92 protein-coding genes and 6 pseudogenes (2 of these 98 running past the window's edge) are annotated in these 113,867 nt (G+C 72.1%); 48 read left to right on the plus strand and 50 right to left on the minus strand.

The features are described 5' to 3' along the window. Positions 1-422, minus strand: the 5' portion of a protein-coding gene (locus tag ACF1AG_RS15315) for a TetR/AcrR family transcriptional regulator (protein ID WP_387796364.1). The gene continues 190 nt to the left of window position 1, outside the view; only the first 422 of its 612 coding nucleotides appear in the window; its start codon is at positions 420-422; the stop codon falls past the left edge of the window. A 118-nt stretch (positions 423-540) separates the two neighbouring features. Here ACF1AG_RS15315 and ACF1AG_RS15320 point away from each other — a divergent pair, with 118 nt between their 5' ends. The 4 genes from ACF1AG_RS15320 (at position 541) to ACF1AG_RS15335 (ending at position 4,766) form a co-directional block, all read left to right on the plus strand. Continuing rightward, positions 541-1,089: an ester cyclase gene (locus ACF1AG_RS15320; protein WP_391809853.1), complete on the plus strand. Its 549-nt coding sequence runs from the start codon at positions 541-543 to the stop codon at positions 1,087-1,089. 90 nt (positions 1,090-1,179) lie between these two features. Further along, positions 1,180-2,151, plus strand: coding sequence for a DJ-1/PfpI family protein (locus ACF1AG_RS15325; protein WP_359603614.1), 972 nt, complete (start codon positions 1,180-1,182; stop codon positions 2,149-2,151). 138 nt (positions 2,152-2,289) lie between these two features. Then, complete coding sequence (locus tag ACF1AG_RS15330) at positions 2,290-2,928, plus strand: HD domain-containing protein (RefSeq protein ID WP_359746833.1); 639 nt, start codon at positions 2,290-2,292, stop codon at positions 2,926-2,928. A 152-nt stretch (positions 2,929-3,080) separates the two neighbouring features. Then, positions 3,081-4,766 (plus strand): BCCT family transporter, encoded by a 1,686-nt coding sequence (locus tag ACF1AG_RS15335; RefSeq protein ID WP_359746831.1) that lies wholly within the window; start codon positions 3,081-3,083, stop codon positions 4,764-4,766. 298 nt (positions 4,767-5,064) lie between these two features. On the opposite strand, the gene ACF1AG_RS15340 is transcribed toward ACF1AG_RS15335, so the two are convergent. Beyond that, entirely contained in the window at positions 5,065-5,847 is a 783-nt protein-coding gene (locus ACF1AG_RS15340; RefSeq protein ID WP_359606300.1) for an FCD domain-containing protein, read from the minus strand. Positions 5,848-5,949: 102 nt separating this feature from the next. Between ACF1AG_RS15340 and ACF1AG_RS15345 the strand changes: the two genes are divergently transcribed. Together ACF1AG_RS15345 and ACF1AG_RS15350 are read left to right on the plus strand one after the other, a co-directional pair. Next, entirely contained in the window at positions 5,950-7,686 is a 1,737-nt protein-coding gene (locus ACF1AG_RS15345) for an IlvD/Edd family dehydratase (RefSeq protein ID WP_359606302.1), read from the plus strand. A 39-nt stretch (positions 7,687-7,725) separates the two neighbouring features. Continuing rightward, positions 7,726-8,913: a fumarylacetoacetate hydrolase family protein gene (locus ACF1AG_RS15350; RefSeq protein WP_359606304.1), complete on the plus strand. Its 1,188-nt coding sequence runs from the start codon at positions 7,726-7,728 to the stop codon at positions 8,911-8,913. 131 nt (positions 8,914-9,044) lie between these two features. Here the strand turns inward: ACF1AG_RS15350 and ACF1AG_RS15355 are convergent, their stop codons facing one another. From ACF1AG_RS15355 to ACF1AG_RS15370, 4 genes are all read right to left on the minus strand, one after another. Continuing rightward, positions 9,045-11,423 carry a glycoside hydrolase family 3 N-terminal domain-containing protein gene (locus tag ACF1AG_RS15355; RefSeq protein WP_391809854.1) on the minus strand — a complete coding sequence of 793 codons (2,379 nt, stop codon included), beginning with the start codon at positions 11,421-11,423 and terminating at the stop codon, positions 9,045-9,047. Between the two features lie 147 nt (positions 11,424-11,570). Continuing rightward, positions 11,571-12,467: a carbohydrate ABC transporter permease gene (locus tag ACF1AG_RS15360; RefSeq protein WP_359606308.1), complete on the minus strand. Its 897-nt coding sequence runs from the start codon at positions 12,465-12,467 to the stop codon at positions 11,571-11,573. Position 12,468: 1 nt separating this feature from the next. After that, a complete protein-coding gene (locus tag ACF1AG_RS15365) occupies positions 12,469-13,377 on the minus strand; it encodes a sugar ABC transporter permease (RefSeq protein ID WP_359606310.1) in 909 nt (302 codons plus the stop codon). Next, complete coding sequence (locus tag ACF1AG_RS15370) at positions 13,374-14,684, minus strand: extracellular solute-binding protein (protein WP_359606312.1); 1,311 nt, start codon at positions 14,682-14,684, stop codon at positions 13,374-13,376. Before ACF1AG_RS15370 ends, ACF1AG_RS15365 begins: the two co-directional genes overlap by 4 nt. A 427-nt stretch (positions 14,685-15,111) precedes the next feature. Between ACF1AG_RS15370 and ACF1AG_RS15375 the strand changes: the two genes are divergently transcribed. Beyond that, positions 15,112-16,128 (plus strand): LacI family DNA-binding transcriptional regulator, encoded by a 1,017-nt coding sequence (locus tag ACF1AG_RS15375; RefSeq protein ID WP_359606314.1) that lies wholly within the window; start codon positions 15,112-15,114, stop codon positions 16,126-16,128. Between the two features lie 345 nt (positions 16,129-16,473). Then, positions 16,474-17,247 (plus strand): methyltransferase domain-containing protein, encoded by a 774-nt coding sequence (locus tag ACF1AG_RS15380; protein ID WP_359606316.1) that lies wholly within the window; start codon positions 16,474-16,476, stop codon positions 17,245-17,247. 62 nt (positions 17,248-17,309) lie between these two features. Here ACF1AG_RS15380 and ACF1AG_RS15385 read toward each other — a convergent pair whose 3' ends face one another. Further along, on the minus strand, positions 17,310-18,071 hold the full coding sequence (locus ACF1AG_RS15385) for a polysaccharide deacetylase family protein (protein ID WP_359607339.1): 762 nt from the start codon (positions 18,069-18,071) through the stop codon (positions 17,310-17,312). Positions 18,072-18,081: 10 nt separating this feature from the next. Next, positions 18,082-18,324, minus strand: a complete 243-nt coding sequence (locus tag ACF1AG_RS15390; RefSeq protein ID WP_359607337.1) for a hypothetical protein — start codon at positions 18,322-18,324, stop codon at positions 18,082-18,084. A gap of 459 nt (positions 18,325-18,783) precedes the next feature. Between ACF1AG_RS15390 and ACF1AG_RS15395 the strand changes: the two genes are divergently transcribed. Together ACF1AG_RS15395 and ACF1AG_RS15400 are read left to right on the plus strand one after the other, a co-directional pair. Beyond that, positions 18,784-19,782, plus strand: a complete 999-nt coding sequence (locus ACF1AG_RS15395) for a histidine kinase (protein ID WP_359607335.1) — start codon at positions 18,784-18,786, stop codon at positions 19,780-19,782. After that, positions 19,779-20,459, plus strand: coding sequence for a response regulator transcription factor (locus tag ACF1AG_RS15400; RefSeq protein WP_359607333.1), 681 nt, complete (start codon positions 19,779-19,781; stop codon positions 20,457-20,459). The genes ACF1AG_RS15395 and ACF1AG_RS15400 overlap by 4 nt, the downstream gene beginning before the upstream one ends. A gap of 677 nt (positions 20,460-21,136) precedes the next feature. On the opposite strand, the gene ACF1AG_RS15405 is transcribed toward ACF1AG_RS15400, so the two are convergent. From ACF1AG_RS15405 to ACF1AG_RS15415, 3 genes are all read right to left on the minus strand, one after another. Then, positions 21,137-21,424 (minus strand): hypothetical protein, encoded by a 288-nt coding sequence (locus tag ACF1AG_RS15405; RefSeq protein ID WP_359607331.1) that lies wholly within the window; start codon positions 21,422-21,424, stop codon positions 21,137-21,139. A 13-nt stretch (positions 21,425-21,437) separates the two neighbouring features. Further along, positions 21,438-22,436, minus strand: a complete 999-nt coding sequence (locus ACF1AG_RS15410; protein WP_359607329.1) for a pirin family protein — start codon at positions 22,434-22,436, stop codon at positions 21,438-21,440. A gap of 133 nt (positions 22,437-22,569) precedes the next feature. Continuing rightward, positions 22,570-23,760, minus strand: a complete 1,191-nt coding sequence (locus ACF1AG_RS15415; RefSeq protein ID WP_391809855.1) for an MFS transporter — start codon at positions 23,758-23,760, stop codon at positions 22,570-22,572. 126 nt (positions 23,761-23,886) lie between these two features. Here ACF1AG_RS15415 and ACF1AG_RS15420 point away from each other — a divergent pair, with 126 nt between their 5' ends. Both ACF1AG_RS15420 and ACF1AG_RS15425 read left to right on the plus strand, forming a co-directional pair. Next, on the plus strand, positions 23,887-24,585 hold the full coding sequence (locus ACF1AG_RS15420) for a TetR/AcrR family transcriptional regulator (RefSeq protein ID WP_391809856.1): 699 nt from the start codon (positions 23,887-23,889) through the stop codon (positions 24,583-24,585). 166 nt (positions 24,586-24,751) lie between these two features. Beyond that, complete coding sequence (locus tag ACF1AG_RS15425) at positions 24,752-26,311, plus strand: DHA2 family efflux MFS transporter permease subunit (protein ID WP_387796541.1); 1,560 nt, start codon at positions 24,752-24,754, stop codon at positions 26,309-26,311. 77 nt (positions 26,312-26,388) lie between these two features. Here ACF1AG_RS15425 and ACF1AG_RS15430 read toward each other — a convergent pair whose 3' ends face one another. From ACF1AG_RS15430 to ACF1AG_RS15445, 4 genes are all read right to left on the minus strand, one after another. Next, the gene (locus tag ACF1AG_RS15430; RefSeq protein WP_387796380.1) at positions 26,389-27,324 is read right to left on the minus strand and encodes a carbohydrate ABC transporter permease; all 936 of its coding nucleotides are present in this window, start codon (positions 27,322-27,324) and stop codon (positions 26,389-26,391) included. A 1-nt stretch (position 27,325) separates the two neighbouring features. After that, positions 27,326-28,258 (minus strand): carbohydrate ABC transporter permease, encoded by a 933-nt coding sequence (locus ACF1AG_RS15435; RefSeq protein WP_391809857.1) that lies wholly within the window; start codon positions 28,256-28,258, stop codon positions 27,326-27,328. A 21-nt stretch (positions 28,259-28,279) separates the two neighbouring features. Continuing rightward, the gene (locus tag ACF1AG_RS15440) at positions 28,280-29,641 is read right to left on the minus strand and encodes an extracellular solute-binding protein (protein ID WP_391809858.1); all 1,362 of its coding nucleotides are present in this window, start codon (positions 29,639-29,641) and stop codon (positions 28,280-28,282) included. A gap of 106 nt (positions 29,642-29,747) precedes the next feature. Further along, the gene (locus ACF1AG_RS15445) at positions 29,748-31,574 is read right to left on the minus strand and encodes a glycoside hydrolase family 2 protein (protein WP_387796383.1); all 1,827 of its coding nucleotides are present in this window, start codon (positions 31,572-31,574) and stop codon (positions 29,748-29,750) included. 195 nt (positions 31,575-31,769) lie between these two features. Here ACF1AG_RS15445 and ACF1AG_RS15450 point away from each other — a divergent pair, with 195 nt between their 5' ends. From ACF1AG_RS15450 to ACF1AG_RS15480, 7 genes are all read left to right on the plus strand, one after another. Next, entirely contained in the window at positions 31,770-32,783 is a 1,014-nt protein-coding gene (locus tag ACF1AG_RS15450) for a LacI family DNA-binding transcriptional regulator (RefSeq protein WP_359606610.1), read from the plus strand. A 410-nt stretch (positions 32,784-33,193) separates the two neighbouring features. Beyond that, entirely contained in the window at positions 33,194-34,216 is a 1,023-nt protein-coding gene (locus tag ACF1AG_RS15455) for a LacI family DNA-binding transcriptional regulator (protein ID WP_359606608.1), read from the plus strand. A gap of 273 nt (positions 34,217-34,489) precedes the next feature. Further along, positions 34,490-35,584, plus strand: a complete 1,095-nt coding sequence (locus ACF1AG_RS15460) for an ABC transporter substrate-binding protein (protein ID WP_359606607.1) — start codon at positions 34,490-34,492, stop codon at positions 35,582-35,584. 72 nt (positions 35,585-35,656) lie between these two features. Continuing rightward, the gene (locus ACF1AG_RS15465) at positions 35,657-37,216 is read left to right on the plus strand and encodes a sugar ABC transporter ATP-binding protein (RefSeq protein WP_359606605.1); all 1,560 of its coding nucleotides are present in this window, start codon (positions 35,657-35,659) and stop codon (positions 37,214-37,216) included. Further along, positions 37,209-38,171 carry an ABC transporter permease gene (locus ACF1AG_RS15470; RefSeq protein ID WP_359606603.1) on the plus strand — a complete coding sequence of 321 codons (963 nt, stop codon included), beginning with the start codon at positions 37,209-37,211 and terminating at the stop codon, positions 38,169-38,171. Before ACF1AG_RS15465 ends, ACF1AG_RS15470 begins: the two co-directional genes overlap by 8 nt. Continuing rightward, positions 38,168-39,202, plus strand: a complete 1,035-nt coding sequence (locus ACF1AG_RS15475; protein ID WP_359606601.1) for an ABC transporter permease — start codon at positions 38,168-38,170, stop codon at positions 39,200-39,202. The genes ACF1AG_RS15470 and ACF1AG_RS15475 overlap by 4 nt, the downstream gene beginning before the upstream one ends. A 128-nt stretch (positions 39,203-39,330) precedes the next feature. Beyond that, the gene (locus ACF1AG_RS15480; protein WP_387796391.1) at positions 39,331-41,688 is read left to right on the plus strand and encodes an AbfB domain-containing protein; all 2,358 of its coding nucleotides are present in this window, start codon (positions 39,331-39,333) and stop codon (positions 41,686-41,688) included. A gap of 71 nt (positions 41,689-41,759) precedes the next feature. Here ACF1AG_RS15480 and ACF1AG_RS15485 read toward each other — a convergent pair whose 3' ends face one another. The 3 genes and pseudogenes from ACF1AG_RS15485 to ACF1AG_RS15495 all read right to left on the minus strand — a co-directional run bounded on the left by ACF1AG_RS15485 (position 41,760) and on the right by ACF1AG_RS15495 (position 47,069). Then, entirely contained in the window at positions 41,760-45,035 is a 3,276-nt protein-coding gene (locus ACF1AG_RS15485; protein WP_359604914.1) for a LamG-like jellyroll fold domain-containing protein, read from the minus strand. 222 nt (positions 45,036-45,257) lie between these two features. Then, a pseudogene (locus ACF1AG_RS15490) lies at positions 45,258-46,440 on the minus strand (GDSL-type esterase/lipase family protein). Between the two features lie 53 nt (positions 46,441-46,493). Then, entirely contained in the window at positions 46,494-47,069 is a 576-nt protein-coding gene (locus ACF1AG_RS15495; protein WP_391809859.1) for a TetR/AcrR family transcriptional regulator, read from the minus strand. A 327-nt stretch (positions 47,070-47,396) separates the two neighbouring features. On the opposite strand from ACF1AG_RS15495, the gene ACF1AG_RS15500 reads away from it, so the two are divergent. Next, positions 47,397-49,271 carry an ABC transporter ATP-binding protein gene (locus ACF1AG_RS15500; protein WP_391809860.1) on the plus strand — a complete coding sequence of 625 codons (1,875 nt, stop codon included), beginning with the start codon at positions 47,397-47,399 and terminating at the stop codon, positions 49,269-49,271. A gap of 100 nt (positions 49,272-49,371) precedes the next feature. On the opposite strand, the gene ACF1AG_RS15505 is transcribed toward ACF1AG_RS15500, so the two are convergent. Beyond that, on the minus strand, positions 49,372-50,184 hold the full coding sequence (locus ACF1AG_RS15505; protein ID WP_359604921.1) for a formate/nitrite transporter family protein: 813 nt from the start codon (positions 50,182-50,184) through the stop codon (positions 49,372-49,374). Positions 50,185-50,211: 27 nt separating this feature from the next. Then, positions 50,212-50,550, minus strand: coding sequence for an STAS domain-containing protein (locus ACF1AG_RS15510; RefSeq protein WP_359604922.1), 339 nt, complete (start codon positions 50,548-50,550; stop codon positions 50,212-50,214). Between the two features lie 197 nt (positions 50,551-50,747). Here ACF1AG_RS15510 and ACF1AG_RS15515 point away from each other — a divergent pair, with 197 nt between their 5' ends. Continuing rightward, on the plus strand, positions 50,748-51,206 hold the full coding sequence (locus ACF1AG_RS15515) for a RidA family protein (protein ID WP_387796398.1): 459 nt from the start codon (positions 50,748-50,750) through the stop codon (positions 51,204-51,206). Here ACF1AG_RS15515 and ACF1AG_RS15520 read toward each other — a convergent pair. From ACF1AG_RS15520 to ACF1AG_RS15550, 7 genes and pseudogenes are all read right to left on the minus strand, one after another. Further along, the gene (locus ACF1AG_RS15520) at positions 51,187-51,978 is read right to left on the minus strand and encodes a VOC family protein (protein ID WP_359604925.1); all 792 of its coding nucleotides are present in this window, start codon (positions 51,976-51,978) and stop codon (positions 51,187-51,189) included. The two genes, ACF1AG_RS15515 and ACF1AG_RS15520, sit on opposite strands and share 20 nt — an antisense overlap. A gap of 263 nt (positions 51,979-52,241) precedes the next feature. Next, positions 52,242-52,904: a 3-oxoacid CoA-transferase subunit B gene (locus ACF1AG_RS15525; RefSeq protein ID WP_359604927.1), complete on the minus strand. Its 663-nt coding sequence runs from the start codon at positions 52,902-52,904 to the stop codon at positions 52,242-52,244. Further along, on the minus strand, positions 52,901-53,596 hold the full coding sequence (locus ACF1AG_RS15530) for a 3-oxoacid CoA-transferase subunit A (protein ID WP_391809925.1): 696 nt from the start codon (positions 53,594-53,596) through the stop codon (positions 52,901-52,903). Before ACF1AG_RS15530 ends, ACF1AG_RS15525 begins: the two co-directional genes overlap by 4 nt. Further along, a pseudogene (locus ACF1AG_RS15535) lies at positions 53,593-53,780 on the minus strand (3-oxoadipyl-CoA thiolase); the annotation flags it as partial. The pseudogene ACF1AG_RS15535 and the gene ACF1AG_RS15530, both read right to left, overlap by 4 nt. Before the next feature lie 421 nt (positions 53,781-54,201). After that, positions 54,202-54,450 (minus strand): annotated as a pseudogene (locus ACF1AG_RS15540) (enoyl-CoA hydratase/isomerase family protein); the annotation flags it as partial. After that, the gene (locus ACF1AG_RS15545) at positions 54,395-54,640 is read right to left on the minus strand and encodes a hypothetical protein (protein WP_359604929.1); all 246 of its coding nucleotides are present in this window, start codon (positions 54,638-54,640) and stop codon (positions 54,395-54,397) included. The gene ACF1AG_RS15545 and the pseudogene ACF1AG_RS15540, both read right to left, overlap by 56 nt. Before the next feature lie 169 nt (positions 54,641-54,809). Beyond that, on the minus strand, positions 54,810-55,826 hold the full coding sequence (locus tag ACF1AG_RS15550) for a zinc-binding dehydrogenase (RefSeq protein WP_359604931.1): 1,017 nt from the start codon (positions 55,824-55,826) through the stop codon (positions 54,810-54,812). A 73-nt stretch (positions 55,827-55,899) separates the two neighbouring features. Between ACF1AG_RS15550 and ACF1AG_RS15555 the strand changes: the two genes are divergently transcribed. Beyond that, complete coding sequence (locus tag ACF1AG_RS15555) at positions 55,900-56,208, plus strand: helix-turn-helix transcriptional regulator (protein WP_024887775.1); 309 nt, start codon at positions 55,900-55,902, stop codon at positions 56,206-56,208. Between the two features lie 206 nt (positions 56,209-56,414). Here the strand turns inward: ACF1AG_RS15555 and ACF1AG_RS15560 are convergent, their stop codons facing one another. Next, positions 56,415-56,783 carry a TetR-like C-terminal domain-containing protein gene (locus ACF1AG_RS15560; RefSeq protein WP_359604933.1) on the minus strand — a complete coding sequence of 123 codons (369 nt, stop codon included), beginning with the start codon at positions 56,781-56,783 and terminating at the stop codon, positions 56,415-56,417. Positions 56,784-56,832: 49 nt separating this feature from the next. Here ACF1AG_RS15560 and ACF1AG_RS15565 point away from each other — a divergent pair. Next, positions 56,833-57,126: pseudogene (locus ACF1AG_RS15565) on the plus strand (thiamine pyrophosphate-dependent enzyme); the annotation flags it as partial. Between the two features lie 212 nt (positions 57,127-57,338). Here ACF1AG_RS15565 and ACF1AG_RS15570 read toward each other — a convergent pair. Beyond that, positions 57,339-58,244, minus strand: coding sequence for an NADP-dependent oxidoreductase (locus ACF1AG_RS15570; protein ID WP_359604935.1), 906 nt, complete (start codon positions 58,242-58,244; stop codon positions 57,339-57,341). Positions 58,245-58,364: 120 nt separating this feature from the next. On the opposite strand from ACF1AG_RS15570, the gene ACF1AG_RS15575 reads away from it, so the two are divergent. The 3 genes from ACF1AG_RS15575 to ACF1AG_RS15585 all read left to right on the plus strand — a co-directional run bounded on the left by ACF1AG_RS15575 (position 58,365) and on the right by ACF1AG_RS15585 (position 61,026). Then, the gene (locus tag ACF1AG_RS15575; protein WP_359604936.1) at positions 58,365-58,817 is read left to right on the plus strand and encodes a MarR family transcriptional regulator; all 453 of its coding nucleotides are present in this window, start codon (positions 58,365-58,367) and stop codon (positions 58,815-58,817) included. A 318-nt stretch (positions 58,818-59,135) separates the two neighbouring features. Next, complete coding sequence (locus tag ACF1AG_RS15580; protein WP_359604938.1) at positions 59,136-59,444, plus strand: GNAT family N-acetyltransferase; 309 nt, start codon at positions 59,136-59,138, stop codon at positions 59,442-59,444. 268 nt (positions 59,445-59,712) lie between these two features. Continuing rightward, positions 59,713-61,026 (plus strand): glutaminase, encoded by a 1,314-nt coding sequence (locus tag ACF1AG_RS15585; RefSeq protein WP_391809861.1) that lies wholly within the window; start codon positions 59,713-59,715, stop codon positions 61,024-61,026. A gap of 68 nt (positions 61,027-61,094) precedes the next feature. On the opposite strand, the gene ACF1AG_RS15590 is transcribed toward ACF1AG_RS15585, so the two are convergent. The 4 genes from ACF1AG_RS15590 to ACF1AG_RS15605 form a co-directional block, all read right to left on the minus strand. Beyond that, positions 61,095-64,106 (minus strand): family 16 glycoside hydrolase, encoded by a 3,012-nt coding sequence (locus ACF1AG_RS15590; protein WP_391809862.1) that lies wholly within the window; start codon positions 64,104-64,106, stop codon positions 61,095-61,097. A gap of 220 nt (positions 64,107-64,326) precedes the next feature. Beyond that, complete coding sequence (locus tag ACF1AG_RS15595) at positions 64,327-65,139, minus strand: SAM-dependent methyltransferase (protein WP_359606596.1); 813 nt, start codon at positions 65,137-65,139, stop codon at positions 64,327-64,329. 192 nt (positions 65,140-65,331) lie between these two features. Then, the gene (locus ACF1AG_RS15600; RefSeq protein ID WP_359606599.1) at positions 65,332-68,706 is read right to left on the minus strand and encodes a pyruvate carboxylase; all 3,375 of its coding nucleotides are present in this window, start codon (positions 68,704-68,706) and stop codon (positions 65,332-65,334) included. 192 nt (positions 68,707-68,898) lie between these two features. Then, positions 68,899-70,104, minus strand: a complete 1,206-nt coding sequence (locus tag ACF1AG_RS15605) for a S8 family serine peptidase (RefSeq protein WP_391809863.1) — start codon at positions 70,102-70,104, stop codon at positions 68,899-68,901. Between the two features lie 371 nt (positions 70,105-70,475). Here ACF1AG_RS15605 and ACF1AG_RS15610 point away from each other — a divergent pair. Beyond that, positions 70,476-70,740 (plus strand): annotated as a pseudogene (locus tag ACF1AG_RS15610) (winged helix-turn-helix transcriptional regulator); the annotation flags it as partial. A 40-nt stretch (positions 70,741-70,780) separates the two neighbouring features. Here ACF1AG_RS15610 and ACF1AG_RS15615 read toward each other — a convergent pair. Beyond that, positions 70,781-71,107 (minus strand): nuclear transport factor 2 family protein, encoded by a 327-nt coding sequence (locus ACF1AG_RS15615; RefSeq protein WP_359606592.1) that lies wholly within the window; start codon positions 71,105-71,107, stop codon positions 70,781-70,783. A gap of 128 nt (positions 71,108-71,235) precedes the next feature. Here ACF1AG_RS15615 and ACF1AG_RS15620 point away from each other — a divergent pair, with 128 nt between their 5' ends. Further along, complete coding sequence (locus ACF1AG_RS15620) at positions 71,236-71,778, plus strand: DoxX family protein (RefSeq protein WP_359606590.1); 543 nt, start codon at positions 71,236-71,238, stop codon at positions 71,776-71,778. Positions 71,779-71,809: 31 nt separating this feature from the next. Here the strand turns inward: ACF1AG_RS15620 and ACF1AG_RS15625 are convergent, their stop codons facing one another. The 4 genes from ACF1AG_RS15625 to ACF1AG_RS15640 form a co-directional block, all read right to left on the minus strand. Further along, the gene (locus ACF1AG_RS15625; protein ID WP_359606588.1) at positions 71,810-72,472 is read right to left on the minus strand and encodes a response regulator transcription factor; all 663 of its coding nucleotides are present in this window, start codon (positions 72,470-72,472) and stop codon (positions 71,810-71,812) included. Beyond that, on the minus strand, positions 72,460-73,731 hold the full coding sequence (locus tag ACF1AG_RS15630; RefSeq protein WP_391809864.1) for a sensor histidine kinase: 1,272 nt from the start codon (positions 73,729-73,731) through the stop codon (positions 72,460-72,462). Before ACF1AG_RS15630 ends, ACF1AG_RS15625 begins: the two co-directional genes overlap by 13 nt. Before the next feature lie 212 nt (positions 73,732-73,943). Then, entirely contained in the window at positions 73,944-76,472 is a 2,529-nt protein-coding gene (locus ACF1AG_RS15635; RefSeq protein ID WP_391809865.1) for an FtsX-like permease family protein, read from the minus strand. Positions 76,473-76,475: 3 nt separating this feature from the next. Beyond that, on the minus strand, positions 76,476-77,240 hold the full coding sequence (locus ACF1AG_RS15640; RefSeq protein WP_359604879.1) for an ABC transporter ATP-binding protein: 765 nt from the start codon (positions 77,238-77,240) through the stop codon (positions 76,476-76,478). A gap of 261 nt (positions 77,241-77,501) precedes the next feature. On the opposite strand from ACF1AG_RS15640, the gene ACF1AG_RS15645 reads away from it, so the two are divergent. After that, positions 77,502-78,986, plus strand: a complete 1,485-nt coding sequence (locus ACF1AG_RS15645) for an MFS transporter (RefSeq protein ID WP_387796547.1) — start codon at positions 77,502-77,504, stop codon at positions 78,984-78,986. A 19-nt stretch (positions 78,987-79,005) separates the two neighbouring features. Here the strand turns inward: ACF1AG_RS15645 and ACF1AG_RS15650 are convergent, their stop codons facing one another. The 4 genes from ACF1AG_RS15650 to ACF1AG_RS15665 all read right to left on the minus strand — a co-directional run bounded on the left by ACF1AG_RS15650 (position 79,006) and on the right by ACF1AG_RS15665 (position 82,644). Beyond that, positions 79,006-79,896, minus strand: coding sequence for an endonuclease/exonuclease/phosphatase family protein (locus ACF1AG_RS15650; protein WP_391809866.1), 891 nt, complete (start codon positions 79,894-79,896; stop codon positions 79,006-79,008). 133 nt (positions 79,897-80,029) lie between these two features. Next, positions 80,030-80,956, minus strand: coding sequence for a hypothetical protein (locus tag ACF1AG_RS15655; RefSeq protein WP_391809867.1), 927 nt, complete (start codon positions 80,954-80,956; stop codon positions 80,030-80,032). After that, the gene (locus ACF1AG_RS15660; RefSeq protein ID WP_359604873.1) at positions 80,953-81,438 is read right to left on the minus strand and encodes a hypothetical protein; all 486 of its coding nucleotides are present in this window, start codon (positions 81,436-81,438) and stop codon (positions 80,953-80,955) included. Before ACF1AG_RS15660 ends, ACF1AG_RS15655 begins: the two co-directional genes overlap by 4 nt. A 3-nt stretch (positions 81,439-81,441) precedes the next feature. After that, positions 81,442-82,644 carry a macrolide family glycosyltransferase gene (locus ACF1AG_RS15665; protein WP_391809868.1) on the minus strand — a complete coding sequence of 401 codons (1,203 nt, stop codon included), beginning with the start codon at positions 82,642-82,644 and terminating at the stop codon, positions 81,442-81,444. Between the two features lie 347 nt (positions 82,645-82,991). Here ACF1AG_RS15665 and aceE point away from each other — a divergent pair, with 347 nt between their 5' ends. From aceE to ACF1AG_RS15695, 6 genes are all read left to right on the plus strand, one after another. Next, the gene (gene aceE / locus ACF1AG_RS15670) at positions 82,992-85,676 is read left to right on the plus strand and encodes a pyruvate dehydrogenase (acetyl-transferring), homodimeric type (RefSeq protein WP_391809869.1); all 2,685 of its coding nucleotides are present in this window, start codon (positions 82,992-82,994) and stop codon (positions 85,674-85,676) included. 123 nt (positions 85,677-85,799) lie between these two features. After that, the gene (locus ACF1AG_RS15675; protein ID WP_359604867.1) at positions 85,800-86,696 is read left to right on the plus strand and encodes an RNA polymerase sigma-70 factor; all 897 of its coding nucleotides are present in this window, start codon (positions 85,800-85,802) and stop codon (positions 86,694-86,696) included. Positions 86,697-86,795: 99 nt separating this feature from the next. Continuing rightward, on the plus strand, positions 86,796-87,221 hold the full coding sequence (locus ACF1AG_RS15680) for an OsmC family protein (RefSeq protein WP_391809870.1): 426 nt from the start codon (positions 86,796-86,798) through the stop codon (positions 87,219-87,221). A 144-nt stretch (positions 87,222-87,365) separates the two neighbouring features. Next, positions 87,366-89,096 (plus strand): L-aspartate oxidase, encoded by a 1,731-nt coding sequence (locus ACF1AG_RS15685; protein ID WP_391809871.1) that lies wholly within the window; start codon positions 87,366-87,368, stop codon positions 89,094-89,096. A 60-nt stretch (positions 89,097-89,156) separates the two neighbouring features. Beyond that, positions 89,157-89,906, plus strand: coding sequence for an SDR family oxidoreductase (locus tag ACF1AG_RS15690; RefSeq protein WP_359604862.1), 750 nt, complete (start codon positions 89,157-89,159; stop codon positions 89,904-89,906). 67 nt (positions 89,907-89,973) lie between these two features. Further along, positions 89,974-90,144: a hypothetical protein gene (locus ACF1AG_RS15695; RefSeq protein ID WP_391809872.1), complete on the plus strand. Its 171-nt coding sequence runs from the start codon at positions 89,974-89,976 to the stop codon at positions 90,142-90,144. A gap of 59 nt (positions 90,145-90,203) precedes the next feature. Here ACF1AG_RS15695 and ACF1AG_RS15700 read toward each other — a convergent pair whose 3' ends face one another. From ACF1AG_RS15700 to ACF1AG_RS15710, 3 genes and pseudogenes are all read right to left on the minus strand, one after another. Further along, the gene (locus ACF1AG_RS15700) at positions 90,204-90,809 is read right to left on the minus strand and encodes a lytic polysaccharide monooxygenase (RefSeq protein WP_359604882.1); all 606 of its coding nucleotides are present in this window, start codon (positions 90,807-90,809) and stop codon (positions 90,204-90,206) included. Between the two features lie 354 nt (positions 90,810-91,163). Beyond that, positions 91,164-91,804, minus strand: a pseudogene (locus ACF1AG_RS15705) (DUF6461 domain-containing protein). Between the two features lie 103 nt (positions 91,805-91,907). Beyond that, entirely contained in the window at positions 91,908-92,642 is a 735-nt protein-coding gene (locus tag ACF1AG_RS15710) for an alpha/beta fold hydrolase (protein WP_391809873.1), read from the minus strand. 112 nt (positions 92,643-92,754) lie between these two features. Between ACF1AG_RS15710 and ACF1AG_RS15715 the strand changes: the two genes are divergently transcribed. The 3 genes from ACF1AG_RS15715 (at position 92,755) to ACF1AG_RS15725 (ending at position 95,719) form a co-directional block, all read left to right on the plus strand. Next, positions 92,755-93,480: an RNA polymerase subunit sigma gene (locus tag ACF1AG_RS15715; RefSeq protein ID WP_391809874.1), complete on the plus strand. Its 726-nt coding sequence runs from the start codon at positions 92,755-92,757 to the stop codon at positions 93,478-93,480. A 94-nt stretch (positions 93,481-93,574) separates the two neighbouring features. Continuing rightward, positions 93,575-94,771 carry an NAD(P)/FAD-dependent oxidoreductase gene (locus ACF1AG_RS15720; RefSeq protein WP_391809875.1) on the plus strand — a complete coding sequence of 399 codons (1,197 nt, stop codon included), beginning with the start codon at positions 93,575-93,577 and terminating at the stop codon, positions 94,769-94,771. A 51-nt stretch (positions 94,772-94,822) separates the two neighbouring features. Further along, complete coding sequence (locus ACF1AG_RS15725) at positions 94,823-95,719, plus strand: RNA polymerase sigma-70 factor (RefSeq protein WP_391809876.1); 897 nt, start codon at positions 94,823-94,825, stop codon at positions 95,717-95,719. An 89-nt stretch (positions 95,720-95,808) separates the two neighbouring features. On the opposite strand, the gene ACF1AG_RS15730 is transcribed toward ACF1AG_RS15725, so the two are convergent. Continuing rightward, positions 95,809-97,335: a PTS transporter subunit EIIC gene (locus ACF1AG_RS15730; RefSeq protein WP_391809877.1), complete on the minus strand. Its 1,527-nt coding sequence runs from the start codon at positions 97,333-97,335 to the stop codon at positions 95,809-95,811. 39 nt (positions 97,336-97,374) lie between these two features. Next, positions 97,375-98,325, minus strand: coding sequence for an N-acetylmuramic acid 6-phosphate etherase (gene murQ / locus ACF1AG_RS15735; protein WP_391809878.1), 951 nt, complete (start codon positions 98,323-98,325; stop codon positions 97,375-97,377). 251 nt (positions 98,326-98,576) lie between these two features. On the opposite strand from murQ, the gene ACF1AG_RS15740 reads away from it, so the two are divergent. Both ACF1AG_RS15740 and ACF1AG_RS15745 read left to right on the plus strand, forming a co-directional pair. Beyond that, positions 98,577-99,071 carry an NUDIX domain-containing protein gene (locus ACF1AG_RS15740; RefSeq protein WP_359746708.1) on the plus strand — a complete coding sequence of 165 codons (495 nt, stop codon included), beginning with the start codon at positions 98,577-98,579 and terminating at the stop codon, positions 99,069-99,071. 183 nt (positions 99,072-99,254) lie between these two features. Continuing rightward, a complete protein-coding gene (locus ACF1AG_RS15745) occupies positions 99,255-100,472 on the plus strand; it encodes a serine hydrolase domain-containing protein (RefSeq protein WP_391809879.1) in 1,218 nt (405 codons plus the stop codon). 56 nt (positions 100,473-100,528) lie between these two features. Here the strand turns inward: ACF1AG_RS15745 and ACF1AG_RS15750 are convergent, their stop codons facing one another. From ACF1AG_RS15750 to ACF1AG_RS15760, 3 genes are all read right to left on the minus strand, one after another. Next, positions 100,529-101,233 carry a response regulator transcription factor gene (locus ACF1AG_RS15750; RefSeq protein ID WP_359604536.1) on the minus strand — a complete coding sequence of 235 codons (705 nt, stop codon included), beginning with the start codon at positions 101,231-101,233 and terminating at the stop codon, positions 100,529-100,531. A gap of 639 nt (positions 101,234-101,872) precedes the next feature. Beyond that, positions 101,873-102,877, minus strand: coding sequence for a helix-turn-helix domain-containing protein (locus ACF1AG_RS15755; RefSeq protein ID WP_359604538.1), 1,005 nt, complete (start codon positions 102,875-102,877; stop codon positions 101,873-101,875). Positions 102,878-102,982: 105 nt separating this feature from the next. Continuing rightward, positions 102,983-106,744 (minus strand): S8 family serine peptidase, encoded by a 3,762-nt coding sequence (locus ACF1AG_RS15760; RefSeq protein WP_391809880.1) that lies wholly within the window; start codon positions 106,742-106,744, stop codon positions 102,983-102,985. A gap of 487 nt (positions 106,745-107,231) precedes the next feature. On the opposite strand from ACF1AG_RS15760, the gene ACF1AG_RS15765 reads away from it, so the two are divergent. From ACF1AG_RS15765 to ACF1AG_RS15800, 8 genes are all read left to right on the plus strand, one after another. Further along, positions 107,232-108,443 (plus strand): ATP-binding protein, encoded by a 1,212-nt coding sequence (locus tag ACF1AG_RS15765; protein WP_359604541.1) that lies wholly within the window; start codon positions 107,232-107,234, stop codon positions 108,441-108,443. Further along, positions 108,440-108,838, plus strand: coding sequence for a roadblock/LC7 domain-containing protein (locus tag ACF1AG_RS15770; RefSeq protein ID WP_193458312.1), 399 nt, complete (start codon positions 108,440-108,442; stop codon positions 108,836-108,838). Before ACF1AG_RS15765 ends, ACF1AG_RS15770 begins: the two co-directional genes overlap by 4 nt. Continuing rightward, positions 108,838-109,212: a DUF742 domain-containing protein gene (locus tag ACF1AG_RS15775; RefSeq protein ID WP_189899928.1), complete on the plus strand. Its 375-nt coding sequence runs from the start codon at positions 108,838-108,840 to the stop codon at positions 109,210-109,212. Before ACF1AG_RS15770 ends, ACF1AG_RS15775 begins: the two co-directional genes overlap by 1 nt. Next, a complete protein-coding gene (locus tag ACF1AG_RS15780; RefSeq protein WP_359746700.1) occupies positions 109,187-109,789 on the plus strand; it encodes an ATP/GTP-binding protein in 603 nt (200 codons plus the stop codon). Before ACF1AG_RS15775 ends, ACF1AG_RS15780 begins: the two co-directional genes overlap by 26 nt. A 127-nt stretch (positions 109,790-109,916) precedes the next feature. Further along, a complete protein-coding gene (locus tag ACF1AG_RS15785; RefSeq protein ID WP_359604545.1) occupies positions 109,917-111,266 on the plus strand; it encodes a cytochrome P450 in 1,350 nt (449 codons plus the stop codon). A gap of 136 nt (positions 111,267-111,402) precedes the next feature. Continuing rightward, positions 111,403-112,671: a cytochrome P450 gene (locus ACF1AG_RS15790; protein WP_359604547.1), complete on the plus strand. Its 1,269-nt coding sequence runs from the start codon at positions 111,403-111,405 to the stop codon at positions 112,669-112,671. Further along, a complete protein-coding gene (locus tag ACF1AG_RS15795) occupies positions 112,668-113,459 on the plus strand; it encodes an enoyl-CoA hydratase/isomerase family protein (protein WP_359604549.1) in 792 nt (263 codons plus the stop codon). Before ACF1AG_RS15790 ends, ACF1AG_RS15795 begins: the two co-directional genes overlap by 4 nt. Positions 113,460-113,568: 109 nt before the next feature. Continuing rightward, a protein-coding gene (locus tag ACF1AG_RS15800) for a GNAT family N-acetyltransferase (RefSeq protein ID WP_391809881.1) crosses the window boundary here: on the plus strand, positions 113,569-113,867 show its start. The gene runs 628 nt beyond the window's last position; only the first 299 of its 927 coding nucleotides appear in the window; it begins with the start codon at positions 113,569-113,571; the stop codon falls past the right edge of the window.

Raw genomic sequence — 113,867 nt, forward strand, 5'->3', positions numbered from 1 at the left:
GCCTTGCGGTACTCCCCGGTGGCGCGTTCCCACAGCTCCTCGGCCTGTTCGTGCGCCGGGAGCGCCTTGCGGATGGCCTCATGGACGAGGAACTGCCCCTCGTTGCCTTGGCGGGTGGCCGCGGCGAGTCCCCGTAGCAGCTCCCGCGGGTCGGTCAGGGCGAGCAGACGCGCCACGGCCTCCTCGTGGCCCGACGCCGTCACGCCCTCGTCGACGATCCGGTCGAGGATGTCGCTCTTGCTGCCGACGCTCGCGAAGACCGTCTTCGGGGAGACGCCGGCCGCGGCGGCGATGTCCGCCACGGTCACCCGCCCGTAGCCGCGTCCGGCGAACAGCTCGGCCGCGCACATGAGGATCTGCTCGCGGGTGCGGGCCGCCGCCTGCTGACGCAGCGGAGAGGCATAGGCGCGCTTGGTTGCCATGGGGCTCACTCTAGCCGCGTCTCCCATTTCGAGAGGCGTTTAGGGTATTCATTAGGCTCACAGTAACCTCAATAGTGCAACCGCACCGAACCCCTACGGGAAGGCGTGAACGATGGGCATGACACCAAGAGAGCTGGCGCAGGGTCTCTTCCGCGTTCTGGAGACCGGCGACCCGGCGCTGGCCGCGGACGTGGTGCACGACCGCTTCGCCAACCGCGAGGCGGCGGTCGCCCCGGCCGCATGCTCGCTCAGCGGGCCGGCCGGCGTCCTCGCCTCCTCGGCCTGGCTGCGCAGCGCCTACGAGGACCTGCGCCTCCCGATCGACGCCATGGCGGAGGACGGTGACCGCGTGTGGGTACGGCTGCGGATGCAGGGACGGCACACCGGTCCGTTCGTGCGGTACCGCGACGGGCGGCTGGACCAGGCGGTGCCGCCCACCGGCCGGGAGATCGACTGCGAGCAGATCCACGTGCTCGATCTGCGTGAGGGCAAGGTCGTGAGGCACGAGGCGGTGCGGGACGACGTGACGATGCTGCAGCAGCTGGGCGTGTTCCCGCCCTCCCCCTCGGTGGCGTTGCGGATGACCGCGTGGAAGGTGGGCGGCCAGGCCGCCCGGGCGGCCGAGGAGGTCACGCGGCGCGCCGCGGAGGCGGCCTCGTCCGTGTGACGGCGCGCGGCCCGCGGACGGGAGGAGAATGCCGGTGACCAGGCTGTCCGGGATGCGGGCAGCCGTGAGCGGAGTACGGGGTGAGGGCGGATGGAGCGGCGGGAGCATCGCGTCGGGGTGCTGGTCTTCGACGGGATGAAGATGCTGGACCTGTCCGGCCCCGCCGAGGTGTTCAGCGAGGCGAACCGGTTCGGCGCCGCCTACCGGCTGACCATCGTCTCGGTCGGCGGGAAACCGGCGCGGTCGTCGATCGGCGTGCCGGTGCCGGCCGACGCGGACGCGCTGGACGCACCCGCGTTCGACACCTTCCTGGTGGTCGGCGGTGACGCGCTGCCCGCCTCCCCCGTCGACCCCGCGCTCAGCACCGCCGCAGCCGGGCTGGCCGCACGGGCGGGGCGGGTCGCGTCGATCTGCACGGGCGCGTTCGTGCTCGGCGCGGCCGGTCTCCTCGACGGCAGGCGGGCCACGACGCACTGGCAGCACACCGCACTGCTGGCCCGCCGCCACCCGGCGGCCCGTGTGGAACCCGACGCGATCTTCGTCAACGACGGCGGCACGTACACCTCGGCCGGGGTGACCGCGGGCATCGACCTGGCGCTGGCCCTGGTGGAGGACGACCACGGGCCCGATCTGGCGCGCGGTGTCGCCCGCTCCCTGGTGGTGTACATGCAGCGCGCGGGCGGTCAGTCGCAGTTTTCCGCGTCGCTGCAGGGGCCCGCCCCGCAAACACCCGTGCTGCGGCTCGTGCAGGACGCGGTGCAGGCGGACCCGACGGGCGACCACACGGCGGAGTCCCTCGCGGCACGCGTCCGGGTGAGCCCGCGCCATCTGACCCGGCTGTTCCGCGCGGAGCTGGACACCACGCCGATGAAGTACGTGGAGCTGATCCGCTTCGACATGGCGAAGGCCCTGCTGGACGCGGGGCACAACGCGACCGAGGCGGCGGCCCGTTCGGGGTTCCCCAGCTACGAGAGTCTGCGGCGGGCCTTCGCACGCCATCTGGGGATGTCCCCCACCCGGTACCGGCAGCGGTTCGCCTCGACGCGGGCGGACGCGCCCTGAGCGCCCCTGCTTCCGGTGTCCGGCGCGGGCCCGGTGTCCGTTTCCGAGGGGTTGTCGGCCGTCCCTGAGCGGCAGCGGACGGGTCCGTCGTCGCATGGTGGAGGTGTTCCGGTCACCCCGAACCCCTTGGAGGCCGTCATGACCGAGAAGATCGCCGGTGTCACGATCCCGGACAGCACCCTGGCGCGGGAGGCCACCGAGCTGATCCGCGACACCACCCCGCCGCTGATCTACCACCACTCCCGCCGGGTGTTCCTGTTCGGCAGCCTCCAGGCCACCGCGCGCGGGCTCCAGCCCGACCCCGAACTGCTCTACGTGGCCGCCTTGTTCCACGACACCGGGCTGGTGGAGCCGTACCGCTCCGACGACCAGCGGTTCGAGATGGACGGCGCCGACCAGGCCCGGGCGTTCCTGCTGGGCCACGGGCTGTCCGAGGGCGACGCGAACACCGTGTGGACGGCCGTCGCCCTGCACACCACCCCGGAGGTGCCGTACAAGATGGCCGCCGAGGTCGCGGCGACGACGGCGGGCGTGGAGACGGACGTACTGGGCCTGCACCTGGACGGCATCACCCGTGCCCAGATCGACGAGGTCACCGCCGCGCATCCGCGGCCGGACTTCAAGCGCCAGATCCTCCAGGCGTTCACCGACGGCTTCAGGCACCGGCCGGACACCACCTTCGGCACGGTCAACGCGGACGTCCTGGAACACTTCGTGCCGGGGTTCCGCCGGGTCGACTTCGTGGACGTCATCCAGAACTCGGCGTGGCCCGAGTAGCCGGGCCGTGAGTCGCTTCGCCCGGACCCCGGTCCGGGCGGGCGGGCGGGCGGGCGGCAGGTCACCGTATGCGGTGACCTGCGGGTACGCGTCCGGTGGGCCCGGCGTGCCGTACGCCGGGGCGGGCCGGGCGCGGAGCATAGTGGGGCGCCATGAGCAGCGAGCCGAGCGAACCGCCGCAGTCCGCGCCCGCGCCTTCGGAGACCGAGGCGCCCGACCGGGTTCTCGTCGTCGTCGGGATGGCCGCCGTCGCGGGTGTGGTGCTCTGGGCCTGGCTGGGTGAGGACTCCTTCGGCAGCGCCTCCTCCTCGGGCCTGGCGTGGGTGCTGGACAACTTCGGGTGGCTGTTCGTGGTCGCCGCCGACGTGTTCCTGGTGCTGTGTCTCCTGATCGCGTTCGGCCGCTTCGGGCGGATCAGGCTGGGCGAGGACGACTCGGAGCCGGAGTTCGGCAATCTCGCGTGGATCGCGATGATGTTCAGCGCCGGTATGGGCATCGGCCTGATGTTCTACGGCGTCGGGGAGCCGCTCACCCACTTCCTCGAGCCGCCCCCGGCCGCCGGTGTGCGGGCCGGTACAGGTCCCGCGGCGCGCACGGCGCTGGAGTACTCCTTCTTCCACTGGACGCTCACCCCCTGGGCCATCTACGGCATCGTGGGCCTCGCCCTGGCGTACGCGGTGTTCCGCAAGGGGCGCGGCAACCGGCTCAGTGCCGCGTTCGTGCCGCTCATCGGGGCCCGGCGGGCCGAGGGGTGGCAGGGCAAGGTGATCGATCTGCTCGCCGTGTTCGCCACGGTGTTCGGCACGGCGACCAGTCTCGGCCTGGGCGCGCTCCAGGTGGCCGAAGGGCTCGACCTCACGTTCGGGGTGGACGCCACCCGGTCCCTGGAGCTGATCATCATCGCGGCGCTGTCGGCGGCGTTCGTCGCGTCCGCCTTCTCCGGGCTGCACCGCGGCATCAAGTGGCTGTCGACGCTGAACATCGTGCTGGTGGCGGCGCTGACGGTGTTCGTCTTCGTGGTCGGCCCGACCGTCTACGTGCTCGACACCGTCCCGGCGTCCGTCGGCGGCTACCTCCAGAACCTGCTGCCCATGGCGACCCGCACCGGCGCCTTCTCCGACCAGGCGTGGCTGGGCACCTGGACGATCTTCTACTGGGCCTGGTGGCTGTCGTGGGCGCCGTTCGTGGGGACGTTCATCGCCCGCATCTCGCACGGCCGGACCATCCGTGAGTTTCTCATCGGGGTGCTGCTGGTGCCGAGCGGGGCGACCGTCATCTGGTTCTGCGTGATGGGCGGTTCCGCGATCCGGCTCCAGTCGACCGGGGAGGCGGACCTGGCGAGCTCCGTGGACAAGGGCGCCGAGGCGGCGCTGTTCGGGATGCTGGACGCGCTGCCGATCGGCACGGTCACGTCGTTCGTCGCGATGGTCCTCGTCATGACGTACTTCATCACCAGCGCCGACTCGGCGTCCCTGGTGATGGGGTCGCTGACCAGTCGCGGCGCGCTGCATCCGCCGTCGTGGCTGGTGGTGACATGGGGCGTGCTGATGGCCGCGGTGGCGGCCGTGCTGCTGATCGTGGGCGGTCTGGACTCGTTGCAGACGGCGACGATCCTGGTCGCGCTGCCGTTCGTGGTGGTCATGATGCTGTTGTGCTGGGCCCTGCTGAGGGAGCTGGGGCAGGACCCGTCGGCGGGTCCGCTCCGTCACCCGGCCCTCCACGGGCTGCGGGACGTCGTGCGGACGATGGTGGGGGACGTCGTGGCGGAGCGGGACCGGACGCGCCATCACCGGCTGCGGCGGGCCGCGAAGTCCAAGGCGGACACCGACGAGACGTGAGTCCGGAGCGGGCCCTCGGGCCCGGCGCGGCCCGGCCCGGGCCCTCGGGCGCGGCCCGGCGCGGCCGCTCGGTCGGGGCCGGCCCGGCCGCTCGGTCGGGGCCGGCCCGGCCGCTCGGTCGGGGCCGGCCCGGCGGCTCGGTCGGGGCCGGCCCGGCGGCTCGGTCGGGGCCGGCGCGGCGGCTCGGTCGGGGCCGGTGACCGGGCCCGGTGGGGTCTGCCGGCGGAGGTGGCGGGTGCGGGAAGCTCCGGATGGAGCGGCGCCGATCCCTCACTGTGCGCGCCGCCGGCCCTGCCCGTCAGGCGGGGTGACCGTCCGGCTCGCCCCGCTTCCGTGACTCCCCCGGCCTCCCCGGCTTCCCCGGCGACCGGGCGATCTCCTGCTGGGCCGCCTCGATGATCCCCAGCACGGCCGCCGCCGCCGCGTCCGGGTCCCGGGCCTCGACGGCCAGGACGACGGCGCGGTGACCCGGCAGTGACGCCTCCGCCGCGCCCGGGGTCTGCGTGCTGATGTCGAAGCTGTGCTGCAACGCGATCTCCACGGCGCGTCCCAGGGAGCCGAGCAGCCGGTTGCCGCCGGCGTCCAGCAGTGCCCGGTGGAACGCGATGTCGGCCTCGACGTAACCGCCGCGCGCTGGTGACGCCGCCGCGGCCTCCATCGCGGCCAGCGCGTCGTTGAGCGCGCGTACGTCGTCGGGGCCGGCCCGTTCGGCGGCGAGGCGTGCCGCCTCGGGCTCGACGATGCGCCTCAGTTCGCCCGTGTCCCGCAGCAGGGCCGCCGCGTCCCCGGCCTGCTTCCAGCGCAGGACGTCCGGGTCCAGGTGGTTCCAGTGGTCCGGGGCCAGTACGCGCGTGCCGGTGCGTGGCCGTACACGCAGCATGCCCTTGGCCACCAGCGACTTGACCGCCTCCCGCAGCACCCCGCGGCTGACGCCGGTCTCCGACGCGAGGACGTCCTCCACCGGCAGCGGGTTCCCCGGCCGCCACACGCCGGCCACGATGCGCCGGCCGAGTTCGTCGGCCACGCGCTGCTGCATGGTCGGGAAGTTCGTGTCGATCTCCGCCCACCCCCTGGACGCCATTCATCGAATCATTTAATGATTGAGGTCCAGGGTAGCGGGGTCCGCGCCTCGACCACGCCCCATCCGCGCAGCGGACGACGCCGGAGTCACGGGAGTGTGCACATGACCGACCGTCGGAACTCGAACCGCCGCAGTCAGGCCTGGTTCGGCGCACAGGGACGCAGCGGGATGCTGTACCGCTCGTGGATGCGCAACCAGGGCTTCGGGCACGAGGTGTTCGACGGACGGCCGGTCATCGGCATCGCGACCAGCGCGTCCGAACTGGCGCCGTGCAACGCGCACTTGACGCGTGTCGCGGAGGCCGTGAAGCGCGGGGTGTGGCAGGCGGGCGGCCTGCCGCTGCAGTTCCCGACCATGGCGACCGGCGAGACGCTGATGCGCCCGACGGCCATGCTCTACCGCAACCTGATGGCGATGGAGGTCGAGGAGCTGATCCGGGCCAACCCGCTCGACGGAGTGGTGCTGCTGTCCGGCTGCGACAAGACGACACCCGCCATGCTCATGGGCGCCGCGAGCGTCGACCTGCCCGCGGTGATGGTGACCGGCGGGCCGATGCTCAACGGCAAGTACCGCGGCCAGGACGTGGGTTCGGGGACGCATGTCTGGAAATTCGAGGAGGACCTGAAGACCGGGCGGATGACCGAGGAGGAGTGCTTCTTCGCCGAGGGGTGCATGGCGCGCTCCAACGGTCACTGCATGACGATGGGGACCGCCTCGACGATGGCGTGCGTGGCCGAGGCGCTCGGTATGCAGCTGCCGGGTTCGGCGGCCTGGCCGGCGGTCGACTCGCGGCGGATGGAGACGGGGCAGGCCGCGGGGCGGCGCATCGTCGACATGGTGGAGGAGGAGCTGCGCCCCTCGCGGATCCTCACGCGCGAGGCGTTCGAGAACGCGATCCGGGTCAACGCGGCCATCGGCGGCTCCACCAACGCCGTCATCCATCTCACCGCTCTCGCCGGACGCGTGGGCGTCGAGCTCGGCCTGGACGACTTCGACCGGCTGGTCCGTGAGGTGCCGACGCTGGTGAACCTCATGCCGAGTGGCAAGTACCTGATGGAGGACTTCTGTTACGCGGGCGGGCTGCCGGCCGTGATGGCCGAACTGCTCGGCGGCGATCTGCTGCACGGCGACCCCGTCACGGTCACCGGACGCACGGTCGCCGAGAACACCGCGCCGGCCGAACGCGTCGACTCCGACGTGATCACCCCGCTCGACGCCCCCTTCCAGCCGGCCGGTACGGGCATCGCCGTCCTGCGCGGCAACCTGTGCCCGGACGGTGCGGTCATCAAGCAGTCGGCGGCGTCGCCGCACCTGCTCACCCACCGTGGGCCGGCTCGCGTCTTCGACTCTCCCGAGGCGTACCACGCGGTCGCCGACGACCCCGGTCTGGACGTCGACGAGAACACCGTCATCGTCATCCGCAACGCCGGGCCCAAGGGCTACCCGGGCATGCCCGAGGTCTCCAACGTGCCATTGCCGGCGAAGCTGTTGAAGGCCGGGATCACCGACATGGTGCGGGTCTGCGACGGCCGGATGAGCGGCACGGGCTACGGGACGGTCGTGCTGCACGTGACTCCCGAGGCCGCCGTGGGAGGGCCGCTCGCCCTGGTGCGCGACGGTGACCCCGTCGTCCTCGACGTCCCAGGCCGCACCCTGCGCCTGGACGTCGACGACGCCGAACTCGCGCGGCGGAGGCAGGAGTGGACACCGCCCGCCGAGCGCTACGTGAGTGGCTACACCTGGCTCTACACCCAGCACGTCGAACAGGCCGACCGGGGCGCCGACTTCGGTTTCCTGCGCGGCGGGCGGGGCCACGAGGTCCCCCGGGACTCCCACTGAATACGGGCCCCTCTGTCTGTCCTGAGGAGAGAATCGACCGTGGAATCGGCAGCAGCGCACACCCGTCCGGTCCTCACCGCCGGCACCGTCCTGCCGGAGGACGCCGGCCGGGCCGCCCTCGTCGCGCGCGTCCACGACCCGGAGGCGGGCGGACCGTGTGTGGCCGCGGTGCGGGGCGAGCAGGTGGTCGACCTGACGGCCGTCGCGCCCACCGTCTCCGACCTGCTGGAACGGGACGACGCCGCGGAGGTGGTCCGCGAGGCGGAGGGCGGCCGCACCTGGCGCCTGGGCGACCTGCTGGGCGCCGCGCCCGGTCACGGGGACGTGCCCCATCTGCTCGCCCCCGTGGACCTCCAGGTCATCAAGGCCGCGGGTGTCACCTTCGCGCGGAGTCTGCTGGAACGCGTCATCGAGGAACGCACGGGCGGGGACCCGGCGCAGGCCGCGCGGGTGCGGGAGCGTGTGGTGCGGTTGGTGGGCGGCAGGCTCGACGGCATCCGGCCCGGCTCACCGGAGGCGGCCAAGGTCAAAGAGCTGTTGCTCGCCGAGGGCTTGTGGTCGCAGTACCTGGAGGTCGGCATCGGGCCGGACCCGGAGGTGTTCACCAAGGCGCCGGTGCTGTCGGCGGTCGGTACGGGCGCGGACATCGGCGTGCTCCGCGCCTCCGTGTGGAACAACCCCGAACCGGAGGCGGTCCTGGTGGTGGACTCCCGCGGCCGGGTACGCGGCGCGACGCTCGGCAACGACGTCAACCTCCGTGACGTGGAGGGCCGAAGCGCCCTGCTGCTGTCCCGCGCCAAGGACAACAACGCGTCCTGCGCGATCGGCCCGTTCGTCCGCCTGCTCGACGACGATTTCGGCATCGACGCGGTGCGCGACCTCGACATCGGTCTACGCGTCGAGGGCCGGGACGGCTACGTGCTGCGGGGCAGCAGCTCCCTGCGGGAGATCAGCCGCGACGTGCTGGAGCTGGTGTCCGCGACGTACGGCGCCCACCACCGGTACCCGGACGGCTTCGCCCTGTTCACGGGCACGCTGTTCGCGCCCACCGAGGACCGCAAGGCCCCGGGAGAGGGCTTCACCCACGAGTACGGCGACATGGTCCACATCTCCAGCCCTCGACTGGGCGCCCTGGTCAACACGGTGGTCCCGAGCGAAGAGGCACCGCCGTGGACTTCCGGGGTGAGGGAACTGATGCGGAGCCTGGCTCGGCGGGGTCTGCTGTAGCCGGCGGGAGATGTCAACGCTCCGTCGGCCCGGCACCGGTCGGTGCGGCCGCACTGGCGGCTCGTTCGAGCATCGCGAAGTGGATGCCACACGGGGTGCGCGGCCCCCTCGTGTGCCGCGCACCCCGCGGCTCATGTGGTGGCCGGCTTCTGCACGAACGTGGCGTGCAGGCGTCGCGTGTGGTCCACGTGGCACGCCGCGCCGGTCAGCACCACCTCGGTCGTCAGGCGCGGGTCGGCGCTGGAGGACGCCAGCCTCAGTGCCAGCACGCCCGGTTCCACCACGCGGCGGCCGTCGCGGCCCGTGAACGACGCGAGGTCGGCCGGGACCGTGACCGTCAGTCGTCGGGTCTCCCCCGCGTCCAGGGTGACCCGGGTGTAGCCGATGAGTCGCTGCACCGGCTGCACCACGGAGGCGACCGGGTCGTGCAGGTACAGCTGGACGACCTCCGTGCCGGCGCGGTCCCCCGTGTTGCGGACGGTGAAGGCGAGCGTGAACTCGCCGTCCGTCGGGGCTTCGTCCGCGTCCACGGTGAGGTCGCTCCAGTCGAAGTGCGTGTACGACAGACCGTGGCCGAAGGGGAACGCGGGGGTCGGGTCCACGCTGGACGCGTCGTTGGCGTGGGCGAGCGGCGCTCCGAGGTAGGTGCCCGGCTGGGAGCCCGGTGTGCGGGGCACGCCGACCGGGAGGCGTCCGGAGGGGTTGACCCTGCCGCTGAGCACCCCGGCGATCGCGTGCGTCCCCTCCTCGCCCGGGAAGAACGACTGCACGATCGCCGCCGACTCCGTCACCGCGCGCCCGAGCGCGTAGGGCCGTCCGGCCAGCAGCACGGTCACCACGGGCGTCCCGGCGTCGAGCAGCGCGTCGAGGAGGTGCTGCTGCGCGCCGGGCAGGTCCAGTGTCGCCGCGTCGCAGCCCTCGCCGCTGGTGCCACGTCCGAAGAGGCCGGCCCGGTCGCCCAGCGCCACGAGGGTGATGTCGGCCTCGCGGGCCACCCGTACCGCCTCGTCCAGGCCGGAGAGGTCCCCGTCGTCGACGCCGGTGCCGCGGACGTACGTGATCTCGGCGTCGGGGAACTCCGCGGTGAGGGTCTCGCGCAGGGTGGGCAGGCCGATGCCGTGGGGGGTGCCGGGGTGGCGGACGCCGATGTGCAAGGGGAAGGAGTAGCAGCCCAGGACGGCGGTGGGTTCGTCGGCGTTGGGGCCGACCAGGGCGATGCGGCGGGGCCGGTCGAGCGGCAGGGTGCCGTCGTTGGCGAGCAGTACGACCGCTTCCTCGGCGAGCGTGCGCGCCAGGGCGCGGTTCTCGGGGCTGTCCAGGTCGACTCGGCCGCGCAGGGCCTCCGGGTCGTCAGGGCCGGTTCCGTCGAGTGCCGCCGGTACGGGGTCCCAGTCCGGGTCGAGCAGGCCGAGCGCGACCTTCTGGCCGAGGACCCGGCGCAGGGCACGGTCGACCAGTTCCCCGGGGACGCGGCCATCGGCGACGGCCTCGGTGAGCGGGGCGCCGTACGTCTTGACGTTGGGCAGTTCGACGTCGATGCCGGCGTGGAGCGCGGTGCCGGCGGCGTCAGCCCAGTCGGCCGCGACACCGTGCAGGGTCTTCAGGAAGGCGATGGCGAAGTAGTCGGCGACGACGGTGCCGTCGAAGCCCCACGTGTCCCGGAGCAGTCCGGTGAGCAGGCTCGCGTCCGCCGCCGAGGGAACGCCGTCGGTGTCGGTGTAGGCGTTCATCACCGACCGGGCGCCGCCCTCGCGGATCGCCATCTCGAACGGCGGCAGCAGCACGTCGGCGCGCTCCCGCGGCCCCATGGACGCGGGCGCGAGATTGCGTCCGGCGCGGGAGGCGGAGTACCCGGCGAAGTGCTTGAGGGTGGCGACGATCCCGGCTGACTCCAGGCCCTGGACGTAGGCGGTGCCGATGGTGCCGACGAGGTACGGGTCCTCGCCGATGGTCTCCTCGACGCGGCCCCAGCGGGCGTCGCGCACCACGTCCAGCACGGGCGCGAGACCCTGGTGGACGCCGACGGACCGCATGTCACGGCCGATCGCGGCGGCCATGCGCCGCACCAGGTCGGGATCGAACGCGGCGCCCCAGGACAGCGGGACGGGGTAGGCGGTGGCGCCCCAGGCGGCGAAGCCGGCGAGGCACTCGTCGTGCGCGAGGGCGGGGATGCGGAAGCGGTTGGATGCGGCGATGCGCGCCTGGGTGCGCGCCAGGGACAGCGCGCCCAGCGCGGGGTCGACGGGGATGGTGCCGAAGGGGCGGGTCAGCTGCCCCAGTCCCGTGGGGAGGAGCGCTTCGAGGTCGACGGCCTCCTCCATGTCGTGCTGGTGCGGGGCGACTTCGCCGCCGTCGGCGGCGGCGCCCACCCACACCCCGAACAACTGGGCGATCTTCTCCTCGAGGGTCATGGCGGCGATCAGCGCGTCGACGCGTGCGTCGACGGGAGCGGTCGGGTCGTTCCAGAGAGAGAGGGCGGAGGGGTTCTCCGCGGCCACGTCGGCGTTCACTTTCCTCCTCCGCCCGCCGGGCCCCGTAGCAGGGGCGGGGCGGGCGTACCGGTGGTCGAGTGGGAGTCGGGGCGGGGCTTCGGCCCCGCCGCTGCCGGTGCCGGTGTCGGTCACGACAGGTCGGGTCGGGTCGGGTGAGGGGGCAGGTCAGCGGCCGAATCCCGCGGTCAGGCCGCTCAGCAGCTGGCGGCGGCCGAAGGCGTACAGCACCAGGACGGGCAGGGTGGTGAGGACGACCGCGGCCAGCACGGCCGGGACGTTGACCCCGTACTGGCCCTGGAAGGTCCACAGGGCGAGCGGCAGGGTCCTGCGGTCGGGGCTCTGGGTGAGGACCAGGGGCAGCAGGAAGCCGTTCCAGATGGTCAGGGCGTTGAAAATGGACACGGTGAGGATGGCGGGCCGGGTGAGCGGCGCCGCGAGCCGCCACAGAGTCGCCCATTCGGTGGCGCCGTCCACGCGCATCGAGTCGAAGAGTTCCTTCGGCACGTCGCGGATGAAGTTGGCGAGGACCAGCACGGACAGCGGGATGGCGAAGGCGATGGACGGGAGGATCAGCGCGGCCAGGCTGTCGTAGAGGTGCAGTTTGATGATGATGAGGTAGACCGGGATGACCGTCGCCTGCAGGGGGATGGCCAGTCCCATGAGGAACAGCCCGTTCACGGCGCGCAGCACGCGCATGCGCCAGCCGCGGACGATGGCGTAGGCCGCCATGAAGGAGACGAGGACCGCCGGTATCACCGCTCCGGCGGTGACGACGACGCTGTTCACGAAGTACTGCAGGAAGTCGGACTCGACGACCATCCGGTAGTTGTCGAGGGTCGGGTCGGCCGACGGCACCAGCGGGTTGCCGGCGTAGTAGCGGCTGCGGTCCTTGAGGCTGGTGATGAGGGTCCAGTAGAGGGGTACGGCGACGACGGCCAGCCAGAGCCAGCCGGCGAGTCCGCCGAGCCAGTTGCGCCGGCGTGACGCCGGGCGGGAGCCGTGCGGCCCTTCGGGGCGGGTGGCCCTCTGGGGTCGTCGGGTCTTGGTGAGCGTGGTGGTCACGTCAGGAGGCCCCCTCGAGTTGGCTCGCTGCGGCGTCCCGGCCTCCGAGGCGGCGCAGCAGCAGGGCGAGGGCCAGGCCGACGAGGACGAGGATGACCGCGATGGCGCTGGCGGGTCCCATGAGGCTGGCCTGGAATCCCCGTTTGTACATGTCCAGTGCGAGGACGCGGGTGGCGTCGCCGGGGCCGCCCTCGGTCAGGACGAAGATGAGGTCGAAGAAGGTCAGGGACCCGACGACCATCAGGGTGGACGAGGTGATGATGGTGTACTTCAGCTGGGGCAGCGTGATGCTGAAGAACTGCCTGATCCGTCCGGCCCCGTCCAACTGGGCGGCCTCGTAGAGGGACTTCGGGATCTGCTGGACGCCCCCCTGGTAGATCAGGGAGTGGAACGGGATGAACTGCCAGGAGACGACGAAGATGACGACGCCGAACGCGAGACCCGGCCGCCCCAGCCAGTCCTGGCTGAGCGTGTCGATCCCGAGTCCCGCGCCGAGTCCGAAGTTCGGGTCGAGCAGCGCCTCGTAGGCGATGGCGATGGCGGCGGAGCTGAGCATCAGCGGGATGAAGTAGACGACGCCCAGCACCGCGCGGTAGCGCTGGCGTCCGGCGAGGAACGTGCCGAGCAGGATGCTGAGCGGTGTCTGCACGACCCAGGACACGGCCATCACCAGGAACGTCACCCACAGGGCGTGCGGCAGCCCGGGATCGGTGAGCACCGCACGCCAACTGGTCAGTCCGGTCGGGCGGATGGAGCCGATGCCGTCCCAGGTGGTGAAGCTCAGCGCGAAGACGCCGACGAGCGGTACGACGGCGAATCCGGTGAAGAGCAGCAGTGCGGGCGTCGCCAGCCAGGGCAGGATGCTGCGCTGGGGGCGACGGCCGCTCTGCTTGGCGGTCAGCGTGCTCATACGGCGGTGACCGCGTTCAGGTTGGAGGCGAACTGCTGTGGCGATATGGACCGCTGGAAGAGCTTCACGATGTTGTCGAGCAGCGTCTCCGCGGCGGTGGGGCTGAGCGCCTGGTCCCAGGACTGCACGAAGACCTTGGCCTTGCTGGCGATGTCGTACGTGAACTGCAGGAACTCGGCGTTGTCGGAGGCGGCCAGCAGCTTCTCCGTGCCCAGCCGGATCGGCACCGACCCGTTGCCGATCCACTGCTTCGCCTCCTCCTCCTGGAGGATGCCGGTGGCGAAGAAGTCCTTGGCGATCTTCTTCTGCTCGGCGCTCGCCTTGGCGGAGATGGACAGGTACTGGGCGGGGTTGCCGACGGTGTTGCTCAGGTCGCCCTTGCCTCCCTCGAAGGCGGGGAAGTTCATGAAGCCGAGCGAGTCGCTGGACACGAAGTCGCCGCCGTCGGCCTGCTGGATGCCGTACGACCAGGCGCCGTGCAGCATCATGGCCGCGCGGTCGGTGTACAGCAGGGCCTGGTCGGCGTTGGAGTCCGCGGTGATGGAGGAGAAGCCCTTCACGAACCCGTCGGCCTCCACCAGGTCCTGGAGGGCGGTGAGCGCCTTGATGGCGTCGGGGTGCGACCAGGCGTTCTTCTCGCCCTCGATGGCGGCCTGGAACACCTCGGGCCCGCCGATGCGGTCGAACAGGAACTCCAGCCACATCATGTTGGTCCATCGCGACTGCCCGCCGAGCGCGAACGGGGCGATGCCCTTCGCGTTGAACTTCGGCACCAGGGCCATGATGTCGTCCCAGGTCTCGGGCGGATCCACCTTGACCCGGTCGAACACCCGCTTGTTGTAGTAGAGGATGATCGGCTGCACGGTCTCGCACGGCATCGCGTAGATCTTGCCGTCGACGGTCGCCGCGCCGAACGAGGAGGGGAACAGGCCCTTCTTGACATCGGGGTTCTCGTCGAACCACGGGGTGAGGTCCTCGACCTGCCCGGCCTCGGCGTAGGCGCGCAGGGTCCCGCCGCCCCAGCCCCAGATGATGGTGGGCGCCTGTCCGGCGCCGATGGCTGTCTTGATCTTCGTCTTGTAGGCGTCGTTCTGGTAGGTCGTGTCCTCGATCTGCGTGTCCGGGTTGGCCTTGTTGAAGGCGTCGACGGCGCCGGCCCTGACGCCTTCCTGCGGCTGTCCGTTCAGGTACCAGTAGGTGGCGGCACCGCCCTTGCCGGGGCCCGAGGAGCCGCTGCAGGCGGCGAGAGCCGCAGAAACGGGCACGGCGGCCGCGAGGCCGAGAAGGGTACGTCGGGAGAGCGCCATGATTTTCTCCGCACTCGAGAGCCGTCGGGCTTCTCGTGGATAGTGGAAAGGTTTTCGAAAATCACTCCGTGTAGCTCTGTTCGAGCAAGCTAGGTTTCGCGCTGATGCGGTGTCAAGACGCGCGTACGGGTGTTGTGATGCGGGCACATTCCTTGCAGCGCAAGGGGCTTGATCGACCCGACCACCATCGGATCAAGATCCGAAACTGTTTCGAAACAACCCTGCGAAAGGCGTTGATGACGCGACGGCTGCGGGCTGTCACACTGTCGGTGCGTTCCGTGCCGGGCCGTCGGGTCCGGCACCGTCCTGCCCGCCGGACGATCCCGGCGGCGGGCGGCGTTCACCGGTACGGTTGGGCGGATCAGTCCGCGTGACCGGCCGGACCGGCGGGTCACCGTCCCGGCGGCCCTACAGCTGAGAGGAACCGATGCGACCGAACGCCCGGCGCACCACCTTGGCGGACATCGCCCAAGCGGCTGGGGTCTCCGTCGCCACCGTGTCCAAGGTGGTCAACGGCCGTGGCGACGTGGCGCCGCACACCCGCGTCCGGGTGCAGGAACTGCTGCACCGGCACGACTACTTGGCACCGGTGTTCCGGCACACCGAGGCCGTCGAGAACCCGACGATCGAGGTGCAGTTCAAGGGCAGCCTCAAGTCGTACGTCGCGGAGACCCTGGAGGGCATCGTCGACGCGGCCGCGGAGTCCGGGGCCTCGGTGGTGGTCAGCAAGGCGTCCAGCGCCCCTCACTGGGCGCGGGACCTGGTGTCGGCGGGCCGCCGCGCCGTCATCGCTGTCACCAGCGTCTACACCGCCGCCCACCTGAACGAACTCGCTAGGTCAGGACTGCCGTTGGTGGTGCTGGACCCTCTGCACCTGCCGGACAGCCGGGTGCACAGCGTGGGCGCGACCAACTTCGCCGGAGGCCTGTCCGCGACCCGGCACCTGCTGTCCCAGGGCCACCGCCGCATCGCCTACCTGGGCGGACCCGCCATGGCCGTCTGCAACCAGGCCCGCATGCACGGCTACCGGGCCGCCATGGAGGCCGAGGGCGCGCCCGTGCCGGAGGCGTACGTCCGGCCCGGTGAGTTCATGTACGAGACGGGTCTGGCCGGCGCCGCCGAACTGCTGGACCTGGACGAACCGCCCACGGCCGTCTTCGCGGGCAACGACGAGATCGCCCTCGGTGTCGTCGAGACTGCCCGCGCCCGGGGCCTGCGTGTCCCTGAGGACCTGAGCGTGGTCGGCTTCGACGACACTAGCCTCGCCCAGATGGCCTCGCCGCCCCTCACCACCGTGCGCCAGCCACTGCGGGAGATGGGGGCTGCCGCGCTGCGGACCGCCCTGCGGCTGGCGAACGGGGAGAAGGCGGAGTCGCATCACATCGAGCTGGCCACGGAACTCGTGGTGCGGGCGTCCACGGCGCCGCCTCCCGAGGACGGCTGACCCCATCCGGACACGTCGGACGGGGCCGGGGCCCGCTGCAGGCGTAGTCCGAAGCAGGCGCCGGGGGTGCGCGGGACGATCCCGTCCTCTCGGCGGGCATGCCGCGCTTCGACCGGCTCGTCGTCGTCCACGGCCGGGCGGACGGACGCCTGTCGGGCGGCCCGCGGGAGCGGGCCAGGATCGGCACTCTGCGACGGCACTTCCGTGCCCGGGCCACGACGCACGTGAACGGTGCGCGCATCGCTCTCCCCGCGCGTGACCGCTGAACGCCGGTGCCGTGGGCCGTCGTGAGGTCCGGCAGGCCGTGGGTGTACTCCCGCAGAGGCCGGTGTTTGACTGACCCTCATGTCATCGACTCTCGGTGTGTCCCGTCCCGATCAGGCCTCCTACATGCTGCGGGCCGCCGCCAGTGACGTGGGCCGCCTGTACAAGCGGCAGTTGCTGGATCTGCTGGACGTCCGGGAGGGGCACACCGCCCTGGATGCGGGGTGCGGGCCGGGCGCCGATCTGCCGGCGCTGGCGGAGCGCGTCGGCGGGACCGGCACGGTGATCGGTGTCGACCGTGACCCGGCCATGCTGGGGCGGGCACGTGAGCGGACCCGGCATTCGCCCCGGGTGGAGATCCGTGAGGGGGACGTGCACGATCTGCCCGTCGGGCCCGGCACGGTGGACCGCGCCAAGACCGACCGGGTGCTCATGCACGTCGAGGATCCGGCGACGGCTCTGGCTCAGCTGCACCGTGTGACACGGCCGGGCGGGCGCGTCGGGCTGGCCGAGCCGGACTGGGACACGCTGATCGTCGACGCCGAGGACCTGGAGACGAGCCGCGCCTTCACCCGGTACACCACGACGGAGGCCGTCCGCCACGCGACCGTCGGGCGCAGTCTGCCGCGGCTGGCCGAGCGGGCGGGCTTCGGCGTGGAGGCCGTTCTCGCCACGACGCCGGTGTTCCGTGACGTCGAGGAGGCCGACCACACACTGGGCCTCGGCCGCAACATGGAGGCGGCCGTCGCCGCCGGGTACGTCGACCGGGAACGTGGGCGCCGGTGGTTCGCGGGCCTGTCGCAGGGGGCCTTCTTCGCGTCGTTCACGCTCGTCACGGTGATCTGTTCGCGCTGACGCGCAGGCCGCGGACCGTCACGTCCGGCGGTCGGGCGTGACGGTCCGCGAGGCGGAGGGCTTCAGGGCCGGTAGACCTCACCCGGCTGCGGTTTCGCCGGGGCCATGAGCTGGGAGACGGTGACGAACGTGTACTCCTGGTCGCGGAGTTCTCGGATGATGTCCGGCACGGCGGGGATGGTGCCCGCGTAGCGTTCGTGCAGCAGGATGATGCCGTCGCGCTTCGCTCCGTCGAGCACGCGCTTCTCGATGAGCGCGGTGTCGGTGGTCGCGTAGTCCTTCGCCGTGACGCTCCAGAGGATCTGGGCGAGGCCCAGATCCTTCATCGTCTTCTTGAGGTCGTCGTCGGTCGCACCGCCCGGCGGGCGCATGAGCTTCGGTGCGTGACCGGTGAGTCGCGCGATGTCCCGCTGCACCGGAAGCAGTTCGGCGCGTACCTCGTCGTCCGTGAGTTCCTTGAGGTTCTTGTGGGTCAGGGTGTGGTTGGCGATCTCATGTCCCTCGCGGGCCATGCGGCGCACCGTGTCCGGGAAGGTGTCGACGTGTCCTTGGCCCTGGAGGAAGAAGGTCGCGTGCACGTTCTCGCGCTTGAGGATGTCCAGGAGTTCTGGGGTGGGCTTGCTGGGTCCGCCGTCGAAGGTCAGCGCGACGCACTTTGCGACTCGGCAGTCGACGGAGCCGGTGACCTCGGCGTCCTCGGGTGCCTGGGCGCGTGCGTCGGCCGGGGAGATCACGTTGTTCAGGGTGGAGCAGCCGGTCAGGGAGACGGCGGCGACGGCGAGCGCAGCCGCTGCCAGGGCGGCGCGGAGGGCGGTGGTCTTCACGGTGCGCCCGTCACCGGCCCTGTCCGGGGGTGGCGCCGACGTCGCGGGCGGAGCGGACGGCGAGGGTGACGAGGGCGCCGCCGAGGACGAGGAGAGCGAGGTGGCCCCACGCGGTTCCGTAAGGGAGCCGGGCGAAGAGCCAACCGTGGACGTGGGCCCAGACACGGGTGGCGAGCAGCCAGGCACCGGTGAGGACGAGGAGACCGCCGAGCAGGGCGGATATGGTCGTCGCGGGGCGCAGACGTGAAAGCATGCGGGTTTTTTCCTCCTGTCGTGGCGAAGTGTTTTCGCCGCGAATACGTGACGACCACGCTAGGAATTCGACCCGAATGCAGGCTTCGGCAATTGGTCGGCGATCACCGCTGACGAAAGTATGAGTCGCGTAAGAAAGTCCCAGTTCGACTCATACCAAAGTCGGAATGTGGCGGCGCAGCCCCCCTCCCCCGCCGCCGCCGGGGTCTGACCTGCGTGCCGGTGCCGTACGCTGGGCCGGGTGGACTGGAGGAACATGAGCAGGAACGGCCGTGTCGTCGATGCACTGACGGTGCTCGGCGCCGCGGCTCTTTCGGTGACCGTTTCCTATGCGCAGGCGGCAAATCTGTCGGTGTTTCCGCGTTTCCCGTCGGGCACTGCGTATCTCGGGGAAATAGGTCGCCTCTTTTCGCTGCTCACGAGCGCGTATTCCGGCACGGCGGCGGCTCTGCTGGTGCCGGTGGCGGGCAGTGCGCTGCTGTGGTGGCGGCGCCGCCGGCCGGTCGCGGTCGCGGTGGTGCTGGTGCTGCTGTCGGCGGTGTGGCCGCTGATCCCGGCCGCGCTGGTCGCCCTGGCGACCGTGGCCGCGATGCGGCCGCCCCGGGCGGCCGGCGCGGTGACCGCGCTCGCCCTGGTGCCGTCCGCCCTGTACCTCGTCGTGTACGGTCCCGGCCCTCGCACCCTGTCGACGGCGCTGACCGGGGCCGTGCTGGTGGGCGGGGCCGTCGGCTGGGGGCTGTTCGTACGAGGACTGCGCGAGCGCACCGAACAGGCCCGGCGGGAGGCCGCCCTGCGGGCCGAGCATGCGCGGCGGCGTGAACGTGAGGCGATCGCCCATGAGATGCACGACACCCTCGCCCACCATCTGTCCCTGCTGAGCGTGCACGCGGGTGCGTTGCAGGTGAATCCCGGGGCACCGCCGACGCAGGTGCGGCAGGCCGCGGAGGTGATCCGGGACAGCGCGCATCAGGCGCTCGAGGAACTCCAGCAACTGCTGGGTGTCCTGCGCACTCCGACGGCCGGGGGTGCCGTCTCCCGTTCGTCGTCGCCACCGCAGCCGGTCCTCGGTGACGTGACGCGGCTCGTGGAGGAGGCGCGGAGCGCCGGGACCGACGTCGATTTCGTCCTCGACTGCTCGCCCGCCGCCGCGGACGGCGCGCCGACGGCGACCGGACGTACGGCCTACCGCATCGTGCAGGAGGCCCTGACCAACGCCCGGAAGCATGCGCCGGGGCGGCCGGTGCGTCTCGTCCTGCGGGGCACGCCGGGTGCGGACCTGACCATCGAGGTGACCAATCCCGTGACTCCCGGATCCACGTCACGCGTTCCCGGCAGCGGGCTCGGCCTGATCGGCCTGACGGAACGCGCCGCCCTGGCCGGCGGTGAACTCCGCCACGGCGTCGACGACGACGGCGCGACGCATTCCGTGCGGGCCCGGCTCCCCTGGCCGGCCGCATGATCCGGGTCCTGCTGGTCGACGACGACGCTCTGGTACGGGCCGGGCTGCGGATGATGCTGGCGTCCGCCTCCGACATGGAGGTGGTGGGTGAGGCGTCGGACGGCGGTGAGGTGGTGGACCTGGTCGAGCGGTGCGACCCCGACGTGGTCCTGATGGACATCCGCATGCCGTCGGTGGACGGGCTGGAGGCCACGCGTCTGCTGCGGGCCAGGCCGCAGGGGCGGCCCGAGATCCTGATGCTGACGACGTTCACCACGGACAACTACGTGCTGCGTGCCCTCCAGGCGGGCGCGGCCGGCTTCCTGCTGAAGCACACCCGGCCGCAGCTGATCATCGACGCGGTGCGCCGGGGCGCGGCCGGGGAGCCCGTCATGTCCCCGGAGGCCCTGCGGCAGCTCATCGAGGCGGTCACGCCACGGCCCGCCGCGCAGGAGTCGCCCGCCCCGCCGCCGGCGCCCGCGTCGGACGACGCCCGCCGCCGACTGGCGCTGCTCGGCGCGCGGGAACGCGAGGTCGCTCTCGCGGTGGCGGAGGGCAGGACGAACGCGCAGATCGCGGCCGACCTCTACATGAGCGTCCCCACGGTCAAGTCCCACGTCTCCCACATCCTGACCAAGCTGGAGTTGAACAACCGCGTCCAGATCGCGTTGCTGGTGTATCGGGCGGGCCCGTTCTGAGCCGGGTCGGGCGACGAGCAGCCTAAGACCGAGGTCGGCGTCGGCGGAGTCGCGGGTGACGACGCCGCTGTCGCGTGCGGCCCAGCGGCCGGAGCCGAACTCGTCCCGAGGTGACGCACGGCGTGCCGCCCGGCGTCCGGGCCGACTCTCGTCCACACCGGCGTCGCACGGCGTACGGACTCACGCAGATACGCCTGCGGTCTGCACCGGTACGCCTCGAAGAGCCCGCCGGCGCAGTGCCGGGGGACGGGCGCCGCCTCGGCACGGGCGTCGATCGCACCGGCCGTCCCGGCGAGCGACGGGAAGCCGTGCGATACGTCGGCGAACTGGGTGTCACCGTCAGCCCTCTCACCCGAGCCCGCCCTCCTCCACACCCCTGACTGTGCGGCCGCACGCCACGTGAGGGTCGAGCACGCCGTCATGCCGCCGCAGCGACACCGACACCGATGCCGATGCCGATGAACAGCCACCCTGTCGTCACCTCCCAGCGGCGACGGAACAGCGGGCGCGCCAACAGCGCGCGCAGCCGGGCCCGCGAGGGGGACCAGCGCGAACAAGTACGCGACGCCGACGAGGACGCCCAGGATGCCGAGAAGGAAGATCTGCCGTGTCGGGGAACACGCCCGCCACCGGCGCCGGTATCGTCCTGGCCGGCCTCGCCGGGTTCCCGTGCGGGCTCAGCCCAGCCCTCGGTGGCCGGCCCACAACTCCCCGGCACGCGTGGCCGCTTCGGCGACAAGAGCCCCGAGGGCCGGATCGTCCGGGACCGGGAACGAGACGTACGCGCCCCGGCCGCCGCCGACCGGGCGGCCGTAAGCCTTCACGGCGAGGTGGCCGTCCGGGAGGAGACGGACGTTGAGGGTGGTCAGCTGGAACTCCTGGCCGCGGCGCGTGTCCGTCCAGCGGAGCGCCTCCGGGATCGTGACGTTGACGGCCGCAGCACTCACTTCGAGATCGCCACTCATGCAGCGGATGCTCTCACGCGCGCGGCGCGGGCCTCCCCCGCGGCCGCAACGGCACGTTGGGCAGTTCCGGTGCCGGCAGCCGGTCCCCGTCGTAACCTCGCACCTCGCCGAAACGGTCCCCCGCCCCCGACTCCAGCTCCGCCATCCACTCGCCCCGCGCCCGGACGATGTCCTCGTGCGTGCGGCCGATGAAGTTCCACCACATGATGATCTCCTCGCCGAAGGGCGGGCCGCCGAGGAGGATCAGGCGGGCCGGGACCGTGCCCCGGTTGGTGAGGGTGAGGCAGGTGCGGCCCGGGGCCGTGTAGGCGAGGGCGGCCCGTTCCACCGGGGTGTCCTCGACGAGGACGTCCCCCGTGTCGACGAGCACCCCGTGTTCGAAGGCCGGGTCGACGTCCAGCACCAACCGGGCGCCCGGGGACACCGTGAGTTCCGCGCCCAGCAGCGGCGTGAACGTGCGGACCGGTGAGGTGGCGCCGGCGAGTGTGCCGAGGAAGACCCGGACCTCGCCGCCGTTCAGGGTGACGGGGTGCGGGACGTAGTGCTGGAAGTCCTTCTCCGTGCCCCGGTGCGCGTCCGGCAGCGCCACCCACAGCTGCACGCCGTGCAGGGTCGTCGTGTCCGGCGTCGAGACCTCCGAGTGGGCGATGCCATGACCGCCGGTCATCAGGTTGAGTTCGCCGGGCCGGACGTAGGCGTGGCTGCCGAGGCTGTCGCGGTGCTCGATCTCCCCGCTGAACAGCCAGCTCACCGTCTGCAGCCCCGTGTGCGGATGCGGGGGTACGTTCATGCCGCCGGTGCCGGCGACGTCGTCGGGGCCGTAGTGGTCGGCGAAGCACCAGGCGCCGATCAGCGACCGGGCCCGCTGCGGCAGGGTGCGCCGCACCCGCATCGCGCGCGGTCCGCCGAGCGGCACGTCACGGGCTGTGAGGATCTCGACCTCGGCCGGGCGGTCCGCCTCGGTCTCGCCGCCGCACCTCATCTCCGCCGGTCGCGTCTCCGTGTTGCTCATGCCGGGTGCCTCCCACCGAGGACGTTCGACCTTCAAGGAAGTTGGATATTCAACATTCTCGCACGCACGACTATAGAGCGCCGGACCCGGCCACGCGCGCCGGAGCGTCAGAGGGCCGAAATCACACCCACCCTCATGCCTCCGCCGGCACCGGCCGCCTCAGCAGGTAGCCCGCCGCCGAGATCACCAGCACCGCCATGCACGCGATGAACACCAGGCCCGCGTTCTCCAGACCCAGCGGTCCCGCCAGCAGGCCCACCCCGATGACCGGCACCGAGATGCCCGCGTACGCAACGACGAACAGCGACGAGATCACCGCCGCCCGCCGGTCCGGCGGTGACGCCCGGCCCACCGCGGCCAGCGCCCCGCGGAACGCCAGCCCTTGACCCACGCCGCCGACGAGGGCGCTCGGCACCACCAGCGCCAGCGTGTCCCAGTGCAGTGCGCCCGCCAGCAGGGCGAGGCCGGTGAGCAGCCCGGCGCAGCCCAGCGGGAGGGAGCGGGCCATTCCTACGCGGGCGACCGCCGTCTGTCCGGCGATCGACGCGAAGAACGCCGTCGCGACGACCGCGCCGCTCACCGCGTGGCCGGTCACGTCGAGGTACTGCGCGAGGAACGCGGGACTGACGGAGGTGAACACACCGAACAGGGCGAAGCCCACGAACGCGGCCGTCGCCGCCGGCCCGAACACCGCCCGGACGTGCGGGGGCACACCGGGGCGCTGCGGCCGTACCCTGCGCAGCGGGCGCAGGTCCCGTACGGTCTCCGGCAGCCACAGCAGTACCGCCACCGAGCAGGCGACCAGGGTCAGGTGGACCGCATAGGGGAGGTGGAGCGGCCAGGGGGCGTACTCGGCCAGGATCCCGGCGAGCAGGGGGCCGCAGCCGAGACCCCCCATGTTGACGGCCGTGGCGACGAACGTGGCGCGGGAGGCCCGGCCGGGCGGGGCCGATTCCATGACGTAGGCTGTGGCGGCTCCGGTGAACAGGCCCGCCGACAGGCCCGACAGGAGCCGTCCGATGTACAGCCAGGCGATGCCTGTGGCCAGCAGGAAGCAGACCGCACTGGCGGCCGCGCAGGCCAGGCCCCACAGCAGGACCGGGCGTCTGCCGACGGTGTCGGAGGCGTTGCCCGCCAGCAGCAGGACGCCGATGACCGCGAAGGCGTACACCGCGTACACGACGGTGACCGTCAGCTCGGAGAAGCCGAATTTCTGCTGGTAGAGCGGGTACAGCGGGGTCGGCAGCGTGGTGCCGGTCATGCACACCGCGAACACCGCGCCGCCGAGCAGGCACACGCGCCATCCGAGCCGGTCACCGGTCATGCCCCGACGCTAGCCGCGGAGCGGCCGGGCGCCCGCCTCAGTACGCCGACGGCGTGACCGGCCGGCGGCAGCCCATCGGCGTGATCACTCGTACACAATTTTGCATGTCGTGCATTTTTGCATAGCATGCACATCATGACGGGGAAGGACGCCGTGGGCGGCGGTCTGCGGGAGCGCAAGAAGCGCGCGACACGCGCCGCGCTCACGGAGGCGGCGGTGCGGCTGGCCGCCGAGCACGGGGCGGACCAGGTGACGGTCGAGGCGATCAGCGCGTCGGCCGGTGTGTCCGTGCGGACCTTCTTCAACTACTTCGACTCGCGCGACGACGCCTTCGTCGTCGTGGACGCGGACGCCAGCGAGCGCGTACGGCAGGCGTTCCTCGCGGCACCGCCGGAGTTCCCGCCGCTGGAGGCCCTGCGCGACGCACTCGCCGCCGAGCTGAGGGAGGCGGAGCGGCAGCACGAGCTGTGGAGCCTGCACGCCCGCGTGCTGCGGTCCGCCCCGCACCTCCTCGTGCGCAACCTCGGCGCACAGATGGCCGACGAGTCCGGGCTCGCCGAGGCGATCGCCCGGCGGATTCGCGCCGGGGACGACTCCGCCGACGCCGGTCACGCAGGCGAGCCCGCCGCCGGCACCGCTCCCGAGGGCGACCCCGACCGTGCCGCTCCCGGGCTGTACCCGAGGCTGCTCGCCGCGGTCGCCGGCACGGCGGTGCGGGTGAGCGTGCAGCACTGGTGCGAACGGCCGGACGAGCTGCCGTTCGCCGACGTGTTCCGCGAGGTGTTCGACCTGCTCGCCACCGGCCTGCCGGCCCCGGCCCGGTAGGCGCCGGACCGCTCGGGACGCCGGCACCCCACGGCACACCGGCCCCTCCCCTCCCTCCCCCCAGCGCTTCCGCCCCTTCCGGGGCGTGATCCCGCTTTTCCACCGATCCGTGAGAGAGACGACCGTGACCGCAACACAGGCGCCACAAGAGGCGCCGCCCACCGCCATGACCAACCGGCAGATACTCCAGGCCATGTCCGGGCTGATGGCCGGCATGTTCGTGGCGATCCTGGCGGGCACCGTCGTGGCCAACGCGCTGCCGACGATCATCGCCGACCTGGGGGCGAGCCAGTCCTCCTACACCTGGGTCGTCACCGCGGAACTGCTGGCCATGACGGCGACCGTGCCGCTCTGGGGCAAGCTGTCCGACCTGTTCGACAAGAAGCTGCTGCTCCAGCTGTCGCTGGGCATGTTCGTCGTGGGCTCGCTCCTCGCGGGCTTCTCCCACGGTGTCGAACTGCTCATCTTCAGCCGTGTCGTGCAGGGCATCGGCGCGGGCGGTCTGACCGCGCTGGCCCAGGTCGTCATGGCGGCGATCATCCCGCCGCGCCGGCTCGGCAAGTACGCCGGCATCTTCGGCGCCGTGTTCGCCATCGGCACCGTCGCCGGACCGCTGGTCGGCGGCGTGCTGGTCGACACCTCGTGGCTCGGCTGGCGCTGGTGCTTCTTCATCGGCGTGCCGTTCGCGCTGCTCGCCATCGCGCTGCTGCAGCGCACCCTTCGCCTCCCGGCGGTGGCCCGCCGCGAGGCGAAGATCGACTTCCTCGGCGCCTTCCTCATCGTCGCGGGCGTCTGCGCCCTGCTCGTCTGGGTGACCCTGGCGGGCAACGAGTTCGACTGGGCCTCCTGGCAGACCGCCGCGCTCACCGGCGCCGGTGTCCTGCTGCTGATCGCCGCGGTGTTCGTCGAGGCGCGGACGGCCGAGCCGGTCATCCCGCTGGGCATCTTCCGCAACCGCACCGTCACCCTCACCACCGTCGCCAGCCTGCTGGTGGGTGTCGCCATGTTCGGCGGCACGGTGTTCCTGTCGCAGTACTTCCAGGTGTCCCTCGGCAAGTCCCCGACCGTGGCCGGTCTGATGAGCCTGCCGATGATCCTCGGCCTGCTGGTCTCGTCGACCGTCGCCGGCCAGGTCATCAGCAAGACCGGTGTGTGGAAGCGCTACCTGGTGGCAGGCGCGGTGATCATGACCGTCGGCCTCGGCCTGCTGTCCACCATCGACGCGGACACCTCCTTCACCCTGCTCAGCGCCTACATGGCGGTGCTCGGCATCGGCGTCGGCATGCTGATGCAGAACCTGGTGCTGGCCGCGCAGAACGACGTGCCCGCCAGTGAGCTGGGCGCCGCCACCTCCGTGCTGTCCTTCTTCCGCAGCATGGGCGGCACCATCGGCACCAGCGTCCTGGGCGCCATCCTCGCCAGCCGGGTCGCGTCCGAGATGACCAAGGGCCTCGACGCTGCGGGCATCCCCTCGGGCGGTGACGGCGGCGGGAGCAGCGTGCCGGACATGAGCACCCTGCCCGAGCCGGTGCGGCAGATCGTCGAGCACGCCTACGGTGTCGCCACCGCCGACCTGTTCCTCATCGCCACGCCCTGCGCGCTGCTGGCGCTGCTCACCGTGGTGTTCATCAAGGAGAAGCCGCTCAAGACGACCAGCGGCATGGAGCGTCTCGCGGAGGAGGCCGGCGCCGCGACGGAGACGGACAAGACCGCCGTCGGGAGCTGAACCCTCCCGGCGCGAAGGACGGGCGCCCCACGGCCTGTACGGCCGTGGGGCGCCCGTGTCGTTGCCGGCAGGGCTCCCTACTGACCGCCCAGGCCCGTCGTCGCCACCGACTTCACGATGTGGCGCTGGAAGAAGACGAACACCAGCACCAGCGGCAGGGCGGCGAGCACCGACGACGCCATGGTCTGGGCGTAGTTGACGCCGTAGGCGTCCTTCACGGCGGTGATGCCGACCGGCAGGGTCATCAGGGCCGGGTCGGAGGTGGACACGAACGGCCACAGGAAGTTGTTCCACGCCCCGATGAACACGAAGATCGCCACCGCGGCGAGCATGGGACGCGACAGCGGCAGCATCACCGACCAGAAGATCCGCGCGTGGCCGGCGCCGTCGAGGCGGGCGGCCTCCTCCAGTTCGCGCGGGATGGTGTCGAAGTGCTTCTTCAGGATGAACACCATCACCGGGGCGACCGTCTGCGGCAGGATGACCGCCGCGTACGTGTCGACGAGGTCCAGCGTCAGCATCTGCTGGAACCACGGCACGATCAGCATCTGCGGCGGCACGAGAACCGAAGCGATGGTGAGGACGAACAGCACGCGGCGCCCGCGGAACACCGTGCGGGAGAAGGCGTAGCCCGCGGCCGCGGACACGGCGACCGTGACGAGGGTGACGGCCGCGGAGACGAAGAAGCTGTTCCACATCCACAGCGGCAGGTCACCGCGTTCGATCACGGTGCGGAAGCCGTCGAGGGTGAAGCCGGCCTGCGGCCAGATCCAGTGCACCGGGTCACTGGCGTCCTGCTCGGACTTGAACGCCGTGAGCACCGCCCACGCCATCGGCAGCAGCCAGATCACGGCCAGCACCGTGAGGGCGGCCAGGCCCAGCGTGCGGGCCGTGCGGGTCGGACCGAGGGTGAGGTTGGGGCCGCGCTGCACGCGAGGGCGGGCGCGGCGGGCGGCCGGGAGTGGGGAGACCGTGGAGCGCGCGGGCCGTGTCCGGAGGTCTGCGAAGGTCATGTCACTTCTCCCTGCGGCGGAAGGCGGCGAACTGCACGGCGGAGACGAGGACGACGAGGGCGAAGAACACGTAGCTGATGGCGGAGGCGTAGCCGAGCCGGTAGCCGGTGAAGCCGACGTCGTAGAGGTACTCGACGACGGGGCGGGTGGCGCCGTCGGGTCCGCCCTTGGTCAGCAGGTACACCTGGTCGAAGACCTTCAGCGAGGCGAGGATCTGCAACACCGTGACCACACCGGTGATCCGGCGGAGCTGGGGCAGGGTGACGTGCCGGAGCCGCCGCCAGGCACCCGCGCCGTCCAGGGCCGCGGCCTCGTAGAGGTGGTCGGGGACGGCCTGGAGCGCCGCGAGGAACAACAGGAAGTTGAAGCCGACGGTCCACCACAGGGTGGCGACGACAATGGCGTAGAGGGCGACGTCCTTGTCGCTCAGCCAGGCGAAGCCGTCCAGTCCCATCGCCTGGAGCAGGTGGTTGTAGAGGCCGAGGTCCGGCTGGAAGAGCCAGCCCCACAGCAGGCCGATGACACCGACGGGCAGCAGGTAGGGGGCGAAGAACGCGAGGCGCCACACCCACTGTCCGGGCAGTCCGGTGTGCACCAGCAGCGCCATGGCGAGGGCGACGGCGACCAGTGGGACGGTGGAGACGGCGGTGAACCAGACGGTGTTGCCGACCGCCTGCCACATGTCGGCGTCGCCGAGGGCCTCCGCGTAGTTGTCGAGTCCGACGAACGACGGGCCGTGCGCGGAGAGCGAGGTGTCGGTGAGGCTCATCCACGCGCCATGGACCAGCGGCCACACCATGAACAGGGCGAACAGGACGAGGAACGGCAGGGCGAAGAGCAGGCCCGGCGGGACGAACCGGCGCGCGGTCGCGCCGAGGCCCCTGGACCTGTCGCCGGCGGGCGCCCGGTCCGGCGCTGCGAGTGGGGTGGACATCTGCTGCCTCCTTCGCGGCGGTCAGGCCGGACTGGGCTGGGACAGGGCGGTGTTGACGCGTTCGGTCATGGCGCGGGCCGCGCGGTCGGGGGCCAGGCCGCCCAGCAGCGCCTGCTGGAGCACCTGCGACATGGCGTTCTGGAAGTCGGAGCCGGCCCCGGCGAACCACACGGGCGGGTCGAGGACGACGTGGTCGGCGGCCGTGACGTACCGGGCCTGGGGTTCCAGGCGGGCGTACTCGGGGGTGCGGGTCACCGGCTGGTAAGCCGGGATGTGGCCGGCCTTCGCCCAGGTCTGCCCGGCCTTGAGGATGGCGGCGACCGCCTGGTGGGTGCGCCTGCGGCGCGCCTCGTCGGGGCCGGGGCGGCGGGGCAGGACGAAGGAGTGCGCGTCGGCGTAGACGGCGGGGGTGCCGAACACCGTGGGGAAGGTGGCCGCGCCGAGCTTCGGGTCGGCGGCGCGGAAGGTGCCCAGTTCCCACTCGCCGGACAGGATCATGCCGGTCTGCCCGTTGGTGAAGTTGGCGAGGGCGGCCGGGTAGTCGAGGCGGTGCGGGTTGGCGCGGCCGTCGACCAGCTTCTGCATGAAGGCGATGACCTCGGCCATGGCGTCGGTGTCGGCGGTGACGGTGCCGCCGATCGGCAGGCCGAAGTCGTTGCCGGTCTGCCGGTACAGGCCGTAGAAGAGCCGCCAGCACTGGGCGGTGTCGTTGACGTAGCCGAAGGCGATGCCCTGGTTCCCGGTGGCGCGGGCCAGTTCGCGGCCGGCCTCGAGGAAGCGGGCGGGGCTGGAGAAGGCGTCGAGGTCGAGGTCGCCGTCGCGGGTCAGCAGGCCGGCCTCACGGACGGGTTCGGGGTGGAAGAAGACGATGAACGGGTGGGTGTCGAGGGGGATGGCGTAGGTCTCGTCGCGGTACCGGGTGCGCTGCAGCACCGCGTCGGCGAAGTCGTCCTCGCGGACGCCGAATTCGGCGAGGAGGCCCGTGTCCCAGGGGTCGAGCAGGCCGAGCGGGGCGTAGCCGGCCAGGCGTGACATGTGGCAGACGGCGACGTCCGGTCCGCGCCCGCCGGCCGAGGCCATGGCGAGCTTGGTGTAGTACGGGGTGCCCCATTCGAGGACGGTGCGGTCGACGTCGGTGCCGGGCATGTCCGGGGCCGCGATGTCGATCAGCTCGTCGAGCAGGGCGCCGTCGGCGCCGCTGAACAGGTCCCACATGCGCACGGTGTCCGGGTCGGCGGCCTCGGCGGCCCCGCAGCCGGCCAGGGCGCCCCCGCCCAGGAGGGCGGCGGCGGAGGCCAGGGAGGCGCGGAGCACTCCGCGCCTGGACGGTGCGAGGTCCTCCGCCCGGGCGGAGGCGGTCCGTGGGCCTGGCAGGTCGGCCATGACACTACCTTTCTTTCTACATCGATGTACATCACCGGCGGTCGCCGCGGCCGGCGGGCGGTGCGAGGACCGCGGGAGATGACCCCCGCGGCCGGACGGGCCGGTGTCAGCCGGCGGTCTCGGACGCCGCGGGGCGCTGCTGGACGCGGCGCAGCACGTCGGTGTCGAACTTGTCTGCGCGGTCGAAGCCGTAGACGCCGTTGCGCTCCTGGAAGACGTCGGTGAGCTGGGTGTAGCAGTAGCCGAACATGTCGGGGTCGTCGAGCAGGACGTCCACCAGGCCGGTGAAGCGCTCGATGAACTCCTCGACGCTGCGGGGGCGTTCGCCGTAGCCCCAGGAGGACTCGCTCTCGTCGCCCGCGGCGGTGGCGGCGGCCTCGGCGTCCCACCAGATGCCGCCGAACTCGCTGCAAAAGTACGGCTGTCCGCGGTACGGCACCGACCAGGGGCGTCCGTCCGGGCCGGTGTTGACGTACGGGCGGTCCTCGGCGAGGCCGGACATGGTCCCGGCGAACGCCTCCGGGTCCTGTTCGTAGCAGTGGGAGTCGTAGACGTCGGTCTCCGGGACCCGGTGGGCGTAGCCGGAGGCGTCGATGACGGGACGGCTGGGGTCGGCCTGCTTCGTGGCGAGGAACATCGCCCGGGTGACGTCGTCGAGCTGGGTGATGCGGTCGTGCAGGTGCTGGTACGTCTCGTTCAGCGGGCACCAGCCGACGATCGACGGGTGGGAGTGGTCGCGTTCCAGGGCTTCGAGCCACTGGGCGACGTAACTGGCGTCGGGGCGCTGGTTGTCGTCGCGTACGCCGGTCTCGCAGCCCCAGTCGCCGAACTCGCCCCACACCAGGTAGCCGAGCCGGTCCGCGTGGTAGAGGTAGCGCTCCTCGAACACCTTCTGGTGCAGCCGGGCGCCGTTGAAGCCGGCCCGCAGGCCGAGCTCGATGTCGCGGACCAGGTCGGCGTCGGTGGGGGCGGTCATCAGGCCGTCCGGGTAGTAGCCCTGGTCGAGGACGAGGCGCTGGAACACCGGTTCGCCGTTGACGAGCACCCGCTTGCCGTGCAGGGCGACCGAGCGCATCCCCGCGTAGGAAGTGGCCTCGTCGACCACGCCGCCGTCGGCGTCGAGGAGTTGGAGGCGCAGGTCGTACAGGTGCGGGTCGGCCGGCGACCAGGTGCGCAGCCGGTCCTCGGGGACGGTCAGCACCAGACGGGGGCACAGGTCGAGGTCGGCGCGGGCGGAGGCGGTCACCACGTCGCCGTCGGAGTCGCCGAGCACCGCCCGCACCCGGTGGCCGGGCAGGTTGCCGGTGACCGGGAGGTCGAGGTGGAAGGCGCCCGAGCCGAGGTCGGGGGTGATGCGGGGGCGCTTGAGCCGGGCGGCGGCGGGGACGGGTTCCATCCACACCGTCTGCCATATGCCGGTGGTGCGGGTGTAGTGGCAGTGCGAGTTGGCGTACCAGGTGGCCTGCTTGCCGCGGGCCTGCGGGCCGTGCCGGGAATCGCGGGCGCGGACCACGATCACGGCTTCCTCGCCTGGGCCCGCGACGCCGCGCAGCTCGGCGGTGAAGGGGGTGAACCCGCCGCGGTGACGGGCCACTTCGGTGCCGTTGACCCACACGGTGGCGTCGTGGTCGACGGCCCCGAAGTGCAGCAGGACGTCGTCACCGTCCCACTCGGCCGGGACGGTGACCGTGCGCCGGTACCAGACCGCCTCCATGAAGTCGGTGTCACCGATCCCGGACAGCTCGGACTCCGGGCAGAAGGGCACGACGATCTCCCCGGAGAGGTCGCGGTCGCGCAGCCCTCGCTCCAGTCCGCTGTCGCCACGGTCCGTCTCGAACTGCCAGCGGCCGTTCAGATTGAGCCACGCCTCGCGGACGAACTGGGGCCGGGGGTACTCGGGACGCGGGACGTCCGGGGGCAGGGGCGTGCTCATGCTGCTCCTCATCACTGCGGGTGCACAGGTGCGCTGCGAACAGGGGCCATGCGACCATACGATTACATCGATGTAAATGGCAGTGGCGGAAAGTTTTCGGCGCGGCCCTCCGACGCTCTCCCCCGCCGTGGGCGGTTCCGCCGACAGGGGCGGCCGTTACGATCCCGGAGGCGGCAGAAGGACAAGAAGGGAAGCATGGGCAGGCCCAGGATCAAGGACGTCGCGGAGTACGCGGGCGTCTCGGCGAAGACGGTGTCCAACGTCCTCAACGACTACGAGCACGTCTCCGAGCGGACCCGCGCCGCGGTGCGGGAGGCGATCGACGCACTCGGCTACCGGGTCAACATCGCCGGCCGCCAGCTGCGCAGAGGCCGCACCGGAGTGATCGCGCTGGCCGTGCCGGAGCTGGACATCGCCTACTTCGCCGAGCTGGCCAAACACGTCATGGCCGAGGCGGAGCGCCGGGGATGCACCACGCTGCTGCTGGAGACCGGCGGGCGCCGTGAGAAGGAACTCGCCGCGGTGCAGGGCTTCGACGCTCAGTTCACGGACGGGGTCATCCTCTCGCCGCTCGCCCTTCGGTCGCGCGACCTCCAGGACCGTGACACCCGGCTGCCGCTGGTGCTGCTCGGCGAGTGCAACCTCCCCGGCAGCGCGGACCACGTCGCCATCGACAACGTGGCCGCGGCCCGCGAGGCGACCGCGCACCTGCTGGCACGTGGGCGGCGGCGCGTCGCGGTGGTCGGCGGCGATCTGCGGGGCGGGCTCAACACAGGCCGGCTGCGCACCGCCGGCTACGCACAGGCGCTGACCGAGGCGGGCCTTGCCGTGTCCGAGGAGCTGGTCCTGCCCGTGCCCGCGTTCCACTGGGCCGACGGAGCCGCCGCCGCGCGCGCCCTGATGCGGCTGCCGCGGCGCCCGGACGCGCTGCTCTGCCTGAACGACCACCTGGCACTCGGCGCGGTGCGCGCACTGCACGAGGACGGCTGGTCGGTACCCGTGGACGTGGACGTGGTCGGCTTCGACGACATCGAGGCCACGAGGTACAGCATCCCGACGATCACCTCGGTCGCCCCCGACAAGCCGGGCATCGCACGACGGGCGGTGGAGCTGCTGCTGGACCGGATAGAAGCCGGGGGTGACGGGGAGCCGGCGGTGGACGAGACGGCGGGACACCGCCTGGTGGTGCGGGAGAGTTCGGGCGGGTAGGAGCGCCGGCGGGGCAGGCAGCCCCTGTCCGGGAGGGCGGACGGTACGGTCTCGTGCGGGGCACGCACCCGGCACGGGCGGTGTCTTCGGCGGATCGGGCGACACAGGTGGGCGCGCGGCACGCACCCTTGCGGGAGCGGTCCCGCCGAGCATGCGACCGGCGCCCGCGACGGGGTCGAAGGCACCGGTCCCGGGCCATGGCGCGCCCCCGGTCCTGCGGCCACCGCGGTTGCGGGAGACGGGGCGGTGGTGTGCTCCGGCGGCCGCCGCCCGGAGCCTTGTCTTTGCCCGGTCACGGCGTGTATAACGTTGTAAAACTTGAGCCCAGCGGCTCGGCACACGACTCTCGAGGTGACGGCTCCGCATTCCGCACCCGCCTACCGGGTCGGGCCGCTCACGAAGGGATTGCCGTGCGGGTCAGCCTCAAGGACGTCGCCGCGCACGCGGGGGTCTCCATCAAGACCGTCTCGAACGTGGTGAACAACTACCAGCACGTCACGCCTGCCATGCGCGAGCGGGTCCAGCGGTCCATCGACGCACTCGGCTACCAGCCGAACCTGGCCGCGCGGCACCTGCGGAAGGGCCGTACCGGCATCATCGCGCTCGCGCTGCCCGAGCTCGGCAACCCGTACTTCGCGGAGCTGACCGCCTCCGTCATCGACGCGGCCTCCCGGCACGACTACATCGTGCTGCTGGACCACACCGGAGGCTCGCGCGACCAGGAGCTGCTGGTGAGCCAGGGCTTCCGGGCGCGCGTGATCGACGGCCTGATCCTCAGTCCGATCGAGCTGAGGACCGAGGACCTGCGCGACCGCGACCAGGACGTGCCGCTGGTGCTTCTCGGCGAGCGGGACTACGACCTGCCGTACGACCACATCGCGATCGACAACGTGGCCGCCGCGCGTGACGCCGTGCGGCACCTGATCGAACTGGGGCGCCGCGAGGTGGCGTTCATCGGAGCCCGGCGCGATCGCAGTGAGCCGGCGCAGCTTCGTGTGCGCGGCTGGCGGGAGGAACTGACGGCGGCAGGGCTGCCGGCGGACGAGGGACTGGTCGCGGCCGTCGACGGCTGGGGGCACGCCGACGGCGCGATGGCGATGCGGCACATCCTCGACAGCGGCCGGCGGCCGGACGCCGTGTTCGCCTACAACGACCCCATGGCGATCGGCGCGATGCGGGTGCTGCACGAGCGGGGACTGCGGGTCCCCGAGGACATCGCGGTGGTCGGCTTCGACGACGTGATCGAGGGCCGCTTCGGTGCGGTGACGCTCACGTCGGTCTCCCCGGACAAGGCCGCGATCGGCCGCCTCGCGGTGGAGTCGGTCCTGGCCCGTCTGGGCAACGACGCCCCGGAGCCCCGGCGTATCTGGGCGGACTATCAGCTGGTCGAGCGGGAGAGCACGTTGGGGCGTCCGGGCACGACCGCGACCTGAGCCGCCGGCCCTTACAAGTCACGCCCGCAGCCCCGCCTTTGAGCTGCCGTCGCAGTACGCGCTTACCGCCGGCGCGCGCTTCCGCACGCCCCTGACTCCCTTTGCGGCAGCCCTTCCCCACCTTGTGCGCGAGGGGTTTACAGCCTTCTTCCAACGATGTAAAACACCCTTGGCGGCGCACCGGACGCCGTTGTGCACAGGGGGAGCAGCTCCACCATGCGCGTCCTTCGGGCTCCCCAGTTCCCTTTCAGCGTCACCCGGATCGGGGTCACCATGCAGCGCACCACTCACCGTTCCCTTCTCCTCGCCCGTCCCGTGCTCGTGGCGTTGGCCGCCGCCGTGGCCCTCACCGCGACGTCCTGCGCCAAGTCGGAGGACGACGCGGCGGACGGCAAGAAGTCCACGGCCGCCGCCGACGCCGGCCAGAAGGTGGCCGAGCCGAAGCCGGGCAGCAAGACCTGCACCATCGACGCCTACGGCGGCGAGAAGATCGATCTGAAGGACGCCACGGTCGGCTTCTCCCAGTCGGAGAAGGAGGCCAACCCCTTCCGCATCGCCGAGACGCAGTCCATCAAGGACGAGGCCGCCGAGAGAGGCGTGAAGCTGCTGACGGCCAACGCCCAGTCGCAGTTCTCCAAGCAGATCAGCGACGTCCAGGACCTGCTCGCCAAGGGTGCTGATTTCCTGGTGATCGCGCCGCTGAACTCCGACGGCTGGGACCCGGTCCTCCAGGCCGCCGCGGCCAAGAAGGTCCCGATCGTCACCATCGACCGCAAGATCAACGCCACGGCCTGCAAGGACTACGTGTCCTTCATCGCCTCGGACTTCGTCGAGCAGGGCCGCCGCGCCGCTGACCAGATGATCGAGGCCACCGGCGGCAAGGGCGAGGTCGCGATCCTGCTGGGCTCGGCGGGCAACAACGTCACCACCGAGCGCACCAAGGGCTTCAAGGAGCGGGTCGCCGAGAAGGCCCCCGGTCTGAAGGTGGTCTTCGAGCAGACCGGTGACTTCACCCGCGAGAAGGGCCAGCAGGTCACCGAGCAGCTCATCCAGTCGAAGCCCGGCATCAAGGGCATCTACGCGGAGAACGACGAGATGGGCCTCGGCGCGGTCGCCGCGCTGAAGGGCGCGGGCAAGAAGGCCGGCGACGTCAAGATCGTCACGGTGGACGGCACCCGCAACGCCGTCCAGGGCGTCGTGGACGGCTGGATCAGCGGGGTCATCGAGTCCAATCCGCGCTTCGGCCCGCTGGCGTTCCAGACGCTCGACGACTTCACCCAGGGCAAGGACGTCGCGCAGGACATCATCATCCAGGACGGCGCCTACGACGGCGACAACGCCGAGCAGGACCTCGGCAAGGCCTACTGATCCCGTCGCGGGGGCCCGCGTCACACCGGGCCCCTGATCCGTCCGTCCCCCTTTCCCATCCTGGAGGCACAGGTGGCTCCCCCCGCCGAAGTCCTCGCCGTCCGCGGACTGAGCAAGACGTTCCCCGGCGTCCGGGCCCTGGACGACGTGGACCTGACCCTGCACGCCGGTGAGGTCCACGCCCTGATCGGCGAGAACGGCGCCGGCAAGTCGACGCTCATCAAGCTCCTCACCGGGGTGTACCGGCCCGACGCCGGTGACATCGTTTTCCAGGGCCGTCCGGTCTCCTTCGCCACCCCGCTGGAGGCGCAGAGGGCCGGCATCTCGACGATCTACCAAGAGGTCAACCTCATCCCGCTGTTGAGTGTGGCCCGCAATCTGTTCCTCGGCCGCGAGCCGCGGAACCGCTTCGGTCTGCTGGACTTCGCCCGCATGCACCGCGAGGCCGAGGAGACCCTGCGCGGCTACGGCGTCCGGGTCGACGTACGGCGGCCGCTGCGCAGCCTCGGTGTGGGCGCGCAGCAGATGGTCGCGCTGGCCCGGGCCGTGGCGAGCGAGGCGCGGATCGTCATCATGGACGAGCCGACGTCGTCGCTCGAACCGCGGGAGGTCGAGACGCTGTTCTCGGTGATCCGCCGGCTGCGCGACGAGGGCATCGCCGTCGTCTACGTCAGCCACCGCCTGGACGAGCTGTACGCCGTGTGCGACACGGTGACCGTGCTGCGCGACGGCCGTCGCGTCCACCACGGCAGGCTGACCGACCTCGACCGGTTGTCCCTGGTCTCCACCATGCTGGGCCGCGAGCTGGGCGAGGTGAGGTCGGAGGGACTGACCAAGTTCACCGGCGACCACCACGCCACCGGCACCCGGCCGGTTCTGGAGGCCACGGACCTGACGGTCCCGCACCAGCTGCGCGGGGTGTCGGTCAGCATCCGGCCCGGCGAAGTGGTCGGGCTCGGCGGGCTGCTCGGGTCCGGGCGCACCGAGACGGCGAAGGCCATCTCCGGTGCGCTGCCGCTGAGTTCGGGCCGGGTGGTGGTGGCCGGGGCGTCCCTGCGGGCAGGCTCCACGCCGGCCGCCATCCGGGCCGGTGTGAGTCTGCTGCCGGAGGACCGCAAGAGCGAGGGGATCGTGCCGGGCCTCTCGGTCCGGGAGAACATCGCCCTGGCCGTCCTCCCCCGTCTCTCCCGCTTCGGGCTGGTGTCCGAGGCGCGCGTCGACTCCATCGTGAACACGTTCATCGAGCGGCTGCGCATCAAGGCGTCGTCGCCGCAGCAGAAGGTCGGCGAACTGTCCGGCGGCAACCAGCAGAAGGTGCTGCTCGCCCGCTGGCTGGCGATGAACCCGAAGGTGCTGCTCCTGGACGAGCCCACCCGGGGCATCGACGTCGGCGCCAAGGCCGAGGTGCAGAAGCTCGTGGACGAACTGGCCGCGGACGGCCTGGGCGTCCTGCTCATCTCCTCCGACCTGGAGGAACTGATCGAAGGGTCCGACCGCGTGGTCGTACTGAAGGACGGTGCCGTCGTCGGCGAGCTGACCGGCGACGAGGTCACCGAGGACGAGCTGATGCGGACCATCGCCGGGGACGCCCCGGCACGGGACGCGGTCGAGGAGGCGGCCACCGATGGCTGAAGCCGCTCTGAATACCGTCCCGCTGGACAAGGCGCGCGCCCTGCAGTGGCTGCAGAGGTACGGCGTGTACGCCGGTGTGGCGCTGCTGCTGGTGGTGAACATCGTCATCACCCCGCATTTCCTGTCCGCGGAGAACTTCCGCACCCAGGCCGTGCAGGTGGCGCCCGTCATCATCGTCGCGCTGGGCATGGCCCTCGTCATCGGCACCGAGGGCGTCGACCTGTCGGTGGGCGCCGTGATGGCGCTGGCGGCCTCGGTGACCGCCCTCTACCTGGGCTACGGACTGGTGCCCGCGCTGCTCGTGGTGGCACTGTTCGCCGCCGGCGCGGGCCTCGCCAACGGGGCGCTGGTGGCGCTGGTCGGAGTGCAGCCCATCGTGGCGACCCTGGCCCTCATGGTGGGCGGGCGGGGCCTGGCCCTGGTGTTGCTGCCGCAGCTCGAGGACCTGCGCAACCCGCAGCTCGCGTCGCTCGGTTCGGGCGACGTGCTGGGCATCCCGTACCTGATCCTGATCGCGGCCGTGCTGGCGCTGCTGGTGGCGTTCACGGTGCGCCGCACCACCTTCGGACGGCAGCTCCTCGCCATCGGCGACAGCCGTCCGGCCGCGCAGCTCGCCGGCCTTCCCGTGCGGCGGGTGCTGATCGTGGTGTACGTGGTGTCCGCGCTGCTCGCCGCCGTGGCGGGCGTGCTCGCCACGGCTCGGTTGCAGGCCAGCGATCCGACGTCGCTGGGCAATCTGATGGAGCTGTCCGCCATCACCGCCGTCGTGGTCGGCGGCACGCCGCTCACCGGCGGCCGGGTGAACATCGCCGGGACGGTGGCGGGCGCGGTCCTCATCCAGCTCCTCACCGCCACCCTCATCAAGCACGATCTGCCGCCGTCGTGGACGCAGATCGCGCAGGCCGCAGTGATCGTCGCCGCCGTGTACGCGGCGCGGGGACGGGGGAAGCGATGACCGTCACGAAGACGCAGGCGCCGGTGAGCGTGGACAAGGACAAGCAGGCGGCGGGCGCGGAGCCGGCCGGATCGGCGCGCTCGGAGCGGCTGAGCGCCCTGGTGCAGCAGCACGGCGCGCTGGCGGTGCTGGTCATCGTCTCGCTGGTGGCGACGTTCAGCTTCGACTCGTTCGCGACCGGCGACAACGTCAGCAACATGGCGACGAGTTCGGCGTTCCTGGCGATCGTCGCGCTCGGCATGACGTTCGTGATCATCACCGGCGGCATCGACCTGTCGGTGGGCTCGCTGTTCGCGCTCGGCGGGGTGCTGGCGGCCTGGGGTTCCCGGCACGGGACGCTGGTGGCGCTGCTGCTGCCGCTGGTGGTGTGCGGGGCGGTCGGCGTGGTCAACGGGCTGCTCGTGGCCCGGTCGCGGCTCGCGCCGTTCATCGTCACGCTGGCGGCCATGCTGGGCGCTCGCGGTCTGATGCTGGCGATCACCGACGAGGGCGCGAACACCTACCTCATCGGCAAGGGCTCGTTCCTCGCCGAGCTGGGGCAGGGCACCACGTTCGGTCTCGGCAACCCGGTGTGGATCATGCTGGCGCTGTTCGTCGCCGGGGCGGTCGTGCTGCGGCGCACCCGGTTCGGACAACACGTGTACGCGGTCGGCGGCAACGAGGACGCGGCGGCGCTGATGGGCGCCCCCGTGGCCCGCACCAAGATCCTCGTCTACACGCTGTCCGGGGTTCTGGCGGGCCTCGCCGGGGCGCTGAACGCCGCGTGGCTCGCCTCCGGGGTGACCATCCTCGGCAACGGCATGGAGCTGGAGGCCATCTCCGCCGTGGTCATCGGCGGCACCCTGCTCACCGGCGGACTCGGCTACGTCAGCGGGTCGCTGGTCGGGGTGCTGCTGCTGAAGGTGATCCAGAACGTCATCAACCAGATCGGTTCCCTGGACTCCTCCTACCAGCAGGTCGTCAGCGGCGCCTTCCTCGCCGTGGTGGTCGTCGCCCAGACGTGGCTGGGGCGCCGACGGCAACTGATGTAGACCCCGGGCGCGGCGGCGGGCCCCTGGCTCCCGCTGCCGCGCCCGGTACGGCGGCCGGTCACGCTTCTCGCGCATCCGGCCGCCTTCGCACGCGCACGTCTCCCACCCCCACTTCCCGAGGAGTGACGATGCGTAGAACACCCGCACCCGTCCCGCCCGCCGTCCGCCGGGGACGGCGGTGGACGGCGACCGTCCTGACGGTGCTGGCCCTGCTGGCCGGCACCGTCCTCACGCTTCCCGGGGCCGCGACCGCGGCGCCGGCGGCGTGGACTCCGAAGCCCGCGCCGATGACCACGCCGTGGACGAACCAGGTCCCGGTCGACAACCCGCTGCCGGAGTATCCGCGCCCGCAGCTCACCCGCCCCGACTGGGCGAACCTCAACGGCGTCTGGGATTTCGCCGTCACCTCGGCGAACGCCGGCCGGCCCGCCGCGTTCCCCGAGCAGATCCGGGTGCCGTTCGTCGCCGAGTCGGCTCTCTCCGGCATCCAGCGCCGGATCACCCGGAACGACAAGCTCTGGTACAAGCGCACGTTCACCGTCCCCGCGAGCTGGGACGGCCGCCGTGTCCAGCTGCACTTCGGCGCGAGCGACTGGCGCACCACCGTCTGGGTCAACGACCGCCAGGCGGGCGCCGTTCACGACGGCGGCTACGACGCCTTCTCGTACGACATCACCGACCTGCTGAACCGGGGCGGCGTCAACACGGTCGTCGTCTCCGTGTGGGACCCCACGCAGGACGGCAGCCAGGCGGTCGGCAAGCAGCGGCTGAACGACGTCCGGCCGCATCCGGGCGGCGGCATCTTCTACACGGCCGCCTCGGGCATCTGGCAGACGGTGTGGCTGGAGCCCACGACGGCGGCGCACATCACCCGGCTCGACATGGTGCCGGACCTCGTGAACAACCGGCTCAAGGTCATTGTGCGGGGCGCCGGGACGAGCGGGCATCAGGCCCGCGTGACGGTCTCGGCCGGCGGCGTCACGGTCGGCACGGCCACCGGTCCGGTCGGTACGGAGTTCACCGTCCCGGTGCCGGACGCCCGCCGCTGGACGCCCGACGACCCGTTCCTCCACGACGTGCGCGCCGACCTGCTGTCCGGCTCCACGACGGTCGACTCGGTCGGCAGCTACACCGGGATGCGCACGATCGGGCTGGCCCGCGTGGACGGTGTGCTGCGGCCCGTGCTGAACGGGCAGTTCGTGTTCCAGACGGGCACCCTGGACCAGGGCTACTGGCCCGACGGCATCTACACCGCGCCGACCGACGCGGCCCTGCGGTTCGACCTGCAGAAGCACAAGGATCTGGGCTTCAACATGGTGCGCAAGCACATCAAGGTGGAGCCGCAGCGCTGGTTCTACTGGGCCGACCGGCTCGGTCTGCTGGTGTGGCAGGACATGCCCTCCATGGAACGCACGCCCGACACGGCGGGGCGCGCCCAGTGGGAGGCCGAGTACCGGCGGATCATCGACCAGCACCGCAGCTCTCCGTCGGTGGTCATGTGGGTGAACCAGAACGAGGGCTGGGGCCAGTACGACCAGGCGCGCATCGCGAACGAGGTGAAGGCGTACGACCCGTCGCGGCTGGTGGACAACATGAGCGGGGTGAACTGCTGCGGCGCCGTCGACGGCGGCAACGGCGACGTCGTCGACCACCACGTCTACGTCGGCCCCGGCACCACCGTGCCCGACGCAGGCCGCGCCGCGGTGCTCGGCGAGTTCGGCGGTCTCGGCTTCAAGGTGGCCGGCCACGAGTGGTACCCGGGCGGCGGCTTCAGCTACGAGGACCAGCCGTCCCTCGCCCATCTGGACAACCGGTTGGCCGGGCTCCTGGACGGCATCCGGGAGGTGCGTCTCCCACGGGGCCTGTCCGCGGCCGTCTACACGGAGATCACCGACGTGGAGAACGAGGCGAACGGGCTGCTCACCTACGACCGTCAGGTGGTCAAGGTCGACGAGGCGCGGGTCCGGGCGGCCAACCGGGCGCTGATCGACGCCTCCCGCTCGCCGGCCGCCCCGGTGACGCTGCCCACCGGCCAGTTCCGCTCGCTGCGCGTCACGACCCCCGGCTACACGGACCGTTACGTGCGGCACAAGGACGGCGCGGTGTTCACCGAGGTGGTGGACGGCGGCAGCGCGGCGCTGCTGAAGGCCGACGCCACCTGGCGGATCGTCCCCGGTCTGGCGGACGCCTCCTGCTATTCGTTCGAGTCGCGCAACTACCCGGGCGAGTACCTGCGTCACCGCGAATCCCGCGTGTACAGGGAGGGCGGAAGCAGCGACCTGTTCCGCGCGGACGCCACGTTCTGCCCGGTGCGGGGTGCGAGCGGCGGGGTGAGGCTGTCGGCGTACAACTTCCCCGGGCAGTATCTGCGCCACTACGACGCCGAGTTGTGGCTGGCGGTCCCCGGCGGCAGCCGCGCCTACGACTCCCCCGTCCTGTTCACCGAGGACACCACATGGGCGGTGGAGGCGCCCTGGACGCCCTGAGCCGTGGGTGACGGGAACGCGAGAGGGGGCGGACGCCGTGGCGTCCGCCCCCTCGTCGTGTCGTGCGGGGGTTACGGCTTCTCCGCCTCGTGGAGGGCGGTCACCTCCTCGGCGGTCAGCGCCTTGTCGTAGGCGTGCACCTCGTCGACGGAGCCGTTCCAGAAGTCGGTGTCGTCGCCGTTCCACTTGGCGCGGCCGACCGCGAGGGGGCCGGAGCCGACGTAGTTCGGGCCGCCGGTGACGGTGGCCGCCTTCTTGCCGTCGACGTACAGGGTGATCTGGTTGGTGGCGCCGTCGCGCACGCCCACCAGGTGGTACCAGCGGCCGAGTTCCGGCCGCGTCTCGAGGCGGGCCCGTTGTCCGCCAGGGGTGCTGAAGGCGAACGCGCCCTGTCCGTACTGGAGGTAGAACGGGCTCGCCTGGCGCCGGCCGTCCTGGCTGACCGCCGTGGCGTAGTTGCCGGGCAGCGCGTCGAGGGTGACCCAGGCGGAGACGGTGTAGCTGCCGGTGGTGTCGAGGACCGGGCCGTCCGTCTGGGCGAACTGGCCCTGCCCGTCGAACTTCAGCGCGCTGCCGCTGACTCCGGTGGTCCAGGTGGCGCCCGCGGTGAGCTCGAGCGCCTTGCCGTTCGGGCCGTCGTCCTCGGCGGTGGTGCCGGTGCCCTCGTCGAGGGACCAGTGACCGCCGCCCTCGAGCTGCTCCCGCTGGCCGGCGGAGGCGCCCGCCGCGATCACCTTGAGGTTGATGTCACGGACCTGCTTCGGGTCGACCTTGATCTCCCTGCGGTCGTACGTGTAGAGGCCGTTGAGTTCGTTCTCCAGGTCGGTGATCTGCGTGTACACGGAGCCGGACAGCTCCGCGGCGGCCTGGTCGAGGTAGAACTTCTCGGTGTTCTCCACGTACTTGCGGGTCAGCGCCTCCTTGCTGTCGACGCCGCTGTAGATGACGGTGGGCGGGCCGGGCCACATGTGCCCCGGGGTGCGCAGGGTGAAGCCGCCGTGCTCGCCGTCCATGGCCGCGCGGTGGTCCGGGAAGGGCGGGTCCTCGTTGTTGTAGTCGTGGTGGTCGATGATGTCGCCGGTGCCGGAGTCGCCCTTGCTGTTGCAGCAGTTGACCCCGCTGTGCGCGTTGACCACGCGGGACGGATCGGCGGCCTTGACCGCCTCGGTGAGCTTGCCGGTCTCCTGCCGGTCCCACTCGCCCCAGCCCTCGTTGAAGACGATCCAGCCGATGACGGAGGGCGAGCTGTGGTGCTGGCGCATCATCTCCCGGCCCTCGTCGACGAACGCCTTCCGGCCGTTCGCGCTGGTCAGGTCGCCGGAGACGAAGTCCTGCCAGACCAGCAGACCCAGCCGGTCCGCGTGGTAGAACCAGCGCGGCGACTCCACCTTGATGTGCTTGCGGACCGCGTTGAAGCCGAGCTGCTTGTGCGCCTTCAGGTCGAAGGCCAGGGCCTCGTCGCTGGGCGCGGTGTAGAGCCCGTCGGGCCAGAAGCCCTGGTCCAGGGTGGCGAGGGAGAAGACGGGCTTGCCGTTGAGGACGAGCTTCCTGTAGCCGCCCACGTCCTCGATGCCGATCTTCCGCATGCCGAAGTAGCTGTCGACCGTGTCGGTGGACCGGCCGTCCTTCAGCGTGACGTCGAGGTCGTAGAGGTACGGGTCGTCCGGGCTCCACAGGTGCTGCTCGGCGAGCGGCAGCTTCAGCTGCTTGTCGGCGGGGCCGGTCACCCTGCCGACGACCTTGCCGCGGTGGTCGCGGGCCACGGCCTCGACGCGTGCCTTCGCGGACGCGCCGGCGGACTCGACGGTCACCGCGAGGGTCTTCGTGTCGATGTCCGGCGTCATGACGACGTTGTCAATGGACGTCTCGGCGACGGGCTCCATCCACACCGTCTGCCAGATGCCGGAGGACTGGGTGTACCAGATGCCGCCCGGACTGGTGGACTGCTTGCCCACCGGCTGGTCGGGGCCACCGGTGTCCGTGACCGCGACGACGATCTCCTGGGGCCCCTTGTCCTTCAGCGCGTCGGTGATGTCGGCGGTGAACGCGTTGTAACCGCCGGTGTGTTCGGCGACCTTCCTGCCGTTGACCCAGACGCGGGCCTGGTGGTCGACGGCGCCGAAGTTCAGCTTGAGCCGGTTCTTTCCGCTCTTGCCGACCTTCCAGTTCTTCGGCACGTCCACCAGCTTGCGGTAGAACATGTGGTCCTCGTGCCGCTCGACCCCGGAGAGCAGCGACTCCGCCGGGAAAGGCACGATGATCTTCTCGTTCAGGTCCCTGCCGAAGACGGGCTGCTCCCCCGCCTTCGCGCCGCTGAACTGCCACGGCCCGTTGAGGTTCTTCCACTGCTTCCGCACCTGCTGGGGCCGCGGGTACTCGGGCAGCGGGTTGTTCTTGTCCACCTTGTCGCCCCACGGGGTGGTGAGGCGGTGGGTGGAGACGTTCTCGGCGTAGCGGGCGATGCGGGGCACGGCTTCGCCGCCGGCGGTGAGGCCGCCCTCGCCGTCGTAGACGACGCGGACCGTCTGGGCCTTCTGGACCGCTTCGGAGAGGGTGACCTGGAGACTGTTCCGGTCGCCGGGGACGGTCTTCACCGACCTGATCGGCAGGGCGGTGGTGTCGGCCTCGACCTTGAGGTGCCCGGCCACCTGCCCGAGGTCACCGACCCGGCCGCCGAAGCGGGCGCGCAGGGTCCGGCCGTCGCGGCCGACGGTCAGCTCGACCGGGTAGACCTCGAAGTCGGCGGGCGGGGTGAACGCCGTCATCGGCACGAGCTGTTTGGGGAGCGTCGGCGTCGACCAGCGCAGGTACATGTTCGACCCGCCGACGTCCTGGAACATCTCGAGGCGGAAGTCGTACTTCTTCCCCGCGGTGAGCCGGACGGCGGCGCTGGTCTGCTCCCGGTCCCAGTCGGGCTCCCAGTGGTCGATGACCGGCTCGCCGTCGATGTGGAGGCGGAAGCCGTTGTCGCCGATGGCGTAGAAGGTGTAGTCGTCGGTCGCCGGGACCTCGATCTGGCCGGTCCAGCGGGCGGTGGTGTGCTCCGTCCGGCCGGTCAGCTCCTCGAAGGTACTGGTGAGGCCGGCGAAGTTGATCTGCGGCTCGAGCTGGGCGCCGCCGAGTTCGGCGAAGTCCCGGGCGCCGGGCGCGGACATGCGGAAGTACTCGCCTCTCAGGCCGTGCACCTGCACGTCGGCGTCCGCGGCGCGGGCGGCCGAGGCTCCGTCGGCCACGGCCGGTGCGGCGGCCGTGGCGGCAGGCGCCAGGGCGCCCGTGGACAGGGCGAGCGCCGTCACGGTCAGCACGGCCCACCATCGGGATCTCGGGCGGGGGTGTCGTCTGGTCATCGAACCTTTCCTCGCGCTGGGTGCATGGGGCCACGGCGGAACGAGGGCGGCCGTCGTCAGTTCCGCCGGGAGTTCTTCCAACGTTGGAAATCCGGTGTGCAGCGGAATGACAACATGCGGTGCGGCGGCTGTCCAGGCTTTGCGCAGAGGTGACTGTGCGTCAACAGAGGTTCGATGTACGGCTGGTGGCCGCCCCCTGGCGAGGAGCGGCCACCGTCCGGGTCAGTCGCCGGCGCCGAACGGACCGCCGGCCGCGAAGGCGTGGGCGGCGAACCGCTTGCCGATGAGCCGGTGGGTGGCCGCGTCCGGGTGCAGCCCGTCGGGCAGCGGGAGTTCGGCGTGGTCCCGCTCCCCGTACAGGAGGCGGCCGTCGAGGAGGTGCAGGTGCGGGTCGTCCTTCGCCCGCGCCTGAACCACCCGTTCCAGTTCCTCGCGTACGGCGTTCAGCGTCAGCTTGCCCTCGGCCCGCTCCTCCGGGTCGCCGGAGGCGACGAACGCCAGCTTCCCCTCGGCGAGCCGGCTGAAGTCGAAGGCCGTGGGGCCGGGCGTGTCCTCGTGCAGGGGGCACAGGATCGGCGAGAGGACCAGCAGCGGCGTGTCGGGGTGGCCGTCGCGGATGGTGTCGAGGAAGCCGTGCACGGCGGGGCCGAGAGCGCGCAGCCGCATCAGGTCGGCGTTGACGAGGTTGATGCCGATCTTGAGGCTGATCAGGTCGGCCGGCGTGTCGCGCATGGTGCGGGCGACGAACGGGTCGAGCAGCGCGCTGCCGCCGAAGCCGAGGTTCACCAGGTCCACGTCCCCCGCGGCCGCGGCGAGCGCGGGCCAGGTGGTGGTCGGGCTCGCGGCGTCGGAGCCGTGGCTGATGGAGCTGCCGTGGTGCAGCCAGGTGCGGCGGCCGGAGGCGGGCGCGGGCTCGACCGGGGCGTCGGTGCGCAGCGCGACGAGCGCGGTGATCTCGTTGTACGGCAACCAGATCTCCACGGTCTTTTCGGTGCCGGGCAGCCCGTCGAAGCGGACGGCGCCCGCCGGTCCCGAGCTCAACTCGGCGCTGCCGGTCGACATGTCGATGGTGACGGTGTTGCCGCCGGTCGCGGACGCCTGCCCGGCGAGCCGCCCGTCGACGAGCAGGTCGTAGGCTCTCGGGGCGGGGCGGGGCGCCGGCGTAGACGCGCTTGGTGGGGACGGTCTCCAGCTCGACGACGGTGGCGCGGGTGCGGAAGACCAGGCGGACGCCGGAGGGCTGGGACTCGGCCATGGCGAGCTGCCCGTCGGCGCACTGGGCGCGCGCCCACGCGGGCAGACGGTGCGGCAGCAGTCCGTCGGGGGTCTCCTCCAGTTCGAGGGCGCCGCGTACGAGCTCGGGGGTGACGGGGGTGGTCATGGTGGGGTGGGAAGCGGAGGGCATGTCCGGGTCCGTCTTTCGGTGAAGTGGGTGGACGTGAGGGGCGTGTCGGCGGTTCAGGAAGCCGGCGGCCAGGTGCGCAGGAGGGTGTCCAGCGCGTCGAGGACGCGGGACCATGTCTCCTCCGTGTCGGGAGCGCTGTGACTGAAGCCACCGCCCATCTCGATGCTGACGTAGCCGTGGAAGACACTGCCGAGCAGACGGACGGCGTGGGTCTGGTCCGGCTCGTCGAGGTGGTAGCCGCGCAGGAGGGCGCGGGTCATCTTCGCGTGCCGTACGCCGGCGCTGGCCGCGGCCGTCTCGGGGTCGAGCCGGAACTGCGCGGCCGCGTACCGGCCGGGGTGCTCACGTGCGTAGTCGCGGTAGACGTTCGCCAGCGCGACGAGGGCGTCCTTGCCCGCCCGTCCGGCCAGTGCGTCGGCGGCGCGGTCGGCGAGTTCCTCCAGGGCGAGGAGCGCGATGCGGGTCTTGAGGTCGTGCGAGTTCCGCACATGGGAGTAGAGGCTCGCCACCTTGACGTCGAAACGCCGGGCGAGCTCCGAGACGGTCACCTGGTCGAAGCCCACCTCGTCGGCGAGGGTCGCGCCTGCTGTCGTCAGGCGTTCGGTGGTGAGTCCTACGCGCGGAACCATGAGCGTCCCTTCCTTTGGCTACAGCCAGTGTGCCGTCACCTAAAGACTTTAGGCAAAAGAAGCAGGGGTGAAGCTGCTCACACGGTGAGTGTGGGACGGCGGGGGCCGGGCGGGCAGTTCCCCGCGCCCCTGCGGGGTGCCTCGGTGATCGGCGTTTTGGCCAACTGGCGCCCCTAGACGACGCCCGGCGTTGAGGGACTCGTACCCGGGCCGCCGCTCGCCGCACGGAGAGGACGTCGTCCGAAACACGTGTGTTCGATACCAGTGGCCGTCTCGTTGAGTCTCGTGCCGTCGCCCTCACCCCTCTGACCAGCAGGGAGAAGTGCCGTGACCCGACAGACCGCTCAGGCCGTACCGCCCCCTCCGCCCGCCGAGATCACCTTCTCCGGCCACCAGTCCGTGAACCCGCTCGCCCAGACCGGCTTCCGTGCCCTGTGCTCCCAGCTCCCCTCGGTGCTGCGGCGGATCTGCGTCATGGCGTGGCGCATCGACCGCCGGGCCGTGGTGCTGCTCCTCGTCTGCCAGCTGGTGACCGGCGTGTCGGCGGCCGCCCTGCTCACCGCGACGGCCCGGGCCATGGGACCGCTGCTGGGGTCCGGCGCGGTCGGCGACCGGCTGCGCGACGCCCTGCCCGCGCTGGCCGTCGTCGGGGCGGCGAGCGCCGTCGCCCGCGGGTCGGTCGCACTGGCCACCTACGCCGAGCGGCGCGTCACTCCGCGGCTGACCACGGAGACCGACTGCGCGCTGGTCGAGGCCGTGTGCCGGGTGGAGGCCGCGGCCTACGCCGTGGACGGTTTCGCCGACCGCCAGGAGGCCGCGGAGATGGGCGTGATGCGCACGCATGTGATGGTGACGGACGCCCAGCGGTTCATGGCGGCGCTCATCAGGATGGTCACGGCCTGCGGCGTCCTGTCGGTGCTCAACCCGCTGATGCTGCCGCTGCTCCTGCTGGCCGTCGCCCCGGCGGGCGCGGGCGCCGTCCTCACCGCACGCGTCGACTACGAGATCCACTACGCGAACATCGCCGACCGCACCGTGCGCGGAATGACGCGCTGGTGGGCGACCACACCGAAGTACGCCGACGAGGTCCGCGCCAACGGCATGACGGACTACATCCTTCACTGGTACCGCGCCCTGTCCGAGCGGGTGGACAGGAGGGCGCTGGCGGCGGCCCCGCGAACCCTGCGGATCGCCCTGCTGGCGTCCCTCGCCGGCGGCGTGTTCCTGGTGCTGACCTGGGTGGCGCTCGCCTGGCTCACGGCCTCCGGCCGCATCGCCCCGAGCGTCGCCGCCACGGCGGTGATCGCCGTGCAGACGACCCTGGCCGCGCTGTCCCAGGTCGTGATGAACGGCGCGGCGGTGTTCCACACCAGCCTGTACCTCGGTGACATGCAGGCGTTCCTCGACGACGCCGCCGCGCGCGCTCCCCGGCGAGGGCCCGTGGAGGTCGCGTCGCCGGTGGAGGAGATCCGCCTGGAGGAGGTGTCCTACCGCTACCCGGGCAAGGAGAAGCCGGCCGTGGACGGCGTGTCGCTCACGCTGCGGCGCGGGGAGATCCTCGCCGTGGTCGGCGTGAACGGGTCCGGGAAGAGCACCCTGACCCGTCTGGTCACCGGCATCCATCTCGCGGACAAGGGCCGGGTCACCTGGGACGGCGTCGACCTCGCCGACGCCGACCCGGCCTCGGTGTGGCGGTGCACGGGCCTGGTGCCGCAGATCTTCGCCCAGTGGCCGCTGCGGGTGCGGGAGAACGTGACACTGGGGCAGCCGCGCGGTGCGGGCGACGACGAGGTGTGGGATGCGGTCGACGCGGTCGGGATGCGGGAGGCCGTGGAGGGACTCTCCGCAGGGCTCCACACGCTGCTGGCCCGGGAGATCTTCGGCGGCGCGGAGCTGTCCGGCGGCCAGTGGCAGCGGCTGGCCTGCTCCCGGGCGCTGTACCGGCGGCCGCCGCTGCTGATCCTCGACGAGCCGACGTCGCAGATGGACCCGCGTGGGGAGCACGGCATCTTCGAGCGGATCAAGGCCATCGCGGGTGACCGCATCACCATCGTGGTCACCCACCGGCTGGAGAACACGAAGATCGCCGACCACATCGTCGTCCTGGAGCGGGGCCGCATCACCGAGCACGGCAGGTACGACGACCTGGTGCACGCGGGAGGCACCTTCGCCGACCTGCTGCGGCTGTCGCAGGACCGCTGAGCCGGGACCGCTGGGAGCGGCCGGTGCGGGGCCGGTCTCCGGGCCGGGTGCGGGGCCTCACGCGGGGCCTCACGCGGGGCCCACTCGGGGCCCACTCGGGTCAGGTGTCCCCGGCGTCCGTCGCGGGCGCGTCCTCGCGCAGGACCGGCGCGCTGCGCACGAGGCGCAGTGCCGTGGTCAGCAGGACGCCCCCGACGACATTGCCGAGGACGGCCCAGCCCAGCCAGACCAGCCAGTCGGCGTACCCGTAGGAGGTGTCGCCGGCGTGCAGGCCGGCGAACGCGATCATGGAGTCCAGGACCGAGTGCCACAGCCCCAGGCCGGCCAGGATGAACGCGGCGGACACCGACGCGGCGATCTTCCCGGTCATGGACTCGGTGCCGTGGTGCATCCTCGTCATCAGGGTGATGACGCCGCCGCCCAGCACGGTGAGGCAGAAGGTGCCCAGGGTGTACCCGCCGTCGACGAATCGCGCCCCCGACTCGGCAGCCGTGGAGTGCAGCTCGGGGAAGGCTTGCATCACGATCCACATGAACACCCATCCGCCGACCAGGTTCATCACCAGGACCGTGACCCACAGCCGCAGCAGGTCGAGCCAGGTGGCAGCCCCGGCGATCACGGTACTGACGGGGACGAGGAAGCCCTCGGTGAACAGTTCGCTGTGACCGAGCAGCAGGGCGATCAGCCCCACGGAGAAGGCCAGTCCGGCCAGAAGGTCGCTGCCGGTCTCGTGCTTGACGAACAGCAGCGTCATGACACCGACGCTCACGTCGATGCCGCCCAGCAGCGCGGTGGCCACCAGTGAGGCCCAGGTGCGGTGCAGACGGGGCCGGCCCTCGGCGACGATCCGTTCGGCGGCCTCGGCGACGCGGTGCTCCCCGGGGCCTTCCATGATCTGGTCGTCAGGCTCCATGGCGGCGCTCCGCGGCCGGGCCCGGGGTCAGTCGTCGAGCAGGGCGGTCGGGGTGTCGGGGAACAGCCGGGTGAGTTCGAGGCCGGGCCTGACCTTGGTGGCGAGGATGAGCAGGCGCAGCGGTTGAGGGGCCAGGTTGGTGACCGTGGTCCTGCGGGCCGGGCCGTCCGACGACTGCTCCTCGAACAGCAGGTGCAGTCCGGCGACGTCCATGAAGCGGGCGTGCTCCAGGTCCCAGACCAGTTCGGTCACACTCGCCGGCAGCCCGGCCGCGGCGGCCCTGAGCAGGGGAAGGGTGTCGTAGTCGATCTCTCCGTGCACGGTGATCCGCGCTGTGGAGCCGTCGATCTCTGTGGTGAAGTGCATGGCGGGCGATCCCCCTTCGAGGGGGTCGTGAGCCCAAAGGCGATGTGCTTCCCCGGAGGGGGCAGCCGACGATGGCGGGATCCGGCTGCCCGGGAAGGGGGCGACGCCCAGAACCCACGAGTCGGCACCATGACGCCGACCAGTCTCGTGTCCTGCCATCATGGCATGGGGAGTCGGCGGGAACATACGATGCCACCATGATCCACCCTTCGGATGATCTGCAGCCACGAGCGTTTCGGCGGGCGATTCTCAGCGGCTCCGACTTCGAGGAGCGGATCGGCTATGCCCGTGCCGTGGTCGACGGCGACCGGGTGCACGTGTCCGGGACGACAGGCTTCGACTACGCGACCATGACGATCGCCGACGACGTCGTGGAGCAGGCCGAGCAGTGCCTGCGCAACATCGGCTCCGCGCTGGCCGAGGCCGGCTGCACGTTCGCCGACGTGGTCCGGGTGCGCTACCTGCTGCCCGACCGGGCGGACTTCGAGCCCTGCTGGCCGGTGCTGCGCCGGTGTTTCGGGGAGGTCCGTCCGGCCGCGACGATGATGGTCTGCGGCCTCGCCGATCCCCGGATGCGGATCGAGATCGAGGTGGACGCCCGGCGCCCGGCCACCGCCGACCGGCCCGCCCGCCCCGTCAGCCCTCCGTCGGGGTGAGCAGCACGAAGTCGGCCTTGAACGGGTCGAGGCACAGGGCCATCCGGCCGACGCCCTCGGCGTCCACGGGGCCCATCTGCACCGTGCCGCCGTTGCCGTTCACCTGGGCGACGGCGGCGTCGCAGTCGGGGACCGCGAAGACCGGGTGCCAGTAGGGGCGCCCTCCGGCCAGGGACAGGGCGTCCTCGCCGACCTCCAGCAGGCCGCCGTGCATCCGCTCCTCACCCTGGCCCGCCGGGGTGATCAGGGTGTACGTGCCCTCGTCGCCCGGCATCGGCATGTCGCTGAACTGCCAGCCGAAGACGTCGCCGTAGAAGCGCCGTGCCCCGGCCGCGTCGCTGGTGTACAGCTCGGTCCAGCACAGGGAGCCTGGTGCGTCGACCAGGTCGACGCCCTTGCTCTCGCCGGGCTGCCACACGGCGAACTGGCCGCCCAGCGGGTCGCTGTACTGGGCCATCCTGCCCCACTGCTCGATGTCCATCGGCGCCACCCGGACGGTGCCGCCGCCTGCCTCGACGGCCCGGGTGGTGGCGTCCACGTCGTCGACCGTGTAGTAGATCATCCAGGCCGGCCGGGCGCCCTCCTCGGTGAGTTTGCCGAGGCCGGCGACCATCTTGCCGTCCTTGCGGAACATGCCGCCCTCGATCTCCTCGCCCATCGGCTCGTAGTCCCAGCCGAGGACAGCGCCGTAGAAGGACGCGGCGGCCGGGACGTCGGGGGTGCCGACGTCGAGCATGCAGGGCGAGCCGTGGACGAAATCAGTGGTGATCACCGCGAGGTCCTTTCGGAGACTCCGTTCGGTCTCAGCGTGCCACCGGGCCGCCCGGCGCGCCCTTCGGCTTCGCCGTCCGGGCGTCCCCGACGGCGAAGCGTCTCGTACGGGGCTCCGCGCCTTTCCGAAGCGGCCTGATGCGGACGCTCGTCGACGAGCGGCTCCACGAAGGTCCGCCGGGCGGGATCCTGATGCGGTCCCGCACGGCGAACGTAGGCGTTCCCGATGGTCCGGCCTGGGCGTGAAGGCCGGGCAGGGCACTGTCATCCCTGCAGGCCGACGCCCAGACGGTCCCGCAGCCCGGCGACCGTGACGCCGTACGTCTCCAGAACCTTCACGCCGTCGGGGCCGGGCTCGAAGACGCCGTGGTCGGTGTAGACACGGCGGACGCAGGCTTGCCCGGTGAGCGGGTAGGTGCACGCGGGGACGAGCTTCGGGGCGCCGTCACGGGTGAACAGCTTCATCATCACCAGCACCTCCTTCGCGCCGACCGCGAGGTCCATCGCGCCGCCCACGGCCGGGATGGCGTCGGGGTCGCCGGTGTGCCAGTTGGCCAGGTCGCCGTGGACGGACACCTGGTAGGCGCCGAGGACGCACACGTCGAGGTGGCCGCCGCGCATCATGGCGAAGGAGTCGGCGTGGTGGAAGTACGCCGCACCGGGCAGCTCGGTGACGGGGACCTTGCCGGCGTTGGTGAGGTCGGTGTCGATGTCGTCGCCGGTCGCCGCCGGACCCATGCCGAGCATGCCGTTCTCGGTGTGCAGGACGATCCCGGCGTCCTGCGGGAGGTGTTCGGCGATGCGGGTCGGCCGGCCGATGCCCAGGTTGACGTAGGAGCCGGCCGGGATGTCGCGGGCGATGCGGGCGGCGAGTTCGTCGGTGGTGAGCGGGGCGCGGTCGGCCCGCTCCGGCAGGGCGGACGTCATCGGCGGGCCCCTCCCACGGTGAGGCGGCGGGCCTCGGCCCGTACCAGTCGGTCGACGAAGATGCCGGGCGTCACCACGGTCTCCGGGTCGATCTCCCCCGGCTGCACGATCTCGGTGACCTGCGCGACGACCGTGGCGGCCGCGGTGGCCATGACGGGGCCGAAGTTCCGGGCGGTCTTGCGGTAGACGAGGTTGCCGGTCGTGTCGGCGCGGTGCGCGGAGATCAGCGCCACGTCGCCCTTGACCGGGTACTCCAGGACATGGGTGCGCCCGTCGATCTCGCGGGTCTCCTTGCCCTCGGCGAGCGGGGTGCCCACGCCGACAGGGCTGTAGAAGGCGCCGATGCCGGCGCCGCCCGCCCGCACCCGCTCGGCGAGGGTGCCCTGCGGGACGACCTCCAACTCGACGCGTCCGGCCCGGTACAGCTCGTCGAAGATGTAGGAGTCGCTCTGCCGGGGGAAGGAGCAGATCACCTTGCGTACCCGTCCCGCCTTGAGCAGCGCGGCCAGGCCCACGTCGCCGTTGCCGGCGTTGTTGGACACCACGGTCAGGTCGCACGCACCCTGCCGGACGAGGGCGTCGACGAGGTCGAACGGCATTCCCGCCAGTCCGAACCCCCCGACCAGCACCGTGGATCCGTCCTCGACGCCTGCCACGGCCTCGTCGGTCGTGGCGGCGATGGTCGTCGTCATCCCTGGCTCACCTCGTCGGTCACGTCTTCCAGGACCACGGCGAGAGCCTGGCCCACGCCGATGCGGACGGCGGTCACGCCCGTGCGTGGCCGCGCGTGCTGACGATCCCCGGGTCGCCGCCCCGGGCGTCCACGCAGGCGAGCGACTGTACCGCGAACGCCTCGTCGAGTTCGACGGCGTGCACCCAGCGTCCGGTGATCCGGCCGGCCCCCTCCCCCGGCGGCGACGTCGACGGGTCGCACGGCACCGCAGAGTCTGAACGCGCGCAGGCACAGGCCCCGTTGAGCACGAAGCGTCGACAACTCCGTGCGCAACGGCGCCTGCGCCGACTCGGCTATCCGTTCTCGCGACCGCGCCCGGTCGCGGGCCGAGGAACCGTCGGACTCCGCCTGTTGGACGCTGTTGGCGATGCGCTCGTGCTCACGTTCGCCGTCGCGGGTCTGAATACCGCGAGCAGCTTGTGGGCGAGTTCGGTGACATTGTCGCCGAACGCCGAGTACAGGCCCTCGTTCTCGCACGGCGTACGCCGTGCGAGGAGCCGGAGGAGCGATCGCGTCGACCGCGGCCTTGGTGATGGGGATGACCTCCGGTCGCAGGGCGGCGATCCGGCGGGCCAGGCTGCCCACGAACGCGTCGAGTTCCCCGGCGGGCAGCGCACGGTCGATCAGGCCGTAGCGTTCCGCGAGTTCCGCGCCCACGAGTTCGGCGCCGAGGATGAGCTCCAGGGCGCGGGCCCGGCCCGCCAGGCACGTCATGGTCACCGTGCCACCGCCTCCGGGGAGGATCCCCATCAGGGACTCAGGCTGCCCCTGCCCCGACTTGCCGATCGCGCCGAAACGCATGTCCAGGGACATGAAAGAACTCGTTGCCCGCGCCGCGAGCGAAGCCCGCGAGCTTGCCTAAGGTGACCTGCGGCAGCGAGCGGACCTCCTCGCTCAGCGCCCGGAGGATGTTCATCCCTTCGGGAATGGTCGCGTCCGGTGCGGCCGCGATCGCTGCGCGGGTGGCTTCGGGCAACGCGTCCGGGTCGGTGAGGTAGGCCATGTCACCGTGCGCGATGAAGAACTCCGGGCCGGCGCTCTCGATAGCGGCGGCCGGGAGGACCCCGGCGACCTGCTGGACCCCGCGTTCGCCGCCTTCTCGGCCCCAGCACGCCGAGGGACGGACGTTCAGCCGTAGAGGACCGACCCGGTGGCGCGGCGGAACGGCCTCGTCACCCCTCGCCGCCCGAGGACTCCGTCCCGCGCGTCGGCCGGTCCAGGGGGTGCACGGCGATGGCGATCTTGCCGCGAGGGCGGCTGCGGCCCTCGCCGATGGAGCCGCCTTCCAGGAGTACGTGTGCCTGCGTGACGTCGGCCAGCGGCAGCACGGCACCGATCACCGGTCGGAGTTTGCCCTGGTCGACCAGCCGGCCGAGAGCCTCCAGCTTCTCCCGGCCGGGACTGACGAAGACGAAATGGTAGGTCGCGTTCACGCCCCACGCTGCGAGCAGGTTCTGGGGTTCGGGGGTGTCCACGATGGACACGACGCGGCCCCGGTCGGCGAGGACCTCCGGGCTGCGGCTGAGAGTGTCCCGGCCCACGGTGTCCAGGACGACGTGGGCTCCGCCCATCGCGCGGATCTGCGGCGCATAGTCACCCGCCGAGAAGTCGATCGCGGTGTCGGCGCCGAGTCCGGCGACGAACTCGTGATCCCGGGTCCGCGCGGTGGTGATCACCTCGGCCCCGAGCGCGGCGGCGATCTGGACGGCAACCGAGCCGACCCCGCCCGCTCCGCCGTGCACCAGGACCCGTTCACCGGCCCGCACCTCGGCGCGTTCGACGAGGGCCTCCCACACCGTCATGCCGACGAGCACGAGGCCGGCTGCCTCGACGTGCGACAAGCCTGCGGGTTTGCGGGCGACCAGCTCCTCGTCGACCACATGGAACTCGGCGTAGGTGCCCTGCCCGGCGAACATCGGCGCCAGGTACCAGACCTCGTCACCCGGCTGAAACCCGTCTGCCCCCGGGCCGGTCTCGACCACCACGCCGGACACGTCGTTGCCGATCACCGCGGGCAACGCGAGCTGGTCCTGGTAGTCGCCCCGCCGGGTCTGCAGATCAAGAGGATTCACGGACGTGGCCATGACGCGCACCAGCACCTGGCCCGGCCCCGGAACGGGCCGCGGCATCTCCCGGGCGGCGAACGCGACTTCCGGGTCACCGAAACGGACAAGTTCCATCACTCGCATCAAAGAGGGCATATGGCCACCGTAAATCGATACATTGCTAAGCGACAATCCATCGCTGCGTTACGATGTGCGCGTGTTCTCGGAGACGGAGTTGCTAGCTGTGTTCCGGGCTCTGTCGAATCCGGCCCGCCGCCAGATGCTGGTGTGGCTCAAGGAGCCGATGAGCTTCCCCGGCCAGAAGCCCGAGGACGTCGAGATCGGCGTCTGCGTGAGCGACATCCAGCGGCGCGCCGGCCTGAGCCAGCCGACCACCTCGCAGTACCTCACGACGCTGCGGCAGGCAGGACTGGTGGTCGCCACCCGGCGAGGCAAGTGGACCTACTACCGCCGCGACGAGGAGAACATAGCCTGCCTCCTGGAGACCCTGCGCGACGTCTTCTAGGCCGACGACACTCTCCAGCCCGAGCCTGAGGACGCCGTGCCGGACGCGCTCCGGTGCGACCGAGGGCAGGCGACGGAGTCGGCGCGCCTCGGCGTCCGGGCCCGGAGACGGCGCGCCGGCCGCCGGACCGTCGGCGGGACCACCTCGGGACGCCCCTGAGCACGTCTCCCCCGCGGCTTCGTCAACCGCACAGGACGTCCGACGGCCTATCGGGCCCTCTCGCCGGAGTGATCAAGGTCGGCCTGGAGGCCGGCGATCAGGGTGTCGACGAGGAAACGGAAGCTCCGCGTTACATCGCGCGGCATCCCGAAGGCGCCGGTGCCCTCGAGAGCGATGAAGCCGTGAAGCGCTGAGCGCAGCGCCCGTGCCGCGTCGACCGCGCGCGCGTCGGGCAGACCGAGGCCTGCGAGGACATCGAGCAGAACCTCCAGCGCCTCTTCACCTGCTTCGCGGTCCTCCTCGTCGTCAGCCGCCGGAGCCGGGACAGCGGCGGCGTAGCGGCCGGGATGTTCCAAGGCCCACTGACGGTAACCGTCGGCGAACGCCCGGACCGCGTCCGGGCCGGAACGCCCCACGGAGTCCCGGGCCAGTGCTGCGGTCAGCCGCTGGCTGCGGCGGGTCAGGACCGACCACGAGGCGGTGAACTACGCGGCGATCGCCCGAGGTGCCGGCATCGAGGCGATCCGTGTCGAGCACCCCGGGGACGTCGTCGACGGACTGAAGCAGGCGCTCACCCATGACGGACCGTTCCTGCTCGACGTGGTGACCGACCTCGACGCGCTGTCGATCCCGCCCCACATCTCGGCCGCCCAGGTCAAGGGATTCGCTTTCGCCGCGGGCCGGACCGTGCTCGACGGAGGCGTCGGGAAGATGATCGATCTGGCCCGCGCCAACCTGCGCAACATCCCCCGCCCCTGAGCAGCGGCGACCGACGGGACAGGGATGCCTGCCCCTGCCCGCCGGCGAGACGTCCGTCGATCCGGGCGCCACGGGACGGCTGGGGACGCAGTCCCGGCGCTGCGGGCGGGCGGGTTCGCGCGGTCGTGCGCGAACCCCCGGCCCCCGCAAGCGGACCCTCGACACTGTTTCCCCGGACCGGTGACGACGGACGGGGGCAGAGACCGTCGTCGTCAGAGGGTGACGACGAGCTTCCCCTGCGTGTGGCCGCCTTCGGCCGCGCGCTGGGCGTCGGGGGTCTCCTCCAGCGAGTAGGTCGCCTGGATGTGAGGGATGTACTTGCCGGAGCTCCCCAGCGCGGCACCCTCGGCGAGCAGCGTCGCGTCGTTCTCCGCGTAGAGGTGTCGCACGCCCAGCTCACCCGCGCGGGCCGCGTCGGCGACCGTCACGACGCGGTCCGCGTCGCCGGCGATGGCCACCAGGTCGGCGAGCGAGCCGGACGCCGCCAGGTCGATCACCGCGTCCACTCCCGCGGGCGCGATGTCGCGGACCCGGTCGGCCAGTCCGTCACCGTAGGCCGTGGGCAGGGCGCCCAACGTGCGCAGATAGTCATGCTTGGCCGGGCTCGACGTGCCGATGACGGTAGCGCCACGAGCCAGCGCCATGGCGATGGCAGCGCCGCCGACCCCGCCGGCAGCGCCCTCGATCAGCAGGGTGCGGCCGGACAGGTCGCCGAGCGCGTCGAGCGCCCGCCCCGCGGTGGCGACGGCGAGCCCGGCCCCGGCGGCCTGCTCCATGGACCACTGCTCCGGCACCGCGGCCCAGGCGCTCAGCACGGCGTACTCCGCGGTGGCGCCGAAGATGCCGCCGAGGCCGAAGACCTTGTCACCCACGGTGACCTGCGAAACACCCTCGCCGACCTCGTCCACCACTCCGGCGGCGTCACGACCGGGGATCGCCGGGAACTCGACGGGGAAGAACGCGCGCACCTCCCCCGAGCGCAGCTTCCAGTCGACGGGATTGACGCTGGCAGCGGCCACCCGGATACGGATCTCGCCCGGTCCGGCGTGCGGCTCCGGGACGTCTTCGATGACGATCACGTCGGCCGGACCGTAGTCGTGGTAGCGGGCAGCACGCATTGATGGCTCCTGGATCAAGGGGTTACTTGCAGCGGAAATTAACGTACAGTCATTTACTTTCCGTGGCAAGTGACTGTACGTTCCTTTCCGATGCAAGGATTTGCTGCTACGATCACGCCCATGACAGCGGACGGCCACCTCCCCCCTACCGAAGCGGCGACGTGGGACTCCATGCTGTCCGTGATCCTGTGGCTCCCGGCGGCCCTGGAAGCGCGACTCAAACGGGACGGCCTCTGCCATCACGAGTTCCTGATCCTGTGGTGCCTGACGCAGCACGGAGACCGCACGCACACCATGGGCTCACTCGCGGAGCTCTCCCGGGTCACCCCGTCACACCTGTCCCGCCTCGCGTCCCGGCTGGAGAAGCAGGGGTGGCTCGTGCGCCGACGGGACCCCTCGGACGCCCGGGTCACCATCGCCTCGCTGACCGAGGCAGGGTCTCGGAAATACGCGGAGACGGCGCCCGGCTACTTCGCGACGCTACGTGAACACCTCTTCGACCGGCTCACCGAGGAGCAGGTGGCCCAGCTCGGCGGAATCAACGCGGTCATCGCCGGCTCCCTCGCTCGCTGAGCGGGGCTCGCCCACCCCCTCCGCGGCCTCGCGTCAGGCCTCGGGTCGCCCTTGGGGTCCGCGGGTGACCAGCCGCCGCCATAGGTGCACTGCCGCCAGAGCCGCCGCCCCGGAGTGCCGGTCGCGAGGTCGCCCCCCCCCTGGCCGGACTCGCGATGCGACGGACCACGACGCCTGCCCTCCCCCGGCAGCATGGACGCCCCGTCGCGACTTATAAGTTGATACATCAACCGCGCGGGCTTAGGGTGAGACGTGGCCCACGGAAAGCCGTCGGGCCGAGTGACGGCAGGCCTGGCAGCGGGCCTACATGGAGGGCACATGACGGTCGAGGTCAGCGACGCTCCCGAGGCGAAGCGCTACGAGGCCCGCGTCGACGGGGAGTCCACGCCTGCGGGCATCGCGCAGTACATCCGAACGCCGGAACTCATCGCGTTCGTGCACACCGAGGTCGAGCCGCGGCACGAGGGCAGAGGCGTCGGGTCCGCGCTGGCCCGCACCGCCCTGGACGAGGCACGCGCGGCGGACCTGCGGGTGCTCGCCACCTGCCCCTTCTTCGCGGGCTGGATCGCCCGGCACCCCGAGTACCAGGACCTGCTGTACCAGTCGCGAAGCACAGTCAGCGACTGAGAAGGCCGTACACGTCGAGAAGGTGAGCCCTTGCGGGCCCCACCGCACCGGTCGCCGGGCCAGTCTCGGCACCGAACCGCTTTCCCACGGCGAGGCCTGGTCGACCGCGTCCGAGCGCTCTCCCCTCATGCCGGCGCCCGGCCTCACCAGGCGCACTGCATGAACTCGCTCCCCTCATCTATCTCTTGCGAGGGGACGTCGGCATGTCGCTCACCGCATGGAGTGAATCGCATCTCCAATGAAGCGACCGCCCGATGAAGGAGGACGAATGAGATCCATGATTCCCGACTACCTGGCCGAGGCGCTGGGAGACGTGGTCACGGATACGTCCGGAGAGACTGCCGGTTACATCCCCGAGCTGGCGACAGCGGACCCCGAGCGGCTCGGGGCCGCCTTCGCCATGGTGGACGGTGAGGTCTACGGTGCCGGCGACATCGACACCGAATTCACGATCCAGTCGATCTCCAAACCGTTCGTGTATGCGCTCGCCCTGTCGGATCGGGGCTTCGACCACGTGCTCGCGAAAGTCGGAGTCGAGCCGTCCGGGGAAGCGTTCAACGAGATCTCCCTCGAAAGCGGCACCGGGCGCCCTCTCAATCCCATGATCAACGCCGGTGCGATCACCGCTCACTCGCTGGCCGGCCCGGAGGACCTCCAGCCCGCTGAGCGCGTCGAACGCATCTCCGAAGGCCTCTCGGCCTTCGCGGGGCGCCGGCTGAAGATGGACGAGTCGGTACATGCCTCGGAGATGGAGCACGCGCACCGCAACCTCGCCATCGCTCACATGCTCGGCAGTCACGGCGTCCTGACTGGCGATGTGCGGGCCGTCGTCGACGGCTACATCCGCCAGTGCTCCCTGATCGTGACCGCGCGGGACCTGGCCGTCATGGCCGCGACATTGGCGAACCGCGGGGTGAATCCGCTGTCGGGCGAGCGGGTGGTGCCGGAACCCGTGGTGCGTCAGGTACTGAGCGTCATGTTCAGCTGTGGAATGTACGACGCGGCCGGTGACTGGGCTACCCAGGTCGGCATTCCGGCCAAGAGCGGGGTGGCCGGGGGGCTTATCGGCGCACTCCCCGGACAGATCGGCATCGCCACGTTCTCACCACGGCTGGACAGCCACGGGAACAGCGTTCGCGGGGTGTCGCTCTTCGAACGGTTCTCCTCGGACATGGGTCTGCACGTGATGGAGGTTCCCGCCGCCGCCCGCGCGGCCTTGCGCACCCATCACGTCGTCGGCAGCGGCCCCGGTGCCCTGCGGGTCCTGCAGTTGCAGGGCGGCTTGGGATTCGCAGGAGCGGAAAGGGTCGTGCGGGAGGTGGTGGGCACCACCCACCCGGAGACCAGGGTGGCCCTTGACCTCACCCGGGTGCACTCGATGGACGACGTCGCTCGACGCGTGCTCCTGGAGGTTGTACGCCGGCTGACGCTCGACGGCCACGAGGTCTACCTCGTCGACCCCGAAGCGGTCATGCCCGATCCCGATCCCGGCGACGGCGGCCGGGTCACGGTCGTGGCCCACCTTGACCAGGCCGTGAGCGCGCCGGGCAGGAGGTCCGATCCCGGGAGCCGTCGCCAGTAGAACACCGCGGGGTGGTGTGGCCGGGTCCCCGTGGCCCGACCACACCTGTGATCCTCACTCCGACGGCGTCAACTCAACGGCTGGATGTGGATGTTGCGGTACCGCACCGCGTTGCCGTGGTCCTGGAGACGGACGGCCGCGGCAGCCGGGCCTTCGGGCGCGCCGCCGCCCGTGGGGCCGTCCACGGCCACGTCGTCGTGGACCTTCCTGCCGTTCCACACCACCGTGATCCGCGCGTCGGACGTCTTGTTCCCCTCGGCGTCGTAGCGCGCGGCGCGGAAGACGATGTCGTACGACTGCCAGGTCTCCGGCGGCCGGGCGGCGTTCACGTCGGGCGCCTTCTTCTGGTAGATCGCGCCCGCCTCGTCGGTGGCGAGGGTGGTGTCGCCGTAGGAGTCCAGGATCTGCACCTCGTAGCGGTCCTGGAGGTAGACGCCGCTGTTGGCGCGGTCCTGGCCGGTGACGTCCGGGGGCAGCTTCGGCAGCCGGTACTCCAGGTGCAGCCGGAAGTCGTCGTAGCTGTCCTTGGTGCGGATGTCACCGCAGCAGACCTCGGCCGCCCCACCGTCGAGCGGCCACTCCACGGGGCGTCCGTCGGTGTGCTGCCAGCGGCCGAGGTTCCGGCCGTCGAACAGGGTGACCGGGGCGCCGTGCCGGTCGACGGTGACGAGGTCCAGGTTGACGTGCCCGGTGTCGCCCTCGTCGACCCGGTAGGCGACGCTGTTGTGCCCGGCGCGCAGCCGTACCGTCTCCCGCTGCGTGGACCAGGTGTCCCAGTCGCCGGTGCTGCGCAGCTCGGTCTGCTTGATCTTGCGTCCGTTGACGTACAGGGAGACCGACTTGGTGCCCTGGAAGGGGTTCGGGCCGTTGGAGTAGCGCAGACCCACGTCGTAGGAGCCTGCGCGGTCCACCGTGACGTCGAAGGTGGTGGCGGCGCCCTGGGTGCCGTACCGGTCGACGAAGCCGCTGCCCGAATAGCCGCGGTGGTCGGTGTTGATGCCGGCGGCCCCGGTGAGGGTGGCCTCCTCCGCCTCGTACACCGGGCCGGGTGCGGGCTGGGCGCCCGGGAGGGCGTTGAGGGTGTACCACGCCTCGGTGCTCCACAGGGTCTCGCCGGACGCGGAGCTGAACGGGCGCGGAGAGCGCAGGTGCACCACTCGCCCCGGCTTGAGTCCGTCGATCGTCAGGGTGACCTTCCTGCGGTCCGCGGACAGCTTCGCGGAGGTCACCGCCAGGGTCTCCTCGGCGATCTTGGGACCTCCGTAGTCACGGGTGGGGGTGTAGCGCCACTGCTCGGCCCGGTAGTGGCTCAGCAGGTCCTCGGCGGTCTCCTGCGACAAGGGCTGGGTGTACTCCAGCTCGAAGCCGCCCTTGCGTACCCGCATGGCCTGGATGTCGAAGGTGTTGCCGCCGTTGGGCGTCAGCTTCTGCAGGCCGAACCTCAGTTTGCCCTCCTGGCCCCAGTTGCCGTCGGCGCCCAGACCGCCCACGTAGATCGCGCCGTCGGGGCCCATGCTGACGCGGTTCACGCCCGCTTCGAGTCCCTGGGTGAAGCGGAACACCGCGCCCTGGTACTGGCCCTTGACCTTCTCCAGGTAGGCGCGCTGGAGCCCGCCGTAGGTGACGTCACCGAACAGCATCTGCCCCTTGAAGCGTCCCTTGGTCAAGTACAGCGGCGTGCTGGGCGAGTTGGCGATCTCGTTCTGCGGCAGCCACAGCACCGGCTGCGTCACCGGCTCCTCGTCGAAGGGTCCGGCGGGGTTGGTGTAGTGGTTGAAGAAGCGGCCCTGCTCGATCCGGACCAGCTTGGAAGCGGGCAGCCAGCCGCCCTGGTTGTCGGTGACGAACATGCCGCCGCCCGGTCCCCAGCCGATGCCGTTGGGCGTGCGGAGCCCTCCGGCCACATAACTGACCTTCCCCGTCTTCTTGTTCACCTTCACGGTGACGCCCCGGCCGGGGGCGGGCTGCGGGTCGGTGGTGGCGCCGCCGTAGTCGATGGCGACGGACAGGTTCAGATAGAAGTGGCCCTTGTCGTAGAGGAGGCCGAAGGCGAACTCGTGGAAGTTGCCGCCGTACGGCCACGTGGCGACGGTCCGGGACCGGTCTAGGGAGCCGTCGCCGTCACCGTCACGCAGTTCGGTCAGCTCGTGCTTCTGCGAGACGTAGACGGCGCCGTCGACGACTTTCAGGCCCATCGGCTCCTTGAGCCCGCCGGCGATCTTCGTGGCCGTCACCTTGTCGGGTCCCGTGGAGCCGGTGGCGTGGTCGAGGGCGTAGATCTCACCGGCCGTGTTGTCGGTGCCGCCCCAGGTGCTCACGAGCAGCCGGCCGTCGGGCAGCCAGTCCATGCCCGTGACCTGCGGCTCGAACCCCTCGGGGCGCAGGTCGGTGAGCGTGTGGTCGGGACGTACGGCGTTCAGCGGCAGGCCGTCGCCGGGCGAGTCGGCGATGCCCTCGCACTCCTTGCGGCCCGGCGCGGTCACCCGGACCACCCCGGCATCCGTGCTCAGCACCTGGTTCGGCACCGTCTCGAAGGCGTCTGCGCCCGGCGGCCGCCAGGCCAGGGTGAGCTGCTGGCCGCCGCCGCGCTCGAAGTGGTCGATGCGCAACGCGTGCATGCCCTCGGTGAGTTCGACGGTGCCGTCCCTGGGCTCGGCGCCGTGCAGCCCGTCGTGGTCGATCACCACCTGGTCGTCGATCAGCAGCCGTGAGCCGTCGTCGCTGGTCAGCCGGAAGGTGTACGTGCCGGCGGCCGGCGCGTGGACGTTGCCGGTGACCTGGCTGACGAAGTTGTCGGCGAACCCGCCGAAGTCGTCGGTCGAGCTGAAGTCGACGACCGGGGCCAGCCGGTCGACGTTCGGGGTCTGGCCGGGCTTGAGGGTGCAGATCTTCTCGAGCGGGACCTGTACGTCGAACACGCGGAGTGTGACTCCCGGTTCCTGGGGCGGCACGTCGGCGTGCGCCGCGGAGCCCGGGCGGGCCGAGGCCAGGGGCGACCCCCATACGCCGCCGGCCAGGAAGGCGCCGACGAGCAGGCCGGTGAGAGATCTTCGGACATGCCTGAACAGCCGTGCGTCCATGCTGCTGCCTCCTGCTGGGTCGACCGGAGGGCCGGACAACTCCGGTGCGGAACAAGCGTTTTCGCGAGTACGCCAACGGTTGCGCCGACACGCTAGGAGACTTCCGCTCAACTCGTCCATACTTTGTACTCGACGAGTTCAAAGTTCGTCGCGCGGAACGCGCGGACAACGAGAAGGCGGGTCCCCGGAGTTACGGGGACCCGCCTCGGTGCGTCTGAGGTCAGGGCTTGCGGGCCAGGCCGCCGTGCTCGGCGATGACCTGCGGCTCGGGCGCGTCCTCCTCCGGACGCCACTGCTGCACGGACACGACACCCGGCTCGACCAGTTCCAGGCCGTCGAAGAAGGAGGTGATCTCCTCCACCGTCCGCAGGTTGTACGGCACCGCGCCGCTGGAGTTGTATCCGTCCTGCGCCCGCTCGAAGACCGGGTCGACGCCGCGCGAGCCGTCGTTGACCGACAGGAAGCTGCCCGACGGGAGGGCCGCCATCAGCCGGTCGACGACCGAGCGCGCCTCGTCGTAGTCGGCGATGTGGCCGAGGATGTTGCTGAGGATCAGCGCGGTGGGACGCGAGAAGTCAAGGGTGTCGCTCGCGGCCTTCAGGATGCGTTCCGGCTCCAGGACGTTCGCGTCGACGTACGCCGTGGCGCCCTCCGGCGTGGAGTAGAGCAGCGCGCGGGCGTGGGCGAGGACCATCGGGTCGTTGTCGACGTAGACGATCCGGGACTCCGGGGCGATCCGCTGGGCGACCTGGTGGGTGTTGTCGGCCGTCGGCAGGCCGGTGCCGATGTCGAGGAACTGGCGGATGCCCTGCTCACCGGCCAGGTAGGTGATGTTGCGGCGCAGGAATGCGCGGCTGCTGCGGGCGATGGTGACGATGCCGGGGAAGACGCCGGTGTAGGCGTCGCCGGCCTCCTCGTCGACGGGGTAGTTGTCCTTCCCTCCCAGCCAGTAGTTCCAGATGCGGGCCGAGTGAGGCACCGAGGTGTCGATCTTCTGCTGGGGGGATCCGGGTGCCGTCGCAGGGTCGGTCATGAGTGCCGTCCGTGGTGTTCAGAGAGCTGTTGTCGCCGCTCAATCTACGGTCCCACAGCTCGCCTGCGCAGGCTTGTTCGAAGGCCCGCCGGATGTTCGTGCGGGGTCGCCGTCACGCTGGACGGCGACCCCGCTGTTGGCATATGCCCAAGGCATGGCCCGTCCGTTGATCGGACGCGGACCAGACGTCGGTCAGGCGAGTTCGACCAGGAGGTCGCCGCCCTCCACCTGCTGGATGCGGTTGATCGCGAGCCGGGACACCGTGCCGGACTTCGGGGCGGTGATGGCCGCCTCCATCTTCATCGCCTCGATGGTCGCCACGGTGGCGCCCGCCTCCACCTGGTCCCCCTCGGCGACCGCGAGGGTCACCACGCCCGCGAAGGGCGCCGCCACGTGGCCCGGGTCGGTGCGGTCGGCCTTCTCGGTGACCGGCACGTCGGAGGCCGCGGCACGGTCGCGCACCTGGATCGGCCGCAGCTGGCCGTTCAGGGTGGCCATCACCGTGCGCATGCCGCGCTCGTCCGCGTCACCGATCGCCTGCAGCTCGATCAGCAGCCGGACACCGGGGTCGAGGTCGACGCCGTACTCCTTGCCCGGGCGCAGCCCGTAGAAGAAGTCCTTGCTGTCCAGGACGCTCGTGTCGCCGAACGACTGGCGGTGCGTCTCGAACTCGCGCGTCGGGGCGGGGAACAGCAGCCGGTTGAGGGTCGGGCGCCGGTCCTTGGCCAGACCCTCGCGGTCCTCGGCGGACAGCTCCGGCGCCGGCTTGGGCTCCCCGCGCCCGCGCAGCGCCTTCGTACGGAAGGGCTCCGGCCAGCCGCCGGGCGGGGTGCCCAGCTCGCCGCGCAGGAAGCCGACGACCGAGTCGGGGATGTCGAAGCGGTCCGGGTTCTCCTCGAACTCACGCGGGTCCACTCCCGCGCCCACCAGGTGCAGGGCGAGGTCGCCGACCACCTTGGACGACGGGGTGACCTTCACCAGGTGCCCCAGCATCCGGTCGGCGGCCGCGTACATCGCCTCGATGTCCTCGAACCGGTCGCCGAGGCCCAGCGCGATCGCCTGCGTGCGCAGGTTGGAGAGCTGGCCGCCGGGGATCTCGTGGTGGTAGACGCGCCCGGTCGGGGAGGCCAGACCGGCCTCGAACGGCGCGTAGACCTTGCGGACGCTCTCCCAGTACGGCTCCAGGTCACCGACCGCCTGGAGACTCAGCCCGGTGGGCCGCTCGGAGTGGTCGGTGGCGGCGACCAGCGCCGACAGGGAGGGCTGCGAGGTGGTGCCGGCCATGGAGGCCACCGCGCCGTCCACCGCGTCCGCGCCCGCCTGGATCGCGGCGAGGTAGGTGGCGAGCTGACCGCCCGCGGTGTCGTGGGTGTGCAGGTGGACGGGCAGGTCGAACTCGCGGCGCAGCGCCGACACCAGCGTCGCCGCCGCGGGCGCCCGCAGCAGGCCCGCCATGTCCTTGACGGCCAGGACGTGGGCGCCGGCCTCGACGATCTGCTCGGCGAGGCGCAGGTAGTAGTCCAGCGTGTAGAGCCGCTCGGAGGGGTCGGACAGGTCGGCGGTGTAGCAGAGGGCCACCTCCGCCACGGACGTGCCGGTCGCGCGGACGGCGTCGATGGCGGGCCGCATCTGGGAGACGTCGTTGAGCGCGTCGAAGATGCGGAAGACGTCGACGCCGGTGGCCGCTGCCTCCTGCACGAAGGCGTCGGTCACCTCCGTCGGGTACGGCGTGTAGCCGACGGTGTTGCGGCCGCGCAGCAGCATCTGGAGGCAGATGTTCGGCACGGCCTCGCGCAGGGCGGCGAGCCGCTCCCACGGGTCCTCGGCGAGGAAGCGCAGAGCGACGTCGTAGGTGGCGCCGCCCCAGCACTCCAGGGACAGCAGCTCGGGCAGGGTGTGCGCGACCACCGGGGCGACGGCGAGCAGGTCCTTGGTGCGGACCCGGGTCGCGAGCAGCGACTGGTGGGCGTCGCGGAAGGTGGTGTCGGTGACGCCGGTGGTCGGCGACTCGCGCAGCCAGCGGGCGAAGCCCTCGGGGCCCAGCTCGGCGAGGCGCTGCCGGGAGCCGGCCGGCGGCTCCCCCGCGGGCGTCTCGGGCAGCTTGGTCAGCGGGTCGACCAGCTCCGGCCGCTCGCCGTGCGGCTTGTTCACGGTGACGTCGGCGAGGTAGGTGAGCAGCTTGGTGCCGCGGTCGGCGGAGTGGCGCGCGGTGAGCAGCTGCGGGCGCTGCTCGATGAACGAGGTGGTGACCCGCCCGGCCTGGAAGTCGGGGTCGTCCAGCACCGCCTGGAGGAAGGGGATGTTGGTGGCGACGCCGCGGATGCGGAACTCGGCGACGGCGCGCCGGGCGCGGCCCACGGCGGTGGCGAAGTCACGGCCCCGGCAGGTGAGTTTGACCAGCATGGAGTCGAAGTGGGCGCTGATCTCCGTGCCCGCGTGGGTGGTTCCGCCGTCGAGGCGGATGCCGGAGCCGCCGGGCGATCGGTACGCGCTGATGCGGCCGGTGTCCGGGCGGAAGCCGTTGGCCGGGTCCTCGGTGGTGATGCGGCACTGCAGGGCCGCGCCGCGCAGGGTGACCGACTCCTGCGACAGTCCGAGGTCGGCGAGCGACTCGCCGCCGGCGATGCGGAGCTGCGCCTGGACGAGGTCGACGTCGGTGACCTCCTCGGTGACCGTGTGCTCGACCTGGATGCGCGGGTTCATCTCGATGAAGACGTGACGGCCGTCGCGGTCGAGGAGGAACTCCACGGTGCCGGCGTTGCGGTAGCCGATGTGCCGGGCGAACTTCACGGCGTCGGCGCAGATCCGGTCGCGCAGCTCCGGGTCGAGGTTGGGCGCGGGGGCGAGCTCGATCACCTTCTGGTGGCGGCGCTGCACGGAGCAGTCCCGTTCGAAGAGGTGGATGACGTTGCCCTGCCCGTCGGCGAGGATCTGCACCTCGATGTGGCGGGGCTCCACGACGGCCTTCTCCAGGAACACCGTGGGGTCGCCGAACGCGGAGGCGGCCTCCCGGGACGCGGCCTCGACGGCCTCCCGCAGCTGGGCGGGGTCCTCCACCCGGCGCATGCCTCGTCCGCCGCCTCCCGCGACGGCCTTCACGAACACGGGGAAGCCGATCTCGTCGGCGGCGCGCACGAGTTCGTCGATGTCGGTGGAGGGCGCGGAGGAGCCGAGGACGGGCACGCCCGCCTCCCGGGCCGCGGCCACGGCGCGCGCCTTGTTGCCGGTCAGCTCCAGGATGCGGGCGTCGGGCCCGACGAAGGTGATGCCGGCGTCCGCGCAGGCCTTGGCCAGCTCGGGATTCTCCGACAGGAATCCGTAGCCCGGGTAGACGGCGTCGGCGCCGGCCCTGCGCGCCGCGCGCACGATCTCCTCGACGGACAGATAGGCCCGGACCGGGTGTCCCGGTTCGCCGATCTCGTAGGCCTCGTCGGCCTTCAGACGGTGCAGCGAGTTGCGGTCCTCGTACGGGAAGACGGCAACGGTGCGCGCACCGAGTTCGTAGCCCGCGCGGAACGCCCGGATCGCGATCTCGCCGCGGTTGGCGACGAGCACCTTGCGGAACATGGTCGATCCCTTCAGCCTGCCGGTGACGATCACCATCGTGTCCGCGGCGAGGGCGGTACGCCATGTGAGCCGGGCCACTCGCTCCGGCGCGCCGGGGACATGGGCCGACATACCGGGACGTACGGGGGCCACAGAGGAACCGTTTCCCCTGTGGCCCCTGCGCCCGGGGGGCGCGGGCGTGCGTGCCCTCTGCTACTCGGTGACCTTGAGCAGCTTGTTCGGCGTCCCGGTGCTCGGGTTGCCGATCGCGTCGGCGGTGGCCCCGTCGGTCAGCGCGGCGGCGACGGCGGCCGGGTCGGCGTCGGGGTGGCCGGCCAGGTAGACGGCGGCGGCGCCGGCCACGTGCGGGGAGGCCATCGAGGTGCCGGAGATGGTCTTGGTGCCGGTGTCGCTGTCGTTCCAGGCCGAGGTGATGTCGGAACCGGGCGCGTAGAGGTCGACGGACTCGCCGAAGTTCGAGAAGTCCGACTGGGCGTCGTCCTCGGTGCTGGAGGCGACGGTGAGCGCCTCCGGCACACGGGCGGGCGAGCCCTGGCCTGCGTCGGCGGACTCGTTGCCGGCGGCGACCGCGAAGGTGACGCCCGAGGCTATGGCCTTCTGCACGGCCGCGTCGAGCGCCGGGTCGGCGGCGCCGCCCAGGCTCATGTTGGCGACCGACGGGCCCTCGTGGTTCTCGGTGACCCAGTCGATGCCGGCGACGACCTGCTCGGTCGTTCCGGAGCCGTTGTCGTCCAGGACTCTCACGGCGATCACCTTGGCCTTCTTGGCCACGCCGTGGTCGGCGCCCGCGATGGTGGCGGCGACGTGCGTGCCGTGGCCGTTGCCGTCGTCGGCGCTGTCGTCGTTGTCGACGGCGTCGTAGCCGTGGCTGGCGCGGCCCTCGAAGTCCTCGTGCGTGATCCGCACACCGGTGTCGATGACGTACGCGGTGACGCCCTCGCCCGCCTGGTCGGGGTAGGTGTACTTGCTGTCGCCCGCGGTGTCCTGCTGGTCGATGCGGTCCAGGCCCCAGGAGGGCGGGTCGTCCTGCGTCGCGGTGGTGCGGTAGGTGCGGTTGGCGACGACGGCGCCGACGGCCGGGTCGGCCGCGAGGCGCTTCGCCTCGGTCGCACTGAGTCCGTCGGCGGAGAAGCCCTCCAGGGCCGCGCCGTACGACCGGTTGAGCTTGCCGCCGTACTCCTGGGCCAGTTCCTTCTTGCCGGCGGACGTCGTCTCCTCGTCGAGGAGGACGATGTAGCTGCCCTTGACGGCGCCTGCGGCGCCGAGGCCGTAGACCGTGCCCTCGGCGGGCTGGGCCTGGGCGGACGATGCCCCGAGCAGGGCTGCCGTGCTCGCGGCGGTCACCGCGCAGGCGGCGGCGGTGACTTTCAGTGCGACGGTGCGCATCCGTTGCGTCATGGAGAGGGGTCTCCTCGTCAGGGTGGTGTGGGGGGTTGACCTCCGGCGTGACGAGACGCGGAGGCTGACGAGAAGACTGACGATCTGTCGCGTTCAGATCAATGGTGTCCGGGAGCGGCGGACGCCGTGGCGCGGCCGATCTCCACAACGTCCGCCCAAGTCGGAGCCAACCGATCCGCGAAACCCGAGCTGAGCGGGGTGCTTGAACGCGCCAACCAGCGCGTGGGCGAGATTCGTGACCATCCCGTCACCCGACCCTCACGGGAAGGGCGTTTCGTACCCATGGGTAACGGAACGGTCGTTCGGTACGGGGTGTTCGATCAGCGGAACAGGGCGGCGCACCGCCGGGCCCAGTCGTCCCGGTGTGGTGGGGACAGCGGTGCGTCGAACTGGAACGGCCGCACCGGCGCCACCAAGCCGAAGGTGCTGATCCAGCGGCTGCGGCAGCTGGAGCGGGACGGACTGGTGGTCCGCACCTACGACCCCGAGGTGCCGCCCCGGGTGGAGTACGAGATCGGCGTGCCGGGCCTCAGCCTGGCGCCGCTCTTCGCGCACCTGACGGAGTGGGGTGCGGCCCATCTGGGCCGGGTCGAGGAGGCACGGCGGGCGTACGACGCGGACCCGGCCCGAGGGTGAGGCACGGGCGAGGCGCCGGTGAGGCGCGGCCGGCGGGGCGTCAGGCCTGGCCGGTCTCGAAGCGGCTGATGCGGCCGTCGTCGTCGACGGTGAACGACCAGGTGGTGCGCATCTCGCCGTAGGTGTCGTTGCTGTAGCGGGCGATGATGCGGCGGCCGCCGGCGGACTCGTTCTCGACCTCCATATGACCGCGGGAGGAGAAGATCTCCCGGTCGGTCCAGTCGGCCAGGTCCCGTTCCGTGCCGTCGTCCGCCATGGTGGCGCCCGGCGCCAGCAGGGCCATGAAGCCCTCCCGGTCGTGGTTGTTGACGGCCGTGACGAAGGCGCGGACGGCCGGGTCGCTGAGGCGGGTGATCTGAATGGTCATGCCTGCAAGGGTCGTGCCGGTGCGGGACCCCCGCCACCCGTGTCACCCGTTCGGCGACGGCGACGGGCCGCGTCCGCGACGGCGGTGCGACGGTGGTCGGACCGGACCACCGTTCACGGGGAGACGACGTGACCTGTTACGACCGGCGTGACCTGGGACTGCTGCTGCTCCGGCTGGGAACCGGCGGGGTGCTCGCGGCGCACGGCACGCAGAAGCTGTTCGGCTGGTTCGGCGGTGGCGGCATCGAGGGCACCGGCCAGTTCATGGAGTCCATCGGCTACGCGCCCGGCAAGGTCAGCGCCACCGCGGCCGGAGTCGCGGAGACCGGCGGCGGGCTGCTGCTGGCACTGGGCCTCGCCACACCGGCGGCGGGCGCGGCCGCCGCCGGGGCGATGGCGGGCGCGTCGGCGGTGCACGCGCCCAACGGCTTCTACAACCAGGAGGGCGGCTTCGAGTACGCGGCGTCGCTGGGACTGACGGCGGCGGGGCTGGCCGTCTCGGGGCCCGGACGGCTCTCCCTCGACCATCTGCTCGGCCATACCGTCGACCGGGGCTGGATGGTCCCTGCGGCCCTCGGGGTGACGGCGGCGGTCACGGCGATCGCGGTGGGGACGCGGAGCCGGCGGCTGCGGAAGGCCCGGGAGGGGCAGCAGGGGACGCTGTTCGAGTAGGGGCTCGAGCAACGGGTGTTGCTCCCCGGCCCTAAGGGGTTTGACGGCGGACGTTTTCCAGGAAGTGGAGGACTGCTGCCACCCGGCGGTCCGTGCGGTCCGTGGGGGGCAGGTCGAGCTTGGCGAAGATGTTGCGGATGTGCTTGTGCACGGCGCCGTCGCTGACCACGAGGCGTTCCGCGATGGCCGCGTTGCCCAGGCCCTCCGCCATCAGCGCGAGCACGTCCCGCTCGCGAGGGCTGAGCCGCTCCAGGCGGGTGTCCGGTCTGGAGCGGGTGAGCAGTTGGGCGACGACCTCCGGGTCGATGGCGGTGCCGCCGTCCGCCACCCGGTGCAGCGCCTCCAGGAACTCCTCGACCCTCCCCACCCGCTCCTTCAGCAGATAGCCGAGCCGCGCACTGCCCTGCGCGAGCAGATCGGTGGCGAAGGCCTGCTCGACGTACGCGGACAGCACGAGCACCGCGAGTCCGGGCAGGCGCCGCCGCGCCTCCACGGCGGCGGTGATGCCCTCGTCGGTGTGCGTGGGCGGCATCCGTACGTCGACGATGGCGACGTCCGGGCGTTCCGCGTCGACGGCGTCGAGGAACGCGGCGGGGTCCTCCGCCGTCGCCACCACGTCCAGGGACTCGGCGCGCAGCAGCAGCGCCAGCCCCTCGCGCAGCAGGGCGTCGTCCTCGGCGATCACGATCCGCATGGCAGGGTCACCTTCAGGGTGGTGGGGCCGCCGGGAGGGCTGGCCAGTTCCAGTGTTCCGTCGTGGGCCTCGACGCGGCGCCGGATGCCGGTGAGGCCGGTGCCGCCGTGCTCGTCGGCGCCGCCGTGGCCGTCGTCGCGGACCTCCACGTGCAGCAGCCCGCCGGCCGTGCGGACGGCGACCCGTGCCTCGCTCGCGCCGCTGTGCCGCGCGATGTTGGTGAGGGCCTCGGCGACCGCGAAGTACGCGTTCGCCTCGACCGCCGCCGGGCACCGCCCGGGGATGTCGGCGTCGACGCGGCACGGCACCGGGCAGCCGGCCGCGAGCGCGGTGAGGGCGTCGGGCAGGCTGCGGTCGGCGAGGACCGGCGGGAGGATGCTGCGGACGACCGCCCGCAGTTCGGTGAGCGCCTGCTCTGCGGCATCCTGGGCGCGGTCCAGGACGGCCGCGGCCTCCTCCGGGTCGCGGGCGAGGGCGCGCCGGGCGGCTCCGAGCAGGACGGTGACGGCGACGATGCGGTTCTGCGTGCCGTCGTGCAACGCCCGTTCCACGCGGCGGAGTTCGGTGACGTGGGCGTCCAGGGCGGCGGCGCGGGTGGCAGTCAGCTCCGCGACCCGCAGGACGAGGTCGGTGCCGGGGTCGGGGCTGAGCAGACGGCGTCCGGGCCAGGCCTGGAGCCGGGCGAGGACGGGCGCGCACAGGACGATGACGCCGACGAGGGCCACGCCGATGCCGCTGACCGCCATGGCCCCGGGCCAGTCGCGCACGGTCCACCAGCCCACGGCGGAGGTGGACTCGCTCTCCGGCAGGGCGCTCCAGTACAGCGGGAAGGTGAGGTCGTGGGCGGCGCTCAGCGGCAGCGTCGCCCCGACCAGACCGAGGAACAGGCCGAGGAACGCGTGCGTGACCACCCACCGGGCCTCGCGGCGGACGCCGCGGTCGCCGAGCATCGCCCGCAGCCCGTCCGGCGGCGGCGCCGGGCCGACGATCTCCGGACCCCAGCGGGACAGCCTGCCGCGCTCCCGGTCGGCGACCGCGCGCACCGCGTGCAGGGCGGACGGCAACAGCCGGAGTCCCACGCCGACGAGGCAGGCCGCCACGGTGAGGGCCAGCCACAGCGTGGCGAGCAGGGCGAGCAGGGCGGTGCCCAGTCCCCCGATCAGGTGCTCCAGCGCGTCCAGCGCGTTCCGGGCACGAACGGCCACGCCCTGACGCCGCCCCGGCCGTCCGTTCGCCGGGCGGTCCTGGCTCACCACCATCCGCACCTCCCCGCCACGGAGGATAGAACGCGGCGCACTCAGCCTGCTCGGCCGTCCGCTGTACGGAAGTCCGGGAGCAGCGGCGGGGACGGGGGCGATGGACCGGGTGCGGGCACGGGAGCGGGCGCGAGGGCGGGCGGGGGTGGGCGCGCCCACCCCCGGACCGGCGAGCGCGCCGAACCCGCCGGCGCCTCCGCCACGCTCGACCCCTCTCACTCCCGCACGCCCATCCCCTCGACCGGTGCCGTTCGCAGGATGTGGGACACCGGGACCATCGTGGCGAGCAGTGCCAGCGCCGCCGTGCCGCCGAGAAGCACCGCCCAGCCCGCGCCCGGGACATGGGGCACTGGGGCCCCGGTGACCGCTCGGACGATCGTCGTGAGGGTGACCGCCGCGATCGCCGCGCCGATCAGGAGCGAGACGCCCAGCAGGCCCGCCTGTTCGGCGTGGACCATCCGCCTGACCTGGCCCCGGGTGACGCCGACCAGGCGGAGCAGGGACAGTTCACGGGTGCGGGCCAGTGCGGCCATGGCCAGGGTGTTGGCGGCGGCGAGGACGGCGTAACCGACCAGGACGGCCACGAGCATCTTGTTGAGCCAGCCGCTCACCGCCACGTCCTCGGCGAGTTCGCCGGTCAGGCGGGCGGTGTCCGTCACCTGGCCGCCCGGGTGACGCCGGGCCACCTCGGCGAGGGCGTCCTCCGCACCGAAGTCCGGGGCGGTCCGGATCAGTACCCGGTCGTCGAGACCGGTGACGGTGTGGCCGTCGAGGGTGCTCCGGTGCAGGGTGACGTCGCCGAAGCCCCAGCCGCGCTCGTACAGGGCGACGACGCGCAGGGTGACGGGTGTGCCGTCGCCGAGCCACAGACGGGCCTTGTCCCCCAGCCGCCAGCCGGCGGCGCCCGCGCGGGCCGTGGAGACGGCGACGGTGCCTTCCCGGAGGGCACCGAGGCTGCCGGAACGGACCTTCAGGTCCAGGGTGCGGTCCACGCCCAGGGGGTCGATGCCCTGCGCGGGGACGGTCTGCGGTTCGAGCCGGTCGGGCACGACGACGGAGGTGCGGCGGACGCCGGTCGCGGCGACGACCCCGGGGACGCGGCGCGCCTCGGCCGCGGCGGAGGCGGGCAGTCCGGCGGCGGAGGTCAGCGCGTACTGGGCGAGGACGCCCTCACGGCCCTGCACCACGGTCTGCCGTTCCAGGTTGTCCTGGAGGAACCACACCGTGCCGCCGAGCCCCACGGACAGCACGAGCGCGGTGAGCACGGCGACCGTCCCGCGGGCGTTGGCGCGCAGGTTGGCTGCGGCGAGGTAGCCGCTGTCGCCCCACACGGTGCGCAGCACGGGTCCGATCAGCCGGGCCGCCGCCTGATTGATCCAGGGCGCGAGCAGGGCGACGCCCAGGACGAACAGGTAGAGCATTCCCATGGCGGCGCCCAGCGCGGTCTGCCCGTCGGTGGCGCCGGTGAGCCCGGTCAGGGAGAGCGCTCCGGCCACGCAGGCCAGTCCGCAGACCAGGCGCACCCTGCCGCCGGTGGCGGGTTCCACGGCCGCCTCGCCGAGTGCCTCGGTGGGCCGGATGCGGGTGACGCGCAGCGCGGCGATCCAGGCGGAGAGCAGGGCGACGGCGGCGACGATGACGACGACGGCCGCGGCGGACAGGGCGCCGCCCTGGACGGTGAAGGCGTCCGGGAGGAAGCCCCGGGCGACGAGCGCGTCGCGGACCTGGCGGGTGGCGAGCAGTCCGGCGGGGACGCCCACGGCGCCGGCGACCAGGGCGAGCAGCCCGACCTCGGCGAGGAGCATCGACCGCACCTGGCCTGGGGTGGCCGCGACGGCGCGCAGCAGGGCGAGGTCGCGGCGCCGGTGCCGTACGGACAGCCCCACCGTGCCGGCGACGACGAAGCCGACGATGGCGGCCGCGTACCCGGCGAAGGCGGCCCCGGCGCCGAGGGCGAGCGAGCGGGCGGCGGCGCTCTCGGGCTCGGCGGCGAGCCCGCGGTCGTCGCCGGTGTAGGCGGTGGCGCCGGCGGCGTCCGCGATCCGGCGTACCTCGGCGAGGACGGTGTCCCGGTCGGCGTCCGGGGCGGTGAGCACGCCGACGGCGTCGTAGCGGCCGGGGTGGGGGTCGAGGGCGGCGGCCTGCGCGTCGGTGAAGAACAGCGCCGCGCGTCCGCTCGCCGCGCCGCCCGTGTCGACCACGCCGCTCACCTCGTACGTACGGCTCACCCCGCCGGTGACCACCTGGGTGGTGGCGCCGGGTCCGAGGGCCTCGGGCCCGGCGAGGCGGGCGTCGACGGCGATCTCCCTGTCGGTGCGCGGCTGCCGTCCGGACACCAGCCGGTACGGGGCGAGGGCGGTGCTCGACCAGCCGTGGCCCGTGGTGGGCAGCTCGGGGGCCGCCGTCGTGGTGACGACGAGTCGCCGTTCCCCCACGGCACGGTCGACGCCGGGCACGTCGGCCAGGTCACCGGCCACCTTCTCGGGGACGCCGCCCCGCTCGGGCAGGAGGACGGTGGTGCGCTCGGTCTCGCCGAGCACCGTCGGCCCGTCGACGGTCAGGTCGCGGTCGGCGACCACGGCGACGGCCTCGCCGTAGCGGTGCGGGTCTCCCTGGTGCCGCCATCCGGACTCGACGAGGAGGGCGCAGGTCATGAGGACGGCGACGCCCGCGGCGAGTGCGGCGAACGTGGCGAGGAAGCCGCCCGTGCGGTGGCGCAGCGTCTGCGCTGCCAGCCGGAGCACGCGTCAGCCCTCCCGGGTCGCGGCGGGCCGGCGGTGGTCCGGCAGGGCGAGCTGCTCGGCGATCCGTTCGGCGCCGGAACGTTCCATGTCGCGGACGATCCGGCCGTCGGCGAGGATCAGGACGCGATCGGCGTAGGACGCGGCGACCGGGTCGTGGGTGACCATGACGACGGTCTGCCCGTACGCGTCGACCGCGGACCGCAGCAGGTCCAGGACGGCCGCCGCGGAGCGGGTGTCGAGGGCGCCGGTGGGTTCGTCGCAGAAGATCACCTCGGGGCGGGTGACCAGCGCGCGGGCGATCGCGACGCGCTGCTGCTGGCCGCCGGAGAGCTGGGCGGGCCGGTGCCGCAGCCGGTCGCCGAGGCCGACGCGCCGGACGACCTCGTCGACCCAGGCGGGGTCGGGGCGCAGGCCCGCGAGCCGGGACGGCAGCAGGATGTTCTGCTCCACGTTCAGCGCGCCGACCAGGTTGAAGGCCTGGAAGACGAAGCCGACGCGGGCACGCCGCAGTTCGGTGAGCTTCTTCTCGGACAGGGACGACAGGTCGGTGGCGCCGATCCGCACCCGCCCGGAGTCCGGCCGGTCGAGTCCGGCCGCGCAGTGCAGCAGGGTGCTCTTCCCGGATCCGGAGGGCCCCATCACGGCGGTCGCCGTCCCGCGCGGGAACACGGCGCTCACGTCGTCGAGCGCCACGACGGGCTGGTCGCCGCCGTACGTCCTGCGTACGCGCTCGAGGGCGACGGCGATGCCGTCGGGGATCAGGGGCATGGTCGGGGGCCTTCCGGGTGCGGTTCCTCAGGACGTTCCGACGCTAGGGCGGCGCCGGGCCGCCGCCCATGCAGCCAGCGACCGGCTTCAGGTGGTGCAGGCGCTACCTCCCGGGGCCGTCGTTGATCGAGTGGTGGGCGGTGAGGGGCGCGCGTACGGTCGAACGGTGGATTCCCGGAAGGGCGACCCGACATGACCAGCAGTCCGCGACCGGCCTCCACCCAGGAGGCCGCACGGGGCGGCCGCGGCGGCGGCAACGCGATGGCCCTGTTCGTCATCGCCTCGTGCCAGCTGATGGTGGTGCTGGACGTCACCATCGTGAACATCGCGCTGCCGCACATCCAGCGCTCCCTCGACTTCTCGACCGCCAGCCTGTCCTGGGTGGTAAACGCCTACACCCTCACATTCGGCGGCCTGTTGCTGCTGGGCGGCCGGGCCGGCGACATCCTCGGCAGGCGGCGGGTGTTCATCTTCGGTGTGCTGCTGTTCGTGCTGGCGTCCCTGCTCGGCGGGTTCGCGCAGAACGCGGGTCAACTGCTGGCGGCGCGTGCGCTGCAGGGCGTGGGCGGCGCGATCGCCTCCCCGACGTCGCTGGCGCTGATCAGCACGACGTTCCGTGAAGGGCCGGAACGCAACCGCGCGTTCGGGGTGTTCGCGGCGGTGTCGGCGGGCGGCGGCGCGATCGGGCTGCTGGCCGGCGGCGTCCTCGTGGAGTGGCTGAACTGGCGGTGGGTGCTGTTCGTCAACGTGCCCATCGGTCTGCTCATCGCCCTCGCCACGCCGCGTTACATCAAGGAGTCCGAGCGCCATCCGGGCAGCTTCGACGTGACCGGCGCGCTGACCTCCACAGCCGGCATGGTGCTGCTGGTGTACGGCTTCATCCGGGCCGCGCAGGACGGCTGGCGGGATCCGCTCACGCTGGCCTCGTTCGCGGCGGCGGTGGTCGTGCTGGTGGCGTTCGTGCTGCTGGAGCGGCGGTCGCCGCAGCCGATCACACCGCTGCACATGTTCGCGGACCGCAACAGAGCGGGCACGTACGGGATCATGCTGTTCCTGGCCGCGGCGCTGTTCGGCATGTTCTTCTTCCTGACCCTGTTCGTGCAGAACGTGCTGGGGTTCAGCCCTCTCCAGGCGGGCCTCGCCTTCCTGCCGGTGAGCGCGGTCATCGCGATCGGCGCCGGACTGGCCTCGCGGTTCCTGCCGGTGTACGGGCCGAAACCCTTCATGGTGGCGGGCGGTCTCTTCGCGGCGGCGGGCCTGGGGTGGCTGACGCTGACCGATGTGCACTCGACCTACGCGGGCAGCGTGCTCGGTCCGATGCTGGTGTTCAGTTTCGGCATGGGCATGGAGTTCGTGTCGCTGACCCTGATGGCGCTGTCGAACGTGCCCGTGCCGGAGACCGGCGCCGCGTCGGGGCTGCTCAACGCCACGCAGCAGGTGGGCGGTTCACTTGGGTTGTCGATCCTGGTGACCATGTACGGCACGGCGAGCAGGAACGAGGCGGAGAAACAGGTGCCGCGCTTCCTGGAACAGGCGTCGCCCGCCGAACGGCTGGAGTTCCAGCGCACGGGCGAACTGCCGGGGCTGTTCGGCGCGGAGGTCCTCACCTCGGGGGTGTCCGCCGCGTTCGTCACGGCGGCCGTCTTCGCGGGCCTCGCCGCCCTGGTCGCGGTGGTGGCGATCCAGGTCCGTCCGTCGGATCTGGAACGCCTCCAGGGCGGCGGCCCGGGTGCCCCGCCGGGGTGAGGACGCCGGCTCAGCCGGCTCAGCGGTCCTTGCGGGGCAGCCGCAGGTCGGCGACGACCGGCCGGTGGTCCGACGCGTCGGTGGCGTGCGTACGGGCGCCGGTCACGGTGATCCCGTCCGACACGGTGATCAGGTCGATGCGTTTCTGCGGTGCGATCGCCGGATAGGTGAGGCCGGCGTCCGGTGCGGCGTCGCGCAGGGTGTGCCACAGGGGCGCCAGCTCGGGTGCGGCCGGCTCGGCGTTGAAGTCGCCGACCAGGACGCTCGGTCCCCGGTCGTCCGCGAGGATGCCGAGCATGTCGTCGACCTGGGCGGCGCGGATCGACGGGTCGGCGCGGTAGTCCAGGTGCGTGGAGTAGACGTGCGTCCGGACGCCCTTCACGCGGATCACGATCTCGGCGAAGCCGGGCGCCGGGGCGGGCACCGGGTCGGGGGTCTGGGTGGACAGGCGGGTGATCTCGTGGTTCTCGGCGTGCAGCACGGGATGACGGCTGAGCACGGCCACGCCGTACTGCCTTCGCTCGCCGCCCTCGGCGGCCGGGTCGAGGTCGTAGATCGGCGCGAAGAAGACCCGCATGCGGAGCTTCTCGGCGAGCGCGCGGGCCTCGTCGGTGAAGTCGCTGCGCTCGCCCCAGCGGACGTCGACCTCCTGCAGCCCGATGACGTCGGCGCGCAGGTCCCGCAGGGCGGCGGCGGTGCGGTCGAGGTCGAAGACCTGGTCCTCCCCCGCTCCCGCGTGGATGTTGTACGTCGCCACGCGGAGCGGCACGGAGGCGCCGGAGCCGGACGGGGTGGCCGGGAGGGCGTCCTCCGCCGCCGTGGCCGGGGCAGCGGTGAGCGAGAGGACGGCGGCGAGGAGGACGGCGGCGACACGGGCGGTGCGGGCGGGACGTCTTGGTCCTTGCTGCATGCCTTCTCCTGTCTGCGGATGCGGTGTTGACGCACGGTCAGTGCGCCGACACCGCATGGAAACACAGGCGGGGGCGGCGGCCGAGTGCCTTGGCCGTTCCTTTTCCCACCGGCCTCCTGCCGGCCACCTCGGCTCAGGGCGGCGCGTCGGCCGCGGTGACCGTGCGGACGAGCGCGAGCACGGTGTCGGTGGTGTGCTCCAGGTGGCTGCGGCCGTCGGGCCGGTGGGAGTGCGCGCTGATGTAGCTGCGGCGGCCCAGGTGGGTGGCGGGGTCCATGCGGTGCACGGTGACGTTCCCGGCGCGCCGGGCCCGGTTCCAGCCGCTGCCGCCCAGCAGCCGCCACCGCTGCGGGAAGAGCCAGGTGCCGACCCGTTCGATCCGGTCGTGGGCGCTGGTGAGCTGGTGCAGGTGGAGGGCGTGGGTGAGGTCGTTGGCGCCGTTGTGGAAGCCGCCGAGCGTGATCAGCAGCAGCGGCGCGCCGAGCCGGGCGTGGAGTTCGGGGACCGCGCCGGTGGCGACCTGCGCGCCGCCGCTGTAGCTGAGCAGCACGACGGGGATGCCGCTGTCCGGGCGGTACCCGGCGCGTCGCAGCTGGCCGGCGATCTGGCCGCCGACGGCACGGTTGTAGAGGGGGCGGTAGCGGCGGTCGGCGGCGACGAAGATCTGCATGACGTTGTGCAGGAACAGCAGCAGCCCGGCGTGCCGGCGGATCCTCACCCACACCGGCCGGTCGGCGAGCGGCGCGGCCAGCGGTGAGTACGGCTGCACCTGCCCCAGCACGCGCAGGTCGGGCGCGGCGGCGATGAGCGCCTTGACGAGCTGTCCGCCGTCGCGGGTGTCGGTGAAGCGCCGCTTGCCGATGCCGTCGAGGTACACGAGGTACGCGGCGGGCGGGCGGTCGGGGCCGGCGCCGCGGGCGTAGGGCACGCCGGGCGGTAGGTCGGCCGCGGGGGTGCGCCAGCCGGCGGTGTAGAGCATCACCTCGTAGCGGGCGAGCAGCGCCTCGACGAGGAGGACGGGGCCGAGGACGAGGGCGACGAGCGGGAACCAGGTGGTCATGCCGTCCGCCTCCGTGTCCCGGTGGTGCCGATGCGGCCGACGAGGCGTCGTACGGCTTCGACGGCGGCGGCGAGCCCGACCCCGGCGGCGGCCACGCAGGCCGCGGCGGACCAGCCGCCCACGCCGCTCGCGGCGGCGACCGGACCGACCAGTCCGGCGCCGACCCCGGTCAGCAGGAACAGGTGGAGGGCGGGGCCGAGCAGCGGGAACGCGATGACCGCGCCGAGCAGCATCGGGGCGACCTGACCGGCGGTCCAGCCGGGCGCGGTTCCGGAGGTGGTGGCGTACGGCAGGAGCTCCGCGAGGGTGAACGCGGTCAGCGGCCACAGGGCGATGACGGCGCTCTCGACGGCGGTGCCGGTGAGCAGCAGCCCGGCCACGACGGGCGGCGACACCTGTGTGCGGCGGGCTACCAGGGGCAGGATGCGCCCGGCGGCCTCGGACAGCCCGGCGAGCAGCACGAGGACGACGACGGACGACATGGCTCAGTCCTCCCGCTTCTCGTGGGGTCCGGTGCGGTGCAGGAGGGCCTCGATCTCGTCGGCGGCGCGGAGGTGTCCGCCCGCCCGACGCTGTTCGACGCGCAGGGCCGAGGCCGCCTCGCGGAAGCGGGACTCGGTGAGCAGGCGGCGGGCCAGGGTGTGCACGGCGGCCTCGGTGGCGTCCTCCGGACGGACGGTCAGGCCGGCACCGAGCTCCGTGACCCTGCGCGCCACCTGGGGCTGGTCGGCGCCCTGCGGGACGACCAGGACGGGCACGCCCGCGTACAGCGCCTCGTTGACACTGTTCATGCCCCCGTGCGTCACGAACAGCGCGGCGCGGGCCAGCAGTTCGGGCTGCGGCACGAACCGGCGGGCGACCACGTCGTCCGGGAGGGCGCCGAGCGCGGCGGGATCGGTGCCTCCGGTGGCGACGACGACGGTGCCGCCGAGCGGCGCCAGGGCGGCGGCGAATCCCCGCAGCACCGACGGTCCGGCGTCGAACACCGTGCCGAGGGACACGTACAGCACGGGCGGCCGAAGGGTGTCGAACGGGAACGTCGGGTCGCTCGGCCGGGCGCCGACGCTGGGGCCGACGAACCGGTGGGTGCGGTCGAAGGAGGCGGCCTCGGGCTGGAAGGCGCGCGAGGTGAAGACCAGGTTGAGCGGCTGACGCGCGTTCACCAGGTCGACGAGGGGCAGCCCCCGGGTGCGGTACCGGCGGGTGAGCAGCAGGCGCGCGCGGAGGTAGCCGAGGAGGCTGCGGGGACGCGTGAGCGCCTCGGCCAGCAGTGTCCGGGAGGCGCGGGCGGGGCTCGGCACCCGGCGGCCGAACGCCATGGTGGTGAACAACGACACCGCGGGCACGCCGAGTTCCGCCGCGGTGACCGGCCCCCACGGGCATGCGGCGCCGTGCACGACCACGTCGGGCCGTGTGTGCCTGAGATCGGACAGCACGGACGGCAGCGTCTCCAGCGCGGTGCGGGCGAGCTGTTCCAGCAGGGTGACGGGCGTCGGCGGACCGGCGAGGGGCGGGCCGTCCCCGGGGTAGCGGAACACGGTGGCGCCGGCGGCGGCCACGTCCGGCTCGAACGCGGCGGTCGTGTGGTAGGTGACGGTGTGGCCGCGGCGCACCAGTTCGGCGACGACGGGCAGCGTCGGGTTGATGTGGCCGCGCAGGGCGACGTTGACGAACGCGACGGTGCTCACCGCACGGCCCCCGCGAGGCAGGCGGGGCGACACCACCGCGGGGCGGCGCCCGGCGGTGCTGTCAGGGGCCGGGGGAGGTCGTGCGGACCCGAGCCACTCATCGTTCGTCCTCTCCTGTCACTCGGTCGACGCGGTCGCGTTCCTCCCACCGACCGGACAGCGCTGTGATCTGTGACAGCGCTCGCCTGCGAGATCCGGGGATGTAACGAGCGTCACTCCCCGGCCTGTCACAGGGCCGCGTCCGGCCCGGTCGTACGGGGTGAGCGGCCGGCCGTCCCGGCGACGGGGCGGCCTGCCGCCCGGGCGTGTCCCCCTCGCCCTCCCCTGTGTGACCGAAGGAAAGCGCCATGATTGACCCGTCCCGGCCCCCGGAGCCCGCCTCGGTGAGCGAGCTCGACCAACTGCCCGACCGTGACGCGGAGGAGACCGCCGAGTGGCGGGCGTCCCTCGACGCCGTCGTGCGGAACGCCGGCCCGGACCGGGCCGTGTACCTGCTGCGCCGGGTGCACGAGCACGCCGCCCGGTCGGGTCTCGTGGTGCCCGGGCTGCTGACGACCGATCCCGTCAACACCGTCCCGTCATGGGCGCAGCCGGACTTCCCCGGCGACCTCGCCCTGGAGTCGAGGATCACCGCGTGGAACCGGTGGAACGCGGCGGCGATGGTCAGCCGCGGCGCCCGTCTGGGGCTGGGCGGCCATCTCTCCACGTACGCCTCCGCCGCCTGGCTCTACGAGACCGGGTTCAACCACTTCTTCCGCGGCAAGGACGACGGCTCCGGCGACCAGCTGTTCGTCCAGGGACACGCCACGCCAGGCATCTACGCGCGTGCCTTCCTCGAAGGGCGGCTCGACGAGCGGCACCTGGCGAACTTCCGGCGGGAGGCCGGCGGTCACGGGCTGCCCTCGTACCCGCATCCGCGGCGGCTGCCGTGGCTCTGGGAGTTCCCGACCGTGTCCATGGGGCTCGGGCCGCTCGGCGCGATCCACCAGGCACGGTTCAACCGCTATCTGCACGCGCGGGGCATCAAGGACACGTCCGGGTCCCGGGTGTGGGCGTTCCTCGGCGACGGTGAGACGGACGAGCCCGAGTCGACGGCGGCACTGGCGCTCGCGGCCCGTGAGGGTCTGGACAACCTCACCTTCGTGGTCAACTGCAACCTGCAGAAGCTGGACGGTCCCGTGCGGCCCAACGCGCAGATCGTGCGGGAGCTGGAGTCGCGGTTCCGGGGGGCGGGCTGGAACGTCGTCAAGTCGCTGTGGGGCGAGGCGTGGGACGCCCTGTTCCGGCAGGACACCGACGGCTCCCTGGTGCGCCGGCTCGGCGAGGTGCCGGACGCGCAGCTCCAGACGTACGCGGCACGCGACGCGGCCTACGTCCGCGAGCACTTCTTCACCGGCGACACCCTCTCCGCGCTGGCGGCCGGACTCGACGACGCGGCGCTGACCGGTCTGTTCGGCGCCTCGCGCGGCGGACACGAGCCGCTCAAGGTGTACGCGGCGTACCGCAGGGCGGTCGAGCACCGGGGCGCGCCCACCGTCGTCCTGGTGCAGACGGTGAAGGGCCACACGCTGGGCCCTGAGTTCGCCTCGCGCAACGCCAACCACCAGATGAAGAAGCTGAGCCGGCAGCAGTTCCGCGACCTGCGCGACCGGCTGGAGCTGCCGATCCCCGACAGCGCGCTGGACGGGGACGAGGTGCCGTTCCGGCACCCCGGTGAGGACTCGCCCGAGGTGCGGTACCTGCGGGAGCGGCGCGCGGCGCTGGGCGGCCCGGTGCCGGAGCGGCGGGTCGTGGCGGGCCCGCTGCCGCAGTCGCCGCCCGCCGCTTTCGCGGCGCTGCACGAGGGATCGGGCACACAGGAGGTGGCGACCACCACGGCGCTGGTCCGGCTGGTCAAGGACCTGATGCGCGACAAGGCCACGGGGAGCCGCTGGGTGCCGATCGTCCCGGACGAGGCCCGCACCTTCGGCATGGAGTCCCTGTTCCCCACGGCCGGCATCTACGCGCCCGAGGGACAGACCTACGAGCCGGTGGACGCAGACCAGTTGCTGAGTTACCGGGAGGCGGCGGACGGGCAGCTCATCGACGAGGGCATCACCGAGGCGGGCTCGGTGGCCGAGTTCACGGCCGCCGCCACCTCGTACGCCACGCACGGCGAGCCGATGATCCCGCTGTACGTCTTCTACGCGATGTTCGGCTTCCAGCGCACCGGCGACCAGTTCTGGGCGCTGGCCGACCAGTTGGGGCGCGGGTTCGTCGTCGGGGCGACGGCCGGGCGCACCACGATGACGGGCGAGGGCCTCCAGCACGCCGACGGGCACTCGCACCTGCTGGCGTCCACAAACCCGGCGGCCGTCTGCTACGACCCGGCGTTCGCCCATGAGATCGCGGTGATCGTCCGGGAAGGGATGCGGCGCATGTACGGGGAGCGGCCGGAGGACGTCTTCTACTACCTGACCGTGTACAACGAGCCGAGGCGGCAGCCGCCCATGCCGTCCGGGCCTTCGGTGGAGGAGGGCATCCTGCGGGGCATCTACCGGTTCCGGGAGGCGCCGTCACCGGGCGCCGGCCCCCGCATCCAGCTGCTGTCGTCCGGGACGGCGGTCCACTGGGCCCTGGAGGCACAGGAGTTGCTGGCCGCCGAGTGGGGTGTGCAGGCCGACGTGTGGTCGGTGACCTCCTGGACGGAGCTGCGGCGTGACGCGCTGCGGGCCGACGACGCGCGGCTGCATGACGAGGAGCGCGTGCCGTACGTGACGCGGGCGCTCGCCGGGGCGCCGGGTCCCGTGCTGGCCGTCAGCGACTGGATGCGGCAGGTCCCGGACCAGATCGGCCAGTGGGTCGAGCAGGACTACACGTCTCTCGGCACGGACGGATTCGGCCTGAGCGACACCCGCGAGGCGGTCCGGCGCCACTTCGGCGTCGACCCGGCGTCGATCGCGGTGGCGGCCCTGGACCAGCTGGCCCGGACGGGCGCGGTGCCCCCGGAAAGGGTCGCCGAGGCCCGTGCCCGGTACGGACGGCAGAGCTGATCCGGGGAGCCGGGACGGCTCCCCGCACCCTGCGCGTACGGGGGGCGTGGACCCGCCCCGCTCCCGGACGCGCCTGGTGGAGGCGGCTTGTAGCATGGTGAGCGCGGAGCCGGAAGGAGCACCATGAACGCTCGGGACGCATCCGGATCCCTGGACCGGGCGACGGAGGATTTCCTCGCGGCCCGTCCGCAGCTGTTCGGGATCGCGTACCGGGTGCTCGGCAGTGCCGCGGAGGCGGAGGACGTCCTCCAGGAGACGTGGGTGCGGTGGCAGAACACCGACCGCTCCGGCGTCAAGGAACCGGCCGCCTTCCTCACCACGATCACCGCGCGCCTGGCCATCAACGTGGCGCAGTCCGCGCGCGTGCGGCGCGAGTCGTACGTCGGACCGTGGCTGCCCGAGCCGGTCGACACCCGGCACGACCCCCAGCTGGGCGCGGAGCGCGCCGAGGCGCTGGAGATGGCGGTGCTGCTCCTGCTGGAGAAGCTGAACCCGGTGGAGCGGGCCGCGTACGTGCTGCGGGAGGCGTTCGACTACCCGTACAAGCAGGTCGCGGAGATCCTCGAGACGAGCGAGCCGAACACCCGGCAGCTGGTGAGCCGCGCCCGCAAGCATCTGTCGGCCGAGCGCAAGGAGCCGGTCAGTCCGGCCGACCACCGGCGGCTGCTGGAGGTGTTCCTGGCGGCGGCGCAGACCGGCGACATGCGGGTGCTGGAGAACGTGCTGGCCGCCGACGTGGTCAGCTACGCCGACGGCGGCGGCATCCGCGGCGCCTCGCGCATCCCGGTGGTCGGGCGCCCGCGCGTCTCGAAGTACCTGGCCGCGTTCGCGCCCCGCTTCTGGCCGCCGGCGGAGACCCGGTGGGTGGAGGCGAACGGCAGCCCCGCCGTCCTCGTCACGGCCGGCGGGAACCCGGTGGCGCTGCTGTCGGTCGACGCGTCCGAGGACGGCATCCACCGCATCATGTGGGTGATGAACCCGGAGAAGCTGTCGCCGTACGTGACGTCCCTGGCCGCCTGACGGGCCCGTCCCGGCGCCCGGGTCCGCGGCGGCATGTCACATCCGCGTGATCGTCGCGGTCTGGTGGGTGACCCGCAGGCCCCACCGAGAGGCAGCATCATGACCGGACGCACCGTGTCCGTCCGTGAGGACGGGCGGCAGGCCCGTACCGTCGCGGTCGGACCGCATCTGCTGACCGCGGACGAACCCGAACCGCTCGGCGCGGACACCGTACCCACCCCCGGGGAGCTGCTGCTGGCGGCGCTCGCCTCGTGCACGTCGATGGCGGTCCGGGCGTACGCGGCTCGGCAGGGCTGGGGGCTCGACCGTGTCGTCGTGGACGCGCGGTTCGGGCCGCGGGGGCAGATCGTCAAGCACGTCCGGCTGTCCGGCGAGCTCGACCCGACCCAGGTGGAGCGGCTGTTGAAGGTCGCCGGGCGCTGCCCGGTGCAGCGGCTGATCACGGGGAACGTGACGGTGACCACCGTGCCGACGGTGGTCACCACGGTGCGACGGGTCTCGGCACCCGCCCCGCTCCAGGAGTGAGGACCGGCCCGTATCCGTCCGCGCCCGGTCGCCCGCTCCGCGTGCGGGGCGCATGCTGGGAGATGTCCCCGCGGCGTCGAGGTGTCACAAGCCGTGCGGCCGTCCGGTCGTAGTCGATGAGTCACCTCGACGATCGGAGCAATCGTGGCTGCCACCGAACAACGCCTTTCCACCACGGTGCTGGTCATCGGCACCGGCGGGGCCGGCCTGCGGGCGTCCGTCGAACTGGCCGAGGCCGGTGTCGACGTCCTCGCCGTCGGCAAGCGCCCCAAGGACGACGCCCACACCTCCCTCGCCGCCGGCGGCATCAACGCGGCCCTGGCCACGATGGACCCCGAGGACAGCTGGCAGCAGCACGCGGCGGACACGCTCAAGGAGAGCTACCTGCTGGGCGACCCCCGCACCACCGAGATCGTCACCCGGGGCGCCGCCCGGGGCATCGACGACCTGGAGCGGTACGGGATGGCCTTCGCGCGGGAGCAGGACGGCCGTATCTCGCAGCGCTTCTTCGGCGCGCACAAGTACCGCCGCACCGCTTTCGCCGGCGACTACACGGGCCTGGAGATCCAGCGCACCCTCGTCCGGCGCGCGGAACAGCTGCGGATACCGGTGCTGGAGGGCGTGTACATCACGCGGATCCTCACCCATGAGGGCGCGGTGTTCGGGGCGTACGGCTTCGATCTGAGGGACGGCACGCGCTACCGGGTGCACGCGGACGCGGTGATCCTGGCGGCGGGCGGGCACACGCGGATCTGGCGGCGCACTTCGTCGCGGCGGGACGAGAACACCGGGGACTCCTTCCGGCTCGCCGTGGAGGCGGGGGCGCGGCTGCGCGACCCGGAGCTGGTGCAGTTCCATCCGTCCGGGATCATCGAGCCGGAGAACGCGGCAGGCACGCTGGTCAGCGAGGCCGCGCGCGGCGAGGGCGGCATCCTGCGCAACGCGCTCGGCGAGCGGTACATGAGCCGCTACGACCCCGAGCGCATGGAACTCTCCACCCGGGACCGGGTCGCCCTGGCCTCCTACACGGAGATCAAGGAGGGCCGCGGCACGGAGAAGGGCGGGGTGTGGCTGGACGTCTCCCACCTGCCCAGGCAGACCGTCATGAGCCGGCTCCCCAGGGTGTACCAGACGCTGCTGGACCTGCAGATGCTGGACATCACCCGGGACCCGATCGAGGTGGCGCCCACGGCGCACTACTCGATGGGCGGGGTGTGGGTGCGCCCCGAGGACCACAGCACCGACGTGCGCGGCCTGTACGCGATCGGTGAGGCGTCCAGCGGTCTGCACGGCGCCAACCGGCTCGGCGGCAACAGCCTCATCGAGCTGCTGGTCTACGGCCGTATCACCGGACGGGCGGCCGCCGCGTACTCCGAGTCGCTGACCGCGCAGCCCCGTTCGGCCGCGGCGGTCGCCGAGGCGCGGGCGGAGGTGGACGAGCTGCTCGCGGCGGACGGCCCGGAGAACGTCCGCGCCCTGCAGCGCGCCGTCCGCAACACGATGACGGAGCACGCGGGCGTCGTCCGTGACGAGGAGGGGCTGCGCACCGGGCTGGCCGAACTCGCCGTGATCGAGAAGCGGATGGAGGACGTCGGGGTCCACCCGGACATCGCCGGCTTCCAGGATCTCGCCCACGCCTTCGACCTCAAGGCGGCGGTGCTGGCCGCGCGGGCCACGCTCGAGGCGGCGCTGGAGCGGCGGGAGACGCGTGGCTGTCACAACCGCAGCGACTACCCGGACATGAAGGAAGAACTGCGGGTCAACCTCGTGTGGTCGCCGGCGACCGGCATCACCCGGGAGAGCATCCCGCCGGTTCCCGAGGAGATCGCCTCCTTGATGGAGGAGGTGCCGACGGACGGCAAGTTGCAGGAGTGAACGCGCGGACGCACGCACGTACCCGCACCCATCCAACCCACTCTGTGAAGGGAATCAGTCATGAAGGTCGTAGTGATCGGCGGCACCGGGCTCATCGGCTCCAAGGTCGTCACCCAGCTCCGGGCCGAGGGCCACGAGGCGGTGCCGGCCGCGCCCAACACCGGCGTCAACACCCTGACCGGTGAAGGCCTGGCCGAGGTCCTGGACGGCGCGTCGGTCGTCGTCGACGTGTCGAACTCGCCGTCGTTCGCGGACGACGCCGTCATGGAGTTCTTCCGCACGTCCACCACCAACCTGCTCAAGGCGGAGTCGGACGCCGGTGTGGCCCACCATGTCGCCCTGTCCGTGGTCGGGACGGACCGGCTCCAGGAGAGCGGCTACTTCCGCGCCAAGCAGGCGCAGGAGGACCTGATCAGGGACTCGGGCCTGCCGTACTCCATCGTGCACGCCACGCAGTTCTACGAGTTCATGAAGGGACTCGCGGACCTGTCGACGGTCGACGGCACGGTGCGGGTGCCCCCGGCGAAGTTCCAGCCGATGGCCTCGGACGACGTGGCCGCGGCGGTGTGCCGCGCGGCGGTCGCCCCGCCTCTCGACGGCATGGTCGAGGTCGGCGGCCCCGAGGCCCTCTTCCTGGCCGACCCCCTCCGCACGGCGCTGTCCGCCGCGGGCGACCCGCGGGAGATCGTGACGGACCCCGAGGCGGGCTACTCCGGCGCCCCGGTGGACGAGTCCACCCTGCTCCCGGGCCCGGACGCGGAACTGTCGACGACGAGCTACGCGGACTGGCTGGCGGCACAGCAGCGGTGACACCAGCCGGGACATGGCCCTCGCCTGCGGGCGGGGGCCACGGGCGTGCCCTGCGCTTCGAACGGCGATGCAGCTCACGATCGAGACATCCGGGGCGCCCAGCTGGGACGTGGACCATCCGAAGGCGCATCTCGGCGAGGGGTTCACGGAGTTCACCACCCTGCTGCACATCGGCCGCGAGACATCGACCGCGAGACTGCTGACGTCGGTCGCACAGGGCGACGGCCCGGACGGGTGAGGGACCACCCGTCCGGGCCGTGCAGTGCGGTGCAGTGTGTGCTGCGCGTGCTGTGTGGCTCAGCCGAAGTCCACGTCGCTGCACATCAGGTAGGCCTGGTCCAGGTGCGAGGCCTGCCAGATGGTGAAGACGATGTGGTGCCCGGAGTAGCCGGAGGTCTGCACCGGGAACGTGATGTCGTTCGCCGGGGCGAAGCTGCCGGTCTGGGTGATGAAGTCCAGGTCGTCCCAGCCGAGGGCCTCGGTCTTCGGGTCGAAGCCCTGCTTGCTCACGTAGACCTTGAAGTAGTCCGCGCCGTGCGACGCCTGGTCGTACAGGTGGACCGTGAAGTTGTCGTCGACGGGCGTCGTCTTCCACGGACCCGGGTTGTTCAGGCTCTCGAAGTTCGAGAGGTTGTTGCTGCAGAGCTTGCCGTTCGGGATGCGCGCCTCGAACTGGCCGCCGAGACCGTCCTGGAGCATGCTCATCCAGTTCCACATGGTGTTGGGGTTGGCCTGGTAGGCCTGCCAACACATGGGGTCCTCCTGCGCCATGGCGGGGTTCATGTGGTCGTTGCCCCACTCCTCCCAGCAGTGGTACGCGCGGGAGGCGGGACCGACGACGGAACCGTGCGCCTGGGCGGTGCCCGAGAACGTCAGCGCGCCGGCCACCACGGCGAACAGCATCAGGAACGCCTGGAAGAGACGGCGCCCGGTCGGCCGGGAAGTACCGGCGGATAAACGCGAGTTGTGCATGGGGGGATGACTCCAATCCTGTGGGTGAAACGTGATGGGAGCGCTCCCAAAGGTAGAAGGTAGGCGTGCAGGTTTCGTGGAGCGAACGAAACGGTTTCGGGTAGACGTTCGGCCGCATTCGACGGGTTAACGCGGCCGACATGAAGGACCCACATACTGTGCAGCCGCATCCTGCCTGATCAGGTCGCCGGTCGAGACGCGAGCAAGATCGAAATACCCGTCAATTCATCCCGGTAATTTCGGTTGCTGCGGCTTTGCGACGTCGAAATATTTCGACTGGGCGAACTAATCCGGCACGAGGCCCAATTCGTACGACGCATCGGCGAGCAGGATTTCGGTGACGCGTACGCCGGTGAGCCTTTCGGCCAGGGCGAGCATCGCCGGTTTCCGGTGGATCTCCGGGGCGCTGTCGTCATGCTCTCCCACCGGGGTCAGAGGGAAGCCGACGTCCCGCAGCAGGGGGATCAGGTCGTCGGGCGTGGATCCCTCGCGCCACCTGGGGTGCTCGAACGCCGTCCGGAGCTCACCGTCCTCGAACCAGTGGAACAGGTCGACGGGCTTGCCTCCGTTCCTCGAGTGGGCCACGACCCTGCCGCCCCTCGAGAGCCCTTCCGCGCACGCCTTCGAGAGGCCCAGCCCCCAGTCGAAGCCGAGGACGAGCGTCCAGTCGTCGGATTCCCCCCGCACACCGAAGGCGCCCGCGACGTAGGACTCGTCCCAGTCGTCGTCCCTCTCATGCGCGTTGTTCGCCTCGATCAGCCCGGCCAGCCCCTCCCCCGTGCCGCACGGTTCCGCCCCCATCGCGTCGAGCACCTCGCGCGGGGTCGACCCCGCACCAGCGTGAGGGCGTATCCCCACTCCGTCATGAGGGCGAAGAGCGGCGAGGTGCGGATCCAGGCGTAGTCGTGCGCGGTCACCGAGGTCATACGGCGCAGTGTGCCGGACTCCTCCGACAACGGTGCCCGGCGCACGGCGTGCGGTGCCGCCGGCCCAGGGGTGGGTCGGCGGCACCGCGGGTGGAGCGGTCCGTTACTGCCTCGCCGAGGAGACCGCCGCCATCACCACCCGCGCGACCTCCTTCGGATGCGAGACGCCGACCGCGTGCGACGCCTCCAGCTCCGTCACCTCCGCACCGGCGCGCTTCGCCATGTGACTCTGCGCGGCCGCGGGGATGTTGAGGTCCTCCGTGGCGACCACGGCCCAGGACGGCAGCGTCCGCCAGCCCGGCTCGGACGCCGGCTCCTCCAGTGCCGCTCCGGTCACCGGACGCTGGGCGACGGCCATCAGCTGGGCCACGCCCTCCGGCACGTCCGCCGCGAACTGGTGCGGGAACTTCGCCTGGTCGATGGTGAACTCCATGCCCGGCGAACCGTCCGGCAGCGTGACCGGGGTCGGCCGCAGCGCCTCGCCGAGGCTGCTGCCCGGGAAGCGCGCCGCCAGGTCGAGCGCGCTCTCGCCCTTGTCGGGGATGAACGCGGCGACGTACACCAGCGCCCGCACGTTGTCCGCACCCACCGCCGCGGTGGTGATGACGGACCCGCCGTAGGAGTGGCCGACCAGGACGACCGGCCCTTCGATGCCGGCGAGCACTTCACGGACGTACGCGGCGTCGCCGCTCAGGCCGCGCAGCGGGTTCGCGGCGGCCACCACGGGGTGGCCCTCGCGCCGCAGTTCGCGCGCCACGTCGTTCCAACTGGTCGAGTCGGCGAAGGCGCCGTGGACGAGGACCACGGTGGGCTCGGGAGAGCGGGAACGATGGAACATGGCCGGTCCTTTCGTCGGAAGGCGGTACCGCCGGGTGGCGGAACGTCGTCGCCTTTCGCCCCGATGACCGGGCCACGGACTCATATGTGACAAACAGGACAGACTGAGCGCCGTGTCACAGACGGCCCGGCTGCCCGGTCTCTCGCATGTGAACCGCGTCGACGACGGCTCCCCGCTCGCGGACCTGCTCGACGAGCGGCGGCACCTGGTCGCCCTCGCCCACCGCATGCTCGGCAGCGCCGACGACGCCGAGAGCGCCGTCGACGAGTGCTACCGGCGGTGGTACGCGCTGTCCGACCGCGAGCGGAAGCGCATTCCCGTACCCCTGACCTGGCTGGCCGCAGGCGTCGGCCGAATCTGCCGGGCCCGGTGCACTCTGCCCCACCCGGAGGGAGCCGCCGGTGCCGTGCGCCCCACCGTTCCCGACGTGATCGTGGCCCGGCCCCGCGTCGCGGAACCCACGACCCTCCGGCAGCACGACGCCGTGGTGCACGCCGTACGCCGCGCCCTCGTGGCGGCGGACGCGGACCTGCTCCTCCCCCTGCTGGCCCCCGACGCCACCGCCTTCTTCGACGGCGGCGGGAAGATCCGGACGCTCGTCGCGCCCGTGCACGGGCGCGACCGGGTCGCCCGCGGTCTCCTGCGCCTGCTCGACCGCAGCCCGCACACCACCCTCGCCGCCCATTCCGTCAACGGGCGCACGGGACTAGTCGTCCGCCACGGCAGGCGGGTGGTCGCCGTCCTCAGTCTGGACGTCTCCGGCGCCGAGGCCGTAGGGGTGTGGGCCGTCGTCAACCCCGACAAACTCCGCGCCTGGAACGCCGGGCGGCACCCGTGACGGCATGCGCCCCCGCCTCACCGGCCGCGGGTGTTACGCCGGACCTCCCACCGGTGTCTCCATGCCGCAGTCCGACACCACGAGTGGAGACATCATGAGCCAGAACACCAAGAACACCGAGAACACTGAGAACACTGAGAACACCGAGGTCGTCGTCCTGGGCGGCGGCTACGGCGGCGTGAAGGCCGCCAACCGGCTGGCGCGCCGGGCGGGCGTGTCGGTGACGCTGGTCAACCCGCGGCCCGACTTCGTCGAGCGCATCCGCCTGCACCAGCTGGTGACCGGGTCCGACGACGCGGTGGAGGACTTCGGGGAGGTGCTGGGCGGGAACGTCCGCCTGGTGGTCGAGACCGCCACCCTGATCGCGCCCGCCGAGCGCCGGGTGCACCTGGCCGGCGGCTCCACCCTCGCCTACGACCACTTGGTCTACGCGGTGGGCAGCGGCGCCTCCGCCCCGGGCGTGCCCGGGGCCGCGGAGTTCGCGCACGCGGTGGCGGACCTCGACGGCGCGCGGCGGCTCCGGTCGGCGCTGGCCGATACGCCCGCGACCGCCCCGGTGATCGTGGTCGGGGCGGGCCTGACCGGTGTGGAGACTGCGGCCGAGCTGGCGGAGGCGGGACGCTGCGTCACCCTGGTCTGCGGCGGGGTGCTCGGCCCTTCCCTGCACGCCCGGGGCCGCCGTCCGGTCGCCCGCCGGCTCGCCGCGCTGGGCGTGAGGGTCCTCGAAGGTGCCGGGACGCGGGTGACGGAGGTGACCCGCGACGCCGTACGGCTCGCCGACGGCCGCGACGTGACCGGCGCGGTGACCGTCTGGACCGCGGGGTTCCGTGTGCCGGACCTGGCCGCGCGCAGCGGGCTGAGCACGGACGTCCACGGGCGGCTGGTCACGGACGCGACGCTGACCAGTGTGGACGACGACCGCATCGTCGCCGCGGGGGACGCCGGTGTGATCACCGGCCGGCCGTTCCGGATGAGCTGCCAGGCGGCCGTGCAGCTGGGCACGGGAGCCGCCGGCACCGTGCTGCGCCGGATCGCGGGGAAGCCCCCGGCGCCCGTCCGGCTGCTGTTCGCCGGGCAGTGCCTGAGCCTCGGCCGCCAGGAGGGCGTCACCCAGTTCTCGTACCTGGACGACCGGGTGAACGCGCTCCACCTCAGCGGCCGGCCCGCCGCAGGCGTCAAGGAGATCGCCTGCCGGTCCACCCTCCGCCAACTGGTGTCCGGGGCGCGCAAGGCCGGTTCCCGGGCGGTCCGGGACGACGGCTCCGACCCCCGCCGGAACGTCCCGGCCTGACCGTCACGGCCTCCCTCACGGGGCCGGCCACGAGAAAGCGGCACACCCGACATGAACGACCACACCCCCGATCCCGCGACCGAGGCCTTCCTCAGCCACCGGAACCTGCTGTTCACCGTCGCCTACGAGATGCTCGGCTCCGCCGCGGACGCCGAGGACGTCCTCCAGGAGACCTGGCTGCGGTGGACGGACGTCGACCTGGCACAGGTGCGGGACCGGCGCGCCTACCTGGTGCGGATCACCACCCGCCAGGCGCTCAACCGGCTCCGCACGCTGAAGCGCCGCAAGGAGACCTACGTGGGCCCCTGGCTGCCCGAACCCCTGCTCACCGCGCCGGACGTGGCGGAGGACGCCGAACTCGCCGAGAGCCTGTCACTGGCGCTCCTGTACGTCCTGGAAACCCTGTCCCCCACGGAACGCGCCGTCTTCGTCCTGCACGAGGTCTTCGACTTCGACTACGACATGATCGCCGCCGCCCTCGGCAAGACGCCCGCCGCGGCACGCCAGACGGCCTACCGGGCCCGGAGGGCCGTCGACGCCCGCCGCCCCCGCACGCCGGTGTCCGCGCAGGAGACGAGGGCGGCCCTGGATTCGTTCCGGTCCGCGCTGGAGACCGGCGACCTGCAGGGGCTGCTCGACGTGCTGGCTCCCGACGTCGTCTTCGTCAGCGACGGCGGCGGTCTCAGGCTGGCGGCCCTGCGGCCGGTCGTCGGCGCGGACAAGGTGCTCCGCTACATGGCCGGCAGCCTCGGCAAGGCGGGCGGCACCCTCACCGGCGAGGCCACCACGGTCAACGGCAACCCGGGGCTCGTCCTGCGCCTGGACGGCGGGATCGACGGCGTGCTGGCCGCGCGGGTGGAGGACCGCCGGGTCACGCGGATCTACTACGTCCGCAACCCCGAGAAGCTCACCCGCGTCGAGTCCGAGACCGTCCTCGCCGGACGGTGAGCGGCCTGCCCCGTGCGTGAAGGCGCCGGGCCGGCCCCCGTGGAGGGGCCGGCCCGGCGTCGACGACGTGGCCGGTCCCGGCCGCAAGGTCAGACCTTCTCCGCGACGCGCTCCTCCGCCGCGACGGGGGCGGGAGCCGCCGGCGCCGGTTCGTCGGGCGACGCGTTCAGCTCCTCGAGCATCGTCTTCGTGAAGCCGAACCAGTACGTCGCCACGAAGCCGGCCACATAGCCGACGAGCAGGCCGGCCGCGTAGACGGCGATCGTCCGGGCGAGGCCATGGTTGCCGTCGAGGAGGGGGAACAGCGCCCAGCCGGAGGGGCCGATCGCCGTGGAGCCGACGTCGGTGCCGAGCTGGTTGAACAGACCGACGAACGCGCCTCCGAAGGCGCCGCCTGCGCAGGCGGTGACGAAGGGGCGGCCCAGGGGCAGGGAGACGCCGTAGATCAGCGGCTCGCCGACACCGAGGAAGCCCGGCCACAGCGCGGACTTGATCGTCGTGCGGATCGAGGTGTTGCGGGGCAGCCGCAGGTAGATCGCGAGGGCCGCGCCGACCTGGCCGGCGCCCGCCATGGCGAGGATCGGCAGCAGCACGGTGAAGCCGGAGCCCTCGATCAGCGTGGTGTGGATGGGGATGAGCGCCTGGTGCAGGCCCAGCATGACCAGCGGGAGGAACAGGCCGCCGAGGAGGAAGCCGGCCCCGGCGCCGCCGTGGGCGAGCAGCCAGTCGGCGGCTTCGCCGATCCAGGTCGACACCTCACCGGCGAGGAACATCAGCCCGAACAGGGTCGCGAGGCCGGAGACCAGCACTGTGACGGTGGGCGTGACCAGCACGTCGACGGACTCCGGGACCCAGCGCCTGCACCGCTTCTCGACGTACACGCCGAGACAGGCCGCGGCGAGCGCGCCGAGCACGCCGCCCTGGCCGGGCGAGAGGTGCTGGCCGAACGCCTCGACGTCGGCCACCTTGGCGTACACGATGATCGACGCGACGGCGCCGCCGAGGATCGGGGTGCCGCCGAACTCCTTGGCCGTGTTGTAGCCGACGAAGACGGCGATCAGCGCCATGAAGCCGGAGGCGATGGCGGCCAGGGCCGGGGTGATGCCGGGCAGCCAGCCGAGGTTGACCAACAGGCCGTTGAGGCCGGCGATGATGCCGCAGCCGATGAGCGCGGGGATGAGCGGCACGAAGATGTTCGCGATGCGCCGCAGGAACAGCTTGAACGGGGTGGCGTTCTTCGCCTTCCGCTCCGCGCGGAGCGCCGCGCCCTGCGCCGCCAGCTCCTCGGCCGTCACCGGGTCGGCTCCGCCGGCGGGTGCGGCGGGGGCGGCCGGCTCCGCCGGGGCGTCGGCCCGTCCCTCCTCGACCAGGGCCTCGAACTCGGGGGTCACCCGGTTCACCGTGCCCGGGCCCAGCACGATCTGGTACGTGTCGTCCTCGACGACGCCCATGACCGCGGGCACCGCCTTGAGTGCCTCCTCCTGGACGAGGGACCGGTCGCGCAGGCCCAGCCGGAGCCGGGTCATGCAGTGGGCCACCGACGTCACGTTCGCCGCGCCCCCGACCAGGGGGAGGATGGCGGCAGCAGTGACGCGATGCTTGTTCTCTTCGCTCATGGTGCGGTCATGCCTTGCTGTGAGGTGGGGCAGGCCGGGTCAGGCGGCTGCGGCTTCCAGTGCCTTGCGCAGGTGCCCGTGGGCGTCCTGCAGCAGGCGGGCTGCGGTCGGGGCGTCCACGGACGCCAGGAGGGTGAGGATGGAGTTCTTGACCTCGCCGTCGTTGTCGGCGAGGGCGCTCTCGACGGACTCGTCGCGCGCGCCGGTGGCGAGGGAGACGATCCGGTGGGCGCGTGCCCTGAGCTTCTCGTTGGAGGCCCGGACGTCGACCATCAGGTTCCCGTAGGTCTTGCCCAGCTTGATCATGGTGATCGTCGAGATCATGTTGAGCACGAGCTTCTGCGCCGTGCCCGCCTTCAGCCGGGTGGAGCCCGTCAGGGTCTCGGGGCCGACCACGACCTCGATGCCGTGGTCGGCGGCCGCGGCCAGCGCGCTGTCCTCGTTGCAGGACAGGCCGACCGTGAGGGCGCCGAGGGCGCGGGCGTGCCGTACGGCCGCGACGGCGTACGGGGTGCGGCCCGAGGCGGAGATGCCGACCACCACGTCGTCCGCGGTGAGGGCCAGGGCGTCCAGGTCCGCGCGGGCGGCGTCCTCACGGTCCTCGGCGCCCTCCACGGCGCTGACGACGGCCGTGGGACCGCCCGCGATGAGGCCGACGACCTGCGCGGGGTCGGTGTTGAAGGTGGGCGGGCACTCGGAGGCGTCGAGGATGCCGAGCCGGCCGGCCGTGCCCGCGCCGGCGTAGACGAGCCGGCCGCCGCGGGCCATCCGCTCGGCGACGCCGTCGATCGCGGCGGCGATCTGCGGCAGCCGGGCGGCGACGGCCGTGGTGACGGTGGCGTCCTCCGCGTTCATGAAGCGGGCGATGTCGAGGGTGGGCAGGCGGTCGATGTCCGCCAGCTCGGGGCGGTGGGCCTCCGTGGTCATGGTGGCCAGTTGCTCACGCAACCGGCCGTTCTCCACGGCGTCTGCGGCGGGCACGGACGTCACTCTCCCAGGGTAGAAATTTACTTTCGGCCGATCACTTGAGTCTGAAAGATATTTTCAGCCATGGCGTGCGTCAAGGGTCGTCGTGCAAAGGTCCGATCACGACTTCGCCGCGGCAGGCGGCTCTCGCGGGCACACCTGCGGAATAGCTCATTCCTCCAATGTCGCCGCTACGCCGCCCACCGCTCCAAGCCGGAGCCGGTGACGTGCGTCACCTCATACCGGGCGGGCCCATGACCATGTAGAAGGGACCGGTGAACAGCACCGGAGACCCCACCGCAGAGCGCCCCGAGCGCGCCCGCCCCGCACCGCACAGCCTGACGGGGGTCGGTGTCGCCGTCCTCGACTCCGACGGCCGCGTCCTGCTCGGACTCGGCCACGACGGCCGCTGGGAGCTGCCGGGCGGCAAGGTGGACCCGGGCGAGGACTTCGAGACGGCGGCGGCTCGGGAGCTGGCGGAGGAGACCGGGCTGGTGGTGCCGGCCACGGCCGTGCGGGTGCTGGCGGTCGTGGTGGACGGTCTGCGCGGACTGACCCGGGTGACGGCCGCCGCGGTCGCCGAGGGCGCGGAGGGCACGCCCGCGGTGACGGAACCGGACAAGATCGTGCGCTGGGAGTGGTTCGCACGGGACGCGGTGCCGTCCGCACTGTTCGGCCCGTCGGCGTCGGTGCTGGACTGCGTGTGGCCGCAGGCGGCGCCGCGAGGGACGGCGGAAGCCCGCCACTACCCGGTCCGGCCGGCCGGTTGAGGACAACACCGTTCCCGCCACGCCGCGTTGAAGGGCGAGGCAGCGGGGCGGCGCTGCACTACGATGCAGACGTTGCCGCCTCCGGCCACGTGAAGCTCCGTCAACTACCCACCTGGACAGTGGGGTTGAGGTGACGACCGGGCGCAGGCGTGTGTTCCTTCCCCACACTCAGGAAAGAAGCGGATGCGGATCAAAGACGTGAGCTTCGCGCTCGTCGGTTCCACCCTGGTCGTCACACTGGCGGCGTCCCCCGCTCTCGCCGGCACCACCACGCCCTCGCTGCCGGCGCCCGACGTCGCCGCCGTGGCCGCGGTGCACCGGACGGCGCTGTCCCAGGGCGCGCCCGGCGCGCTGACCCGGATCGACGAGGGGCCGCGGAGCTACCACGTCGCCACCGGTGAGGCCGACACCGCAGTCCACATGCCGATGGACACCGGGCGGCGGTTCCGCGTGGGCAGCGTCAGTAAGACGTTCACCACGGTGGTGCTGCTGCAGCTCGTCGCCGAGGGCAAGGTCGACCTCGACGCGCCGGCCGGCCGCTACCTGCCCGAGCCGCTGCCCGACGAGCGCATCACGGTCCGTCATCTGCTCAGCCACCGCAGCGGGCTGTACGACTACACCAACGACATGTTCTACAACACCGTCCCCGGCTTCGAAGCGGTGCGGAACAAGGTCTTCAGCTACCAGGAGCTGATCGACCTGTCGACGGCGAAGCCGCTGAACAACGCGCCGGGCGCCGCGTACAGCTACTCCAACACCAACTTCGTCGCGCTGGGCGCGATCATCGAGCACGTGACGGGCACGCCCGTCGCCACGCACTACCAGCGGCGCATCTTCACGCCCCTGCGGCTGAAGAACACCTCGTACGTCCACCCTCGGACGACCATCTCCGGCACGTACGCGCGCGGTTACCTCCGTCAGGACGACACCACGCTGCCGCTGGTGGACTCCACCGAGCAGACCGTCTCCTGGGCGCAGTCCGCGGGCGCGGTCATCTCGAACGCCAGGGATCTCAACCGGTTCTTCTCCGCGCTGCTGGCGGGGAAGCTGCTGCCCGAGGAGCAGCTGCGGGAGATGACCACCATGGTCCCGGTCACCGCCGACGGCAAGCAGTCGTACGGGCTGGGGCTGCGCGGGCGGACGCTGTCCTGCGGCACCACGGTGTACGGGCACACCGGCACCGTGCAGGGCTACTACACGTACGCCTTCACCACGAGCGACGGCCGGCGCAGCATGGCGTCGCTGGCGAACACCTCCAACAACGGCACGGTGAACACCACGCTCGGCGCCACGCTGGACGCGTCCTTCTGCGGCACCGACCCGGCCGCCGCGGTGCGGCGGGCCGCCGCCTCGACGGAGCGGTTCACCGAGGACATCGCGCCGCAGATCGCCCGCGACTGATTGCCCGGATCCGTCACCGCGGGTCCCGGACGGGCGCCGTCCGGGACCCGCGGCCGTCAGTGACCGTGGCCGTCGTGCCGCAGGCGGTCCCGGGCCTCGGCGGCGATGACGGCGGCCTGGATGCGGCGCTCCACGCCGAGCTTGGCGAGCAGACGGGAGATGTGGTTCTTCACCGTCTTCTCCGCGAGGTAGAGCCGCCGGCCGATCTGGCGGTTGGTGAGCCCCTCACCGATCAGCTCGAGGATCTCCCGCTCCCGCTCGGTGAGACCGGGCAGGACGTCCTGCTCCTCCTGCTCCTTCTGCGGGCCGCCACGCAATCGCTCCATCACCTTGGTGGTGGCGCCCGGGTCGAGCAGCGACTGGCCGCGCGCGACCGTGCGGACGGCCTCCACCAGGTCCGAGCCACGGATCTGCTTGAGGACGTAGCCGGACGCGCCCGCCATGATCGAGTCCAGCAGGGCCTCCTCGTCGTCGAACGAGGTGAGCATCAGACACGCGAGGTCCGGCATCCGGGAGCGCAGTTCACGGCACACGGTCACGCCGTCGCCGTCGGGCAGCCGGACGTCGAGGACCGCGACGCGCGGGCGCAGGGCGGGGACGCGCACCAGTGCCTGCTCGACGGTGGCGGCCTCGCCGACCACCGTGATGTCCGGCTCGTCGTCCAGCAGGTCGTGCACCCCGCGCCGGACCACCTCGTGGTCGTCCAGAAGGAAGACACGGATCGGCCCCTCGTCGGGGCCGGGCTGCTCGACGTCCGCCATCGCAGTGCTCCTTGCTGTGCACGGGAGTGTTCCACCAGGATCCTCACTCGGCCAGGGCCGGACGGCCAGGGCCGTTCGGCCCTGATCACCCGGCCGCTCCAGCGCGCCTGCGCCTCCGCAGGCCTTTCCGGCCGGCTTCACCCCGGTGCGGCGACCGGGGCGCCTCCCCGAGGGGACGTCCGGCTGCCGCCGCGCGAGGCCGCTCAGGCGCCGGAGCACGCGTCTCGGCCGGCGGCCGACATCGCCTGGCGTCCGGTCGCGCGGTACACACCCGCAGGCCCGCCGTCGGTGCCGACGCCCCCGGCCGGCCCCGGCGCCGGACGGGCACGCCCCCGACGACCGACGCCCGACGCGGGGCACGCCCACTACCAGGCGCGGAGAGAAACACCCCCGCCGGCGAGCTGCCCGCCGGGGCTGCACCTGCCGGCTGGTGCGGCCACGCCCCGGCCGGCCCCCGGCGCCAGACACGACGGCACACGCCGACTCCCCCGGCGCCGGGTCACAACCCACTCCGGCGCGGAGTGACACACCCCCGCCGGCCAACTTCCCGCCGTGGCCGGCCCCCGTCGCCAGACACGACGGCACACGCCGACTCCCCCGGCGCGGGGCACGCCCACTGCACGGCGGGGTGGCGGCCCCTCACAGCCATCCCCTCCGCGCCGCCTGCCAGGCGAGTTGCATGCGGGTCGTCGCGCCCGCCAGTTCCATCAGGCGCTGGATGCGGCGCTGGACCGTGCGGCGGCTGAGGCCCATCTGAGTGGCCACCGCCTTGTCCGCGACGCCGGCGACCAGGAGGGCGAGGAGGCGGCGGTCGGTGGCGCCGAGCGGGTCGGGGGGCCCGGCCGCGTCCGTGCCCGCGACGGCGCCCGTGTCGTCGACGTCGAGCGGGACCGCGTCCTCCCAGTACCGCTCGAAGAGCGCGACCAGCGCGGCCAGCAGGTTGCTGTCACGGACCAGCGCGGAGGTGGGTTCCTCGGGGCTTCCGTCGGGGCCGCCCGGCACCAGCGGGCAGATCGCGATGGCGCGGTCCGCGACCGCGAGGCGCAGCGGGAGATGCGGCACGGCGCGGGCCATCTCGCCCGCCCTGACACCCTCGACAACGTTATCGACGGCGCCTTCGTCGTCGAAGAACGCCTTCTCGTACAGCACCCGGTAGCGCACGCCCCGGGCCAGCGCGTCGAACTCGGCGCGGTTGCTGCCGGACGGCATGGCCACGTACTGCGCCTTGCAGAACCACAGCATCTCGTCCCGGGCGCCGTCCTGGATCTGGCGCAGGTGCTGGCGCAGCGCCTCCGCGCCGGTGATGACCTCGATGAGCTGGCCGAGGTCCTGGCGGCGCAGGGTCTCGCGGTAGGACTCCAGCAGCGCGGTCGCCTCGGCGCGGGCCAGGTCGAGCGCGTCGGCGCGGCGCTTGAGGCGGGGCAGCAGGGCCACGTCGGGCGGGGTGGGGCGATACTGACGGGGCAGTCCGTCGCTCTGGCTGACCAGGTTCTTCGCGGCAAGCGCGTCCAGTACGTGCCGAATGTGCTCGGGCTCGAGACCGGCCCGGTCGGCGACCTCGCGGGCGGTGCCCCGGCCCATCGTCACCAGCAGGCGGTAGACGGTCTCCTCGGTACCGGTGACCCCGGCGGCCTCCAGCGTCACGGCGCCCTCCCCAGCACGTCGGTATTCAAACGCCTGAACGGTTGAATACCGTACAACAGTCGGCGGGGGAGCGGGCGACCGTGCCCCGCTCCCCCGGCGCCCTGCTCAGCCGCGGTGCCCGTAGGCCCGGGTCACGGTCTGCCGGACCGAGGCGCCGGACGCGTCCCGCGCGGTGACGCGCAGGGTGACGTGGGCGTCACCGCGGACGCCGGCCGGCCGGGTGACGGTGGCCGTGAAGGTGTTGCCCTTCCCGGCGCGCACCGGTGCCTCGGCGAAGTGCCGGCCGTCGTCGTAGGAGACCTCGACCGTGGTGCGCACCCCGCGCGGCGCGGCGAGCCCGTCCTGGTGGCGGACCGCCAGGCGGAGGGTGTGGGTGCGGCCGGGTCCGACGGTGTTGCGCAGGTCGGCCGGTACCTCGGGGTCGACCTGGAGCAGCGGCAGGCGTGCCTCGCCGGTGACGGTGCCGGACGGGAACGTCCAGGTCGTGTCGGTCGCCGTGGCGTACGCCCACTCCGCGGAGTCCCGGGTGGTGCGCAGGCGCAGCCGGTACTCGGCGTCGCCGCCGGGCACCTCTACGTCGCGCCAGGCGTCGGCGAGGTCGGCCACCTTCCGGCCGTCGCGGTACAGCTGCGCCTCTGCCGTCTCCGGCCCCGGCGCCCGTACGCCGATGCCCGAGTCGCCGCCGGGCGTGAGCCGGGACCAGTGGCCGGGTGCCGAGTCGGTGAACTCGGGGATCCGCAGGCGCAGTACGTTGCCCTCGCGGACGCTGGCGGGCACGCCCTCACGCGGGATGCCGGGCCGGACGACGGCGCCCTGCCAGCGCTCACGGACCTGCTCACCGGCCCGGTAGGTGCGGGGCGTGTCCCTGAGCCCGGTCTCCAGCGGCGCGTCGACACCGTTGACCGTCCGGTGGTTCACGATGTGCTCCCACACGGTGGTGCCGGAGCTGACGTACTCGGTGCGGGTGAACGCGGTGGGCACGTGGCGGGTGTACTGGAGCCAGGTGAACTCCTGGTACGGACGGTGGGCGAACCGCTGCTCGGCGGCCCACTCCACACCGCCGTTGTCCGGGTACTCGGACCGCACGACGGCGCTGTTGCGCTCCGACACCGTGTGCACCACGCGGTCCGGGATGCGTCCCTCGCTGACCTGCATGACGTCGTACAGGTAAGGGCTGCGGGCGGTGCCGCCGAAGGCGACGGTGGTGGTGCGCCGGGCGACGCGCTCCAGCAGGCCGGCGCCCTCGTCGGAACCGACGCGCACCACGGGTACCTTCCAGCGGTCGCCGTGGGGCGTCCAGCGGGTCCAGCCGCTGGGGGCGAAGTTGACGACCAGCACCGCGCTGACCCCGGCCGCGGCGGCACGTTCGGCGAGCTGCGGCCCCGCGATGCCCTGTTCGTCGGTGACGACGGCGAGCCGGCCGCGCGCCCCGCGGAAGTCGGGTGCGTCCGCGTTGCCCGCGTCCACCGCCCGGAGCCGCTCCCCCCGCTGGTCGAACAGGGGAGACCCGGGCATGTAGTAGGCGTCGAGGTCGTCGCCGCCGGCCACGCCGGCTTCGAGCAGCGGGGCGACCAGCTGCCAGCGGGACGCGAACTCGAAGGTGCCGTCGGTGACTTCGGGTGTGGGGCTGACGTAGAGCGCGACGGCGCTGTCGAAGTACATCGTGCCGTCGATCCAGGCGTGCCCGTCGATCTTCCGGTACGTCTGGTAGCTGAGGACGCCGCTCTGCTCGGCGGGCTCGGGTGTGCGGATCTCGACCTTCACCGTCCTGCGCGGGTCGACCACGACGGTGGTGTCCTTGGTGACCTTGATCTCGGGCAGGACGACCTGGCGGAGCACCTCTCCCCCGTCCGTCCGCTCGATGCCGCCGGAGGTGAGCTGGTAGGTGCCCTCCTCGACCTCGGCGACGGCGTTCTCCCGGTCGGTGTAGTCGACGAAACCCTCGGCGCCCCAGATCATGGGCAGGTTGTCGACGCGGTTGCCGTCGTTGTCGTAGGAGACGACCTTGAGCCGGTGCACGGGCCCGCGTACGACCAGGCTGACCGTGGTGTGCACGGCGACCGAGCCGTCGGCGGACGTGGCCGTCACATGGCCGTAGTAGGCGCCCCGTTCCGCGCGGGCCGGGTCGACGGTGAGCGGCAGGTCGGCGGTGCCGCCGGCCGGGACGGTGACGGTCCGCGCGGAGGGCGTCAGCACCCCGTCGGCGACCTCACGGCCGCCGCTGGTGGCGAGCGCGGTCCGCACGTCGAGGGTGACGTCCCGGCCGGAGACGTTGGTGTAGCGGACGGTGCGCGTGCGGGTGCCGGTGTCGTCGGCGGTGTACCGGCCGAGGGAGAGGCCGGCGGTGGCGAGGACCGGGGTGCGGCTCGCCGCGGCGACGTCGATGCGGCCGCCGCCCTGTTCCGTGACCTGCTGCCCCTCGATCAGGCGGGCGGTGCTGGTCAGGGCGTCCTTGAGGCGGCTCGCGGTCCAGTCGGGGTGCTGCTGCGCGAGCAGCGCGGCGGCGCCCGCCACATGCGGGGCGGCCATGGACGTGCCGGAGGCGGCCACGTGCGAGGCGTCGACGATCTGACCCATCGTCGTACCGGCGGCGCGCGCGGCGACGATGCCGACGCCGGGCGCGGTCACGTCGGGCTTGACGGCGTCGTCACCGGCCCGGGGGCCGCGGCTGGAGAAGTCCGCGAGGGAGTCGTCGCGGTCCACCGCGCCGACCGTGAGGGCGGCGTCCGCGGCCGCGGGGGAACCGATGGTGCCCTGGCCCGGACCTGCGTTGCCCGCGGCGACGACGAACAACGCGCCGGAGGAGGCGGAGAGTTCGTTCAGGGCGCGGCTCATCGGGTCGGTGCCGTCGCTCGGGACGTCGGATCCCAGCGACATGTTGACCACGTCGGCGCCGCGTGCGACGGCCCACTCCATGCCGTCGATGACCTGCGACTCGGTGCCGAAGCCGTCGTCACCGAGGACCTTGCCGATCAGCAGGTCCGCGCCGGGCGCCACGCCCTTGCGGTCGCCGCCGGAGGCCGCGCCGGAACCGCCGACGATCGAGGCGACATGGGTGCCGTGCCCGAAGGCGTCGCCGGTGCCGGAGCTGCCGGAGAAGTCCTCGGCCTCGCTGATGCGCCCGGCCAGGTCGGGGTGGGAGGCGTCGGCGCCCGTGTCCAGCACGGCGACCTTGACGTCCTCGCCCCGGTGGCCGTTCTTCCAGACCTCCGGGGCGCCGATCTGCGCGGTGCTGCGGTCCAGCGCCGCCCGCACCCGGCCGTCCAGCCAGACCCGGGGCACTGCGGCGGCGCGGTTGGCGCCGCCGGCGGCGGGGGCGAGGCGCTTCCAGAAGGTGCCGAGGTCGTCGGCGGGGACACGGACGGCGTCGGCGTCGATGGTCTCCAGGCGGCGGACCCCCGAGCCCTCTTCGGCCAGGGCGGTGAGGCGGCGCAGCGAGGCGTCCGGCACGCCCGCGCCGTCGGCGACGATCAGCGGCAGGGCGTCGGTGTGCTCCTCGTCGTAGCCCTGCGCGATGAGCGCGGTCACGTCGAACAGGCCGCGGTCCAGGCGTCCCGCGGTGACGAGTCCGGCCGCGTCGGACGGCAGGACGGTGAGGTGGCCGTCCTCCTCGACGGTGCGGAAGAGGAGGTGGCGCCGGCCCTCCCCCGGTGTCACCGAGGCGGTGCGGCGGCCGTTCACGTCCGTGCGGACGGTGACCCGGTCACCGGTGATCAGGCGCACGGTGGCGCCGCCGTCGGCCGCCGGTGCGTCGGCCCGTGCCGGGGCGGTGGGCCCGCCCGGTCCTGCCGCGACCGGTGTCACGGCGCCCGCGGACAGGGTCAGCCCTGCCGCGACGGCCGCCGCGATACGTATTCGTCGTCTCACTCCAGTGCCCTTCGTCGGACGCGTCCTGCGACACGTCGCGTCGTCCTGCTGTTCACGCGGCCCGCGGTGCCGTCGGTGCTGCACAGGTTCGGTCGCCGGTGCGGGCCGTGTCACCGTTTCGCCGTGGCACAGGTGGGACATGTCGCAACGGCGACACCGGAGGCCTCACCTGCGCGGCAGCACGGGTGAGACGCCGGGAGGTGCGCAGGCGGAGCGCTCGCCGACGGCCGTGTGAACGTCTCGTAAGGGTTGTCAAGTGCCACAGGCATCAGGCGTGTTGCCCCCGGAGGGCTGATACGATCAACGGACTTTCAGCAGGCTGGCGACGCGTCATGAACGCGTACGGGGGACAGTCTCTAAGGCCCCATCGCATAGGAGTTGAGGCTTTGTCCCGCCGTGGGTCCGCGCTGCTCGACGGCCCGGACCGGATGTCCGCGTGCGCCGGCATTCTCGTGCTCCCGACGCGATGCGACTTGAAGAGAGTCTCATGACGTCATTGATCAAGGATCCGCTGTTGTGGATCCTGCTGTTGGTGCTCGCCGCTGCGGTCCTCGCAGTGCTGCGGGCCCGGAGAACCAATCTGGCGCTCCGAAGAACGAGGAAGGATCTGGAGGCGGGCCTGGGCCAGGCCCAGGGACGGATCGGGCAACTGGAAGCCCACATCGACACGCTGGGCACCCGGCACCGGGGTGAGCTGGCCGATGTGCGGGCGGACGCCGAGTCGGCGACCAAGGCCGTGCTCAAGTCGGCCATGGGCACGCTCCAGTCGCTCGCCGAGGAGCAGCAACTGCTCCTGGACCAACTGCTGAAGAAGTACGGCAACGACAGCGAGGTGCTGGCCGACCTGATGTCGGTCGACCACACCGGCAGCCAGTTCAGCCGCCGGGCCAAGGGCATCTCGGTGCTGTGCGGCGGCTGGCTGGGCCGCCGCGACGGTGCGGCGACCGTCTACGACGTCGCCCGCAGCGCCCAGGGCCGTATCAAGGACTTCAACCGGGTCGCCATCCACGCACAGGCCAGCGTGGCCGTGGTCGGCAAGGCGGTCGAGCCGGTGGCCGTGGTGCTGGCGGAGCTGCTGGACAACGCCACCACCTACAGCGCTCCGGGCACACCGGTGGAGGTCAACATCCAGGCCGTGCCCACGGGTGTGGTCTTCATCGTCGACGACGCCGGTCTCGGCATGGACCAGGAGACGAAGGACCGTGCGGCAACCCTCCTCTCCGCGGACGGCCCGGTCGACATCACCGGTCTCGGCGACCCGCCCCGGTTCGGCTTCGCGGTGTGCGGCATGCTCGCGAACCGCTACGGCTTCCACGTCTCCGTCGGCTCGGTCTCCCCGTACGGCGGTGTGCGCGCGGTGATCCGGGTGCCGGAGAGCCTCCTCTCGGCCGACGTGATCGCGCCCGCCGAGCCGGAGCAGGAGCCTGCCGACGAGGTGCGGGAGGACACTCCGCAGCGCCTGGCGCCGGTGCCCGTGGGCCCGTCGCGCGTGGTGGGCACGACGTCCGGCGGGCTGCCCAAGCGGCGGCGCCGTCAGGGCCCCATCGCGGTGGTGCCGCCCCCGCGGGAGACGGCCGCCATCGACGAGGAGACCTCCGAGTCGTCCGGCGAGGTCACCGCGTCGCGCCTGGGGGCGTTCGCACGCGGCACCCAGCTCGGACGGACCACGAACACCACGGAAGGACCTGACCACCAGTGAAGACCGACCTGTCGTGGGTGCTGAACGACGTGCTCGAGGTGCGCGGCGCCCGCCACGCCATCCTCGTCTCGGGCGACGGCCTGCTGCTCCAGCGTTCGGACGACATCTCGCGCGACGACGCGGAGACCAACGCGGCCGCGATGAGCTCCATGCAGTCGCTGAGCCGGGCGGTCGCCGGCTTCGTCGGCGCCGGGCACGGCATCTGGAAGCAGACGCTGCTGGAGTACGACGGCGGCTGGATCTTCCTCATCGCGGCCGGGCAGGGCTCCTACCTCGCGGTCTCGGCGGCGGTGGACGTCGACATGGAGGCCGTGTCGTTCCGCATGCAGAAGACGGTGACCGCGCTGAACAAGGCCATGAGCGTGGCACCCCGCTCCGACAACGGTGTCGGCTGATGACGGGTCCCGGCGAGGAATCACCCGTCACCAGTGACTTCGTCCGCTCCTACGTCATCACAGGCGGCCGGAGCCTGCCGTCCTCGGACGAACTGGCGCTGCACACCCTCGTCACGCTGGCCCCCGACCGGACGCTGCCGCTCGGGGCCGGCCCCGAGGTGAGGGCGATCTGGGAGCTGTGCTCGGGTGGCTACCTGTCGGTCGCCGAGGTGGCCGGCCACCTCGGCCTTCCGGTCGGGGTGGCCCGGCTGCTGCTCACCGATTTATCGGAACAGGGGCACCTGCTCCGCCGGGCCGAGCCGCCCCGGGCCCAGAACGTTGACAGAGCGACCCTCGAGAAGGTTCTGAATGGACTCCAATCCCTCATCGGCTGAGACGGCCCAGAAGTCCATCTACGTCTCCAGCGCGGTGACCAACGCCGCAAAGATCCTCGTCGTCGGGCACTTCGCCGTGGGCAAGACGACCTTCATCGGCTCGCTCTCGGAGATCACGCCGCTGCGCACCGAGGAGAAGATGACCCAGGCGTCGGCGCACGTCGACGACCTCAGGGGCGTCACCGGCAAAACCACCACCACGGTCGCCCTGGACTTCGGCCGTCTCACCCTCAGCGACGACCTGGTGCTGTACCTGTTCGGCACGCCGGGACAGCAGCGGTTCATGCAGCTGTGGGAGGACATGGCGCGCGGGGCGCTGGGGGCGCTGCTGCTGGTCGACCCGACGCGGCTGGAGGAAACCTTCCCGGTCATCGACCTCATCGAGGGTTACGGCCTGGAGTACGCCATCGCCGTGAACTGCTTCGACTCCGCCCCCGTGTACGAGGAGTCGGAGGTGCGTGAGGCGCTCGACCTGCTGCCGGACACCCCGGTCGTCCACTGCGACGCCCGGGACCAGCAGTCGTCCGCGAAGGCGCTGATCGCGCTGGTGCGGCACCTGCTCGACCGCACTTCCTGACCTCCTCTCGTCCGCCCGGTCCGGGGGCGGGAGGGCCTCGGCCTTCCCGCCCCCGGCTCCCGGTCACCGGTTCCCGGTCATCAATCCACGGTCCCCGGGCCACGGTTGTTTCACTAAGGAAGACTTCATGGAAGCTCATTCCCCGTCCGCGTCGGGTGCGGGCAGATGCCCCATGCACGACGCCGGTTTCGCCACCGATCCGCACCAGGTCTACGACCGGCTGCGGGAGCACGCCCCGGCCGGTCCGGTGGAGCTCGCCCCCGGGGTGGACGCCACGCTGGTCGTCGGGCACGAGATGGCGCTGCGGGTGCTGCAGAACACGGAGCTGTTCGCCCGTGACGCCCGCCGCTGGAAGGACCTCAACGAGGGCCGTGTCGCCCTGGACAGTCCGGTGCTGCCGATGATGGCGTACCGGCCGAGCTGTCTGTTCACCGACGGCGCGGTGCACCTGCGGCTGCGCAAGGCCGTGGTCGACAGTCTGGCGCGGCTGAACACCACACGGATCCGGCGTGACGTGGAGCCGATCGCCGACTACCTGATCGACCGGTTCAGCGAGCTGGGCCGGGCCGATCTGCTGGGCGACTACGCCAAGCTGCTGCCGCTGCTGCTGTTCAACAAGCTGTTCGGCTGCCCGGCGGACATCGGCGACACCGTCACGGCGGCCGTGTCGGCGATCTTCGACGGCAAGGACGCGGTGCGCGCCAACGAGGAACTGACCGCGTCCCTGATGGAGTTGATCGCGCTCAAGCGCCGCAGGCCGGACGACGACGTCACCTCGTGGCTGATCCAGCACCCCGCCGGGCTGACCGACGAGGAACTCAAGGACCAGCTGGTGCTGTTGATGGGCGCCGGCATCGAGCCGGAGCGCAACCTCATCGGCAGTTCGCTGATGCTGCTGCTGTCCGGGGCGGGTGTCCGGGAGAGCGGCATGCTGATCGAGGAGGCGATGGACCACGTGCTGTGGAACCAGACGCCGATCGCCAACTACGCCACGCACTACCCGGTGCGGGACGTGGACCTGGGCGGCCATGTGGCCGAGGCGAACACCCCGGTGGTCATCTCCTTCGCGGGCGCCAACGCGGACCCGGCGTTGGAGGAGGCCCGCCGCGCCCACAGCAAGGGCGCCCACCTGGCGTGGGGCGCGGGTCCGCACGCCTGCCCGGCGAAGGACCCGGCGCAGGTGATCGCGACCACCGCGATCGAGCGGCTGCTCAACGCGCTGCCCGATCTGCAGTTCGCGGTGCCGGAGAAGGAACTGGAGTGGCGGCCCGGGCCCTTCCACCGCGCCCTGGTGTCCCTGCCCGTGACGTTCAGCCCCACACCGGCCACGCGCACGGCCACCGCCATGCGCGAGCGGGTCGCCGCGATGCCCGAGGCGGAGCGGCCGGTGTCCGTCCCGTCGTCCCAGTCGGCCCGTCAGGCTCCGACGCGCAGGAAGGGGTTCTGGAGCAGCTTCCTGGACGTCTTCCGCGTCTGACACAACCACGGGTGACGGAACGGCAGTTGGCAAGGTCTCGGCATGTGACAGGTGCAACACTCAACGACACATGACTTCCATAGTCGGAAGGGTAGGTTCCGGCGGTAACGGTAGCGTCCAGCCGAAGGAGCACCACGTGACCGCCGTTGGCGACATAAGCGGCCCCACCATCAGTGACCGCCGAGCCGTCGTTTCCCTTCTCCGTCACCTTCGTTCGCCGGAGGGGCAGGCCGACCCCCTGCCCGTCTGGGAGGGACTGCGCTCCATGGGGGACGTGGTGCGCGCCCCCTGGGGCGCCTACTTCGTCACCTCGTTCGAGGCGTGCAGCCAGGTCCTGCGGTCCAGGAACTGGCTGGTGCCGGACTTCGCCTGGCAGGAGCGGCAGCCCGATCCGCGCCGCTGGCGGGAGCTCGCCACCCAGGAGCTCACCGGCACCCTGTCCCGTATCAACGCGCCGTCGCACACCTGCCAGCGCCGCGCGCTCGGCAACCCCTTCGACCGCTCCACCCTGGAGGGCCTGCGTCCGGCGATCGCGCACATCGTCACCGGACTGCTGGACGACCTGGAGGAGCGGCTGCGCACGGACGGCGAGGCCGACTTCGTGCAGACGGTCGCCGAACTGCTCCCCGTCCGCACGGTCGGCGAATGGCTGGGCATCCCCGAGGAGCACCACGCGCACGTCCTGGACTTCGCACACCGGCAGGCGTACGCGCAGGAACTCTTCCCCAGCAAGGAGCAGTTGGCGCAGGCGGGGCAGGCCACGCTGGAGATGCGGGCCTTCTTCGGCGAGCTGATCCGGGAGCGGCGGGCGCGCCCTGGCAACGATGTCCTCACCGGCTGGATCCACCACTGGGACGCCCGGTACGCGGACGACCCGGAGGCCGCGGCGCGGGTGATCTACCACCTGACCATGTTCATCACCATCGCCTCGCTGGAGACCAGCGCGGTGCTGCTGACCAACGCGGTGCGCTTCGCGACGGAGGAGCCCGCCCGCGCGGAGTGGCTGCGGGCGCACCCGGAGCACATCGACGACCTGATCGAGGAGACGCTGCGCTACGACCCGCCGGTGTGGCTCAACTCCCATGTGGCCGCCGAGGACACGATCCTGGCCGGCACCCCGCTGGCCAAGGACACCACCGTGCACATCCTGTACGGGGCGGCGGCCCACGACCCGCGCCGCAACCCGGACCCGCACGTCTTCGACGTCCTGCGCGACGGCGGCCACATCACGTTCGGCAGCGGTCCGCACTACTGCCTCGGCGCTCCCCTCGCCCGGTTCGAGGCGCGGGAGGCGATCGCACAGATACTGGAACGCTTCCCCACGCTCCGCCCGGCCGGGCCCCCGTCCTACGACAACTCCCGTCTCGTCTTCCGCCGCATCACGTCCCTGAAGGTGACCGTATGACCGCATCACCCCTCACCGAACCCCCCGCCGAGCAGGTGCTCAAGACCGTCCGCACCTACCGGCAGGGGCCCCTGCTCACGGTCGAGCTGCACCTCCCCGAGGAGGGGAACGCGGTCGGCGACGCCATGCTGGACGACCTCCTCACCGTCCTGGACGACCAGGACCCCGGTGTGCGGGTGCTGGTGCTCTCGGCGGCGGGGGACGCCTTCTGCCTGGGCGGCGACCGGCGCGAGTTCCCGCAGCACCTGGACGCCGACCCCACCGGCGACGGCATCCGCGTCTCCGGGAAGAAGGCCCTGCGGGTGTGCGAGGCCCTCACCGCCAACCCCGCCGTCACCATCGCCCGGGTCCAGGGCCGGGCGGTCGGCGCTGGTGTGGGTCTGCTGCTCGCCTGCGACCTCAGGGTGGGCGTGGACACGGCCACGTTCCGGCTGCCCGAACTGGCCCTGGGGGTGCCGCCCGCGTGGGGCGGACTGCTCCCCCGGCTGATCAGCGAGGTCGGGGTGGCGCGGGTGCGGGAGCTGATCCTCACCGCTCGTGTCTTCGACGCCGAGGAGGCCCTGGGCCTGTCGGTGCTTCACAAGGTGGTGCCGGCGGACGCGCTCGACGACGCGGTCATGGCGTGGGCGAAGCCCGTGCTGCGGCGCCCGGCGGCGGCGGTGCGGGTCACGAAGGCGATGCTCAACGCCCTCGCCTCCCCGACCCGGCTCGCCGACGTCTCGCAGTTCGACCCGGAACTGCTGACGGCGGTCCTCACCGGACAGCGCGCGGCGGGCTCGGCCCGCTGACCCGGTGACGCGCGGACGGCGGCGCCCTCCGGAGAGTGCCGCCGTGGCCGCACCTCGGCTGCGGAAAAGCCGTTGCGCCGGGCGGGCCGACGCCCGACGCTTGGTGCCCATGCCCACCTCGACACGGCCGGCGACCCCGGCCGACGCCGTCGCCGTGACCGCCCTGATGAACCGGGTCGACGAGCTGGAGATCGGCCGGCCCGAGACGGACCTGCACTCCGTGCTCGCCGACCTCGAGCACCCCGACACCGACCTGGAGCGGGACTCCTGGCTGGTTCGGGACGGCGAACGGCTCCTGGCCTACGGCCTGTTGTGGGACCCGTCGGGCGGTGAGCGCATCGACGTGGACCTCTACGTGCTGCCCTCCCACCGGGCGGAGACGGACCGGATCCTGGCGGCCATGGAGAC

Source organism: Streptomyces sp. NPDC014764 (assembly GCF_043082785.1).
Lineage (GTDB): Bacteria > Actinomycetota > Actinomycetes > Streptomycetales > Streptomycetaceae > Streptomyces > Streptomyces althioticus.

Bases quoted from the DNA above. Each gene is read 5' to 3' on its own strand.
- ACF1AG_RS15320 (WP_391809853.1), top strand. From the start codon at position 541: ATGACACCAAGAGAGCTGGCGCAGGGTCTCTTCCGCGTTCTGGAGACC.
- ACF1AG_RS15325 (WP_359603614.1), top strand. From the start codon at position 1,180: ATGGAGCGGCGGGAGCATCGCGTCGGGGTGCTGGTCTTCGACGGGATG.
- ACF1AG_RS15330 (WP_359746833.1), top strand. From the start codon at position 2,290: ATGACCGAGAAGATCGCCGGTGTCACGATCCCGGACAGCACCCTGGCG.
- ACF1AG_RS15335 (WP_359746831.1), top strand. From the start codon at position 3,081: ATGAGCAGCGAGCCGAGCGAACCGCCGCAGTCCGCGCCCGCGCCTTCG.
- ACF1AG_RS15340 (WP_359606300.1), bottom strand. From the start codon at position 5,847: ATGGCGTCCAGGGGGTGGGCGGAGATCGACACGAACTTCCCGACCATG.
- ACF1AG_RS15345 (WP_359606302.1), top strand. From the start codon at position 5,950: ATGACCGACCGTCGGAACTCGAACCGCCGCAGTCAGGCCTGGTTCGGC.
- ACF1AG_RS15365 (WP_359606310.1), bottom strand. From the start codon at position 13,377: ATGAGCACGCTGACCGCCAAGCAGAGCGGCCGTCGCCCCCAGCGCAGC.
- ACF1AG_RS15370 (WP_359606312.1), bottom strand. From the start codon at position 14,684: ATGGCGCTCTCCCGACGTACCCTTCTCGGCCTCGCGGCCGCCGTGCCC.
- ACF1AG_RS15375 (WP_359606314.1), top strand. From the start codon at position 15,112: ATGCGACCGAACGCCCGGCGCACCACCTTGGCGGACATCGCCCAAGCG.
- ACF1AG_RS15380 (WP_359606316.1), top strand. From the start codon at position 16,474: ATGTCATCGACTCTCGGTGTGTCCCGTCCCGATCAGGCCTCCTACATG.
- ACF1AG_RS15390 (WP_359607337.1), bottom strand. From the start codon at position 18,324: ATGCTTTCACGTCTGCGCCCCGCGACGACCATATCCGCCCTGCTCGGC.
- ACF1AG_RS15400 (WP_359607333.1), top strand. From the start codon at position 19,779: ATGATCCGGGTCCTGCTGGTCGACGACGACGCTCTGGTACGGGCCGGG.
- ACF1AG_RS15405 (WP_359607331.1), bottom strand. From the start codon at position 21,424: ATGAGTGGCGATCTCGAAGTGAGTGCTGCGGCCGTCAACGTCACGATC.
- ACF1AG_RS15410 (WP_359607329.1), bottom strand. From the start codon at position 22,436: ATGAGCAACACGGAGACGCGACCGGCGGAGATGAGGTGCGGCGGCGAG.
- ACF1AG_RS15415 (WP_391809855.1), bottom strand. From the start codon at position 23,760: ATGACCGGTGACCGGCTCGGATGGCGCGTGTGCCTGCTCGGCGGCGCG.
- ACF1AG_RS15420 (WP_391809856.1), top strand. From the start codon at position 23,887: ATGCACATCATGACGGGGAAGGACGCCGTGGGCGGCGGTCTGCGGGAG.
- ACF1AG_RS15425 (WP_387796541.1), top strand. From the start codon at position 24,752: ATGACCAACCGGCAGATACTCCAGGCCATGTCCGGGCTGATGGCCGGC.
- ACF1AG_RS15430 (WP_387796380.1), bottom strand. From the start codon at position 27,324: ATGACCTTCGCAGACCTCCGGACACGGCCCGCGCGCTCCACGGTCTCC.
- ACF1AG_RS15435 (WP_391809857.1), bottom strand. From the start codon at position 28,258: ATGTCCACCCCACTCGCAGCGCCGGACCGGGCGCCCGCCGGCGACAGG.
- ACF1AG_RS15440 (WP_391809858.1), bottom strand. From the start codon at position 29,641: ATGGCCGACCTGCCAGGCCCACGGACCGCCTCCGCCCGGGCGGAGGAC.
- ACF1AG_RS15445 (WP_387796383.1), bottom strand. From the start codon at position 31,574: ATGAGCACGCCCCTGCCCCCGGACGTCCCGCGTCCCGAGTACCCCCGG.
- ACF1AG_RS15450 (WP_359606610.1), top strand. From the start codon at position 31,770: ATGGGCAGGCCCAGGATCAAGGACGTCGCGGAGTACGCGGGCGTCTCG.
- ACF1AG_RS15460 (WP_359606607.1), top strand. From the start codon at position 34,490: ATGCAGCGCACCACTCACCGTTCCCTTCTCCTCGCCCGTCCCGTGCTC.
- ACF1AG_RS15470 (WP_359606603.1), top strand. From the start codon at position 37,209: ATGGCTGAAGCCGCTCTGAATACCGTCCCGCTGGACAAGGCGCGCGCC.
- ACF1AG_RS15475 (WP_359606601.1), top strand. From the start codon at position 38,168: ATGACCGTCACGAAGACGCAGGCGCCGGTGAGCGTGGACAAGGACAAG.
- ACF1AG_RS15480 (WP_387796391.1), top strand. From the start codon at position 39,331: ATGCGTAGAACACCCGCACCCGTCCCGCCCGCCGTCCGCCGGGGACGG.
- ACF1AG_RS15485 (WP_359604914.1), bottom strand. From the start codon at position 45,035: ATGACCAGACGACACCCCCGCCCGAGATCCCGATGGTGGGCCGTGCTG.
- ACF1AG_RS15495 (WP_391809859.1), bottom strand. From the start codon at position 47,069: ATGGTTCCGCGCGTAGGACTCACCACCGAACGCCTGACGACAGCAGGC.
- ACF1AG_RS15505 (WP_359604921.1), bottom strand. From the start codon at position 50,184: ATGGAGCCTGACGACCAGATCATGGAAGGCCCCGGGGAGCACCGCGTC.
- ACF1AG_RS15510 (WP_359604922.1), bottom strand. From the start codon at position 50,550: ATGCACTTCACCACAGAGATCGACGGCTCCACAGCGCGGATCACCGTG.
- ACF1AG_RS15515 (WP_387796398.1), top strand. From the start codon at position 50,748: ATGATCCACCCTTCGGATGATCTGCAGCCACGAGCGTTTCGGCGGGCG.
- ACF1AG_RS15525 (WP_359604927.1), bottom strand. From the start codon at position 52,904: ATGACGTCCGCCCTGCCGGAGCGGGCCGACCGCGCCCCGCTCACCACC.
- ACF1AG_RS15530 (WP_391809925.1), bottom strand. From the start codon at position 53,596: ATGACGACGACCATCGCCGCCACGACCGACGAGGCCGTGGCAGGCGTC.
- ACF1AG_RS15545 (WP_359604929.1), bottom strand. From the start codon at position 54,640: ATGGCCTACCTCACCGACCCGGACGCGTTGCCCGAAGCCACCCGCGCA.
- ACF1AG_RS15550 (WP_359604931.1), bottom strand. From the start codon at position 55,826: ATGCGAGTGATGGAACTTGTCCGTTTCGGTGACCCGGAAGTCGCGTTC.
- ACF1AG_RS15570 (WP_359604935.1), bottom strand. From the start codon at position 58,244: ATGCGTGCTGCCCGCTACCACGACTACGGTCCGGCCGACGTGATCGTC.
- ACF1AG_RS15575 (WP_359604936.1), top strand. From the start codon at position 58,365: ATGACAGCGGACGGCCACCTCCCCCCTACCGAAGCGGCGACGTGGGAC.
- ACF1AG_RS15580 (WP_359604938.1), top strand. From the start codon at position 59,136: ATGACGGTCGAGGTCAGCGACGCTCCCGAGGCGAAGCGCTACGAGGCC.
- ACF1AG_RS15585 (WP_391809861.1), top strand. From the start codon at position 59,713: ATGAGATCCATGATTCCCGACTACCTGGCCGAGGCGCTGGGAGACGTG.
- ACF1AG_RS15590 (WP_391809862.1), bottom strand. From the start codon at position 64,106: ATGGACGCACGGCTGTTCAGGCATGTCCGAAGATCTCTCACCGGCCTG.
- ACF1AG_RS15595 (WP_359606596.1), bottom strand. From the start codon at position 65,139: ATGACCGACCCTGCGACGGCACCCGGATCCCCCCAGCAGAAGATCGAC.
- ACF1AG_RS15600 (WP_359606599.1), bottom strand. From the start codon at position 68,706: ATGTTCCGCAAGGTGCTCGTCGCCAACCGCGGCGAGATCGCGATCCGG.
- ACF1AG_RS15605 (WP_391809863.1), bottom strand. From the start codon at position 70,104: ATGACGCAACGGATGCGCACCGTCGCACTGAAAGTCACCGCCGCCGCC.
- ACF1AG_RS15615 (WP_359606592.1), bottom strand. From the start codon at position 71,107: ATGACCATTCAGATCACCCGCCTCAGCGACCCGGCCGTCCGCGCCTTC.
- ACF1AG_RS15625 (WP_359606588.1), bottom strand. From the start codon at position 72,472: ATGCGGATCGTGATCGCCGAGGACGACGCCCTGCTGCGCGAGGGGCTG.
- ACF1AG_RS15630 (WP_391809864.1), bottom strand. From the start codon at position 73,731: ATGGTGGTGAGCCAGGACCGCCCGGCGAACGGACGGCCGGGGCGGCGT.
- ACF1AG_RS15640 (WP_359604879.1), bottom strand. From the start codon at position 77,240: ATGCCCCTGATCCCCGACGGCATCGCCGTCGCCCTCGAGCGCGTACGC.
- ACF1AG_RS15645 (WP_387796547.1), top strand. From the start codon at position 77,502: ATGGCCCTGTTCGTCATCGCCTCGTGCCAGCTGATGGTGGTGCTGGAC.
- ACF1AG_RS15650 (WP_391809866.1), bottom strand. From the start codon at position 79,896: ATGCAGCAAGGACCAAGACGTCCCGCCCGCACCGCCCGTGTCGCCGCC.
- ACF1AG_RS15655 (WP_391809867.1), bottom strand. From the start codon at position 80,956: ATGACCACCTGGTTCCCGCTCGTCGCCCTCGTCCTCGGCCCCGTCCTC.
- ACF1AG_RS15660 (WP_359604873.1), bottom strand. From the start codon at position 81,438: ATGTCGTCCGTCGTCGTCCTCGTGCTGCTCGCCGGGCTGTCCGAGGCC.
- aceE (WP_391809869.1), top strand. From the start codon at position 82,992: ATGATTGACCCGTCCCGGCCCCCGGAGCCCGCCTCGGTGAGCGAGCTC.
- ACF1AG_RS15675 (WP_359604867.1), top strand. From the start codon at position 85,800: ATGAACGCTCGGGACGCATCCGGATCCCTGGACCGGGCGACGGAGGAT.
- ACF1AG_RS15680 (WP_391809870.1), top strand. From the start codon at position 86,796: ATGACCGGACGCACCGTGTCCGTCCGTGAGGACGGGCGGCAGGCCCGT.
- ACF1AG_RS15690 (WP_359604862.1), top strand. From the start codon at position 89,157: ATGAAGGTCGTAGTGATCGGCGGCACCGGGCTCATCGGCTCCAAGGTC.
- ACF1AG_RS15695 (WP_391809872.1), top strand. From the start codon at position 89,974: ATGCAGCTCACGATCGAGACATCCGGGGCGCCCAGCTGGGACGTGGAC.
- ACF1AG_RS15700 (WP_359604882.1), bottom strand. From the start codon at position 90,809: ATGCTGTTCGCCGTGGTGGCCGGCGCGCTGACGTTCTCGGGCACCGCC.
- ACF1AG_RS15710 (WP_391809873.1), bottom strand. From the start codon at position 92,642: ATGTTCCATCGTTCCCGCTCTCCCGAGCCCACCGTGGTCCTCGTCCAC.
- ACF1AG_RS15720 (WP_391809875.1), top strand. From the start codon at position 93,575: ATGAGCCAGAACACCAAGAACACCGAGAACACTGAGAACACTGAGAAC.
- ACF1AG_RS15725 (WP_391809876.1), top strand. From the start codon at position 94,823: ATGAACGACCACACCCCCGATCCCGCGACCGAGGCCTTCCTCAGCCAC.
- ACF1AG_RS15730 (WP_391809877.1), bottom strand. From the start codon at position 97,335: ATGAGCGAAGAGAACAAGCATCGCGTCACTGCTGCCGCCATCCTCCCC.
- ACF1AG_RS15745 (WP_391809879.1), top strand. From the start codon at position 99,255: ATGCGGATCAAAGACGTGAGCTTCGCGCTCGTCGGTTCCACCCTGGTC.
- ACF1AG_RS15750 (WP_359604536.1), bottom strand. From the start codon at position 101,233: ATGGCGGACGTCGAGCAGCCCGGCCCCGACGAGGGGCCGATCCGTGTC.
- ACF1AG_RS15765 (WP_359604541.1), top strand. From the start codon at position 107,232: ATGACGTCATTGATCAAGGATCCGCTGTTGTGGATCCTGCTGTTGGTG.
- ACF1AG_RS15775 (WP_189899928.1), top strand. From the start codon at position 108,838: ATGACGGGTCCCGGCGAGGAATCACCCGTCACCAGTGACTTCGTCCGC.
- ACF1AG_RS15780 (WP_359746700.1), top strand. From the start codon at position 109,187: ATGGACTCCAATCCCTCATCGGCTGAGACGGCCCAGAAGTCCATCTAC.
- ACF1AG_RS15785 (WP_359604545.1), top strand. From the start codon at position 109,917: ATGGAAGCTCATTCCCCGTCCGCGTCGGGTGCGGGCAGATGCCCCATG.
- ACF1AG_RS15795 (WP_359604549.1), top strand. From the start codon at position 112,668: ATGACCGCATCACCCCTCACCGAACCCCCCGCCGAGCAGGTGCTCAAG.